We start from the raw sequence: 102723 nt of genomic DNA, 5'->3' as shown, positions 1-102723 counted from the left end.
GTCCGTGACGGACGGGGCCCGGCCCTTTGTCGTGTCGGTCGGCTCGTGCCGGCCGGCGTCTGCCGCCGGTCAGGACTGGGCGGCCCGGATGCGGCGTACGACCTTGCGTACCGTCGGGTTGCGGCGCAGTGCCTGCGCGCGGACCGGGCTGCCGCCGGGGAGGCGGAGCGTGGTCAGCCGGCGCTTCTTGAAGTAGCGGGTGTGCTCGGTGAGATGGGCGGTGAGCCAGGCGGCCGCCTCGTCGTGCAGGGTGGGGTACTTGCGGGACTGCATGCAGTAGCCCACCGTGCGCACCAGGGGTGCGAGGCGCTCGCTCAGCGCGGCCAGTTCGAGCGGGGCGCCGAGGGTCTCGCGCTCGGCGTCGGGCAGGGCCGCGTCGATGATGGTCAGCGGGACGCGGTTGCTGTTCTCGTACGGCGTGATGCGTTCGAGGAGGAGGTCCGTGCCGACCCGCGCCACGGGGATGCCGTAGAAGGCGGCGGCGGTCATCAGGGCGGTGGAGAAGCAGCCGATGACGAGGTCCGGCTTCAGGTTCGCGAAGACGGTCTCGGCGAGGACGGGGGCGTTGAGGACGGAGAGCGTCACTCCGAGCTCGCCGGCCACCGCCTCCAGCGACCTGCTGTAGACGGCGGGCGCGCTGGGGTGCGGCTTGAACAGGACGTTGTCGTGGCCGGCCCGGGCGGCGGCGCGCAGCATGCGGATGTGCAGCTGCTCTTCCTCGTCCTGGGTGATGAGGTCGATCGCGGAGAGGTACTGGCCGAGCAGCACGGCCGTGGGGCGGTCGCCCGCGGGCAGCCACTCGGCGAGGATCCCGGCGCCTTCCTCACCGATCTGGGCGAGTACGTCGACGATGGCCTCGTTGGGTATCGGCTCGGGCTCGACGCCGTACTCGGACAGCAGCATCGGGCGCAGCCCGGGTATGAGGTCGAGGTGCAGCACCCGGGCGATACGGCTGTTCATGCCGTGCGGGATGCGGTTGCGGGTGGGCCCGTAGCTCATCAGGCCGTCCGCGTACACGTGGATCGGACTGTCGGCGAAGATGTCGGCGACCGCGCGGGACGGGTTGGCCTGGATGGACTCGCAGGCGATCTCGACGTCCTCGTCGCCGAGGTCCCAGGCGAGGCGTACGGCCTTCTCCCACAGCTGGGCGTCCTGGGCGCGGGGCGACCAGCCGGCCGGGTGGTGCGGGGAGATGAACTCGTTCCACGAGCGCACCTCGTCGAACTCGGGGCGCAGCTTCTCGAACCCGGCCATCCGGTCCAGCGGGGTGCCGACCTCGGGCACGGCGGCGGTGTTGCTGACGACCAGGATGCGGCGGTGGGCGGTGCGCGGGCCGAAGAGACCGGCACGGATCGCGGCGGTGACGGTCGCGGCGGCGTACTGCGTGGCCGAGAAGAAGATCTGTGTCGTGCCGCTCATGCCGCGACTCCCTTCATACCGCCGCGTATGCGCCGCAGCGTGTGCACGCGCTCCTCGCCCATACCGACGAGTGCCTCGTTGAGTTCGTCCTCCGTCATCCGCCCGAGCGCCTCGCCGGCCAGCTGCCGCAGCTTGGCGTGCACGCTGCGTTCGAAGCGGCCTCGGTCCAGCAACTGGTGGGCGATGACGACGCAGTAGTTGCGCAGCGCCTTCTTGCGCAGCCTGGCCGCCTCGGGGTCGTCGGCGAGTTCGGCGAGGACGAGGTCGAAGGAGCGGAAGAAGTCCAGCTGGCGGACGTCGCCGATCTGGGTCAGCGAACTGGAGATGCCACGGCGGTAGAAGACCCCGCGCAGGCTGGCGACGGCGTAGGACTCGGCCCTGCGGTGCAGGTCCCAGATCCAGGGCCGGTCCTCGGCGGTGCGCAGTCCGTCGTGGAAGCGCAGCATGCCCCGGTCGAGCAGACGGCGGTGGTAGACACCCGCCCAGGCGTACGGGTAGTCGACCATGGTGGTGTCGTCGACGGGGAGGATCGAGGTGCGCGGGTCGAGCGGGATGTGCCGGCGCCCCTCGGGAGCCCGGTGGATCTGCCGTTCGATACCGAAGACCTGGACGTGGTCGGTGCGCACGAAGTCGACGTCGTGACGCTCGATCCGGTCCACGAGGGCGGTCAGATAGCCCGGGGCCAGCCAGTCGTCGCCGTCCAGGAAGGTCAGGTAACGGCCTTCGGACGCGTCGATGCCGGTGTTGCGCGCGGTGGCCAGGCCGCCGTTCTTCTCGTGCCGGATCACCCTGCTGTTCTTGAGCCGCTTCGTCAGTGCCAGCAGCGCCTCATAGGTCTGGTCCTTGGTCGACCGGTCCTCGACGAACAGAAACTCGAATTCGTCATCGGCGTTGTTGACAAGGCTGGCCACAGTTTCCGGGACGTACGCCTCGATATTGAAACAAGGCACGATCACGGACAGTTTTGGGGGGCGGTGGGGCACGCGAACACCTGGACTCTCTCTGGGGCAGACCTCTGCGACCGTAAGAGATGTTCGATGCCGGACATCAACCTCTTGGCCACCGGAAGGTGAACACGAGGTAGCGACACGACCTCCATTTCCATGGGGCGGCCCCGTCGGCACTTAGGCACGTATGCTCGACGATCAGGTGTTCGATAGATTCGGAGATCTGGGGGAATTCGTGATCAAGACGGTGTTTCGAAGCGGGGCTCTGCCGGCCGCGGAACGACTGGCCGGGTTCGACGACTTCCTGCGCGGAAGCGGCCATCCGATGCGGGTGACATGCACGGACCCAGAAGGGTTACGGGCCACGGCGCGGGCCCTGGACCTCGGGCCGGTGAACGTCGTGGAGCTGACCGCGTCGCCGTCCGTCGTACGGCGCACCACGCGGTCGATCCGCCGCTGCGACCCAGAGCTGTACTCGGTGATCTTTCCCCGCCAGGGCGTCCTCGAGGTGCGGCAGGCGGGCCGAGGCGCGGTACTGAGCGGGCGCGACTTCGCGCTCTGTGACAGTTCGCTGCCCTTCAGCGTGCGGATGGCAGGCCCGGGGACGGCGACGCTGATCTGCGCCCGGGCCCCCCGCGCGCTCCTGCCGCTCCCGGCCAGGCGGGCCGAGCGGCTGCTCGCGACGCGGCTGCCCGGGGGCGACGGGATCGGCGCGCTGCTCACCCAGTTCCTCAGCGATGTGACCACCGACACGGCCCCCCATCCGGCCGCCGACCTCGCCCGACTGAGCGCGGTGGCCCTGGACCTGCTGGCCGCCACCCTCGCGCACCACCTGGACGCCGGCCCACAGGCGGGGGACGACTCCGGCCGACGGTCCCTGCTCCTGCGCATCGACACCTACATCCGCGACCACCTGCCTGAACCGCACCTGTCGCCACGGGCCGTGGCCGCCGCCCACCACATATCCGTCAGCTATCTGCACCGCCTCTTCCGCGCCCGGGACACCACGGTCACCGCGCTCATCCGCCGTCAGCGTCTGGAACGGGCCCACCGCGACCTCACCGATCGACGGTTGTGGGACGTACCGGTCCACCGGATAGCGACCCGGTGGGGCTTCAAGGACCACTCCGCCTTCACGCGCGCCTTCCGCGCCGCCTACGGCATCCCGCCCAGCGACGTGCGGGAACTGGCTCTCGGCCGCCCGGCCGCACCGGTCGGCATGCCGTCACCGGTGGGTTCCGCGCTCAGCGGCTGAGACCTCTCGGCGCTCCAGGCCGAGAGGGGGGACCTCCCAATTCCCCGGGACGCCCACGCACCTCTCGGGCCGGCGCACGGCACCACGTCCCACGGGGTTCACACCGGGGCTTCTCCGGGGGCGGTCGCGCTCCCTCACATACGCGTCAAGTGGAGAGTTCATGGGGGGATTCACAGCCATGCCCGACCGCCGTACCGGCGGACAGCGGGGATACGCAGACGGCACAGACGCCGAAGGCGGCGAAGGCGGCGGAGGCGATCGCCGGGGAGAGCTGCGACGTATGGAGCTCGGCGGCACCTCGGTGTGGTCGGCCACCTGCCGCCGGCTCGTTCTACGCCTGACCGCGCGGCCCGAGCAAGAATCCGCCTGCCGGTGCTACCACGTGACACTTCTCCTGGAGGGGGAAGCGGTCGTCGTCCACGAGGGACGCCGAACGGCCCTCCGGGTGGGCGACTTCTACTGCGACGACGACTCACGGCCGCGTGAGATCCGGACCGGCCCGGTCAGAGCGGTCGGGATCAGCGTCCCGCGGGCACTGCTGCCCCTGCCCCGGGACGAGGCGGACCTGACGCTGGGACGCCGCGCGACGAGCCGGGACGGTGCCGGGGCTCTCCTGGCCCCGTTCCTCATCCAACTCACCCGCGACAGCGACACCTTCATGCCCTCGGACGGACCGCGCCTGGGAACGGTTCTGAACGGACTGGTCGCGGCGCTGTTCGCCCGTGCCGCGCGGTCCGACCCCGCGCCGCCGTCACGCCCCGAGCCGGGGGCCCTGGCCCCGCGCATCACCTATTTCATCCAACGGCACCTGGCGGATCCGGAGTTGAGCCCGCGCTCGATCGCCGCCGCGCACGGCATCTCCCCCAGCTACCTGCACCGGCTCTTCCAGGGCGAGCAGGAGACCGTCGCCGCGCTGATCCGCCGCCAGCGCCTCGAGCGCGCCCGCTACGACCTCGCCGACCCTGCTCAGGGCGGCACGCCCGTCCATGTCATCGCCGCCCGCTGGGGTTTTCCCCGCGCCACGGACTTCACCCGCGTCTTCCGGGCCGCGTACGGGATACCGCCCACCGACTATCGCCACCGGTCCCGCGCCCTCAGTCGACGGATTGCCACATGAGTGTGCTCTGACCGCCAAGGCCTCATCCGTCACAGCTCGACATGCTGATGGCCGGGACGACAGCGGGCCCGGTCCCCGACCCGGGGCCGCCGGCATCCCGTCATCCACCCGCAGCTCTCGCAGAAGAGGTTGTCGTGAAGAAGCTCCGCCTCGCCACCGTCGCCGTCAGCGCGCTGATCGCCGGCGCGGGTCTCCTGGCCCCCACGTCCGCGCAGGCCGCGACGACCTACTGGACGTTCCAGAACGAACGGTTCGGCACCTGTCTGACCGCCGGTGACAGCACCTCGATATACGCCACCGTCTGCCACACCACCTCGGAGTATCAGAACTGGGACTGGATCGGCAGCGGCCACGGCAGCTACCACCAGCTCAAGAACCAGGAAACCGGTCTCTGCCTGATGACCGACAACAAGTCGAGTGTCAACGCCGTCTGGCAGAGCGACTGTGCCACCGGCGCCGCCGGCCAGTGGTGGTACTACGACATCGACTCGTGGTCCCTCTTCAACGAGCTGAACGGAGCGCCGTTCCTGAGGACGAGCGACGTCAAGGACGCGGTGTATTGCACCGACCTGAATCAGGCGACGCCCGCCTACTACGACTGGAACGGCTACCACAACTGACCGGCGGGCCGGCGTACGCCCGGCGGCAGCCGGTGGGCGGTGTTCCGTACGCGGCCCCGAAAGCGCGGGTGAGGTCGGTGGCGCGGGGGCGGTCCGGCACGCGCCGCCGGCCTCCCGTTCTCCACCATCAGCTCTCGTGAAAGAGGTTGCAGTGAGAAAACTCCGTCTTGCGGCGGCCGGTGCGCTCGGCGCTCTCGCCGTCGGTGCCGGACTCGTGTTCCCGGCTTCCGCGCAGGCGGCGCCCACCTACTGGCAGTTCCAGAACGCGCGCTTCGGCACGTGTCTGACCGCGGGAGACAGCGGGACCGCGTTCGCCACGTCGTGCGTCGGCAGCACCCGCCAGCAGTGGGACTGGGTCGGCGACGGTCCCGGCGACTACCTGGAGCTCAAGAACCGGAACACCGGCCTGTGCCTGGTGACCGACAACAGGACGGGCACCAACGCCGTCTGGATGAGCACCTGCGACGGCTCCTCCGGCCAGTGGTGGTACTACAACGGCGAGAACCAGAGCATCATCAACCTGCTGGGCGACAACGCCGGTTGTCTGCTCAGGACGAGCGACGTCAAGGACGCCGTCTACGCCACCGACCCCGACCAGGCCGGCATCGGGGCCACCTATTACCGGTGGGCCGGCACTCACGACTGATACGAGCGAGTCGGTCACGGATCGCGGCCCGGCTGACGAAACCGGGCCGGCGGCCGTCGCCCTCGACGGCATGACCCTCACCGGCACCATCCACCACGCCGTATCGCGTTCGACGTGCGCGCCCGGCTGCCCACGCCCGCCCCGGGCGGCGAAGCCCGAAGGTCAGGGGCCTTGGCGCCCGCGGCTTCGACCGTCGCCGCCACCGGTCGGCTCGTCGCGCCCGCGCACCGTCGCGTCCTGCCCGCACCCGCTCGGCGCCCTGCCGGTCCCGGCACCGGCAGCGGCACCGGCCATCCGAACTCGCCCCGAAGGAACTCCTTTTCGGCGGCACCCGATTCGACAGCAACCGAAGGGTACGGAAAGCATGACCGGGAATACTCTCCCTTCCACCGTCAAGGCTTTGGCGCTCACCTCGCTCGTCGCCGGCCTCATGACCGTCACACCGAGCGTGAGCGCCCGGACACAGGCGGATCAGCCGTCTCATGACGTCCGGGTGGCGGCGGGGCCGAGCGGTGACGCGACCCAGAGAATCGCCGACCGTCTGGGCGACTCCCGCACGGCCGGCGTCTATCTGGACCGCGGGAAGCAGAGATTCGTCGTCACCGTCACCGACAGCGAGGCGGCGGCAGCGGTCGAGAAGGCCGGAGCCATACCCCGGCGGGTGACTTACGACACCGCTCGCCTGGAGTCCGTCAAGAAGCGCCTCGACGCCGGCTTCAGAACCCCGGGGACGATGTGGGGCGTCGACGTCCCGGCCAACCAGGTGGTGGTCAGCGCGGACAGCACGGTCGGCGAGCGAGACCTCGCGGCGCTGAAGAAGTTCGTCGCGCCCTACGGCAAGGCCGTCCGCGTCATACGTACGAGCGGGGAGACCCGGCGGACCGCGGGCGGCATCAACGGCGGCGACTACATCCAGAACGGCGTCGTCTCGTGTTCGTACGGTTTCACCGTACGGAAGAAGTCGGATCCGGACTACAAGGCGATCCTCACCGCGGGACACTGCACCGACACGTCGGGAACCGACTGGTCCAAGTCGGACGGTACGTACATCGGTTACACCACCGGCCACAACCTCGCCGACGGGAACGACTTCGGTCTGATCCGGGCCTACAACGCGGACGTGACGTACTACGGCAACGTCGAAGCCTCGAATGGGGACGCCCAGGACATCACCTACTCGCGCGACAGCAGGGTCCACGAGACCGCCTGCGCCTCCGGCTACAAGAGCAAGTACGCGTGCGGCACGGTGATCTTCAGGAATCAGACCATCAACTGGTCCGACGGCAGCCCGACGTCCACCGGCATGGATGTCGCACAGATCTGCCGCGACCATGGCGACAGCGGTGGACCGCTCTTCGCCGGCGACGCCGCGCTGGGCCTGCTGGTCGGGAGCGACTCCGATGCCTGCCAGAGCTTCTACCAGCCGGTCAACGAGGCCCTGTCCTGGTACGGGATGGAAGTCTTCTGAAACCCGGCCCGGCGGCCGCGCCTCAGCGGCTCCCGTAGCGGGACCCGATCCCCGCGATCACCGGCTCCGGCCTCTCCTCGACGTGCCGGTCACGGCCTTCGAGGATCCCCGCGCCCGTCGCCGGCGGAGCGAGGCCGGCCGGCGGACAGGCGCGGTCGACGACACTCGTGAAGGAGTGAGCCCATGCGTTTCCGTTCCCGCCTCACCAAGCTCGCCGCCTGCGCCGCCACTGCCGTGGGCCTCACCGTGGCCGTGTCCACTTCCCGCAGCCCCGCGCGCCGACCAGGCCGCTCGTGGTCCATGAGCCGCCTCGGAAGACGTATGCCGCGGCGACCAGCAGCGCGCACGAAAGAGGTTGACGTGAAGAAACTCCGACTCGCCGCCATCGGGGCGCTCGTCGCCGGCGCCGGACTCCTGTTCCCGGCCTCCGCCCAAGCGGCGCCCACTTACTGGACATTCACGAACGGCCGTTTCAGCACGTGCCTGACCGCGGGGGACACCGGCACCGCGTTCGCCACGTCGTGTGTCGGCAGCACCCGCCAGCAGTGGGACTGGGTCAGTGACGGCCCCGGCAGCTCCCAGGCGCTCAAGAACCGGAACACCGGTCTGTGCCTGATGACCGACAACAAGACGAACACCAACGCCGTCTGGATGAGCACCTGCAACGGTTCCGCCGGCCAGTGGTGGTACTACGACGCCGCCACCCGGTGCCTGAACAACATCCTCGGCGGGGAGGGCGACGGGTACCTGCGGACGGACGAAGTCGTCCGGGACGCGGTCTACGCCACCGATTTCGGCCAGACGGACGACTCCTACTTCCATTGGTTCGGCACCCACGACTGACCCCCGGACTCACCCGATCCCGAACCGGGCCCCGACGCCCGTCACGAGCACGGCCAGCCCTTCCTCGAAGTGCCGGTCGTAGTCCTCGAACATCAACGCGCCCGCCTGTGCCGACAAGGGAAAGTCGGCCAACAGGCGGGCGCGTTCCGTCATGTCGTAGCCCTCGCGGCGCTCGCCCGGCCGAGGCTCGACGCCTTGTTCCTCGGTGACGAACCCGATGGTGTACAGGTACATGGTGGACAGGGCGCGGGCGGCCTGGGCGAGGGTGAAGCCCGCCGCCGTGAACAGCCGCAGACTGTCCTCCATCTGCTCGGCGTGCTCGATGCCGGTGAAGCGCGAGCCGCTGTACACCTTCGCTCCGTCGCGATAGCCGAGCAGAGCGGCGCGCAGGCCTCGGGCGGACTTGAGCATCCGCTCCCGCCAGGTGTCGTCGGGGTCGAGGAACGCCCCCGCGACCATCCGGCGGTACATCTCCGTCGCCATCTCGTCCAGCAGCGCCTGCTTGTCCTTGAAGTGCCAGTACAGGGCCGGCGCCTTGACATCCAGCTCCTTGGCGATGGCCCGCAGCGTCAGCCCCTCCAGGCCCACCTCGTTCAGGAGCTTCAGGGCGGTGTCCGCCACCCGTGCGCGGTCGAGGGGGGCGCGTCGTTCCGTACTCACGCTGCACAGCTTGACACCTTAACAGCGTTAAGGCACTCTCCCGACAGTGGAACTTAACAACGTTAAGGAGAGGTCATGACGGTGGACACGGACGTTCTGATCGTCGGCGCGGGCCCCACCGGCCTCGCGCTGGGCATCGACCTCGCCCGGCGGGGCGTGGCGGCTCTCGTCGTGGAGCGGGGCGCGGGGCTCGCGCCGGGGTCGCGCGGCAAGGGACTCCAGCCGCGCACCATGGAGGTCTTCGACGACCTCGGCGTCCTCGACGCGATCCAGGCGGCAGGGGGCGACTATCCGGTCGGGATGATCTGGCAGGACGGCCGGCGGGTCGGCGAGCACCGGATGTTCGACCCGTCCGAGGCGACCGACGACTCCCCGTACGACGCGCCGTGGATGGTGCCGCAATGGCGCACCCAGGAGATCCTGTTCGCGCGGCTGACGGAGCTCGGCGGGCGGGTCGCCTTCGGCCGCGAGGTGGTCTCCCTCGCCCAGGACGAGGACGGGGCGACCGTGGAGTTCGCCTCCGGCGCGCCGGTCCGCGCGCGGTACGTCGTCGCCGCCGACGGCGGCCGCTCGGCGGTGCGACGCGCCCTCGGGATCGCCATGACCGGCGAGACCGTCGACCCGGACCCGATCCTCGTCGCGGACGTGCGGATCACCGGGCTGGACCGCGACAACTGGCATGTGTTCCCGCCGCGTGAGGACACCGGCGGCTTCCTGGCGATCTGCCCGCTGGCCGGGACGCGGGACTTCCAGGTGGTGGCGCAGTTCCCGGAGGGCACGCCCATCGATCTGTCCCTCGACGGCGTCCGCAGGACCGTCGCCGCTCGCTCGCATCTCTCGGCCGAGGCCCTGACCGAGGTGCGCTGGGCCTCGGACTTCCGGCCTCGGGCCGCGCTGGCGGACCGCTTCCGCGCCGGGCGGGTGTTCCTCGCCGGGGACGCGGCGCACGTCCACTCACCGGCCGGCGGCCAGGGCCTCAACACCACTGTCCAGGACGCCTACAACCTGGGCTGGAAGCTCGGCGCGGTGGTGCGCGGCGAGGCCCCGGAGTCCCTCCTCGACACCTACGAGGAGGAACGGCTGCCCGTCGCCGCCGAGGTGCTCGGCCTGTCCACCCGGGTCCACCGCGGCGAGGAGCGCCGTGGCGGGGCGACCCGTCAGCTCGGCCTCGGCTACCGCGACCGCTCCCTCACGGTGGAGACCCGTACGGAGCTGCCGGACGAGGCCCTGCGCGCGGGTGACCGCGCGCCCGACGCGACCGTGGCGGGCGTACGCCTCTTCGATGTGTTCCGGGGACCGCACTGGACACTGCTGACGGTCGGTACGGACGCCCAGCCACCCGTGCTTGCCGGCGTCCGTACCGCGCGGATCGCGCCGCACGGAAGGTACCGCACCGGGATCTTCCTCGTCCGCCCCGACGGCTATGTGGGATGGGCGGGCAGCAGCCCGCGGGACCTGCCGGGGTACGCGGCCCGCACGGGTCTGCCGGTCGGCTAGTGCCGTTGCCTGTTGCGGAACTAGTGCCGCAACAGGCAACAGGTTTGCTGTCCGGGGAGGTTGGTGACGCGGCCGGCTGGGGTGTGGCCGCCGACTCCGGTGTGGGCGGCCACGACGGCCCCGCGGACGAAACGCACCGGCCTGCGGTGAACCGCTCAGGCGCCGGCGAGCGTGAGCTTGACCGCGAAGCCGAGGAAGAGGACACCGGCGGCGGACGTGGCGCCCGCCGAGAGACGCCTGCGCCGGCGGAAGGCCGCCGCCAGCCGGGTGCCGCCGAATATCAGCGCGGTCAGGTAGAGGAAGCTGGCGAGCTGGGCGAAGGCGCCGAGCACCACGAACGAGAGGGCCGGGTAGGCGTACCCGGGGTCGACGAACTGCACGAAGAAGGCGACGAAGAAGAGGATCGCCTTCGGGTTGAAGAGGCTGACCACCAGGGCCCGGCGGAAGGGCCGCTCCCCGGCCACCGGCTCCGCCTGCGCGCTCTGCGCGGCCGGCTCCCGCCGGGCCCGCCACATCGCCCACGCGGCCCGCAGCATCCCGACCGCCAGCCAGGTCAGATATCCGGCGCCGGCGTACTTCACGATCCCGAACAGGACGGCGTTCGCCTGCAACAGGGACGCCACCCCGGCCGCCGACAGCGTCATCAGCACGGTGTCCCCGCACCACACCCCCGCGGCGGCCGTGTACCCGGTACGCACACCTCGGCGGGCGGCGACGGACAGCACGTACAGCGAGTTCGGTCCCGGCAGCAGGACGATCAGGACAAGGCCCGCGAGATAGGTGGGGAGATCGATGACACCAAGCATGAGAGCGAGTCTCGCACGGGGCTACGACAGCGCGTCCGCGCGTCTCACGGTTCAGTCACCGTCGCGGAGGGTGCCCGCGCGGAGGTCGCGGGCGGCGCCCACGGAGGCGGGGACGTGGACGCTCTCGCCCCGCTGGTGACGCTCGGGCGCCGGGTACTTGCCGTCGGCCGCCCCGCCCTGCCCCGGCGGCACACGGGAGGGCGGGTCGGCGGCTTCGCCCGACGTCGGCCCGCGCTGCGGTACGGCCACCCGTACGAAGGAGTCCCCCGGCTCAGAAGGCGTCCGACGGCACGTAGGTGCCCCACACCGCCCGCAGCGCACCGCACACCTCGCCCACCGTCGCCCGCGCCCGCAGCGCCTCCTTCATCGGGTACAGGACGTTGTCGTCACCCTCGGCGGCCTTCTTCAGGGCCGCCAGCGCGCAGTCCACCGCCCGATGGTCCCGCTCCGCGCGCAGCGTCGCCAGGCGGGCCGCCTGCCGGGCCTCGATCGCCGGGTCGACGCGGAGCGGCTCGTACGGCTCCTCCTCGTCCAGCCGGAAGCGGTTGACGCCGACGACCACGCGGTCCCCCGCGTCCGTCTCCTGCGCGATCCGGTAGGCGTTGCGCTCGATCTCGCCCTTCTGGAAGCCGTGCTCGATCGCCGCGACCGCTCCGCCCAGGTCCTCGACCTTGCGCATCAGCTCCAGCGCCGCCGCCTCCACGTCGTCCGTCATCCGCTCGACGGCGTAGGACCCCGCGAACGGGTCCACCGTCGCGGTCACGTCCGTCTCGTGGGCGAGCACCTGCTGCGTGCGCAGCGCCAGCCGCGCGCTCTTGTCGGTGGGCAGCGCGATCGCCTCGTCGAAGGAGTTCGTGTGCAGGGACTGCGTGCCGCCCAGCACCGCCGCCAGGCCCTGGACCGCGACCCGGACCAGATTCACCTCGGGCTGCTGGGCGGTCAGCTGCACCCCGGCCGTCTGCGTGTGGAAGCGCAGCATCAGCGACTTGGGATCGCGGGCACCGAACTCCTCCCGCATGACCCGGGCCCAGATCCGGCGGGCGGCGCGGAACTTCGCCACCTCCTCCAGGATCGTCGTACGGGCCACGAAGAAGAAGGACAGGCGGGGCGCGAGATCGTCGACGTCCATGCCCGCCGCGACGGCCGTACGGACGTACTCGATGCCGTCGGCGAGGGTGAAGGCGATCTCCTGTGCGGGCGAGGCACCCGCCTCGGCCATGTGGTAGCCGGAGATCGAGATGGTGTTCCACCGCGGGATCTCGGCCCGGCAGTACCTGAAGATGTCCGCGATCAGCCGCAGGGACGGCTTCGGCGGGAAGATGTACGTCCCGCGGGCGATGTACTCCTTCAGGACGTCGTTCTGGACGGTGCCCGTCAGCCGGTCGGCCGGCACGCCCTGTTCCTCCGCCACCAGCTGGTACAGGAGCAGCAGCAGCGCCGCGGGCGCGTTGATCGTCATCGACGTCGACACCTCGTCCAGCGGGATCCCGTCGAACAGCACCCGCATGTCGTCGATCGAGTCGACGGCCACGCCCACCTTGCCGACCTCGCCGTGCGCGATCGGCGCGTCGGAGTCGTGGCCCATCTGGGTCGGCAGGTCGAACGCCACGGACAGGCCCATCGTGCCGTTCGCGATCAGCTGCTTGTAGCGGGCGTTGGACTCGGTCGCCGTGCCGAAGCCCGCGTACTGGCGCATCGTCCACGGGCGGCCGGTGTACATCGACGGGTAGACCCCGCGGGTGAAGGGGTACGCCCCCGGATCACCGAGTTGCCGTGCTGGATCCCAGCCCTCCAACGCCGCTGGTCCGTACACGGGTTCGATGGGCAGTCCGGACTCCGACTCGCGCGCCATGGTGTGTCGCCTCCTGGTTGCGTGAAACCACGATGCCGCGCCGTTCGCGTGCCGTCATCCGCGGGGAGCATCTCAGGTGACATCGTGCACTGTCCGTGTACGTCGGCCAGAGGACCGACGGGACGGACGGCCAGGCGGACGACGGGACGGACGGCGAGGGTTGCCGGTGAGACGACGGGGGGCCGTGATGCGTAGTACGGGCATGGGAAGACCGACTCCTGCGGGCCGGGGGAGGCCCTTCGCGGCTGTGGCCGCGGTGGCGGCCCTGACCGCGCTGGCGACCGTGTGCGGCTGCACCGCGCAGCCCACGGACGGGGACGGCGGGCACCGCTCCCCCGTCCACATCAGCGTCACCGGCACGACGCCGGGCACACCGGGCGCGTCCCGCACGCCCGCCGGCTCCGACGACAAGGCGGAACCCGGCCGAGCCTCGCCCTCCGTCGCCCCCGCGGTGCTGTGGGCCCCGGGGGACACCGGGCGGGACGTGCGCGAACTCCAGGCCCGGCTGCGCCAGGTCGCCTGGCTCTTCGACGGGCCGACGGGGACGTACGACGATCTCACCGAGGAGGCGGTCAAGGGCTTCCAGGGCAAGCGCGGGCTGCCACGAACGGGTGAGACGGACGCCGTCACCTGGCAGCGGCTGCGGGCGATGACGCACGAACCCGGGCGGTGGGAGCTGTACCTGATGGGCGGGCAGCCGGCCGCCGCGCCGGACCCGCGCTGTCTGACGGGCCGGGTGCTGTGCGTCAGCAAGTCGAGCCGCACCCTGCGCTGGATGATCGACGGGCGGACCGTGTCGACGATGTCGGTCCGCTTCGGCTCCCAGTACACGCCCACCCGGGAGGGTGTGTTCAACGTCTACTGGAAGTCCCGCCACCATGTGTCGACGCTCTACGACTCCCCGATGCCGTACGCCATGTTCTTCAGCGGCGGGCAGGCCGTGCACTACTCGTACGACTTCGCGGCCCGCGGGTACGCCGGTGCCTCGCACGGCTGTGTCAACGTACGGGACGAGGCGGCCGTCGCCGCGTTGTTCGCGCAGGTGAGGAACGGCGACAAGGTCGTCGTGTCCTGGTGAGGCCGCGGAGTGCGGGAGAGGGATTCGGGGCGCGGGCGGAACCGGGGGAACGTGTCCCGCCCGCGCCGGGTGCACGTGCCGTAGGTACGGGGGGAACCCCGGCTCCGTGCGACGGCCGATGACCAGTCGGCTCACTTATCTCTGCGCCGGGACCGCCAAAAACGTCACACCTGTCATGGAAAAAGTTCAACTAATTAAGAAACCGCAGGTCAGCGACGTGCGCCGGAGGCGGAGGCACTGTGCCGATGGCCGCCGCGGCCGTGCCCGCGGCCGTCGTCGCCGCCGCGGCCGCCCCTGCCCTTGCCGGTCTCCCCGCGGGAGTCGTCCGGGGAGTCGCCCTTGGAATCGCCCTTGGAGTCGCCCCGGGAGTCGTCCTCGGACTCCCCCTTCGCCCGGGTGTCGTGGTCGGTGCCCGAGGCCGCCGTGGCGAGGACGCCCTTGCAGTACTTCCACACGCGCGTGGAGCCGCCCGCGACGCCCTCGAGGGCGCGTCTGCGCTCGGTGCCCAGCTCCCGCCCGGCGCGTACCTCCCGGCAGGCCGCGGCGGCACCGCTCCACGACGAGCCGGAGCGCGGGCCGGAACCGGCGAGGGCGTCGGGATCGCCGCCCTCGGCGGTGGCGCCGTTGTCCGTACCCCGTGTCGTGCCCCGCGCCGGATCCCGGCCGGGAGAGGTGCCGGTGCTGCCGCCGGGCGACGCCAGGCCGGTGCTGCCGCCCATCTCCTCGCCCGGTGTGGGCGGGAGCAGTGGGCGGCCGGGGCTCGCGGCGGCCGGGGCGGAGGCGGCGGGCACGGGTTCGGGGCCGCCGAACGGCGCGGGCAGGACTCCGGTTCCGACCGCCACGGCGACCCCGCCGACCATGCCGGCCGCCAGCGCGGCGGACAGCCCCAGGCGTACCGGGCGGCCCCAGCGGGGGCGGCGGGCGGGCGGGGTGGAGCGGCCGAGGCGGACGAGTCCGGCGTCCGCGGCGTACGGGGTGCGGGCCCGGGTCCGGCGAGCCGTGGCCGGCCGCTCGGCGTCACGGGCGGCGCGCGCCGCCCGGAACGCGGCCAGCGCGGCGGCCTCGCCCGGGAGTTCGGCGCTGCTCGGCGGGGGTGTCGCCGCGGACAGCGCGCCCAGCGTCTCGGTGAGCCGTTCGGCCCGGTCACGGGCCGTGGCGTCGACGGGGGTGTCCAGCGGCTCCCCGCGCAGCAAGCGCTCCGCCGTTTCGCGGTCCAGCCACCTGTCCTGCTCGTCGGCCATCACATGTCCTTCTGCGTCCGCGCGCGTGGATGCGTCACACCGGCGGACGTCACCGCGCGACCGCGCGGCTCTCGCTGGGACGGCAGGGCGTCGAGCCCGCCGGGTGATTCCGGATCGGCGCCGAGGAGTTCGGCGAGCCGCTTCAGACCGCGGTGCGCGGCCGTGCGGACGGCACCCGGCCGTTTGCCGAGCGTCTCGGCGGCGGTCTTCGCGTCCAGGCCCACGACGACCCGCAGCACCACCGCCTCCGCCTGGTCCTGCGGCAACCGGGCGATGAGGGAGAGGGTGCGACCGGTGGCCAGGGCCTCCATGGCTTCGCCCGCGGTGTCGGACTCACCGGCCTTCGCGGTCAGTTCGGTCTCGTCGCCGCCTATCGCGGGGCGGCGCCCGCGCATCCGTATGTGGTCCAGGGCGCGGTTGCGCGCGATACGGGCGGCCCAGCCGCGGAAGCGGTCCGCGTCGCCGGTGAACCGGTCCAGGTCGCGGGCGATCTGGAGCCAGGCCTCGGAGGCGACGTCCTCCGCGTCGAGGTCTCCGACCAGCGTCCGTACGTAACCGAGCAGCCGAGGGTGCACCGTGCGGTACACAGTCCGGAACGCGGTCTCGTCCCCGTCCTGTGCCGCAAGCACCGCGGCGGTCAGCTCCGCGTCGTCCCCCAGCACCGCGCCCCTTTTGCGCCTAAGCCGGCACCGCTCTCGCGGACCGGGTCCTCGCCGTCGTGGTTGCTCGATCGATGGATGCGCTCACAGCCCCCGTGGTGGTCGCGGCGGTCCACCGCTGTCCGTAGTACGGCGCGAAAGGCACGTTACGGCGTGAAACCGCTGCTCGTCCACGTCGGTAGAACATGCAACTAACTCGTGACTCTGAGGGTGTGACAGAAAACGCACTCATGGCGCTGTAGGAGATACGGGCCGCCGCGCGGCCCGTGCCGCGCGACGGCCGGGGCCTCTCCTGTGGGGGGTGGCGGCCCCGGCCGTTGCCTTGGCAGCGGATTCCCGGGGCCCACGGCCCACTGGTGGCCGGCGTGGAAAGCGGTCGCTCAACGCGGGGGCCACATCCGCCAGTCGTCCCGCCGCCGGGTACGCGCCACGGGTGCCCCCAGGTCGCGTACGGCCAGGAAGGCGGCCACCGCGCGCTTCTCCGACTCCGCGTCGGTCTCCCCCTCGCGCAGCGCCGCGGCGAGCAGCGCGGTCAGCCGGGCGGTGCGGCCGGGCGCCTTGCCGTCGCCGCGCGCCTCGCCCGGGTCCAGGTCCGTCCCCGCACCGTCCATGCCGTCTCCGCACCTCTTCATGTCGACTCCCCCAGCGTCCGGTGGCCTTCATCCGTCACTCCCGGGGCCTGCCGGCCGTGCACGCCCAACTGCCGGGCGATGCGGCGCAGGCCGCGGTGGGCGGCGGTGCGCACGGCGCCGGGACGCTTGCCGAGGATCCGGGCGGCGGTCGGGCCGTCGAGACCGACGACGACCCTCAGCAGCACGGCCTCGGCCTGCTCCGGCGGCAGGGCGCGGATCAGTTCCAGGGCGCGTGCCGTGGAGAGGGACTCCAGGGCCTGGTCGTGGGTGCTGTGCGGGCCGGGCAGGTCCAGCACGTCCGGTTCGAGCGCCGCCGCCCGGGGCCGTACCCGGCGGCGGCGCAGCTGGTCCAGCGCTCGGTGCCGGGCGATGGTCGCGGTCCAGGCGCGGAAGCCCGCCCCGTCCCCCTTGAACCGTCCGAGGTCGCGGGCTATCTCCAGCCACGCGTCGGCCGCCACGTCCTCGGCGTCGTCGCCGACCAGCCCGCGCAGATACCCGAGCAGTCCCGGCTGCACGATCCGGTACGCCACCGCGAACGCGCTCTCGTCCCCCTGCTGGGCCAGCGTGACCGCCGCGCCCAGCTCCCCGTCGTACGCCTGCGCCCGCCGGGGTTCCCCTCCCTGGCCCAAGACAGTCCTCGTTCATGCCGAGTTCGATGCCGCGTCGCGTGTGAAGCCGGCGCGTCGCGGGTCTCCACGGTCATCTGCGTCTGTCCCGGAAGAAGTGTCACAGCGGGTCAGGCGTTGGCCTCCGCGTCGAACCAGTCCTTCCCGGCCGCCCAGTGCGCGACCCAGCCCGCGAATCCCGGCGCGGCGGTGGTGTGGCCGAACTCCGCGCCGAACGGGACGGCTCCGACGTCGGTGATGTGCCGGACATGGCCGCGGTGGGGGCCGGTGACGACCAGATGCCAGTCCATGGCGCAGCCGTCGGTGCCCAGGACGACGGTGCCGTGGTCCGCGACCTGTTCGACGAGCAGCTCGATCTCGTCCTCGGGGCGGCCGTCGTCCTCCCACAACCACTCCTCCACCAGCGGGAACGGCCGGCTCAGCGCACGCTCCGCGGTGTCACCGCCCTCGCCGTCCGGCACCTCTTCGAGTCCGAGCGGTCCGAACTCCGGCGGCCCGCTGCAAGACCCGTCGGTCACCTCGGCCACGAAGCTGCGGTACGGCTCGGGCAGCACGATGCCGTGCCGGGCCTCGAAGACGTGGACCGCCTCCCAGCCCAGGGCCGAGACGCCCTCGTCGACGTCGAACGCGGCGCGCAAGGCCTCGAGTTCCACCGGATCGGCGTGATCGTTGTCCATACGGCAGGGGTACCAGCAGGCACCGACGATCGACCCCCGGCGGCCCCACCCTGGAGCGTCCGCAGGAACCACCAAGCCCGCGAGGACCGCCCGGACCACCCGGACCACCGGGCCCGCGAGGACCGCCCGGCACGCCAGGACCGCCTCGCTCACCCACCAGCGCCGCTCACCCGCCCGCGCCCCGCGCCTCCGTCGCGTCCAGGCACAGCAGCCGCAGCGAGCCGTGGCCCCCGAAGCACCGGCGGGCCTCGTCCATCGGATCCCACAGCCGCCCGTCCGGGGTGCGCACCCAGTGCTCCCCGCCCGTCGCCCACCACTCCGCGCCGGTCTGACGGACGATCACCTCGCCCGCGTACGCGCCGAAGCCGCGCAGCACGCCCTGCGCGGCGGCGTGCGGCGTGTCCTCCCGCCGCAGCTCCTCGATCAGCCGGTCCACCCGCCACAGGCTCTGCGCCGAGTAGTCGAGCCGCAGCCGCGCGCCCTCGCGCATGGCGGTCACCGCGTCCGCCGCCCACCGCACCGGCCTGGTCGCGGCGTGGGGCCTGGACCCCTGCTGTGCAGTTCCAGTCGTCACGTAGGTCGTCACATAGCTCGTCACACTGAGAAGAGCGAGGTCAGCGGCCTTTTCGTCACCCGGATCCGGGGGGTTCCCGCAACCGGTGCAGGACCGCCCCAGCCCCCTCGCACGACGGGCACAGGATTCACTCAGGAACGGGGTTTACGCCCTCGCGCCCGCCGCGACACCACCGCGCGCAGCACCCGGCGCCCCTCCGTGGACACCTCCAGCGCCGGGCGCAGTCCGCCCACGCCGTGTTCGGCGAGCAGTTCCAGGACGGTGATCTGCCGGCGCAGTTCGGCGGCGACGAGCGGCGGCATGTCCTGCGTACGGCCCTCACGGCGCGAGTCGACCGGGGAGGCGTCCTCGGCCGGGTCGAGGAGCCGGTGGATCTGGAGCGAGGCGACCGAGCAGGCGTCGGCCCACAGCCGCACCTCGGCGGCGGTCGGCTCGGCCGGGGCTGCGGCGAGCATCCGGTGGACGAGGAGGGCGGCCTCGTTCTCCTCGGACCGGGCCGGCTCCGCGAGCTTCCCGCGTGCCTGCTCCAGCGAGGCGCCCCAGTCGGCGGCCCCGGAGCCGTCCGCGAGACTCCCCCACAGCGGCCGCAGGATCTCGTCGTCACCGCCCAGCAGCGGCACACACCGATCCAAACAAGCCAGTCCGCTCGCGGCCAGTCCGCGTTCGTCGGCCTGACCCATGAGGTCAACCAGGCTCATCCACGCCTCCCTCGCCGGGGCGCCATCCCCTACGGAGCCCGCACTTTCCCTTACTGCGTGCGACTGCTCGGTAGTGTCACACGGAACGACGCCGAGTCGGCCGAGCAGACGGAAGAAGTTAATTTCGGCCAAGGGAGTGAAGGATGGCGGCGCACTGCCACCGGCTCACCCCAGGTGCGTCGCCAGCGCCGTGAACTCGGTCCACGACAGCGGGGGCGTCTCGGGGTCCCACAGCTTCTGGACCGTGGCCCGCAGCGGCATCCGCACGCCGGCCGCGACCTGGTCCTGGGTCTGGGAGTTCGCGAGGTCGCACCAGACCGCGAAGCTGCCGCCGAGGATCTGGTCGTCGTACGTCGCCGGCACGGCCGCCGTCCCGCGCAGCACGCGCGGGGTCCACAGCTCGTAGATCCGCCGTCCCGTCGGGTAGACGAACGCGTTCGGCTGCCCGAGCACGTAGTACAGGAACTCGTCGTTGTAGTTGAGCACCTCGCGCCCCGTGCTCAGGTACTCCGCCGGCTGCCGGGCGCCGATCTCCTTGCCGGTCCAGTAGGCGACCTGGAGGTCCTCTGCGGGCCGCGCGGACGCGTCCCGGAAGAAGCCGTCGTTCCAGGCCCGCATCGTGCGGTCGTGGCCGCGGACGGTCGCGGCGCGGCCGTTGAGCCAGCCGGTGGTGAGGTCGGCGACGGTCCCGGAGGAGCCGTACGCCGCCCGGGCCGCGGCGGCCAACTGCGGATAGGAGGCGGCCGGGTCCGACACCGTCAGCGCCTGGTACTCGTCGCCGCCGAGGTTCCACTGACTGCCGGGGAACAGACCGGCGTACTCGTCGAGCAGGTCGTCGACGATCTTCGCGGACTCGGGCTCGGAGATGTCGATCGCCCCGCGCGTGGCCACGCCCCGCACGTTGCGCAGCTGGAGGCCGGGGTGGGCGGCGATGACGGCGCCCAGGTGACCGGGCGAGTCGATCTCGGGCACGATCGTGATGTGCCGGCTCTCGGCCAGCTGGACGATCCTCGCGACCTGGGCCTTGGTCAGATGCTGCTCGGACACGATCTCCGGGTGACTCGTGGACTCGACCCGGAAGCCCTGGTCGTCCGAGATGTGCAGCCCGAGCTCGTTGTACTTCAGGTCGCCCAGCTCGCGCACCCGGTCCTCGATCCAGGAGGCGGTGAAGTGCTTGCGCGCGATGTCCAGCATGAAGCCGCGGCGCGGCTTGGCCGGCTCGTCGTGCACGACGCCCTCCGGGGCCGTACCGCCGCCGTGCACCTCCTGCTTGAGGGTGCGGGTGCCGTAGAAGACGCCCGCGTCGGCGGGCCCGCTGATGGTCACCCGGCCGCCGCGCACGGTCATGGCGTACGACTCCGGGTCCGCGCCCTCGTCGTCGTTCAGCGCCAGCCGTACGTCCCCGGCGCGCACGTCGCCCTTCTCGCCCGCGTAGGTCAGCCCCAGCTCACCGGCGATCAGCCGGCCCTCGTCGGACAGCTCGCCGTCGCTCACGACCACCCGGTTCCCGGGCGCCGGCTTCCACCCCGGACCGCGGGCCGGGGTGTGGGAACGCACGGCGGGGATGGTGCGCGGGGTCCGGGAGAGGGCGTAGGAACGCGTGGGCGAGGGGCTCGTGCCGGTCACGCGCCCGGCGGCGGTCCCGCCCGAGGCGGACGCGGAGGCGGAGTCCTGCCGGGCCGACGAGCCCGCGGGGCTCCCGTCGTCACCGGAGGCCCAGAGCCCGATCCCGGTGCCGAAGGCGGCGACCGCGACCCCGATCAGCAGGGCACGCCGCCCCACCTTCTTCTGTGGCGCCCGGCGCCTGTGCTGGCTCACGGCGCCAACCTACGGCCAACGGTGACCGGGTGGTGTCCACCACACGTTCCGAAACTCTCCCGTGCGGGTGAAATTCGGGCATCCGTCGGACACGACCTGACCCCGCTCGATACGGTGTCGTCACACCTCTCACAGCATCCCCTGCCGACACACACGTGACGCGAGGACCCACGCTGCCTGCGCACCGTCTCCCCCACCTCCCTGGCCGTAGGGCCATATCCGCCCTCCCGGAGCAGACCCGTACCCCACCGTCCCCGAAGGTGCTGGAGGGGTTCAACACCGCGTCCGCCGACGACGCCTGCCACCTGCTTCTGGGCTGCCTCCGCAGCCTGCGCTGGGCCAGGCGGCTGGCCGACCATCGCCCGTACCCCGACCTGGACTCACTCCTGGCGGCCTCCGACGAGGCGACGTACGACCTGACTCCGGAGGACCTGGCGGAGGCGCTGGCGGGCGAGGCACTGCCGACATTGCCGGACGGAATGTACCCGGTGGCCCATACCGCCCTGAGCGCGGCACACGCGGCATACGAGGCACGCTTCGGACACGTGTTCGTCATCTGTCGGGGCGGAGTCACCCCGGAGGAGGCCCTGGACCACATCCTGGGCGGGATCCGGTCACGATTGACGAACGATCCCGAGGAGGAACGGGTCGTGGCGGCGGAGGAACTGCGCCGCCTGGCGAGGGAACGGCTGGCCGACACGCTGGGGGGCGCGGGCAACCGTATGACCGGCCACGACGGCGCCACACCCGGCAAAACCCGGCGCACACCGCCCCCGTAGGCGTCCGGAATAGCCCGTCCGTGCCCTTTGGGCTGCCAGTTCGATCACACCGGCAGGCCCCGCGTAAGCGTCACAGGCACACGTCGCTACGATGCTGGGGGCCGGTGGACCGTACCCGGCCGGGCCCGTCCGACACCGAAGCCGGCAGGCCCCAATCCCCGCTCCCGGAGGGTTCTTCCGTGCCGGCTGGAACGCTGTACCGCGGCCGGGAAGGAATGTGGTCCTGGGTGGCTCATCGAGTCACCGGCGTCCTCATCTTCTTCTTCCTGTTCGTTCACGTGCTGGACACCGCTCTCGTGCGTGTCTCGCCTGAGGACTACGACAAGGTCGTAGCCACGTACAAGACCCCGATCGTCGGGCTGCTGGAGTATGGCCTCGTAGCCGCCATCCTCTTCCACGCGCTCAACGGACTGCGCGTCATCGCTGTCGACTTCTGGTCGAAGGGGCCGCGCTACCAGAAGCAGATGCTCTGGTCCGTCGTCGGCATCTGGGTCGTGCTGATGATCGGGGCGATCTACCCCGTCCTCGGCCACGCCGCTCGTGAACTGTTCGGGAGCTGACGCCGATGTCCACCACTGAAACCACCGCGTCCGGAATCGGTCCCGTCGAGGGCGGTTCCGTCTTCAACGTCGACAACCCGGCGCCCTTCATCGAGGCCCCGCGCGCCCGCACCAAGAAGACCCCGAAGTCCACGCGGGGCAACTTCGAGATGTACGGCTGGCTGTTCATGCGCCTGTCCGGCATCGTGCTGGTCGTCCTGGTCCTGGGCCACCTCCTCATCCAGCTCGTGCTGGACGGCGGCGTCTCCAAGATCGGCTTCGCCTTCGTGGCCGGCCGCTGGGCCTCCCCGTTCTGGCAGGTCTGGGACCTGCTGATGCTGTGGCTCGCGATGCTGCACGGCGCCAACGGCCTGCGCACGGTCATCAACGACTACGCGGAGCGCGCGAACACCCGGCTGTGGCTCAAGGGCCTGCTCTACACCGCCACGGTGTTCACCATCCTGCTGGGCACGCTGGTGATCTTCACCTTCGACCCGAACATCCGCTAGGCACGGGGCTGAGGTAATCCACTCATGAAGATCCACAAGTACGACACCGTCATCGTCGGCGCCGGCGGCGCCGGTATGCGCGCCGCCATCGAGTCGACGAAGCGCAGCCGCACCGCCGTGCTGACCAAGCTCTACCCCACCCGCTCCCACACGGGCGCCGCGCAGGGCGGCATGGCCGCCGCGCTGGCCAACGTGGAGGAGGACAACTGGGAGTGGCACACCTTCGACACGGTCAAGGGCGGTGACTACCTGGTCGACCAGGACGCCGCGGAGATCCTGGCGAAGGAGGCCATCGACTCGGTCCTCGACCTGGAGAAGATGGGCCTGCCGTTCAACCGGACGCCCGAGGGCCGGATCGACCAGCGTCGCTTCGGCGGTCACTCCCGCAACCACGGCGAGGCCCCGGTCCGCCGGTCCTGCTACGCGGCCGACCGCACCGGTCACATGATCCTCCAGACGCTGTACCAGAACTGCGTGAAGGAGGGCGTGGAGTTCTTCAACGAGTTCTACGTCCTCGACCAGCTGATCACCGAGGTCGACGGCGTCAAGCGCTCGGCCGGCGTCGTGGCGTACGAGCTGGCGACCGGCGAGATCCACGTCTTCCAGGCGAAGGCCGTGATCTACGCGTCCGGCGGCACCGGCAAGTTCTTCAAGGTGACCTCCAACGCGCACACGCTGACCGGTGACGGCCAGGCCGCGGTCTACCGTCGCGGGCTGCCGCTGGAGGACATGGAGTTCTTCCAGTTCCACCCGACCGGCATCTGGCGCATGGGCATCCTGCTGACGGAGGGCGCCCGCGGTGAGGGCGGCATCCTCCGCAACAAGGACGGCGAGCGCTTCATGGAGAAGTACGCGCCGGTCATGAAGGACCTCGCGTCCCGTGACGTCGTCTCCCGCTCCATCTACACGGAGATCCGCGAGGGCCGCGGCTGCGGTCCCGAGGGCGACCACGTCTACCTGGACCTCACGCACCTCCCGCCGGAGCAGCTGGACGCGAAGCTCCCGGACATCACGGAGTTCGCGCGCACCTACCTGGGCATCGAGCCGTACACGGACCCGATCCCGATCCAGCCCACCGCGCACTACGCCATGGGCGGCATCCCGACGAACGTCCAGGGTGAGGTCCTGTCGGACAACACCACGGTCGTCCCGGGCCTGTACGCGGCCGGCGAGGTCGCCTGCGTGTCCGTCCACGGCGCGAACCGCCTGGGCACGAACTCCCTGCTGGACATCAACGTGTTCGGCCGCCGGGCGGGCATCGCCGCCGCCGAGTACTCGCAGAAGGCCGACTACGTCGAGCTGCCGGCGAACCCGGAGTCGCTCGTCGTCGCGCAGATCGAGCGGCTGCGCACGTCCACGGGCACCGAGCGGGTGGCGGTCCTGCGCCGCGAGCTCCAGGAGACCATGGACGCGAACGTCATGGTGTTCCGCACCGAGCAGACCATCAAGACGGCGGTCGAGAAGATCGCCGAGCTGCGCGAGCGCTACCTGAACGTCTCGATCCAGGACAAGGGCAAGCGGTTCAACACGGACCTGCTGGAGGCCGTCGAGCTGGGCAACCTGCTCGACCTGGCCGAGGTCATGGCGGTCTCCGCGCTCGCCCGCAAGGAGTCCCGCGGCGGTCACTACCGCGAGGACTACCCGAACCGCGACGACATCAACTTCATGCGCCACACCATGGCGTACCGCGAGGTCGGCGACGACGGCACCGAGTCCATCCGTCTCGACTACAAGCCGGTCGTGCAGACCCGCTACCAGCCGATGGAGCGTAAGTACTGATGGCAACCCCCGTTCTGGACAAGGTCGAGGCGGAGTCCGCCGCCTCTCCCTACATCACGGTCACCTTCCGGGTCCGCCGCTTCAACCCGGAGATCTCGGCCGAGGCGACCTGGGAAGACTTCCAGCTGGAGATCGACCCGAAGGAGCGCGTCCTCGACGGCCTCCACAAGATCAAGTGGGACGTCGACGGCACCCTCACCTTCCGCCGCTCGTGCGCGCACGGCATCTGCGGCTCGGACGCCATGCGGATCAACGGCAAGAACCGCCTTGCCTGCAAGACGCTGATCAAGGACATCAACCCCGACAAGCCGATCACGGTCGAGCCCATCAAGGGCCTGACGGTCCTCAAGGACCTGGTCGTCGACATGGAGCCGTTCTTCCAGGCGTACCGCGACGTCATGCCCTTCCTCATCACGAAGGACACGAACGAGCCGACCCGCGAGCGTTTCCAGACGGCGGAGGACCGCGAGCGCTTCGACGACACCACGAAGTGCATCCTGTGCGCGGCATGCACGTCCTCGTGCCCGGTCTTCTGGAACGACGGCCAGTACTTCGGCCCGGCGGCCATCGTCAACGCCCACCGCTTCATCTTCGACAGCCGTGACGAGGCGGCCGAGCAGCGCCTGGAGATCCTCAACGACCGCGACGGCGTGTGGCGCTGCCGCACGACCTTCAACTGCACGGACGCCTGCCCGCGCGGCATCGAGGTCACGAAGGCGATCCAGGAAGTGAAGAGGGCGCTGATCACTCGGCGGATCTGATCTTTCTGTCGTACGTGGGCGAAGGCCCCGTCTCCCGGCTGCGCGCCGGGGGCGGGGCCTTCTTCCCGTTCTCCGGAGGGCCGGCGCCAGGAGGACGGCTCGGTACTCGACGTGAACATGCTGTGCGAGCAGCGGAGTTGACGGCATACTCGATCCACCGAATTGGGGGCGAGGATGGCGGGGACGCGGTTCGGCGGGGTGGCCTGGGGGCTGCGGCTGTGGACCTTGGCGCGGGTGCTCCTGGTCACGCCCTCCCCTCCTGTCGGCTCTTTCGGTGATCTGTCCTCCTCAGACCCTTCGAGGAAGAGATGGGTCTACGTCTGCCCGCAGGAAGGCTGCACGGCGAACATCCAGTCGAACGATTCCGCCCGGGCCGGCAATGTGCGCTGTTTCTGTGGCACTTATCCGGTATTGCGCAACCGGCTGGTGAACGACACATTCGTGGCGCTCCGGCACAGTCACGAGATCTGGGTGTGCATCAGATGCGACGAGCCTCCGGCACGCGGCGCGTCCCGCCCCCTGGTGAGATCGGGGCACGTCTTCAAGCGCTACGCCAAGGGTTCTGGAGGTTGAGGAATGCTCAAGGCGCTTGCCGAGGCCAGCGGCAAAGTTATCGGCGGGGCCCGTTTCAGCCTGACCAGCGTACTGCCCGGTGTGCTGCTGGCGACGATCGTCGCCGCCGTCGCCCGAGCGGGGCTCTTCGACCTCGAGGCGCGGCCTGACTTCACCGCGGTAGCGCCCGGTCGGCAGGACACCGCAGCCGTGGTTCTCTTTGTCTTCTTCGCCTTCGTCGTCGGCGTGTTGCTGCGCCCCTTCGAGGCCGCGATCGTCCAGTTGCTGGAGGGCTACTGGGAGAGGCCGTCACCGCTGGCCCCCCTGCGCGACGCGGCGATCGAGCGTCACCGACGCCGCAGGGATCGGGCGTTGCTCATGTGCCAGCACTCCGAAGCCGTGGAGGAGGCGGACCGAACCGCGTCCTCGTCACCGGGCAGCAGGGCCCCGGGCGCGTCGGTTTCCCTGCATGAACTCGCCGAGCGGGATCGGCGTAGAGCGCGCCTGCGCCGGAACGCCAAGCGCGCCCGCAGCGTCCGGGCCGGATACGCCACCGAGATCCGGCAGGACAGCGCGGCGCAGCAGCGGGATCCTCACGGGGAACTCATGCCGACATCGCTGGGGAACATGCTGCTGCGCGCCGAGCGACTCTCGGGTGACCGCTACGGTCTCGACATGATGAGGGTCTATCCGCGGATCTACCCCTTCATCGCCCCACGCCTGGAGAACGCCGTCACCCAGCAGCTCAGCCTCATCGCCGCGACGGCATCGCTCGCCGTGTCCCTCGGAGTCACCACGCTGGCGTTGCTGCCCCTGGTCCTGCGCTGGGACATATGGTCACTGCTGCCACTGGCTCCCGCGGTCCTGACCGCCCTCGCCTACCGCGGCGCGACAGCGGCCGCCGCCTTCCACGGCACCCTGTTGTCGGCAGTCTTCGACGTGCACCACTTCGACCTGGCCAAGGCGTTCCACTACGACCCACCGGAATCCGCCGAAGAGCTGACCGCGATGAACCAGCAGATCTCGGAGTTCCTCGCCCAGGACAAGCACGCTTACGTCGAGGAACTGGGGCACCTCTCGATGACGCACCAGCCCGAAAGTGAAGACCCTCTACAGCGAGCGAACGGCAACGGCGCCTCCCAGACCTAGTACGTTCAGCACTATCCGGTGGGGCCGGCGCAGGCCGCCACTGTCGAAATGCAGGTACTCGTCCACGTCGGCGTACACGACGACCTGCTCCGCAAAGCGCACGGCGCGGGTGCCCTCCACGTTCCCCTTGACCACCGCGCAGGATGGCCCGACAACGAGTTCGACGCGGCCGAAGAACACCGTGACGTCGACCCTGACAACCCGCAGTCGGTCGTCGGGCGAGGTGACTCCGGCGAACCGTGCGCTGGAGAGGTCTATGACGGCGTTCCCGAGGTACGAACTCACCGTCAATGTCTGCAACGGCACGGTCGACGTGAGAACTCGCCGGTCCACGGGCACGAGCACGCTGCGGTACCGGCGCAGCGGATGGTCCTCCGCGCGACCGGCGGGATCCGTCCGCACGCCGAGGGAGAGCGCCACCCCCAGGGCAATCACGACGGACGGCCAGATACGGTCCGCGGTCTCACCCTCGAAGGCACCTGCGTCGTAGGCCGCCCACAGGCCGCCGCCGGCGACCAGCACAACGGGGCCGGCCAGCAGCCCTTTGGGCACGGCCGCCCGAAGGATCAACAGCAGGCCCACCACGGCGAGCGCGTACGGCAGCGCCGAGAGCGCCCATCGCCCCGCCGACCGCACAGCCGACGCGTCGCCCAGCAGCCAGACCGTGCCGACGATCACCACCAACAGCCCGAAGGCTGTGCGCAAACGGCCCACCGGCTTCCCCTCCCGCAATCAGCTGAAGAGTACTGAAGCCGGTCCACCACAGCGGGCTCAGGACCGGCGACCCGGTACAGGTAGACCTTTCAACGCCACCGCAGGGTCTCACCTCCGCCGGAGGGGCTGCGTCTCGGCCCAATGAGTGACCCCGCGGTCAGTCCGCCCGCCGGGCGGCGGCCTCTTACCTAATCTGATGGCATGTCAGATGACCAGTCGTACGAGCTGCTCGGCTTCGACAACGTCCTGCTTCCCGTCGGTGACATCGGTGAGGCCGTCGGGTTCTACGAGCGCGCCGGGTTCGCCGTGGGGTTCCGGTTCGACGAGGCCGGGATCGCTCAGATGAAGGTCGGGGGCGAGACGCCCGGGATTCTGCTGCGGCAGGAGGAGGGGCTCGGGCACCGGCCGCCGCCGTGGCCCTCGCCCCGGGTCTGGGTGGAGGTGCCGGACGCCCGCGCCGCGATGCGGGAGCTGGCGGACGCCGGGATCACGGCACTCGACGAGCCGGCCTCCGTGGCGACCGGCTGGACGGTCGAGATCGCCGACCCATGGGGCAACGTCCTCGGATTCACGGACTACACCAAGCGGCCCGAACTCGGCCGGAGGCCGTAGGGCCTGCCGTTCGGATCAGCCCGATGCCGCGGGGTGTGGCACGCGAGAGGCCGTGGCCGCACGGCAGGGTTGAACGCGTTCAAAAACAGGTCTACAGTCAGCCCTGACAGCATTTTGAACGCGTTCAACAAGGGGTGGGGACATGGATCTCACAGTCGTCGCGTACGTCGTCTACCTGCTGGTCAGCATCGGTCTGACCATCTGGGTGGCCCGCACGCTCAGCCGCAACGGGCGGGTCTTCCTGGCGGACGTGCTGCACGGGAACGAGAAACTCGCGGACGCCGTCAACCACCTCCTGGTGGTCGGCTTCTACCTCGTCAACCTCGGCTTCGTCGCGCTGTACCTGAGCGGCGACGACACCATCGCCGACACCCGCGAGGTCTTCGAGGCCCTGTCGACCAAGCTGGGCGTGGTGCTGCTGGTGCTCGGCGTGATGCACCTGGGCAACGTGTACGTGCTCAGCCGGATCCGGCGCCGCGGGGTGCTGGAGCGGGAGCAGGTGCCGCCGGTCGCGCCGCAGGGCTGGGTCGCCCCCACCGCCGGGGCGTGAGCACCGTGCCGGCCGTCGGGGCTGACCGGGACGCCGCGCGCGTCCCGGTCCGCCGGCTCACCGTGCTGTACGACGCCGAGTGCTCGGTGTGCGCCTTCGTACGCGACTGGCTCGCCCGCCAGCCCCAGTTGGTGCCCCTGGAGCTCGTACCGGCCGCCTCGGACGAGGCACGGCGGCGTTTCCCCGGCCTCGACCACCGGGCCACGCTCGACGACGTCACCGTCGTGGGCGACAGCGGGCAGGTCTACCAGGGCGCGGCCGCCTGGATCGTCACCCTGTGGGCACTGCGCGAACACCGGCCACTCGCGCACCGCCTGAGCACCCCCACCGGGGCGAAGCTCGCCAAGGGCGCCGTCCTCGCCGCCGCCCGGTGGCGCGGGGCGCAGTGGGGCGGCCGGGCGTACGCGCGCGTGGACGGATGGTCGTACGACCCCGCCCGAGGGTGGACGCACGCCGCCGGCTCCGCCCCCGACTGCGCCGACGGCACCTGCGCCACTCGTTAGGCTCTCTTCCCGTGCCTGCGAACAACGAGAGCCCCGGTGAGGGCGACGCGCCCACCAAGTCCGAGCAGACCCGCGCGCTGATCCTGGAGACGGCGATGCGGCTGTTCCAGGAGCGCGGCTACGACAAGACGACCATGCGGGCCATCGCCCAGGAGGCCGGGGTCTCCGTCGGCAACGCGTACTACTACTTCTCCGGCAAGGAACACCTGATCCAAGGCTTCTACGACCGTCTCGCCGCCGAGCACCGCGAGGCGGTCCGGGAGGTCCTGGACCGGGAGACGAGCCTGGAGGCGCGGCTCGCGGGCGTCCTGCGGACCTGGCTGGACGTCGCCACGCCGTACCACGAGTTCGCGGTGCAGTTCTTCAAGAACGCCGCCGACCCCGACAGCCCGCTCAGCCCCTTCTCCCCGGAGTCGGAGCACGCGCGCGTGGAGGCCATCGGCGTCCACCGGGAGGTGCTCGCGGGGGCGAAGGGCAAGGTGCCCGAGGAACTGCGGGACGTACTGCCGGAGCTGATGTGGCTCTCCCAGATGGGACTCGTCCTGTACTGGATCTTCGACCGCACCGACGGGCGCGAACGCAGCTACCGGCTCGCCGAGCGCGGCGCCCGCCTCACCGCGCGCGGCGTCGCGCTGGCCCGCTTCCGGGTGCTGCGGCCACTGGTGCTGGAAGTGCACGAACTGTTCACGGACTTCCTGCCGGGGATGACGAAGGCACTCCCCGATCCAGCGGCGCGCAGGTCTACCTCCTGAGGTGCCCGGCGTCGTGGGGACCTGCCCGGCCGGTCAGTTCACGGTGTCCATCTCGCCCTCGGTGAGCTCCACGTCGTGGACCAGCGGCCCGTCCGCCACGACGACGTGCCGGGCACGGGAACCGTACGAGGGGGCGGCCGTCGCCAGCAGATAGGTGCCCGGGGACGGGACGGAGAGGATGTACGAGCCGTCGGCCAGGGCGGACACCCGGTCCAGTTGCCGGCCGCCACGGCTCAGCAGGGTCACCGCGGCGCCCTCCACCGGGTCGCCGTCGGGGGTGCGGACGAAGCCGTGGACCACCGTGGCGGGACCGTCCCGCCCGACGACGCCCGCTTCCGGCACCGCCGACGCCACCGCCTCCTCCTTCGGCTCCACCGCGAGATGCGGCAGACGGCGGTCGAGCCAGGCAGGCAGCCACCAGTTGGAGTCGCCCAGGAGGTGCATCATGGCCGGCACCAGCGCCGTACGCAGGATGAACGCGTCGAGCGCCACCGCCGCCGCCAGGCCGACGCCGGCGACCGCCGCGCCCGCGTCGCCGCTGAGGACGAACGCCAGGAAGACGCAGACCATGATCAGGGCCGCGCTGTTGATGACCCGGCTGGTCTCCGCGAGGCCCACCCGGACCGCGCGCGCGTTGTCGCGCGTGTGCACCCACTCCTCGTGCATCCGGCTGACCAGGAACACCTGGTAGTCCATGGAGAGGCCGAACAGCAGGGACAGCATGATCACCGGCAGGAAGGCGTTGATCGGGCCCTCCTTGCCGAGGCCCAGCAGTTCCAGGCCCCAGCCCCACTGGAAGATCGCGACCAGGACGCCGAAGGAGGCCGCCGCGGCTATCAGGTTCATCACGGCGGCCGTCAGCGGCACCACCAGGGAACGGAAGGCGATCAGGAGCAGCAGGAAGCTCAGCCCGATGATGGTGACGACGAACAGCGGCAGCCGGTCGCCGGTGACGGACGCGAAGTCCTTGGAGACCGCGGTGACACCGCCGACGTGAGCCGTCGAGCCGGCGCGCGGGATCACGTCGTCGCGGAGGGTGTCGATGAGGTCGTCGGTCGCCTTCGACTGGGGTGACGTGGTGGGGACGACCTGGATGACCGTGACGCCCCGGGCGGGCGGCAGCGCGACGACCCGGGCCACCCCGGAGGTCGCCTCGATGTCCTTGACCAGCGTGGCCGTGTCGCCGCCGGTCGCCACCACCTGGAGCGGTGCGTTGAAGCCGGGCCCGAATCCCTCGGCGAGCAGGTCGTACGCCTGCCGGGTGGTCGTCGTGGTGTCGTCGTTGCCCTGGTCGGTGGCGCCCAGCCGCAACGACAGCACGGGCAGGGCGAGTACGGCCATGACGACGACGGCGAGTGCGGCGATCCGGCGCGGACGCCGCTGTACGCCCGCCGACCAGCGGGCCGCGAGACCGCTCGCGCGCTCCCGCTCGGGGCCGTCCGCGGCCAGCCGGCGCCGCTGCCTGCGGCTGAGGACACGCGGGCCGAGGAAACCGAGCAGGGCGGGCAGCAGGGTGGTGGCGGCGAGCACGCTCAGCACGACGGTGAGCGAGGTGCCGATGACCACGCCGTCCAGGAAGCGCAGGTTCGTCACCAGCATCCCGGCCAGCGCGATACAGACCGTGCCGCCCGCGAACAGCACCGCCCGGCCGGAGGTGTCGAGGGCGGTGACCGCCGACTCCTCGGGGTCGGCGCCGCGCAGGATGCCGCGCCGGTGCCGGGTGACGATGAACAGGGCGTAGTCGATGCCGACACCGAGGCCGATCAGCGACGAGAGCAGCGGCGCCAGGTCGGGGATGTCGGTGACGTGACTGAGGAGCTGGGTGGAGAACAGGCCCGTGCCGACGCCGAAGATCGCCACGCCGATCGGCAGGAGCATCGCGAAGAGCGAGCCGAAGGCGAGGAACAGCACGACCGCCGCAGCCCCGAGGCCGACCATCTCGGCGAGCCCCGTCGGCGGTTCCTGCACGCGCTGGATGGCCTGGCCGCCCAGCTCGACCCGCAGTCCGTCGGTTTCGGCGCCCCGCGCGGTGTCGACGACGTCCTGGACGAGCTCCTTGGGGACGGAGTTGGCCCGCTCGGTGAACGTGATCTGGGCGTACGCGATGCGCCCGTCACGGCTGATCTGCGCCGCGCCCCGGTCGGTGTAGGGGCCGGCGACCTCGCCGACCCCCTTCATCCTCGCCATCTTTGCCAGCGCGGGCTGGATCCGGGACCGTACGTCCTGGTCCCGGACCGAGCCGTCGTCGACCTTCCACACCACCGTGTCGGTGTCGCCCGCGCGCGCGGGGAAGGCCTTCGCCATCAGGTCGTACGCGCTTTTGGAGTCCGTGTTCGGGAGGGAGAAGACGTTCGCGTAGTCCGTCCCCGCCGTCGAGGCCGAGAAGCCCAGGCCGAACAGGGCACCCACCCACAGCAAGAGGACCACCAGCCGGTGCCGGTAGCACCACCGCGCCAATGCCGCCACGTTCAACGCTCCTTGTTCGATTGCCGGTCGATCGGTCGGTCCCCCAGGTCCTGCGCAACAGGATCGGCGGCACCGCACGCGCGTGGACACGGCTCACGTATGACTCTCAAGGAACTCCAAAGCGGGAACCGGCCCGGCTGTCAGTGCTCGCGCCGATACTGGGGGCATGTCGACGGCCCCTGGCACCGTGCTGGTCGTGGAGGACGAGCCGAGCATCGCGGACGTCCTCGCCATCGCGCTGCGCTACCACCGCTTCGAGGTCATGGTCGCGGGCACCGTCCGCGAGGCGCTCGCCCTCGTCGCCCGCACGCGGCCCGACGTCGCGCTGCTCGACGTCATGCTCCCCGACGGCGACGGCCGTGCCCTGGGCCGTGAACTGCGCGCCGCGCGGCCGGAACTGGCGCTGGTGTTCCTGACCGCGCGGGACTCCCCCGCCGAGATCGTCGGCGCCCTGGGCTTCGGCGACGACTACATCACCAAGCCGTTCAACATCGACGAGGTCGTCGCCCGGATCACCGCGGTGCTGCGCCGCACCCGCCCGGCCGACGTCCTCCCGCAGCGGCCGCCCCTGCGCTACGGCGACCTGGAGCTGGACGAGACGACGTACTCGGTGCACCGCGCGGGCCGCACGGTCGAGCTCACCCCCACCGAGTACGCGCTGCTGCGCTTCCTGGTGCGCAACGGCGGCCGGATCGTGCCCAAGGAGCAACTCCTGCGCCATGTCTGGCAGTACGAGCACACCCCGCCGGAGTCGACGGTCGTCGAGACCTACATCAGCTATCTGCGCCGCAAGCTGGACACACCGGGAGCGCCGGTGATCACCACGCGGCGGGGTGTCGGATACGGGCTGGCATGAGGCTCCCCGGCCCCCTGAAACCGCCCAGGCCACCGAAGATGCCCAGGGCGCCGAAGATGCCCAGGTCCCTGAGGCCGCCCAGGCCCCCGAGGCTGCCCGGACGCCGTCCGCGGCTCCACGCCACCCGGGGCATCCACTCGCTGCGCGTCAAACTCACCCTGGCCAACGTGGCGCTGCTTGCCCTGGGCATCGTCGCCGCCACCGCCGTCAGCCTCATGGGCATGCGGCACTACCTGCTCGACCAGATCGACGCCGAGCTGACCCAGACCCGGGACTCGCTGGCCGGTTCGCACCTCACCATGCGGCAGATCGACTCGATCGCCGTGCTGGGCTTCGCCCGCGACTGGGCCGTCCCCGGGGAGGGCGACGACCGGCCGGCGCCCGACACCCTCTTCGTCGCCGTCGACGGCGACACCGGCGAGGCCGTCACCGTCCTCGGCGTCGCGCCGACCGAGGCGCAGCGCGGCCTGGCGAAGGCGGTCACCGACCCGGGCGTACTCGCCGACGACACGGAGCCGCACGACGTGACGGTCCGCGGCGCCCCGTACCGCGCGACCGGGACACGGCTCCCCGACGGCACGGACATCCTGCTGGCCACGTCGACGGACGCCCTGCACAAGGGCATAGCCAAGGCACTCAAGCTCGACCTCGCCGTCGGCACGCTGCTGCTGGCGCTGCTGGCCTGTCTGACGCTGTTCAGCGTGCGGCGCCGGATGCTGCCGCTGGAGGACATGGTGGAGACCTCGTCGGCGATAGCCGAGGGGGACCTGACCCGGCGGATCCCCTCCCGTCACCATCCGACGCAGGAGGTCGAGCAGCTGCGGCTGGCCCTCAACGCCATGCTCCACCAGGTGGAGTCGGCGTACCGCACGCGCGAGCGAACGGCGGCCCAGTTGCGCCGGTTCGTCGCCGACGCCTCGCACGAGCTGCGCACCCCGCTGGCCGCGATCCGCGGCTACCTCCAGCTGTACGACAAGGGGATGCTGCGCGACCCCGCCGAACGGAAACGGGCCTGGGACCGGATGACGGGGGAGGCCGACCGCATGGGGCACCTGGTGGACGAGCTGCTCACCCTCGCCCGTCTCGACCAGCAGCCCGAACTGCGGCTGCGGCACGTCGACGTCAGCTGCCTGGTGCGGGACGCGGCCGAGGACCTGCGGGCGCAGCAGCCCGGACGGCCGGTCACGGTCGGCGCCGACGGCGCGCTGCTGGTCCACGCCGACGAGTCGGGGCTGCGCCAGGTGCTCGGCAACCTGGTGGCCAACGTGCGCACGCACACGCCCGCCGATGTGCCGGTGCGGCTCGGGGTGGAGCGCGCGGACGGCGTCGTGCGGCTGTGTGTGGCGGACGAGGGTCCGGGGCTCGCGGCGGAGGACGCGTCGCGCATCTTCGACCGCTTCTTCCGGGCCGGGGGCGGCGCGGGCAGCGGACTGGGCATGGCGATCGTGCAGGGGTTGGTGCGGGCGCACGGCGGCGACGTCGCGGTGTGCACGGCACCGGGCGAGGGACTCACGGTGACGGTGACCCTGCCCGCGCGCACGCCGGTACGGCCGTAGCGGCCGGGGCGGATCGGGCGGCCGGGGCGCGGGCCGCGGCCCGTGACGGGTCGGGGCCAGGTGTCAGGGCGGGTCGGGGGCCATGACCAGTGCCCACACCGTCTTCCCGTGCCGGCCCCGGCTCCACACCCCCCAGGCCGCGGCGACATGCTCCACGAGGTGCAGGCCGCGGCCCGTCTCCGCCCACTCCCCCACCACCCGCAGCCGTGGTTCGAGCCGGCCCTCGTCGGACACCTCGATGAGGCAGGAGCCGTCGGCGAGGGCGGTCACCGCCACCTCGAACTCCCGTTCCAGCAGGGGCCCGTGACGTACGACGTTGGTGGCGAGCTCGGACACGAGCAGGACGGCGTCGTCCAGCGCCGGGTCACCGGGCGTGTGCCCCCAGTCGGCCAGATGGTCCCGCACCCGGCGCCGGGCGAGTCCGACGGACGCCGGATGCCTGGGCAGCCGGAAGGAGTTGCGTCTCGACACGTCGGCTCCTCACCCCGCCCACACCTCCGTCACACGATGCTGCGTGGGGTGACTGCCCGCCGTCGTGCCCGCCCAAGCGGGTCCACGGCCTCGGGTCCTGCGACCGGGCGTCAGATCCAGGTCAGACGCCACAGCCGGAAGCTGCCGTTGCCGTCCGACAGGTACTGGCCGCCGCCGACGTCCTCACTGCTGACGACGTACTCCTTGCGCTGCCACAGCGGGACGAGCGGCACGTCCGCGGCGACGTCCGCCTGGAGTTCGCGGAAGTCCGCGGCGACACGGCCGCGGTCGGCGTACTGCTGGGTGGACCCGATCAGCCGGTCGACGTCCTTGCTGCTGTAGCCGGTGTGCATGGTGCTGCCGGTGCCGACGAGCGGCGCGGCGAAGGTGTCCGGGTCGGGGTAGTCGGCGACCCAGCCGACCGCGTACGCGTCGAGCCTGCCGTTCGCCCACCGCTTCTGGAAGTCGGTCCACTCGTAGCCCGTGACCGTGACCTTGAACAGGCCACTGGCCTCCAACTGCCGCTTGAGTTCGGCGGCTTCCTCGGCGGCGGCGCCGCTGCCGATGCCGTAGCCGTAGGTGAAGCGGACGGGGGTGCTCACCCCGGCGTCGGCGAGCAGCTGCTTCGCCTTCGCGCGGTTCTGCTCGGGGTAGTTGTCGAAGAACGACGTGGTGTGGCCGGTGATGCCGGCCGGGATCAGTGAGTACAGCGGCTCGACGGTGCCGGCGTACACCGTCGAGGCCAGTTCCTCACGGTTGATCAGCCAGGCCAGGGCGCGCCGGACCTGCCGGTCGTGCAGCGAGGAGTTCGCGCGGGTGTTGAGGTACAGGTTGCGGGTCTCGGAGCTGTCGGCCTCGAAGACGCGTCTGCCGGGGTCGCTCGCCGAGAGACCGGCGAGGACCTTGGGCGGCAGCTGCCGGGTGGCGACCTCCATCTGCTCGGCGTTCCAGGCGCTGTCGAGCGCGCCGGCGTCCTTGTAGTAGCGCAGCTCGATGGGCCGCCCGGTGTTCAGGGCGCCGTCGTACCGCGTGTTGGGCGACAGCACCGCCGTCTTGCCCTTCGTATACGACGACAGGACGTACGGTCCGCTGCCGTCGACGTCCGAACCGGTGCGCAGGGCGTCCTTCGGGTAGCGCGTGCTGTCGACGATCGCGCCGGCGCCGGTGGCCACCTTGAACGGGAACGTGGCGTCGGAGGAGGACAGATGGAAGGTGACGGTCGAGCCGGCGGCGTCCACCGACCCGAGGGTGGAGAACAGGGACGCCGGGCCTACGTCGGCGTCGATCTTCTTGACCCGGTCGAAGGAGAACTTCACGTCCTGGGCGGTCACCGCGCGTCCGCCGGAGAAGGTCAGGCCCTTGCGCAGCTGGCACCGGTACGTACGAAGACCACCGTCCTCGAAGGCGCAGCTCTCGGCCGCGTCCGGCACGGGCTCGGTGCCGCCGGGCTCGAACGTGAGCAGCGACTGGAAGACGTTGCTGTACAAGGCCCAGGATCCGGCGTCGTAGGCCCCGGCCGGGTCGAGCGACGTGACGATGTCCGTCGTGCCGACCCTGATGGTCCTGTCCTTGTTCTGCTGCGACGGCAACAGCTGCCGGCCGCACACTCCGATGGCCGCCAGCACAAGCAGCGTGACCAGAATTCGCATGCGAACGGATCGCACGGTGCCCTCCCCAGGCGCCCCAGCGCAAAGCCACTCCCCTAAGCGGCGCGGTCACCTAACCACAGGAGTTTCCGGCGGGGAAGGGCATTCCGGTGAGATGAGAATGAACTCACCGAGGGGTGTTTCCGGTGGGTTTCACAGGCTTCCCACAGGGGGTCGTCAGGCCTGCGCCGACGCCAGTTCGATCACCGTGATGTCCGAGGGCGCGCCCACGCGCGTGGGCGGTCCCCAGGCGCCCGCGCCCCGGGAGACGTAGAGCTGGGTGTCGCCGTAGCGCTCGAGGCCCGCGACCGTCGGGTTGGCCGCGGCCGCGATGAGGTTGCCGGGCCAGAGCTGGCCGCCGTGGGTGTGGCCGGAGAGCTGGAGGTCGACGGCGTGGGCGACGGCCTCGTGGATCTGGACCGGCTGGTGGGCGAGGAGCACGCACGCGCGTGCCGTGTCGCGATCACCGAGGGCCTCGGTGAAGTCCGGGCCCTGGCCCTCGCCGGCGCCGCGGAGGTCGTTGACCCCGGCGAGGTCGAAGTGGGGCAGTTCGGTGCGGGCGTTCTCCAGGGGGTGCAGGCCCAGCCGGCGGACCTCCTCGACCCACTGCTCGGCGCCGGAGAAGTACTCGTGGTTGCCGGTGACGAAGAAGGCCCCGTGCCGCGCCCTCAGCTGCGCGAGCGGCGCGGCGGCCGGACCCAGGTCCTTGACGCTGCCGTCGACCAGGTCGCCGACGACGGCGATCAGGTCGGGCTGCGTCGTGTTGATCGTGTCGACGACCTTCTGCGCGAAACCCCGGCCCAGGACGGGGCCGAGGTGGATGTCGCTGACGACCGCGATCCGGTAGCCGTGGGCGGCGCGCGGGAGCTTGGCCAGCGGGACGGTGACCCGCTTCACCCTCGGGCCGCGCAGAACGCCGTACGTGCCGTAGCCGACCGTGCCGACGGCGGCCGCGGCCGCGGTGCCGCCGACCACCCGGGAGACGAACAGGCGGCGGGAGGGGGCGGCGAGGGGGCGGAGGGACTCCGGCTCAGGTGACTCCCGGGGCTCCGGAGACTCCGTGGGCTCCGGTGACTCCGGGGGCTCGGGTGACCGCGTGTCGTCGTGCGGTGCCGGCGCCGTCGCAGCTGCCGCCTTCGCCGTCACCGTCGCCGTCGCCGGTGCCGTCTCGCGCTGCGGTGCGGTCGCGGTCGCGCGCGTCCGGCGTTCCAGGAAGCGGCGCAGCAGGGGACGTACGACCTCGCCGGCCAGGACGGCCAGCAGCAGGTAGACCGACAGGGCCAGCCACAGGAACCCCGGCCAGGCCAGCACGCGCTGGAGCCAGAAAGGCGCGCCGGCGCGCTCGGCGACCAGCGCGCCGACCGCCAGCGCCCAGCCGGCCACGATCAGCGCGGCGCCCGCCCGGCGGACCGGGCCGGGACCGCTCGTCGTGTCGCGGAACAGGCGCCGCCACACATACCGGTTGGCCATCACGACGACGGCCACAACGGCGAGGGCGAGCAGCACGAAGACGATGACCACTGTGCCGTAATCCCCCGTTGTCGTTATGACGTGCGGCGCAGTGCGCGCAGTCCGCGCAACCCGATGCCCCCGACGACCGTCCCCAATACGAAGGAGACGACGGCGAGCGTCAGATGCACCCAGAAGTACGCGGTGGGATGCCCGTCGTCGAACGCGAGCCCGCTGCTGTCCTTGATCAGGTTTTTGACGAAAGTGACCCAGATGACCCAGCTCCACACTCCGAAGGCGAGCAGGAACCAGGAGATCCGGCGGCTGAGCTTCATACGTTCAGTATCGCCGCCCGGTGTCCGGTTCCGTTACCGGGGTGGGGTGGGTGCTGGGACATCGCGGGGTGCGGCATGTACGTTCTCGGTCGTGCCCGCACCCCTGAAGACCGGCAGGCGGCGCCTGCTGGTCGCCTCCGCGACCTTGTTGTCCCTCGCGCTGACCGCGCCCGCCGCCCTCGCGGCCCCGGGTCCGTCGACGAGTCCGTCCGCCACGCCCTCGACCAGTCCGTCGGCCACTCCCCCGGCGCACATGTCGAGCGTGGGCGGTGCGCAGCTCGGCCGGGCCGGAGCACAGGTCAATCTGGGCGCCGGGGCCCCCGTGCTGCCGAAGGACCTGACCGCGCGCTCCTGGATCGTCGCCGACGCCGAGTCCGGCGAGGTGCTCGCCGCGAACAACGCCCACTGGCGGCTGCCCCCGGCGAGCACCCTGAAGATGCTGTTCGCCGACACCCTGCTGCCGAAGTTCCCGAAGACCGAGAAGCGCAAGGTCACCTCCGCAGACCTGGCGGGCATCGGATCCGGGTCCAGCATGGTCGGGATAAAGGAGAACGAGACCTACACGGTCCACGACCTGTGGCTCGGCGTCTTCCTGCGTTCCGGGAACGACGCGGTGCACGTGCTGTCGTCGATGAACCACGGCACCGCCAACACCGTCAAGGAGATGAACGAGCACGCCGAGGAGCTCCAGGCCCTCGACACGAACGTGGTGACCCCGGACGGTTACGACGCCGGCGGCCAGGTCTCCTCCGCGTACGACCTGACGCTGTTCGCCCGCTCGGGGCTGCAGAAGGCGGACTTCCGCGAGTACTGCTCGACCGTGCGGGCCGATTTCCCGGGCGAGACGAAGAAGGACGACAAGGGCAAGACGGTCCGCGAGTCCTTCGAGATCCAGAACACCAACCGGCTGCTCAGCGGCGACAGCGACATCTCGGTCTACCAGGGCATCGCCGGCGTCAAGAACGGCAACACCACCAACGCGGGCGCCACCTTCACCGGTGTCGCCGAGCGCGACGGCCGGGTGCTGCTCGTCACGGTCATGAAGCCGGAGAAGGACGAACACAACGAGGTCTACAAGGAGACCGCGAAGCTCTTCGACTGGGGCTTCAAGGCGGCCGGCAAGGTGCGGCCGGTGGGCGAGCTGGTGCCGCCGAAGGGCACCGACCAGAGCGGCCAGCCGGAGGCCACCGCTGCGGCCGGTGAGGCCGGTGGCGCCGACGACGGCACCGGTACGACGTCCTCGACGCCGGTGGCCGCCGCCTCGGCCGACGACGGATCCGGCGGGATCGGTATCGCGCTCGCGGTCATCGGCGGGCTGCTGGTGCTGCTCGCGGGCGGCGCGTTCCTGGTCAACCGTCGGTGGCCGCTGCCGGATCTGGTGCGTCGTCGCCGCTGAGCTCGGTCTCCTTGCTCTGCGTCGCCGTCCAGGAGGCGCAGAACAACAGCAGCTTCGTGGTGAAGTTGATCCACAGCAGCAGGGCGACGGGGACGCCGAACGCCCCGTACATGCTCTTGGTGGCGACGCCCTGCATGTAGCCGCTCAGCAGCAGTTTCAGCAGTTCGAAGCCGACCGCGCCGATCAGTGCCGCCACGACCAGCCGGCGGCGCCGCGGTTCGACGCCCGGCAGCAGGGTGAGGACGTACAGGAGCACCAGGAAGTCGGCGAGCACGGCGACGGCGAACGCGATGATCTGGAGCAGGACGCTGCCCCAGCTGTGCTCGTCGAGCCCGATGTGCCGGGCGCTCCAGCCGACGGCGGACGAGGCGACGGCGGACGCGGCGAACGTGATCAGCACGGCGCCGCCGAGGCCGAGCAGGACGCCGGTGTCCTTGGCCTTGCGCAGGAGGGGGTTCTCCTCGCTGTCGGGCAGCTCCCACACCGCGCGCAGGCACTCGCGCATCTGGCCGACCCAGCCGATGCCGGTGAACAGCAGGACGGCGCCCGCGATGAGGCCGACGGTGCCGGCGTTCTGGATCAGCGCGTCGAGGTCGAGCTGTTCGGAGATGCCGGGGACCTGGTCGGCGATCTGGTTCTCGATCGTCTTCTGCCGTTCGGTGCTGAGCGTGGCCGCGGCGATCGCCGCGGCCACCGTCAGCAGCGGGAAGAGCGCGATGAAGCTGATGAACGTCATCGCGGCGGCGAGCCGCGTCCACTTCACCCGGTCCAGACGCTCGTACGAGCGCCACGCGTGCGTGGTCATCAGGCGCGTCAGCAACGGCCCGATCCCGGGAAGCTTCTTCAGCCAGTCCATGATCCGACCCTGCCCTCGTCGCCCTTGTCCTCCTCCACGCGGAAGACAAGTGTCCTGGTACCCCAGAACCGCAGGACAGTGGCCAGCGCCATGCCGACTCCCGCTCCGGAGACGATGTCCGCGCGCGGGGAGGTGAGACCGAGGCCGTAGTGGCTGACGGTCAGGCACAGCAACTGCACCAGCGCGCCGGCGAGGTTCACGGCGAGGAAGACGGCGTAGCGGCGCCAGGGCGAGCCGCAGCGGCCCCGGTACGGACCGAGGGCGTTGCCCGCGTAGGCGACCGTGCAGCCCGCGGCGAAGGACAGGGCTTTGGCGGAGAGCGGGTCGAGGGCGGCGGGGCCGCGCAGGTAGGCGAAGAGGGCCAGGTCGACGGCGTACGCGACGAGGCCGACGGTGGCGAAGCCGAGGAGTTCGCGGTGCGGGAGGCGGACGGTGGGTCCACGCGCGGGCCGCCGCCCCGCCGCACCCCACGCCGGGCGACGCACCGCCCGGCTCGCGGCCGGGCGGCTCGCTGCTCGGTTCGCGGCCGGGCGCACCTGTCCGCTCAACGGGCCACGCACCGGGCCACGCGGGGGGCGGCTCACCGGCCCGCTCGCCGGGCCATTCACCAATTGGCCACCGCCAGCCCGTACATCGCGAGCCAGACCAGGCCGATGAGGGCGAGGGCGCGGTCGCGCAGGACGACCTCCTCGGGTTCGCCCGCGGTGCCGCGGTCGGCGAAGACGGCGTAGCGCAGGACGGCCAGGATGAAGGCGACCATCGACAGCTGGCGCCAGGGCAGCAGGCCGGTGTGCGGGACCCCGCCCTCCTCCAGGGCCCACAGGCAGTAGGCGAGGACGGCGACCCCGGCGGCCAGCTGCCAGACGAAGCGGAGGTAACCGGTGGTGTACTCGGTGAGCAACGCGCGCGTGGCACCCGCTTTTCCGGCCATCTGGACGGCTTCCGAGTAGCGCTTGGCCGCCACCATGAACAGGGCCCCGAATCCGGTCGTGATCAGGAACCAGCGCGACAGCGGGATGCCGAGCGCGAGCCCGCCGATCATCGCCCGCATCAGGAAGCCGGTCGTGACGACGGCGAGATCCACCACGAGGACGTGCTTGAGGCTGACGCAGTACGCCAGTTGCATGCCGATGTACGCCGTCAGCAGGGCCGCGACGGCGGGCGAGGTCAGCCACGCGGCGGCGGCCGGCGCCAGCACGGCCAGGGCGGTTCCCACGGCGTACGCGAGCGGCACCGGCACCCGCCCGGCGGCCACCGGGCGGTGGCGCTTGGTGGGGTGGGCGCGGTCGGCCTCGGCGTCCCGGGCGTCGTTGATCAGGTAGACGGCGGCGGCGCAGGCCGTGAACAGGGCGAAGACCAGGGCGAGTCGGGTGGCCGCGTGGGCGGAGAAGAGCCGGCCCGCGGCCGCCGGGGCGGCCAGGACCAGGACGTTCTTGACCCACTGTTTAGGGCGCGCGGTCCTCAGGAGGCCGCTCAGGACGGCGCCTGCGCGCGGGTGCGGTGCGGGTCGCTCGCGCCGGGTGCGCTGCTCCAGAAGAGACGTTTCCGGAGCGCGTGGGGCGCGCGGTGAAGGCGCGGTCTCAGTCATCGGCACCCCTGCTCATCCAACGCGCTCCGAGCAGCGCCGTGAGCGCTCCGAGGGCGGCGCCCGCCGCCACGTCCGAGGGGTAGTGGACGCCGACGATCAGGCGGGAGAGGCACATCGCGGCGGCGAGCGGCGGGACGACGTACGCCCCGAGCGTTCCGTAGGCGACGGCGGCGGCCGCGGCGGAGGTCGCGTGCGAGCTCGGGAAGGAGTGCCGTCCGGCGGTGCGCACCCGGGGGCGGACGTGGGTGGGGCGCGGACGGCGCACGACCCGCTTCACCCCCATGCTGACGACGTGCGCGCCGGCGGTGAGCGCGGTCCCGCGCAGCCAGGCACCGCGTCGCGCGCCGTCCACCGCGGCTCCCGCGAGGCCCGCCGCGACCCAGAGCGCGCCGTGCTCCCCCACGCGGGACAGGGCACGGGCGGCACCCGCGACGCGGGGGTCCGTGCCGCGGGCGTGGAACGCCGAAAGGATGCGGTGGTCGAGGTCGACTCTGTGCTCCATGTGGTCCATGTCGTCCATGTGTGTTCACTGTTCACGCCGACACCGCTGGAACTCCGGCAATATTGAGCGACATCCCATTAATCACCCATTTCGGGGAGGGTAGCTATGTTTCAGAACTAATCCCTCATACAAGGGCGATACGGTCACCGTCATGCCTGCCGACACCGTTTCCGTCACGGGATGGGGCCGCACCGCTCCCTCCACAGCCCGTCTGGTCCGGCCCAGGACGTACGAGGAGGCCGTGGTCGCCGTCCGGGACTGCGGAGCCCGCGGCGGCATCCCCAGAGGGCTGGGACGGGCGTACGGGGACGCGGCGCAGAACGCCGGCGGCGCGGTGTTCGACATGACGGGCCTGGACCGCGTCCACGCGATCGACGCCGACGGCGGGACCGTGCTCTGCGCCGCGGGCGTCTCCCTGCACCGGCTGATGCAGATCCTGCTGCCCCTCGGATGGTTCGTGCCGGTGACCCCCGGCACCCGTCACGTGACGGTCGGCGGAGCGATCGGCGCGGACATCCACGGCAAGAACCACCATGTGTCGGGCTCCTTCTCCCGCCATGTGCTGTCGCTGGAACTGCTCACCGCGGACGGCTCGGTCCGGACGGTGAGCCAGGGCACGCCCCTGTTCGACGCGACCGCGGGCGGCATGGGCCTGACCGGGGTGATCCTCACCGCCACCCTGCGGCTCCAGCCCGTAGAGACCTCGCTCATGTCCGTCGACACCGAACGCGCCACGGACCTCGACGACCTGATGGCCCGTATGACGGCCACCGACCACCTCTACCGCTACTCGGTCGCGTGGATCGACCTGCTGGCGCGCGGCGCGGCGACCGGGCGCGCGGTGCTGACGCGCGGCGACCACGCGCCGCTGGACGCGCTGCCGAAAGGCGCACGCGCGCGTAGGGACCCGTTCGCCTTCCGGCCGTTGCGGCTGCCGGCCGCGCCCGCCTTCCTGCCCGAGGGACTGCTCAGCCGGCGAACCGTGGGATTGTTCAACGAGTTCTGGTACCGGAAGGCGCCCCACGCGCGTACCGGCGAACTGCAGAAGATCTCGGCCTTCTTCCACCCGCTGGACGGGGTCCCCCACTGGAACCGCGTCTACGGCCGCGGCGGCTTCGTGCAGTACCAGTTCGTCGTCGGACACGGCGAGGAGGAGGCCTTGCGCCGGATCGTGCGGCGCATCGCGCGACACCGCTGCCCGTCCTTCCTCGCCGTCCTCAAGCGCTTCGGCGACGCCGACCCGGGCTGGCTGTCCTTCCCGGTGCCCGGCTGGACCCTCGCCCTGGACATCCCGGCCGGGCTGCCCGGCCTCGGCACCCTCCTCGACGAGCTGGACCACGAGGTGGCCGCCGCGGGCGGGCGGGTCTACCTCGCCAAGGACTCCCGGCTGCGGCCCGAGCTGCTCGGCGCGATGTACCCGCGGCTCGCCGAATTCCAGGAGCTGCGCGCGGAGCTCGACCCGGGCGGTGTCTTCACGTCCGACCTGTCCCGGCGCCTCGGCCTCTGAGACCCCCCGACCCCATCGCGATCCCCTCGCCACTCGCTAGGAGCTGTCATGAAGGACGCCTTCGGCATCCCCCAGTCCCTGCTCGTCCTCGGCGGCACGTCGGAGATCGCGCTCGCCACCGCGCGCCGCCTGATCGCCCGCCGCACCCGCACGGTGTGGCTGGCCGGACGCCCGTCCCCCGGCCTCGAACAGGCCGCGGCACACCTGCGCGCGCTCGGTGCCGACGTGCACACCGTCGCCTTCGACGCGCTCGACCCCGACTCCCACGAGACCGTGCTCGGCAAGGTCTTCGCGGAGGGCGACATCGACATGGTGCTGCTCGCCTTCGGCGTCCTCGGCGACCAGGCGCACGACGAGCGCGAACCGGCGAACGCGGTGCGCGTCGCGCAGACCAACTACACGGGCGCGGTGTCCGCCGGACTCGTCAGCGCCCGCGCGCTCCAGACGCAGGGCCACGGCTCGCTCGTGGTGCTGTCCTCGGTCGCCGGCGAGCGCGCCCGCCGCTCGAACTTCATCTACGGCTCCAGCAAGGCCGGCCTGGACGTCTTCGCCCAGGGCCTGGGCGACGCGCTGCACGGCACCGGCGTGCACGTCATGGTCGTACGCCCCGGGTTCGTCCGGTCGAAGATGACCGAGGGGCTGGAGGAGGCGCCGCTCGCGACGACACCGGAGGCGGTCGCCACGGCCATCGAGCTGGGTCTGCGCCGACGCTCGGAGACGGTGTGGGTGCCCGGGGCGCTGCGGCTGGTGATGGCGGCGCTGCGGCATCTGCCGCGGGGGGTCTTCCGTCGGCTGCCGGTCTAGGTGTGCCGTCCGGGCTGGTCCGGTCGGCGCCGCACTGGTCCTACCGGGCCGGTCCTACCAGGTTGGTCCACCGGGCCGGTCCTACCAGGTTGGTCCTACCGGGTGGGGAGGGAGCCGTGCTCCACGGGGCCGGCCTGCGGCGGTACCACCGCTCCTCCGAAGGGGAACTCCCGCAGCTTGCGCCACACCCCGTCGGGTCCCTGCTCGTAGAGGGCGAAGCCGGTGCACGGCCACTCGGCCTCGTAGTCGGCGAGCTCCGCGAAGGCACGGTCCATGGCTGCGTCGTCGATACCGTGCGCCACCGTGACGTGCGGGTGGTACGGGAACGGAAGGTCCCGGGCGACCGGCCCGGAGGCGGCCCGGATCTGCTGCTGAAGCCAGGCGCAGGACTCGGTGCCGGCGACGATCCGCACGTACACCACCGGCGACAGGGGCCGGAAGGTGCCGGTGCCGCGCAGCCGCATCGGGAAGGGGCGGCCGACGCCCGCGACCTCGACGAGGTGCGCCTCGACCGCGGGGAGCACGGCCGCGGCGACCTCGGTCGGGGGCAGCAGGGTGACGTGGGTGGGGATGCCGTGAGCCGCGGCGTCGCCGAAGCCCGCGCGCAGCTGCTGGAGCTGGCTGCCGTGAGGCTCCGGGACCGCGATCGACACGCCGATCGTTACGGTCCCCACGTCGTCTCCTGTCGTCGTGTCGGATGTATCCCGGATGGGTGCCGGGTTTGTTCTCAGCCGTCCGGCTATCGACTGTAAGGCCACGGCTGGGCTGTGGGCAGGCGCAGCCGTAGTGATGTGCAGCGCTCTGCCCAGTGGTACGTGTGTGCGGTGGTGCGCCTCAGTGCTTGGCGGGCAGGAAGCCGACCCTCTCGTACGCCTGGGAGAGGGTCTCCGCGGCGACCGCGCGCGCCTTCTCCGCGCCCTTGGCCAGGATCGAGTCCAGCGTCTCCGGGTCGTCCAGGTACTGCTGCGTGCGCTCCCGGAACGGCGTCACGAACTCGACCATGACCTCGGCCAGGTCCGTCTTCAGCGCACCGTAACCCTTGCCGTCGTACTTCTCTTCCAGTTCGGCGACACCCGCCCCGGTGAGGGTCGAGTAGATGGAGAGCAGGTTGCTCACGCCCGGCTTGTCCTGCGGGTCGAAGCGGATGACGGTGTCGGTGTCGGTGACCGCGCTGCGAACCTTCTTGGCGGTGGCCTTGGGGTCGTCGAGGAGGTTGATGAGGCCCTTCGGCGTGGACGCCGACTTGCTCATCTTGATCGACGGATCCTGGAGGTCGTAGATCTTCGCCGTCTCCTTGAGGATGTACGGCTTCGGGATGGTGAAGGTCGGGCCGAAGCGGCCGTTGAAGCGCTCGGCGAGGTCACGGGTCAGCTCGATGTGCTGGCGCTGGTCCTCGCCGACCGGGACCTCGTTGGCCTGGTAGAGCAGGATGTCGGCGACCTGGAGGATCGGGTACGTGAACAGGCCGACGGACGCCCGGTCGGCGCCCTGCCTGGCGGACTTGTCCTTGAACTGGGTCATGCGCGATGCCTCGCCGAAGCCGGTGAGGCAGTTCATGATCCAGGCGAGCTGGGCGTGCTCGGGCACATGGCTCTGGACGAAGAGCGTGCAGCGCTCCGGGTCGAGACCGGCCGCGAGGAGCTGGGCGGTGGCCAGGCGCGTGTTGGCACGCAGCTCCGCCGGGTCCTGCGGGACCGTGATCGCGTGCAGGTCCACGACCATGTAGAACGCGTCGTGGGACTCCTGCAGGGCCACCCACTGGCGGACGGCGCCGAGATAGTTGCCGAGGTGGAACGAGCCTGCGGTGGGCTGGATTCCGGAGAGCACGCGGGGTCGATCAGAGGCCATGTTCACCATTCTCTCAGTTGAAGGCCCCCCCTAAAAACAGCGGGGGATTCCCGGCTCGCGCCATTCGCTCGTCCAGCGGGCGGCCGGGTCCCGCGCGATCCCGCACGAACTGGTCCGCGACGGGTGGGAACCGATCCGTCTCCTGCGGTGTAACAAGAATGTGAGGACGCGGGAGGGGGGCCGCATCGTCGATGAGGCCGCGGTGATCGCACGCGTACGCGCCGGAGAGCCGGAGGCGTACGCGCAGCTGGTGCGGGCCCATACGGGCATCGCGCTGCGGGCGGCCGCCGCGCTCGGGGCGGGGGCGGACGCGGAGGACGTGGTGCAGCAGGCCTTCGTGAAGGCCTACTGCTCGCTGGGGCGGTTCCGGGACGGCGCGGCGTTCAAGCCGTGGCTGCTCTCGATCGTCGCCAATGAGACGAGGAACACCATGCGCACGGCGGCGCGGCAGCGCACGCTCGCCGGCCGGGAGGCGGCCTTCGCGGAGGCGGAGCCGCTGATACCGGAGTCGGCGGACCCGGCGGTCGCGACGCTGGATGCGGAGCGCCGCGCGGCACTGCTGACCGCCCTGGAGAAGCTGAGCGAGGAACATCGGCTGGTCGTCACCTACCGCTATCTCCTGGAGATGGACGAGTCCGAGACCGCGCAGGCGCTGGGCTGGCCCCGCGGCACGGTGAAGTCCCGGCTGAACCGCGCGCTGCGCAGGCTGGGGCGGCTCCTGCCGGACTTCCGGCCCCGGGAAGGAGGTGGTGATCATGAGTGAGGGCAGGGGGTCGTACGAGGGTGCGCGCGGCCGGCTCCCGGACGAGCTGCGGGAGCTCGGGCGGTCGCTGGACCCTCCCGGGACGGCGGCCCGGTCGGAGTCGATGGCCGAGCGGGTGCTGGAGCGGATACTCGCCGAGCGGCTGCCGGTGCCGGTGGCCGAGCCGCCGGGGCGCGCTGAGCGGCTGCGGGCGCTGCGGCGCTGGACGGGGGCGCGGTGGCGCTCGCTGACGGCGACGCTGTGCGCGCTGCTGGCGGTGCTCGTGCTCACGCCCCCGGTGCGGGCGGCGGTCTTCGACTGGTTCGGCTTCGGCGGGGTCGAGGTGCGGTACGACCCGTCGGCGGTGCCCTCGCCGGGTGCCGAGGTCCCGGGCTGCGGACGCTCGGTGTCGCTCGCGCAGGCCGCGCGGCGGACCGGCTTCGAGCCACTGGTGCCGCGGGCGCTCGGCGTGCCGGACACGGTGACGGTGACCGGGGAGCCGCGCGGGCGGTCCCTGGTGAGCCTGTGCTGGCGGGAGCGGGGGCATGTCGTCCGGCTGGACGAGTTCCCGGCGCGGCTGGACGTGGGCTTCGCCAAGACCGTGCGTGAACAGCCGGAGTGGCTGTCGCTGGGCACCGCGCCCCCGGTCGGTGGCCTCCAGGACCCGGCGCTGTGGTTCCCGCGGCCGCACCTGCTGAGTTTCTGGCTGGTGGACGCGGACGGCACCCGCTTCACCCGCGAGCAGCGGACGGCGGGGCCGACGCTGCTGTGGACCCATGCCACGGACACCGGCACCGGCACGGGATCCGATGACGTGACGCTGCGGCTGGAGGGGGTGGCGTCGAAGGAACGGGCGGTGGAGATCGCCCTGTCGCTCACGGGTGGCGTCTCGGGAGAGGGCGCGGACGGCGTCGGGTAGGGACGCGCCCACGGGCCACGGAAATCCTCGCAGCAGTTCGGAACAGTGCGGGCGAGGTGGGAACCCCGGCGGGTCGGGCGGTGTACCAGAAGTGACAGGCGGCCCACGGACGGACCGCCAGGGACGGACGGTTGGGGGACATGATGGGCGGACGGAAACGCGCGGTTCGTGAACTCGGAGCGCTGACCGGGGCGTTGGCGATGACGCTCACACTGATGCTGTGGGGCGCGTCGTCCGCTTCGGCGGGCGGCCCGACCAGTGTGCTGGTGACCTCACCCGGAAGCGGGAAGGCCACCGCGCGGTACTACTCGGACAAGGAGTACGACAAGCTGGCACAGCTGCTCGGCCCCTCGGGCACGGGCACGCGTGACAAGCCGCCGGAGGCCGATCTGAGCCTCGCCTCGCAGATCAACGTCACGTGGCTGGCGCACGACATATCGCCCTGGCGGCTGGACCGGGTCTTCCCCGTCGAGTCCGGGCCGCGGGCGGTCTGGATCCACACCGCGGCCAACGTGCCCGAGAACCTGAACGGTTACTGGCACCGCGCCGACCACCCCGTCGAACTGCGCGCCCTGCTCGAGAAGATGGGCGTGGCGGGCAAGGCCTCGGGCGCGGGCTACTCCGGCATCCCCCCGGCACCGTGGCAGTCGCAGGACGCCACGGCCACGCCGGAAGCCGACACGGGGACGGTCACCGTGCAGGCCTCCGTGCCGGGCGCGGGCGACGACGGGTGGGCTCACTGGTGGTGGACGCTGCCCGGACTGGCCGCGGGCATCGCCCTGGGCTCCGGCGGGACGCTGCTGATACGCCGCGCGGCGGCCCGGCGCGCTGCCGGACCGCCGCGGGAGGAGCCGCACCAGGAGCTGATCGACCTCTAGGGCCTTTTCCCTGGCCCGCAGTGATCTGTACCGACCCGCAGTGACCTGTACTGACCCGTGTCGGCCCCGTCTGACCGGGACCAGCGGTGTCAGACGCCGAGGTCGATCTCCGGGTACAGCGGGAAGGTCGAGACGAGGTCCGAGGCACGGTGCGAGATCTCGTCCGCGATCTTCGGGTCGAGGATGTGCTGGGCCTTGGAGGGGGCGCCCTTGGAGGTGGTGCCGGCCTCGGCGGTGGTCAGGACGCGGTCGATGAGGCCGGCGACCTCGTCCATCTCGGCGGTGCCCAGGCCGCGGGTGGTCAGGGCGGGGGTGCCGATGCGGATGCCGGAGGTGTACCAGGCGCCGTTGGAGTCGGACGGGATGGCGTTGCGGTTGGTGACGATCCCGGATTCCAGCAGGGCGGCCTCGGCCTGGCGGCCGGTGAGGCCGTAGGAGGAGGTGACGTCGATCAGGTTGAGGTGGTTGTCCGTGCCGCCGGTCACGAGGGTGGCGCCCCGCCGCATCAGGCCGTCCGCCAGCGCGCGGGAGTTGTCGACGATGCGCTGGGCGTAGTCCTGGAAGGAGGGCTGACGTGCCTCGGCCAGGGCGACGGCCTTGGCGGCCATGACGTGCGGGAGCGGGCCGCCGAGGACCATCGGGCAGCCACGGTCGACCTGGTCCTTGAGGGAGTCGTCGCACAGGACCATGCCGCCGCGCGGGCCGCGCAGCGACTTGTGGGTGGTCGTGGTGACGATCTGGGCGTGCGGGACCGGGTCGAAGTCGCCGGTGAGGACCTTGCCGGCGACCAGGCCCGCGAAGTGGGCCATGTCGACCATGAGCGTGGCGCCGACCTCGTCGGCGATCTCGCGCATGATGCGGAAGTTCACGAGACGGGGGTAGGCGGAGTAGCCGGCGACGATGATGAGCGGCTTGAACTCGCGGGCGGAGGCGCGCAGTGCCTCGTAGTCGATGAGGCCGGTGGCGGGGTCGGTGCCGTAGGAGCGCTGGTCGAACATCTTTCCTGAGATGTTCGGGCGGAAACCGTGGGTGAGGTGGCCGCCCGCGTCCAGGGACATGCCCAGCATGCGCTGGTTGCCGAAGGCGCGGCGCAGCTCGGCCCAGTCGGCCTCGGAGAGGTCGTTGACCTGGCGCACGCCCGCCTTCTCCAGGGCGGGGGTCTCGACGCGCTGGGCGAGCACGGCCCAGAAGGCGACGAGGTTGGCGTCGATGCCGGAGTGCGGCTGGACGTAGGCGTGGCGGGCGCCGAACAGCTCGCGGGCGTGTTCGGCGGCGAGGGCCTCGACGGTGTCGACGTTGCGGCAGCCGGCGTAGAAGCGGCGGCCGACGGTGCCTTCGGCGTACTTGTCGCTGAACCAGTTGCCCATGGCCAGGAGGGTGGCCGGGGAGGCGTAGTTCTCGGAGGCGATCAGCTTGAGCATCTCGCGCTGATCGGCGACCTCCTGGCCGATGGCGTCGGCGACGCGCGGCTCGACGGCGCGGATGACGTCGAGGGCGGCGCGGAAGGCGATGGACTCGGTGGAGAGGGGCTGCTGCTCTGTCATCTCGGCCTCCGGGCGGCGTGGCTACTGACGGTCACGGTTCACGGCTCGGCCCAGGCGCACGGCACTGATCACTCACAGGCCGCTCCCCGATGGTCCGTCCCATCCCAGCGCGCCAGTCACGGCCTGCCCGAAAGCCTACCGGGCGCGTCGCCGGGGCAGGTCCCTCGTCCACCATACGAGCGACGATAGGAAGGAGGTCAGCCTCATCCTCTGGAGATCACCGTGACCGATCCCGTGACCACCACCGAGTCCATGATCCGAGCGGCCGAGGCGCACAGCGCGCACAACTACCACCCGCTGCCGGTGGTCGTCGCCACCGCCGACGGCGCGTGGATGACGGACGTCGAGGGGCGCCGCTATCTGGATCTGCTGGCCGGTTACTCGGCGCTCAACTTCGGGCACGGCAACCGGCGGCTGATCGCGGCGGCGAAGGCGCAGCTGGAGCGGGTGACGCTGACGTCCCGGGCGTTCTACCACGACCGTTTCGCGGCGTTCTGCGCGGAGCTCGCCGAGCTGTGCGGGATGGAGATGGTGCTGCCGGTGAACACGGGGGTGGAGGCGGTCGAGACGGCTGTGAAGACGGTCCGGAAGTGGGGGTACCGGGTCAAGGGTGTGCCGGCCGGGAGGGCGAAGATCGTGGTCGCGGGCAACAACTTCCACGGCCGGACGACGACGGTCATCAGCTTCTCCACCGATCCGGAGGCGCGGGCGGACTTCGGGCCGTACACGCCGGGCTTCGAGATCGTGCCGTACGGGGATCTCACGGCGATGCGGGCGGCGCTGACGGAGAGCACGGTGGCAGTGCTGCTGGAGCCGATCCAGGGCGAGGCGGGTGTGCTGGTGCCGCCGGCCGGTTATCTGCCCGCGGTGCGGGAGCTGACCCGGGAGCGGAACGTGCTGTTCGTCGCCGACGAGATCCAGTCGGGGCTGGGCAGGACGGGGCGGACCTTCGCCTGTGAGCACGAGGGCGTGGTGCCCGACGTGTATGTGCTGGGGAAGGCGCTGGGCGGCGGGATCGTGCCGGTGTCGGCGGTGGTGTCGAGCGCCGCGGTGCTGGGGGTGTTCCGGCCCGGGGAGCACGGGTCGACGTTCGGCGGGAATCCGCTGGCCTGTGCGGTGGCGCTGGAGGTGATCGCGATGCTGCGGTCGGGCGAGTACCAGGCGCGGGCCGCCGAGCTGGGCGGGCATCTGCACCGGGAGCTGGCGGCGCTGACCGGGACCGGGCGGGTGACGGCGGTGCGCGGGCGCGGGCTGTGGGCGGGCGTCGACATCGCTCCGGCGTGCGGGACGGGCCGGGAGGTCTCCGAGCGGCTGATGGACCGGGGGGTGCTGGTGAAGGACACCCACGGCGCGACCGTCCGGATCGCGCCGCCGTTGGTGATCGGGAAGGAGGAGCTGGACTGGGGGCTGGACCAGCTGCGGGCGGTACTGAGCGGCGCCTGACCGGAGCGGCGCGCGCTCGGCCGGACGGGCGGACGGGGCGCCGCTGGACCGGGCGGACCAAGGGCAGGTGCGCTCGACCTGGGCGGACTGGCGGGCAGGTGCGCTCGACCGGGCGGACTGGCGGGCGGGCGGCGGGCCGACGGGCAGGTGCGCGCTCGGGCGGGTGGCGAGTGCCGTGGCAGGCAACGTTCGCCCGTGCAGGAGCGGCGTCCGGTGCGTGCTCCCGGCGTGCCGGCCGGAAGTCCTCGTACTGGGCGTACGTGGGCTTTCGGCCGGTGCGGCGAGAGGGCGTGCCGGGCGTCGCGACGGTGACCGTTGCCCGCCACGGCACTAGATGATCACGTGGGGCAGGAAGCGGGCGTACTCGTCCGTGATCAGGCCGGAGGACTCACGGATGCCGAGGCCGGCGGACTCGTCACCGACGACCCAGGCGCCGAGGACCACGTGGTTGCCGTCGAAGGCGGGAAGGGGGGCCAGTTCCTGGTAGCAGCAGGGTTCGTCCCGCGGGACCGGGGCGGTGCCCGGCTGGTGGACCGTCACTCCGGCGCCTTCGCGGCCGAGGAGCGGCTTGGCCACGTAGCCGGTGGTGGCCGCCAGGTCGCGAGGGCCGTCGAGGTGCGCGGCGAGGAGGTTGGGGTGGCCCGGGAAGAGCTCCCAGAGGATCGCCAGCAGGGCCTTGTTGCTGAGGAGCATCTTCCAGACGGGCTCGATCCACAGGGTGGTGCCGGTGCCGCCGCCGTTGTCCAGGGTGTCGAGGACGTGATCGGCGAAGCGGTCGGTGGTGAGCCACTCCCACGGGTAGAGCTTGAAGCAACTGCGGATGAAGCGGAGCCGGTTGTCGACGAAGCGGCCGGAGAGCGGGTCCCAGCCGATCTCCTCCATCGGGATCCAGGCGGTGTCCAGGCCCGCCTGTTCGGCGGTCTCCTTCAGATAGGCGACCGTCATCAGGTCCTCGCCGAGTTCGTCGGCGGTGGAGTGCGCGAAGAACAGGGGGTTGCCCGGCGGGAGGAGGGGGGCCTGCTTCCTCCAGGCGTCGACGAGGCGCTCGTGGAGGGAGTTCCACTGGTCGGCGCCCGGGAAGCGGTCCTCCATCCAGAACCACTGGGGTGAGGCGGCCTCGACCAGGGAGGTGGGTGTGTCGGCGTTGTACTCCAGCAGCTTGGCCGGGCCGGTGCCGTCGTAGCGGAGGTCGAAGCGGCCGTAGACGGAGGGGAGTTCGGCGCGGCGGTGCCAGGCCTCGGCGACCGTGGCCGCCACGCGCGGGTCGGTGATGCCGAGGTCGGCGTAGCGGCCGGCGGTGACGATGTGGTCCGCCGCCGCCAGGCACATGCGGTGGAGTTCCTCGACGACCTCTTCCAGCTCCTCGACCTCGGCCAGGGTGAAGGCGTAGTACGCGCTCTCGTCCCAGTAGGGGCGCAGGGTGTCGTCCGGAAGGCGGGTCAGCGGGTACACGAGCCCCTGCTCCTCGACGGTCTGCTGCCAGCCGGGGCGGGGGTCGATGGTGCGGCGTTCCATGGTGTGCGTTCGTCGGCTCTCGTGCGGGCGCTCAGCCGCCGCTGCCGGAGCCCGAGCAGCCGAAGCCACCGCGGTCGACGGCCTCGCTGTGGCTGAAGGTGCCGTAGTCGGCGTACTTGCCGGTGACGTCGGCGTCGTAGTACCAGGCGGCGTCGGCCTTCTTGCTCGTCCCGGTGCCGGTCGGCTTGCGGTTCTTGGCGGTGGAAGAGGAGCCGGAGGCGCTCGACCTGCAGTTCTGGTCGGCGACGATCCGGTAGCCGTCGAGGGCGTCGTAGCTGTCGCGGTCCACGCACCGGCGGTCGGGCTCGGATCCGCAGGAGGTCAGGGCCGCCGCGATGACGCCCATCCCGCCGAGCACGACCGTGCTCGACCGCAGCCGTCTGCGTGTCTGCGCCATGTGGTGTCTCCCCGTTGTCGGGCCCGCCGGTCGGCGGGCTGTGCTGGCGGTCAGCCTAGATACCCGGTGGCAGAGCCTTTGCGGGACCCCCTGCCGCGTCCGCTCCCCTACAGTCACTTCGTGCTCTTTGGGATGCTGTGTGCGCTCGGTGCGGCGGTCTGCTTCGGTACGGCCACGGTGTTGCAGGCGATGGCCGCGCGGACGGCCGCGGCAGCCGGGGGCGGGGAGGCGGCGCTGCTGCTGCGGGCGCTGCGGCAGTGGCGGTATCTGGCCGGGCTCGCGCTGGACGGGCTCGGGTTCCTGTTGCAGGTCGCGGCACTGCGGTCGATCCCGATCTACGCCGTCGGTGCGGCGCTGGCCGCCAGTCTCGCCGTGACGGCGGTGGTGGCGGCGCGGCTGCTGCGGGTGCGGCTGAGCAGGGTCGAGTGGGGCGCGGTGGGGGTGGTGTGCGCGGGGCTGGCGATGCTGGGGCTGGCGTCCGGGCCGGAGGGTGAGCGGGCGGGGTCGACCGCGTTGAAGTGGGCGATGCTCGCGGCTGCGGGGGCCGTGCTGCTGCTGGGGCTGATGGCGGGGCGGCTGCCGGAGCGCGGGCGGGCGCTGCTGCTGGGGCTGGGCGCGGGCTTCGGGTTCGGGGTCGTCGAGGTGGCGGTCCGGCTCATCGACGACCTCTCCCCCGGCACCCTGGCGGGCAACCCGGCGACGTATGCGCTGTTGCTCGGCGGCGGGGCCGCGTTCCTGCTGCTGACATCGGCGTTGCAGCGCGGCTCGGTGACGACGGCCACCGCCGGGATGGTGATCGGGGAGACCATCGGTCCCGCGGCGGTGGGGGTGGTGTGGCTCGGGGACCGTACGCGCGAGGGGCTCGCCTGGGTGGCCGTCCTCGGCTTCGCGGTGGCGGTGGCGGGCGCGCTGGCACTGGCACGGTTCGGAGAGGTGCCCCAGGAGACGGCGGTGGACACGCGTGCGGTGCCCTCGCACCCCGGGGACCTCCCCTAGCCCCGGCGGCTTCGAACTCCGACTCCGACCTCCGACTTCGAACTCGGACTTCGAACTCGGACTTCGAACTCGGACTTCGAACTCGGACTTCGAACTCTCACTCCGAACTCGCCCGTGCAGCGGAACAGTTCCACGAGGTCTGACGGGTCGGCAGATCGCTTCGGTGCCTACGGCAGCACCCGCAGGAGCGCCTCCAGGGTGCCTGTCCACGCGTGGTCCGAGGGGGTGCCGTAGCCGACGACCAGCGCGTCCAGGGCCTCGGCGGTGGCGCGTGCGTGGCGGTACCGGGACAGGCCGTGGAGGGCCAGCCCCTGCCAGGCGGCCGCCCGGACCACCGACTGCTCGGTGCCGGGCGGGAGCCGGACGACGGCGTGCAGGCCGGCGGCGATGCCGGTGACGCGGATGTCCGGTGCGTGGTCGGCGAGGGCCGCGACGAGGGCGTCACGGCGGCGCCGGTAGCGCTGGCGGGCGGCGCGCACATGGCGGTCGTAGCCGCCGGAGGTGATGAACTCGGCCAGGGTCAGCTGGTCGAGGGCGCTGGTGGACGCGCCGCGGGCCGCCAGTGCCTCGGGGTCCAGGGACGGGGGCAGCACCACCCAGCCCAGGCGCAGGCCGGGGGCGAGGGCCTTGCTGGCGGTGCCCAGGTAGACCACGTGTTCGGGGTCGAGGTCCTGGAGGGCGCCGACGGACTGGCGGTCGTAGCGGAACTCGCCGTCGTAGTCGTCCTCCAGGATCAGGCCGTCGACGCGGCGGGCCCAGTCGACCGCGGCGGCCCGGCGTTCGGGGTGCAGGGCCACGCCCATCGGGAACTGGTGTGCCGGGGTCAGCAGCACCGCCTGTGTGTCGCACAGGTCCTCGGTGCGGGCGCCGCGGTCGTCGCCGGAGAGCGGGACCGTGCGCAGGCCGGTGCGCTCGACGAGGTCGCGGTGCGGGTCGAGGCCGTACGGCTCGACGGCCAGGGTGCGCAGCCCGCGGTCGTGGAGTTCCTCGCCGAGCAGCCGCAGCCCCTGCGCGAAGCCGGAGCAGACGAGGATGCGGTCGGGGTCGGCGCGTACACCCCGGGTCCGGGAGAGATAGGCGGCGAGCGCGGTACGCAGTTCGACGCGGCCGCGCGGGTCGCCGTAGCCGAAGGCGTCGTTCGGGGCGGCGGCGAGGGCGCGGCGGGCGGCCTTGAGCCAGTCGGCGCGGGGGAAGGACGCCAGGTCGGGGGTGCCCGGGGCGAGGCTGTAGGTGGGGAGGCCGGGTCGGCGCGGGTGGCGTGCCGGATGGTCGGGCGGCCGGGACGGGGCGCGTTCGGCGACGCGCGTGCCGGAGCCCTGGCGGGCGGTCAGCCAGCCTTCGGCGACCAGGTCGGCGTAGGCCTCGGCGACCGTGTTGCGGGCGATGCCCAGGTCGGCGGCGAGCGAGCGGGAGGACGGCAGCCGGGTGCCGGGGGCCAGGCGTCCGCCGCGGACCGCCTCGCGCAGGGCGTCGGTCAGCCCGCGGCGCAGGCCCGGTCCGGCCGGTGCCAGATGAAGGTCGACGCCGAAAGTGGCCCACGGTTTCGCCATGGAAATGGACCATACTCCTGGGCTGCCTCTTGCCTAGGCTCGATGTCATGAGTACGAACGACGACAACAGCGAGTACGCCCCCGAGCGCGCCCCCCGCATGGCCTGGGCCAAGCACGCCCCCGAGGTCTACAAGGCGATGGTCCGGCTGGACGCGGCCGCGCGGGCCGGGCTCGACCCGCGGCTGCTCGAACTGGTGAAGATCCGCGCCTCGCAGCTCAACCACTGCGCGTTCTGCCTCGACATGCACACCAAGGACGCGCTCGCGGCCGGCGAGAGCGTGGAGCGCATCATCCAGCTCGGCGCGTGGGAGGAGTCCCGGCACTTCTACACCGCGAAGGAACTCGCGGCGATCGAGCTGACCGAGGCGGTCACGGTCCTGACCGACGGGTTCGTGCCGGACGAGGTGTACGAGCGGGCCGCCGGACAGTTCGAGGAGGCCGAGCTGGCCCAGCTGATCGCCGCCATCACGGTGATCAACGCGTGGAACCGGTTCGGCGTGAGCACCCGGATGGCGCCGGGGCACTACCAGCCGGGTCAGCACGCCTGACGGACGGCCCGCCCGGCGGCAGCGGCGCCACAGGCAGACCCGGCCCGCACACGGCTGCCCGACTCCGTGGTCGGGGCAGCCCGTCTTGCCCGTGGCCACGGAGGTCAGGGCGGCCCGTCTTCCCCGTGGCCTCGAGGCCAGGGCGGCCACGTCTTCCCCGTGGCCTCGCGGGTCAGCGCAGCCACGTCTTCCAGGTGGACCCGTGGCTGTCCACCCACTTCTTCGCCGCCTCCTCGGGGCTCAGCTTCTGGTCGGCGATCATCAGCGACACGTCGTTCTGGTCCTCGGTCGTCCACCTGAACTTCTTCAGGAAGGCGGCCGCCTCGCCGCCGCTCTTCGAGAAGTCGGCGTTGAGGTACTTCCGCAACGGGGTGTGTGGATAGGCGCAGGCCACCTTCGCCGGGTCCGCGTCGCAGCCCTCCTTGTACGCCGGCAGTCTCACCTCGGTCATCGGGACCTTCTCGAACAGCCACTGCGGCGCGTACCAGTAGGTGAGGAAGGGCTTCTTCTCCTTCGCGAACTGCCGTATCTGGGTGATCTGCGCGGCCTCCGAACCGGCGAACACCACCTGGTAGTTCAGCTTCAGGTTCGCCACCAGCGCCTTGTCGTTGGTGACATAGGAGGGCGAGCCGTCCATCAGCTGGCCCTTGCCGCCGCTCTCGGCGGTACGCAGCTGCGAGGCGTACTTGTCGAGGTTCTTCCAGTCCGTGACGTCGGGGTGCTGATCGGCGAAGTACTTCGGGACGTACCAGCCGATGTGTCCGGTGACCCCGAGCTCGCCGCCGGAGGCGATCGTCCTCTTGTCGTCGACGTAACGCTTCTCCTGGTCGGGGTGGCCCCAGTCCTCCAGGATCGCGTCGACCCGGCCCTGGCTGAGAGCGTCCCAGGCGGGGACCTCGTCGACCTGGACGGTGTCGACGCGGTAGCCGAGCTTGTGTTCGAGGATGTACTGGGCCACGGCCACGTTGGCCTGCGCGCCCACCCAGGACTGCACGGACAGCGTCACCGTCTTCGCACCCTGGGCGTTGGCGAAGGGCGAGGCCTGCTTCGTCATGTCGGCGGCGCCGCAGCCGGTCAGCAGCAGGAGTGCCGCCGCGCCGGCCATCGCGGTCGCGGATGTCGTACGCGTACGAAGTCGCATGTCACGCTCCCTTCTTCGGGCGTCGTCCGGTCGGCTGGGTCACCCGGTCGAGCATCAGGCCGAGGCAGACGATCGCGGCGCCTGCCACCAGACCGGTCGCGAGGTCGCCCTGGGCGAGGCCGAAGACGGCGTCGTAGCCGAGCGCGCCACCGCCGACCAGGCCGCCGATGATGACGACGGCGAGGACCAGGACCACGCCCTGGTTGACGGCGAGCAGCAGCGACCGCCGGGCCAGCGGCAGCTGCACCTGGCGCAGTTGCTGACCGCTGGTCGCGCCGAGTGACCGGGCCGCCTCCATGGCGGCCGGGTCGACCTGGCGCAGGCCCTGGGTGGTGATGCGGACGACGGCCGGGAGCGCGTAGACGATCGCGGCGGCCACGGCCGGGGCGCGGCCGACACCGAAGAGCGCGACGACCGGGATCAGGTACACGAACTGCGGCATCGTCTGGCAGACGTCCAGGACCGGGCGCAGGGCGCGTTCGAAGCGGTCGTTGCGGGCGGCCGCGATGCCCGTGGCGAAGCCGAGGACGAGGGTGACGGCGACGGCCGCGAGGACCTGCGAGAGCGTGTCCAGGGACGGTTCCCACACGCCGAGCACGCCGATCGCGGCCATGGCGAGGACGGCGGTGAGCGCGGTGCGCCAGGTACCGATCAGCCAGGCGAGGGCCGCGACCAGCAGCAGCACGGACCACCAGGGCAGCCATTGCAGGCCGTCGCGCAACGGGTCCAGGACCCAGGTGGTGAAGTGGCCGGCCCAGTCGGCGGTGCCGCCGACGTAGGGGACGCCCGAGTACAGGTGGGCGGTCATCCAGTCGACGACACGGTTGACCGGCTCGGCGATGTGCACCGTGAGGGCGTCGGGCCAGTCGAGGCGGTCCGCCAGGCGGCCCACGAGGGCTACGGCGGCGACCGCGGCGAGGGCGTACGCGCCGTGCGCGCGGGCCTGTCCCGGGCGCGGGTCGCCCAGTCGCTCCCCCGCCGCGCCCGTCACCCGGTCCAGGACGACGGCCAGCAGCACGATCGGGATGCCGGCGGCGAGCGCCGCGCCCACGTCGACCGAGGCCAGCGCCTGGTAGACGCGGTCACCGAGGCCGCCCGCGCCGATCACCGACGCGATGACGGCCATGGACAACGCCATCATGATCGCCTGGTTCACACCGAGGAGGAGTTCCTTACGGGCGAGCGGGATCCGGGCCGTCAGCAGGCGCTGACGGCCGGTCGCGCCCAGCGACTCGACGGCTTCCAGGACCCCCTTGTCGGCGCCGCGCAGGCCGAGCGCGGTGAGCCGGGCCATGGGCGGGGCGGCGTAGACGACGGTGGCGAGCACGGCGGCCGGGACGCCGATGCCGAAGACGAGCACGACCGGCAGCAGGTACGCGAAGGCGGGCATCACCTGCATGGTGTCCAGGACCGGGCGCAGCGCCCGGTCCATGCGGTCGGACAGTCCTGCCGCCAGGCCCAGCAGGGCGCCCACGGCGACCGAGGCGAGGACCGCGACCACCATGAGGGCGAGCGTCTGCATGGTCGGCACCCACATGCCGAGCAGCCCGCAGACCAGGAATCCGGCGGCTGTGCCGAGCGCGAGGCGCACACCGGCCACCCGCCAGGCGACGAGCGCGCCGAAGACGGTCACGCCCGCCCAGCCGGCGCCGAGGAGCAGCAGGTACACGGCGCGTACGGAGAGGACGACCGCGTTGCTGACGTAGCCGAAGAAGTACAGGAACAGGGGGTGACTGTCACGGTTGTCGATGATCCAGTCGCTGGCTCTGGACAGCGGCTCGGTCAGGTCGACGGTGAGCGCGTGCGGCCAGCTGCCGTCGGGCCAGCGGGCGCCCGCGAGCGGCACCAGGACGGCCGCGGCGAGCGCGAGGAGCAGCAGCTTGGCCACGGCGCGATGGCCGAGGAGGCCCGGCAGGGCCGTACGCGGGGCAGGAGCGGTGACCGTTGCCATCACGCCGCCTCCTTGTAGGTCTCCGTTCCGGCGACCACGCCGAGCAAGCGCTCGTGGTCGACGACCCCCAGACAGCGCCCGTCGTGCACCACACAGGCCGCCCTGCCGCTGTCGGCGACGATCCTGATCGCGTCGGCGACCACCGTGTCGGGGACGAGCGCGCCGGGGTGGTCCGGACCGCCGCAGTCCCCGGCGCGCATGACCGTGCGGACCGTCATGACCTGCTCGCGCGGGACGTCCCGGACGAACTCGCGCACGTAGTCGTCGGCCGGGGAGCCCACGATCTGCTCCGGGGTGCCGAGCTGCACGATGCGGCCGTCGCGCATGAGGGCGATGCGGTCGCCGAGTTTGAGGGCCTCGTTGAGGTCGTGGGTGATGAAGACCATCGTGCGGCCCTCCTCGCGGTGCAGCCGGATCACCTCCTCCTGCATGTCGCGCCGGATCAGCGGGTCGAGCGCGCTGAACGGCTCGTCGAAGAGCAGGACTTCGGGGTCGACGGCGAGGGCGCGGGCCAGGCCGACGCGCTGCTGCTGGCCGCCGGACAGCTGGCCGGGCCGCCGCTGCTCCATGCCCTCCAGGCCGACCTTGGCGACGACCTCGGCGGCCCGCTCGCGGCGCTCGCGGCGGGACACGCCCTGGATCTCCAGGCCGTACGCCACATTGTCGAGGACCGTGCGGTGCGGGAGCAGGCCGAAGTGCTGGAAGACCATCGCGGCCCGGTGGCGGCGCAGTTCGCGCAGCCGCGCCCGGTCCATGGCACGGACGTCCTCGCCGTCGATGGCGATGGTGCCGGCGGTCGGTTCGATCAGCCGGGTGAGACAGCGCACCAGCGTGGACTTGCCTGAACCGGACAGGCCCATCACGACGAAGACCTCGCCCTTGCGGACGTCGAAGGCCACGTCCCGGACGGCGGCCGTGCAGCCGGTACGGGTACGCAGTTCGGCGGGGTCCAGGGCGGTCAGCTCGGGGTCGGCGGGGATCCGCTCCGCCTTCGGCCCGAACACCTTCCACAGGCCCTCGACGGAGAAGACGGGAGCAGCGCTCACCGGGGTCTCGCGGGCGCAGGCTTCACCGGCAGGGGTTTCACTGACCGGGGCTGCACCGGTACGGGTTTCCCTGACCCGGGCTGCACCGGCAGGGGTTTCGTTCACGCGGGTTTCGTTCACGCGGGTTTCGCTCACGCGGGTTTCGTTCACATCGGTTTCGTTCACATCTGTCTCGCTCGCACGGGCTTCGCTCATCACACACCGCCTCCGATCAGGTCCACGGCCCGCTCGCCGACCATCAGCACCCCGATCATCGGGTTCACGGCGGGCATCGTCGGGAAGACGGACGCGTCGGCGACGCGGATGCCGTCCAGGCCGCGCACGCGCAGCTCGGGGTCGACGACCGCCCCCGTGTCGTCGGCGGCGCCCATGCGGCAGGTGCCCGCCGGGTGGTACACGGTGTGCGCGACCTTGCGGGCGTACTCGCTCAGCTCGGCGTCGCCCAGTACCTCGGGGCCGGGGCACACCTCCCGCTTGAGCCAGCCGGCCAGCGGCTCGGTCTTCGCGATCTCGCGGGCGATGCGGATCCCGTCGACGAGGGTGCGGCCGTCGTAGTCGTCCTCGTCGCTGAAGTAGCGGAAGTCCAGCGCGGGCTTGACGGACGGGTCCGCGCTGGTGAGGTAGAGCCGGCCGCGGCTCTTCGGCTTGGGGATGTTCGGGGTCATGGAGACGCCGAACTCCGGCCGCTCGTAGCCCAGTCGCTCCGGGTTGTCGGTGAACGGGATCTGGTAGAAGTGGAACATCAGGTCCGGGCCCGCGTGGTCGGGGTCGCGGCGCACGAACAGACCGGCGTCGGAGTCCATCGCGGAGTTCTCCGGGATGGGTCCGTGGGTCTCCCAGACGATCACCGACTCGGGGTGGTCGAGCAGGTTCTCGCCGACGCCGGGCAGGTCGTGCGCGACGGGGATGCCGAGGGCTTCCAGCTCCTCGCGCGGCCCGATGCCGGAGTGCAGCAGCAGCCGGGGCGAGTCGACGGCACCGGCGCACAGCAGCACCTCGCGCCGGGCCCGTACGAGGATCTCCTCGCCGTCCTTGGTACGCACCCGCACGCCCTCGGCGCGCGTGCCGGTCAGCTGAAGCCGGTACGCCCACGTCTCCAGCAGGATCGTCAGGTTGGGTCGTTCGTCCATCACCGGGTGCAGGTACGCCACCGACGCGCTGGAGCGCTTGTTGTCCTCGGGGTGGTAGGCGAGGTCGAAGAAGCCGGCGCCGTCCGTGAAGGGCTTCTGGTTGAAGCCCTCGACGCGGGGGACGCCGAGCGCTTCCTGTGCCGCGTCGACGAAGTCGCGGGCGATGGCGTTCCGGTCCTTCTCGTCGACCGGGACGATGTTGTTGAGGAGACGGGCGTAGTACGCCTCCATCGGCACCGCGCCCCAGCCCTTCGCCCCGGCCGCCTCCCACTCGTCCCAGTCGGACGGCAGCGGCTTGAAGGCGATGAGGGTGTTGTGGGAGGAGCAGCCGCCCAGGACGCGGGCCCGGCTGTGCCGGATGTGCGAGTTGCCGCGGGGCTGTTCGGTGGTCGGGTAGTCGTAGTCCAGCTCGCCGCCGAGCAGGCCCATCCAGCGGCGCAGGGTGAGGACGTCGTCGCGGCCGACGTCGCTGGGGCCGCCCTCGATGACGGCGACGGTGACGTCGGGGTTCTCGGTGAGTCGGGAGGCGATGACCGATCCGGCGGTGCCGCCGCCTATGACGACGTAGTCGTACTCGTGGGGGGTGTCGGGTGTGGGCTGCTTCTCGGGCGTCGGCGGGTTCTCGGACATGGGGAGGTGCTCCAAAGGGTGGGGGGCTCGGGCGAGTCGGGAGGGGCGGACTCAGCCCGTGAACCAGCGCACCGGCCGCGGTGCGAGGTTCTGGTAGACGTGCTTGGTCTCGCGGTACTCGGCGAGTCCGGCGGGGCCGAGCTCGCGCCCCACTCCGCTCTTTCCGAAGCCGCCCCACTCCGCCTGCGGGAGGTAGGGGTGGAAGTCGTTGATCCAGACGGTGCCGTGGCGCAGCCGGCCCGCGACGCGGCGGGCGCGTCCGGCGTCGGCGGTCCAGACGGCGCCGGCCAGGCCGTACTCGGTGTCGTTGGCGAGGGCGATCGCCTCGTCCTCGGTGCGGAAGGTCTCGACGGTGAGGACCGGCCCGAAGACCTCCTCCCGGACGACCCGCATCTCGCGGTGGCACTGGTCGAGGACCGTCGGCTCGTAGAAGTAGCCGGTGGCGGGCCGGGTCGCGGTGGGCTCCGGTCGCCTGCCGCCGGCCCGCAGCACCGCGCCCTCGGCGAGCGCGGACTCGACGTACGCCTCGACCTTGGCGCGCTGCTGCTCGGAGACGAGCGGGCCGCACTCGACGCCGTCCTCGGTGCCGCGCCCGAGGCGGATCCGGCCGGCCCGGCGGGCGAGTTCGGCGACGAAGCGCTCCCGGAGCGACTCCTCGACGATGAGGCGGCCGCCGGCCGAGCAGACCTGGCCGCTGTGGATGAAGGCCGCGTTGAGGGCCTGGTCGACGGCTGTGTCGAAGGACTCGTCGGTGGCGCAGGCGTCGGCGAAGACCACGTTGGGGTTCTTGCCGCCGAGTTCGAGGGCGACCTTCTTCACGCTCGGGGCGGCGGCCTGGGCGACCTTGGTGCCGCTGACGAGGCCGCCGGTGAAGGACACGAGGTCGACGTCGGGGTGTTCGGCGAGCCGCGCGCCGACCGAGTGGCCGGGTCCGGTGACGAGGTTGGCGACCCCGGTGGGCAGTCCGGCCTCGACGAGCAGTTCGATCAGCGCGACGGTGGTCAGGGGCGTGATCTCGCTCGGCTTGACGACGAAGGTGTTGCCGGCCGCGAGCGCGGGGGCGATCTTCCAGCTGGCCTGGAGCAGGGGGTAGTTCCAGGGCGTGATCAGGGCGCACACGCCGACGGGTTCGTGGACGACGACACTGTGGATGTCGGGCGAGCCCGCGTCGACGACGCGGCCGGGGGCCTCCGCGGCGACGAGGTCGGCGAAGTAGCGGAAGGCGTCGGCGACGCAGTCGATGTCGACCCGGCCCTCTTCGAGCGTCTTGCCCGCGTCCCGGCACTCCAGCAGCCCGAGCGGTTCGCGGTCGCGCACCAGGAGGTCGGCGACGCGGCGCAGCAGCGCGGCGCGCTCGGCTACGGGGGTGCGAGGCCACTCGCCCTGGCCGCCGTCGAAGGCCTCGTGGGCCGCCGCCACGGCCAGGTCGGTGTCCTTCTCGTCGCCCTCGGCGACCACGACGAACGGCCGGGCATCCGCGGGGTCGAGGATCTCGCGCGTGGCGCCGGAGACGGCTTCACGCCATTCCCCTCCCGCGTGGATGGTCCTGCGCGCCTGGAGTTCCGTTCTGTCGGCCATGATCGGTATTGCCTTCCGTTCCTGTTCAGCGCCCCTGTGTGACAGGGATGTCACTCACCGGGACCGTGAGCGCCTGCCCTCGGCCTCCGGATGCATGCGCGATTCATGGCCGAAAGTGCGCTGCATCACTGAACAATCCGACACATCGCCCCAAAGGGCGCCCCGCTCATCGGACTCGCCCTCTTCGCCGCAGGCGCCGCCACCGGCGCGCTCGCGAACCGCCGGGACTCCCGCGTCCTGGCGCGCCCCGTGCGCGGCGTGACGGTCTCGCCGGCCACACCCCAGGCGCCCGTACGGGGTTACGCGCACGCGCCGCCCGGCGGGCAGAAGGAGGCCAGCGCCGTGGTGAGCGGCTCGCGGACCAGGTCGGCGGCGAGGTTCTCGGGGCCGCCGGCCCGGATCGCGTAGAGGGTGCCGTCGGCCGCCCGGAAGCGGTGGTCGATCACCTGCCGGGGACCCAGGTCCGCGTCGTCGTAACGGTAGGTCAGCTCGGACCAGGTCGCGTCGGACCTGCGGTCGAGGGCCGCGTAGCCGGGCTGGCGCGCGAAGCCGTAGCCGGGGTCGCGCTCGGCGAGGTCCAGGGACTCGGCCGGGGTGGACTCGGCGAGCGCGAAGATCTGGAGCTGGCGGCCGTCGTCCGGGGAGTCGTAGAAGACGATCGGGGCCTTCTCGCCCTGCTTCTGTCTGCGGGTCCAGCCCTCGGGGACGGCGACGGTGTAACCGACCGGGTCGCGGGCCGTGCGATAGCCCGGGGCGGCCGGCCCGGACGGGGAGGTGACCGGCTCCGCCGAGGCGGACGTCGACGCCGACGGCGATGCCGACGCGGGGGTCTCCGCGGGCGACGAGGTCACGCCGGTACCGGCCGGCGGGGTGGCGCCGGTCGCGGTGGAGTGGTCGCGGGCGAGGTACCAGACCCCGGCTCCGGCGCCCGCGCCGAAGACGACCGTGGCGGTGACGACGAGCAGGAGGCGAGCCCCGCGCGACCGAGCGGGGGCGGGCATGGAGGTGGGGGCTGGGGCATACCCGGGCGCGGGGGCGTAGCCGGGCGTGGGGGCGTAACCAGGCGTGGGGGCGTAGCCGGGTGTGGGGGCGTAACCAGGCGTGGGGGCGTAGCCGGGTGTGGGCGTCCACGGGGGCGGAGGGCTTCCGCCGGTCTGGGGCGGTGCGGGGGGCCACGGCGGGGGAAGCGCGCCGCCGGCCGGCGTCGGCGGTGGTGCCCACGGCGGCGGGAGTGGCGCACCGGTCCGGGTCTCGGCCGAGGCCCATGGCGGGGTCGAGCCGTCCTCGGCGGCCCAGGCCGCCCGGCCGCTCTCCTCGCTGGGCTCGTGCTCGTGCTCGTGCTCGTGCTCCGCCTCGGAGCCGGAGCCGTTCCCACCGAATCCGCCCATCGCGAACCCCCCGAATGCCCCTGCTGGGTATCGCTTCTGACGGTAGCGGCGAAAGCGGCCACAGGCCCTGTTCCGGCCGAAACCGGAACAGGGCCTGTGCGGGGTCGTGACAGAACCGCGAAGGCTAGATGAGGCCGAGGCCGCGGACCGCGTCGCGCTCCTCCTCGAGCTCCTTGACGGAGGCGTCGATGCGGGCGCGGGAGAACTCGTTGATGTCCAGGCCCTGGACGATCTCGTACTTGCCGTCCTTGGTGGTGACGGGGAAGGAGGAGATCAGGCCCTCCGGGACGCCGTAGGAGCCGTCCGACGGGATGCCCATGGAGGTCCAGTCGCCGTCCGCCGTGCCGTTGACCCACGTGTGCACGTGGTCGATGGCGGCGTTGGCGGCGGAGGCCGCGGAGGACGCGCCACGGGCCTCGATGATCGCGGCGCCGCGCTTGGCGACGGTCGGGATGAAGTCCTCGGCCAGCCACTTCTCGTCGCTCACGACCTCGGCGGCGTTCTTGCCGGCGACCGTGGCGTGGAAGATGTCGGGGTACTGGGTGGCGGAGTGGTTGCCCCAGATGGTCAGACGCTTGATGTCCGCGACCGTGCTGCCCGTCTTCTTCGCGAGCTGGGTCAGCGCGCGGTTGTGGTCCAGACGGGTCATCGCGGTGAAGCGCTCGGCCGGCACGTCCGGCGCGGCGGCCTGGGCGATGAGCGCGTTGGTGTTGGCCGGGTTGCCGACGACGAGGACCTTGATGTCGTCCGCGGCGTGGTCGTTGATGGCCTTGCCCTGCGGCTTGAAGATGCCGCCGTTGGCGGAGAGCAGGTCGCCGCGCTCCATGCCCTTGGTGCGCGGACGGGCGCCCACCAGGAGGGCCACGTTGGCGCCGTCGAAGGCGACGTTCGGGTCGTCCGAGATGTCGATGCCCTGCAGGAGCGGGAACGCGCAGTCGTCCAGCTCCATCGCCGTGCCCTCGGCGGCCTTCAGCGCCGGGGTGATCTCCAGCAGGCGCAGCCTGACCGGCACGTCCGCGCCGAGCAGCTGGCCGGAGGCGATGCGGAAGAGCAGGGCGTAACCGATCTGGCCGGCCGCGCCGGTGACGGTGACGTTCACGGGAGTGCGGGTCATGGCGTTCTCCGTATGACAGCTGGCGGTGGGGCGTCCCTGCCCCGGGGGTTCGGGATCCCCGCCGCCGGCTCGTGACCGGCGCCGGCCGCGATGATCGATCAACGGTGCGAATGATCGATCTCTTGGCGTCAAGAGAGATCCAGCGGCCAGGCTATCGCGCCTGCGGGATCCCGGTGGCGCGGGTCCGTGTGGCCCGTCCCACAGAGTGTCGCCGTCGGTGTGAAAGAGGCGGCCGCCGGTCCGGGAGAGGGGGACGCAGGCGGCCGCCGTGGGGGTGCCGGATTGCCGGACTCCCGTGGGGGTGACGTGCGCCTGCCCCGGATGCCGGCGACCATGCCTGTCTCACACCGTTTTGTTTTGGCGGCTCCGCGAGTTGCGGACGCCTACTGGGTGCACCCCTTCCGCCCGGACGCCAGCGTCGCGCACGCCGTCGCCTCGCCCGCGTCCTTCACGGCCAGCATCGGCGTGTACGCGATGGTGTCCCCTACGGTCGTGATGTTCCCGGACTGCTTGGCCGTACCGACTGTCACCTGGACCTCGTCCCCCTGCGCGGCCCGGGTGATGCGCCCCCACGCCGCCCCGCAGGCCTTGCTGTAGCGGACCTCGAGGACGGTCGCGCCGACGGCGGCGGTCTTGGCGGTGGTCACCAGGTCGCCACTACAGCCCATGCTCTCCGCGTCCTTGCCGGTGCAGCCGGCGCCGCTGCACTTCACCCCGGCGGGCAGATCGGGGCCGGTGCTGACGGACGGCGAGGGCGACGCGGTCGCCTTCTCGTTCTTCTTGGAGCCGTCTTCGCCCGCGAAGAAGAACACGGCGGCCACGACGACGAGGACCCCGACGAGACCCGCGAGGAACATCGTCGCCCGCCGCTTCCCACGGGAGGAGCCGAAGCCGCCCTCCGCCGCACCGACCCCCGGCCCGGCACCCCGCGGCGGTTCACCGTACGGACTCGGAGTCGCCTTGGAAGGAGGCTTGGTTCCGGTTCCGGTTCCGGTTCCGGTTCCGTTCCCGTGACCTGGACCAGAACCGGGTACGGGACCGGAACCAGGGCGGGAAGCGGAACCGGAGTGGGAGCTGGAACCGGAGTCGGAGCCGCTTCGTGCGGTGGTGTCCCGCCGCCGGGTGCCGGCGTCGGGTGCCGTCGGCTGCGGCGGCACCGTCGGGGCGACACCCGCGGGGCCCGCGACCCCGGGGGCCACCGTGGCGCTGCCGCCCTTGCGGGCCGTCCTGCCCGGCTTGGCGTTCGCCGGCGGCGCCCCGAACTCCCCGAGCGCGGCGCGCGCCTGGGAGATACGGATCGCCTCCATGGTCATGTCGTGGCGCATCTCCGAACGGCTCCAGGCGCGTTCGGCCAGCTCCCACATGGTGGTCAGGTGCAGCGGATTGGTGCCGGTGACCTCGGCCAGGGCGACGATCGCACCCTTCGGCGCGAGGAGCCGGCCGTTGAGGTAGCGCTCCCAGGACGTCTTGCTGTAGCCCGTGCGGTCGGCCACCGCCGCGACGCTCAGGCCGCTTCGGTCCACCAGCCGCCGCAACTGACCGGCGAACTCTCTCACCTGCGGATCGAGTTCATCCGGCAAGGCCCTCCAACGAGGCATTGAACCCCCCTCTTCCCCCTGGTACGTGCCGGTCGTTCCCCCGTGCGTGACGCCCTTCGCCCAATCCCGTTCCGGCCCAGCCAAGTCCCGCTCTGGCCTACCCACAGGGATGCGCCCAGCAAGGGTCTCAGTTCCCGGGGTGGGGGCGCACGGGAGCGTTCGGGCAGTGTGCGCGCGCCCTTGCACGCCTGGCCGGACTCAGGACGTCCCGGAGAGGATGCCCCGGAGAGGCCTCCCGGAAGGACGTCCTGGACCGTCCTGATTGGACACGTTAATCGCGTTGGACACGTTAATCGCGCTGTACGGCCATTCGGGATATTTTTCGAACTTGTCAACTCATCGACACAGGGGGAACACACCCACGACCCCTTGTGTCACAGGGACGTTCGGATCACCCAGCCATCACGGCGCCGACGACGGCGGTGAGCAGCAGAACGAGCAGGAGCAGCACGGCGTACAGCAGCAGGCGTCCGGCCGGAAGGGGCGGCGGTTCCTCCTCCGGACGGTCCCACCACGGGACGGTCGGGTCGTCCTCGTACGCCTCGCCGTCCGTCCCGCGCGCGGGCTCCGTCGCCGGCCGGGGCCAGGCCTCGACGGCCAGCTCCCAGCGCACCCCGAGGCGTTCGGCGTCCGGGCCGGCCAGGCCGGCCACCCGGCAGAGCGCGGCCACGGCCTGCCGGGGCGGGGGCTGTACGGCGTTGAGATAGCGCTGCCAGGAGGACTTGCTGTACGCGGTGCGCGCGCCGAGCGCGGCCAGGCTGAGGCCCGTGCCGTCCTTCAGGAGCCGCAGTTGTCCCACGAAGTGCCGCACCTCCGGCGGCAGCCCGTCCGGCAGCGGCTGCCAGCCGCCCATCGCCCACCTCCACGGCGTTCCTCGCCCTGCCCGATCGAGGGACGACGGGGGACGACGGATCGGTTCCCGGACGCCCCCTCGGCTGTGGCATGGCGCCGACACGGTAGCGGAACGGTCACTTCCGTGCCACAGCGCGCGGTCGGCCGTTGAACAGGCCCTTCACGGCGGGGAGGGTGGGTACCGGCGGCGGTCCGTCCTTCATCGGGGGTGAGGACGGACCGCCGTACGACAGAGCGGGCGAAAGCAGAGAACCTCGGCGGCACAGAACCGCCGTACCGCGGAGTCAGCCGCTGACTCGCCGTACCGCGGAGTCAGCCGCTGACACTGAAGTGCAGCGCGCCCTTGAGGAACGGGATCACCAGCCACGGGTTCGGCTGCGCCATCAGCGCCAGGAGCACGATGGCGAGGCCCAGCACGCCGTACGTGGCGATGTCCGTGAAGCGGGAGCGCACCGCGAGCATGCCGACGCCGGGCAGTGCCCAGCGCATCACGGCTCCGGCGAGCAGGGCGACGCCGATCAGTATCGTCCCGACCCGGAACAGGTCCAGCGCCGTCAGCAGCAGGCCGAGCGCGACGACGATGAGCACGGCGAGGATCGGCCACTGCCGGGCGGGCGCCGGGGCGTCGCCGGGCGCGGCCCGGCCACCGCCCTCGGGCCGCGCGGTGTCCTTGGTGAACAGCGGGAACCGGCGCGTGGTACGCCTGGGCGTGCCGTCGGCGTCGGGCGCGCTGATCGGGTCACGGACGGTCAGTTCCCCGTCGCCGTTCACATCGCCGGGCACATCGCCGTTCAGGTCGCCGGGCACATCGCCCTGCGCACCGCCGTTCGCGTCCCCGCGCCCACGGTCGTTCGCGTCCCCGCGCGCATCGCCGCGGCCGACGCCGTGCGCGTCCCCAGGTGCGTCGTCGTGCGCGCCGCGCGCGTCGCCCTGCACGTCACCGCGCGCGGGACCGTGCGCCTCGTCCCCCGCCGTGTCCGGCGCGGGCTCCTGCCGGGTGCCCTTCGCTTCAGCCGACACTGCGCTCCGCCGCCTCGACCACGTTGACGAGCAGCTGGGCGCGGGTCATCGGGCCGACCCCGCCGGGGTTCGGGGAGATCCAGCCGGCCACCTCGGCGACATCCGGGTGTACGTCACCGACGATCTTGCCCTCGGCGTTGCGCGAGACACCGACGTCGAGGACGGCGGCGCCCGGCTTGACGTCCTCGGGACGGATCAGATGCGCGAAACCGGCCGCGGCGACGATGATGTCGGCCTGCCTGAGGTGGGCGGAGAGATCACGGGTGCCGGTGTGGCACTGGGTCACCGTGGCGTTCTCGGTGCGCCGCGTCAGCAGCAGCGGCATCGACCGGCCGATGGTGACGCCCCGGCCGACGACCACGACCTCGGCGCCCTTGGTCTCCACGCCGTAGCGGCGCAGCAGGGTCAGTACACCGTTGGGGGTGCAGGGCAGCGGGGCGGGCTCGTTGAGGACCAGCCGGCCGAGGTTCGTCGGGTGCAGTCCGTCGGCGTCCTTGTGCGGGTCGACCAGTTCGAGGATGCGGTTCTCGTCGATGCCCTTGGGCAGCGGCAGCTGGACGATGTAACCGGTGCACGCCGGGTCCTCGTTCAGCTCCCGTACGACCGCCTCGATCTCCTCCTGCGTGGCCGTGGCGGGCAGCTCGCGCTGGATGGACGCGATGCCGACCTCGGCGCAGTCGCGGTGCTTGCCGGCGACGTACTTCCGGCTGCCGGGGTCGTCCCCGACGAGGATCGTGCCGAGGCCGGGCGTGAGGCCCTTCTCCTTCAGCACCGCCACGCGGGCGGTCAGATCGGACTTGATCTCGGCTGCGGTGGCCTTGCCATCGAGAATCTGGGCGGTCATGACCCCATCCTCCCGGATGACGGCCCCCCGGTTCCAATCCGGGTCCGTCCGGAGCCGTCCGCTCCCCGTATCGACCCATTGATCGTCGATGTTGCACTTGCACAACACATACGGAATGCGGCTGGACAAGTAAGAGGCGTCTAAAGAACCATGAGCAGCACAGTGCCGCGGGCAGTACCGGGGGGACGGACCGCATCTGTAGAACATTCCTCCGAAACCGAGCCGCGCGTCGTCCCCGCACTTGGGCAACACGGAGGAAGGACCGCCATGAGTTTCGGCGACCCGAACAACCCTTACGGGCAGCCGCCCCAGCAGCCGCCGGCCGCTCCCGGCTACGGCTACCCCCAGCAGCCGCCCGGCGTTCCGCCGCAGCAGGGCTACGGATACCCGCAGCAGGCGTACCCCGGTTACCCCGGGGTGAACTCGCTGCCGCAGTCGATGCCGGGTCTGATGATGACCGCGCGGGTCCTGCTCTACATCGTGGCGGCCGTGCAGATTCTCATCGGCATCTTCGCGATCTTCGGCGCCGCCACGATCAACGACGCCTCCAACTCGGGCGAGGACGCCTTCGGCAGCAATGGCTTCTCCGACATCGGCCACGCGTCGGCGGGCATCATCTTCGTCGTCGCGGTGCTCTTCCTGGGCCTGGCGGGACTGTCGATCACCCTGGGCGTGAAGTTCGCCCGCGGCGGCCAGGGCATCCGCATCACCACCATGATCTACGGCATCCTGGGCGCCCTCTTCGGCGTCCTGATCCTGATCGGCGCGGCCGACGCCAGTTCCTCGGCCGCTCTGGTGTGGGCGCTGCTGTGGATCGGTTTCGGCGGCATCATGGCGGCGGCGATGATCGCCCCGTCCGGCTCCGCCTGGTTCAACCGCCCGCGGTACTGAACGGGCCGACGCGGCCGGACGGTTCGCGTCAGCGCAACACCCGAGGGCCGTGCCCCACCCCCGCCGAGGGGGAGGGACACGGCCCCGGTGTTTTCCACGGACTCACCGCGCGGACTCGGCGCACGCACTCGGCGCATGGGCTCCAGGCACCCCGTGCCGGGCTCAGTGCGCGGACTCACCGCACGCACTCAGTGGAAGAAGTGCCGCGTCCCGGTGAAGTACATCGTGACGCCCGCCTTCTGCGCGGCCTCGACGACCAGCTCGTCACGGACCGAACCGCCGGGCTGGACCACGGCCTTGACGCCGGCCGCGGTGAGGATCTCCAGGCCGTCGGGGAACGGGAAGAAGGCGTCGGAGGCGGCGTACGCACCGCGCGCCCGCTCCTCGCCGGCCCGCTCGACGGCCAGCTTCGCGGAGTCGACCCGGTTGACCTGTCCCATGCCGACGCCGACCGAGGCGCCGTCCTTGGCGAGCAGGATGGCGTTGGACTTCACGGCCCGGCAGGCCTTCCAGGCGAAGGCGAGCTCGGCCAGTTCGTCCGCGCCGAGCGCCTCGCCGGTGGCGAGGGTCCAGTGGGCGGGGTCGTCGCCGTCGGCCTGGAGCCGGTCGGTCACCTGGAGCAGCGCGCCGCCGTCGATCGGCTTGACCTCGGTGGGCTGCGAGGGCGCGGCCGGGGCCTTCAGCACCCTGATGTTCTTCTTCTTGGCGAGTGCCTCCAGGGCCCCCTCCTCGTAGCCGGGCGCCACGATGACCTCGGTGAAGATCTCCGCGACCTGCTCGGCCATCTCCTTGCTGACCGGCCGGTTGACGGCGATCACTCCGCCGAAGGCCGACAGCGGGTCACAGGCGTGCGCCTTGCGGTGCGCCTCGGCGACGTCCGCGCCGACCGCGATACCGCACGGGTTGGCGTGCTTGATGATGGCGACGGCCGGCTCGGCGTGGTCGTACGCGGCACGGCGGGCGGCGTCCGTGTCCGTGTAGTTGTTGTACGACATCTCCTTGCCGTGCAGCTGCTCGGCCTCGGCGAGGCCGTGGCCCGTGCCGTCGACGTAGAGGGCGGCCGGCTGGTGCGGGTTCTCGCCGTAGCGCAGGGTGCTCTTGCGCTCCAGGGTGGTGCCGAGGAAGTCGGGGAACACCGAGTCGTCGACGGGGGCGTAGGAGCTCGCGAACCAGCCCGCGACCGCCATGTCGTACGACGCCGTGTGCTGGAAGGCCTCGGCGGCGAGCCGCTTGCGGGTGGCGAGGTCGAACCCGCCGTCCGCGACCGCGGCCAGGACGTCGGCGTAGCGTTCCGGGCTGGTGACCACGGCGACCGACGGGTGGTTCTTGGCGGCGGCGCGGACCATCGAGGGGCCGCCGATGTCGATCTGCTCGACACACTCGTCGGGCGAGGCGCCCGAGGCGACGGTCTCACGGAACGGGTAGAGGTTCACGACGACCAGGTCGAACGGCTCGACGCCCAGCTCGGCGAGCTGCTCGCGGTGGCTCTCCAGCCGCAGGTCCGCGAGGATGCCGGCGTGGACCTTGGGGTGCAGGGTCTTGACGCGGCCGTCCAGGCACTCGGGGAAGCCGGTGAGCTCCTCGACCTTGGTGACGGGGACACCGGCGGCGGCGATGCGGGAGGCGGTGGACCCGGTGGAGACCAGCTCGACGCCGGCCTCGTGCAGCCCGCGGGCCAGCTCTTCGAGTCCGGTCTTGTCGTAGACGCTGACGAGCGCGCGGCGGATGGCCCGCTTGTTGCTCTCGGCGGTGGCGGTCACTGGATAACTACCTTTCGTCCCTCAATGCGATAGCCGTTGCGGGCGAGCCGCCCCACGACATCGACGAGCAGCGTGCGCTCGACTTCCTTGATGCGCTCGTGCAGAGCGCTCTCGTCGTCCTCGTCCCGGACCTCCACCACGCCCTGGGCGATGATCGGTCCGGTGTCGACGCCGTCGTCGACGAAGTGGACGGTGCAACCGGTGACCCTGGCGCCGTACGCGAGCGCGTCCCGTACGCCGTGGGCCCCGGGAAAACTGGGCAGCAGGGCGGGGTGCGTGTTGACGAACCGGCCGCCGAACCGGGCGAGGAACTCCTTGCCCACGATCTTCATGAACCCGGCCGACACGACGAGATCGGGCTCGTGGGCGGAGACGGCGTCCGCGAGGGCCGCGTCCCACTCCTCCCGGCTGCCGTGGTCCTTCACCCTCGTGACGAAGGTCGGCAGCCCGGCGCGCTCGGCGCGCGCGAGCCCCTCGACACCGTCGCGGTCGGCGCCGACCGCGACGATCTCGGCTCCGTACGCCTCTACGCCGACGGTCGCGATGGCGTCGAGGAGCGCCTGGAGATTGGTGCCTGATCCGGAGACCAGCACGACGAGGCGCTTGGCCACGGGCTTGGCGGCCACGATGGAGCCCTTTCTCGGGGAAGCGTTTGTACAGTCGTACGAATGCTTCGCGTCCCTGGATACGGGGAAGTCTACGAAGCGGCCGACCGTCAGCAACGATACCGGCACACGAGGCGGCCCCCACGGGACGGGGGCGTGGCCGGAAGGTAGCGTCTGGGAGGAGCGGGCTCGGGAACGCGGTCGGTGTGCGGAGCGTTCACGAAGTGACAGCTCACGCAGGACCCGTCGCGATACCAGTCGTATTCACCAAGGGGAAGACGCTCACTTGATGCCGGACCGCAGCCAGCGACTCCTCACGCTCCCCCCGCTGTCGACGCGGGGAGCGGTGCGCAGCGGCGTGCTGCTGCGCGAGCGGCCCACCTCGCCGCCCGAGACCCCGTCGGGCCAGAACAACGGCGACGAGCGGGGCGGCAACGGCCCGGCTCCGGAGGACAACCCCTTCGCCCCGCCGCCGGAGGGCACGCCCGACCGGCCGTGGCAGCCGCGGCGCCCGGCGGGCGGCGCGGGTGACAACGGCGACGCTCCGTGGGGCAGCCAGTGGAGCGACCGGCAGCCCGGCCGCTCCCAGGGCGGCTTCGGCCAACGTCCCGGCGGTGGCAACGGCAACGGCAACGGCCCGGAGGGTCCGTCCGGCGGCGGCCCCGGCACCGGTATGCGCTGGGACCCGACGGACCCCGCCCAGCGCCGGGCGCGCTACGCCCTGCTGAGCGGCATGTGGGCCTTCTTCTTCGCCCTCTTCAGCTGGCCCTACGTGGCCCTGCTGCTGGGCGCCCTGTCCCTCTACTGGGGCATCAGCGCCCTGCGGATCAAGCCCCGCACCCCCGACCCGAACACCCCTGCCACCGACACCGGCGGCCGCCCCCAGACCACCGCCGCGGTGAGCGGCCTGGTCACGGCGTCCCTGGCCATCGCCCTGGTCGCCGCGGGCTTCACCGCACAGCTCGTCTACCGCGACTACTACACCTGCACGACGGACGCCCTCACCAACGAGGCGAAGCAGTCCTGCAAGCAGCTCCTCCCGGAGGAACTCCGCGGAGTGCTCGGAACGAACTGACCGACACCCGGTCCATCCGGCCCGTCCCACCGAGCCCGACCGGCGTTCGAGGGCGAGGCCGTCAAGGCCGAAGCGGGGCCGGGGACGGCAGCCTCCAGGGGACAGGCAGGGAAGGGGCGGCCGGGGCGGAACACCCCCGGCGTCAGCCCCGAGGCCCGCTCTCCTCCTCCGGCGGACCCGACGCGTCCCGCAACGCCGCCCAGCGAGCCTCACGAGCAGCCTCGTCGAACCAGGCCCCGGGCAGCGGCAGTGGCAGCGGCATCACCACGTCCTCCACAGCGGGCGGATCGGCCGGCAGAAGATCGTACGGACTCTCGGCCCCGGACTGCCGCTCAGCCCTCTGCGCGGCGCCCCCCGCCTCCGCGGACCGCTCGGCCGCTCCCCGGAGCCACCGACGCCGACGGCCGCCGACCCGCCCTGGCGACCTCGCCTCTCCCTGTTCCTTCCTCGGCCTGCCGATCGTCGAAGCCCCCGACGACCGACTCGCCTTCATCGCTCCCGACGCCCCGCTCGCGGCGGCCCGCGCCCCGCGCCCGCCTCGACACCGCCAGCCGCGCACCACCACCGCCACCGAAACCCCCACCCCCGCCGTCCACACCAGCACCGCCCCGCCCACCTGCCACCACACCGGCCCGAAGCGGGCGAGCGCGGCGACGCCGAGCGGTCCGCCCGCCAGCGCGGCGAGCACCGCGAGCGTCACCGCGCAGAGCACCGCCGCCAGCCCGGCGGAACCCGCGGTCCGTTTGGACGACCAGACCTCCGCCGCCTTCTCCTTCCGCAGCGCCGCTCCGGCCGTGAACCAGCCCACCGTCACCCCGGCCGTTACCGGCACCACGACGGACGCCCAGTTCAGCGGCGTGCCGGTGCCCGCGTCCGGTACCGCCGCCAGTAGGGGGAACGGCGGGAGCAGCGGTGCGGGAGCCGAGGACAGCGGACCCGACACATGGCCGACGCCCAGCGCGAAGCCGGGGCCGGCGGCGTAGGCGGCCGCCCACACCACCGCGTTCGGCACCAGCACCAGGCACAGCAGCAGCACCGCGAACCGCCCCGACCAGCCCTCCGTCAGCTGCCAGAAGGACGCTCGCGCCGCCCCTCCGTGCCACACCAGCGAGGCCCCCACCAGCAGCGCGCCGCCGCCGGCGAACACCGCCGCCCCGGCACCCGCGGCCCGCGCGGCGGCCTCGAGCCGCTCCCGGGCGTCCGCCCCGAGGACGAGCCGCCGCAACCGGCCCGGCAGCAGGACCAGCACGCTGTCCACGGGCTCGCGGGGCCGCCCGTACGCCGTCCACACTCCCGCCCCGGCCCCCGCCACCGTGGTGAGCGGCAGGCAGGCCGTCGTCCACGTCCACGAGGGCCGCAGATCGCCGCTCGCGGCGTAGAGGGCGGCGGCCGCCCCGACGGCCAGGTAGCCGAGGACGACGCCCGCCCACGCCGTACGCGCGGCCACCCGCGGCACGTCCTCGTCCAGGTCCTGATCCACGTCCGTACCGCCGTCCACCGCGTCCCGCGCCGCCCGGTACACCAGCCAGACGGGCAGCGCGAACAGCAGCAGCGGGGTGACACCCACGGGCGCCGGCACGCCGGACAGGGTGTCGGTGCGGACCAGTTCGGCACCGTGCGCCAGCAGCCACAGGGCGGCGGCGGCATGCAGGGCACCGCCCGGCCCGCTGTCGGGGTACGGCGAGCTGATCCACAGCACCATCACGAGCACGGCGAACGAACCGAGCCCGAGCCCCGCGGCGACGGCACCACCGAGGAGACTGGGGGCCAGTCCCGGCGAACGGTCACGGATCCGGGCGAGCAGGGGCGACAACGACGGTCGGCGAGCGGTCATCTGGATCACGACCGTCATGCTCCCAACGACACGCGCTTTCCCGTCGTAACAGGCGAACCTCCGCCGTGTCACTCAATATACGTTTATGTACTTTTTCGTACGAAGGGGCGTCCTGTGACACAGAGCCCTGCACTCCCGCTCCCCCCGCCCAAGGAACGCCGACGCCTGCGTGAGAAGGGCTCACTGACGCAGGATCAGGTCGCGGCGCGGGTGGGCGTCACCCGCAAGACGGTGCGCGCCTGGGAGGCCGGGCGCACGGCTCCGCGGGGCCGGAAACGGGAAGAGTACGCCAAGCTGCTGGCCGAGTTCGCCCAGCTGGAGGGCGGCATGACGGCCGGTCAGACGGAGCCGGACGAGACCGAGGTGACCGTGCGCCTGGCCAAGCAGACGCCACCGCCCGCCGAGCCTTCACAACCCACCTCCACCACCCCGGCCCTGACACCCGCTCAGGCCTTCGACGCGCTGTACGCCTTCTGCGCCCCCGCGCTCGTACGGCAGGCGTATCTGCTCACGGGCCGCCGCGAGCTCGCACGTGAGTCCGTCGAACGGGCCTTCCAGCTCGCCTGGCAGCGCTGGCCCGAGGTGGCCCGCGACCGCGACCCGGCGAGCTGGGTGCGGGCGACGGCCTACGAGTACGCGCTCTGCCCGTGGCACCGGTTCCGCCTGCGCTACCGGCATCCCGAGGCACCGCCCGCCGAGGCGACCGACCGCGTGCTGATGGACGTACTCCTCAGACTCCCGCCGCCGTACCGCCGCACCCTCCTGCTCTACGACGGTGTCGGTCTCGGTCTGGCGGAGACCGCGGCGGAGACGGAGGCGAGCACCCGGGCGGCGGCCAAGCGGCTGCTGCACGCGCGCGAGGCCGTGGCGGCACGTCTGCCGGAGCTCGCGGAGCCGTCCGGTCTGCACCGGCGGCTGACCGAGCTGGCCTCCACGGAACGCCTGCGGGCGGCCAAGCCGACCACCGTGCGGGTGAGCGGTGAACGCAGGGCGCGCTTCTGGACCCGGGCCGCCATCGCCTTCACGGTCGCCATCATCGGCGCGACCACCCTCACCCTGCGCACCGCGCCCACCCGCTACGAGCCCCCGGTGCCCAGCGGCGAGACGGTACGTGGAGTCCCGCCGAAGGCGGCTCCGGGCCCCCTGTCGAACGTGGAGCTGACCCTGCGGTCCAAACTGCGCTCGGAGACGCAGAACGGACCGGAGCGGCTGGTACCGGAAAGCCGCTGAGGCCGCACGACAGCGGTCTGCGTCGCCCCAGCCCGTACCACCAGGCCCGCGTCACCAGGCCCGCGTCACCAGGCCCGCGTCACCGGGCCTGCGTCACCGGGTCATGCGGATAGGGCCCGCACCCCCCGTGAGGGTGCGGGCCCTTCCGTGCCACAGAGCGCCGGCGTCGGGCGTCGGGCGTCAGCCGTCCGACGGCCGCTCGTCAGGCGGATACGGCGGGTCGGCGTGCTTCAGCCCGCGAGGATCTCGCGCGCCAGCTTGGCCGTCTCCGTCGGCGTCTTGCCGACCTTGACGCCGGCGGCCTCGAGGGCCTCCTTCTTCGCCTGGGCGGTGCCGGACGAACCAGAGACGATGGCACCGGCGTGGCCCATGGTCTTGCCCTCGGGCGCGGTGAAGCCCGCGACGTAGCCGACGACCGGCTTGGTCACGTTCTCCTTGATGAAGGCCGCGGCCCGCTCCTCGGCGTCGCCGCCGATCTCACCGATCATGACGATCAGGTCGGTGTCGGGGTCGGCCTCGAACGCGGCGAGCGCGTCGATGTGCGTGGTGCCGATGATCGGGTCGCCACCGATGCCGACGGCCGACGAGAAGCCGAGGTCACGGAGCTCGTACATCATCTGGTACGTCAGTGTGCCCGACTTCGACACCAGGCCGATGCGGCCCGGCTTGGTGATGTCGCCCGGGATGATGCCGGCGTTCGACTGGCCCGGGGTGATGAGACCGGGGCAGTTCGGGCCGATGATGCGGGTCTTGTTGCCCTGCGTCACGGCGTACGCGTAGAACGCGGCCGAGTCGTGGACGGCGATGCCCTCGGTGATGACGACCGCGAGGGGGATCTCCGCGTCGATCGCCTCGACCACGGCGGCCTTGGCGAAGGCCGGCGGCACGAAGAGGACGGACACGTTCGCGCCCGTCTTCTCGATCGCCTCGGCGACCGTGCCGAAGACCGGGATCTCGGTACCGTCGATGTCGACGGTGGTGCCCGCCTTGCGGGGGTTCACGCCGCCGACGATGTTCGTGCCGTCCGCCAGCATGAGCTTGGTGTGCTTCATGCCCGTGGCACCGGTCATGCCCTGGACGATGACCTTGCTGTCCTTGTTGAGGAAGATAGCCATGGCTGTTTTCCCTCGTCCTTACTTCGCAGCCGCGAGCTCGGCGGCCTTGTCGGCCGCGCCGTCCATGGTGTCCACGCGCTGGACCAGCGGGTGGTTGGCGTCCGACAGGATCTTGCGACCCAGCTCGGCGTTGTTGCCGTCCAGACGGACGACGAGCGGCTTGGTGACTTCCTCACCCTTGTCCGCGAGCAGCTGGAGCGCCTGGACGATGCCGTTGGCGACCTCGTCACAGGCGGTGATGCCACCGAAGACGTTGACGAAGACGGACTTGACGTCCGGGTCGCCGAGGATGATCTCGAGGCCGTTCGCCATGACGGCGGCGGAGGCGCCGCCACCGATGTCGAGGAAGTTGGCGGGCTTGACGCCACCGTGGGCCTCACCGGCGTACGCGACGACGTCCAGGGTGCTCATGACGAGACCCGCGCCGTTGCCGATGATGCCGACCTCGCCGTCGAGCTTGACGTAGTTGAGGTTCTTCGCCTTGGCGGCGGCCTCGAGCGGGTTGGCGGACTCCTTGTCCTGGAGGGCCTCGTGCTCCGGCTGACGGAACTCGGCGTTCTCGTCCAGGGAGACCTTGCCGTCCAGGGCGATGACGTCACCGGAGGCGACCTTGGCCAGCGGGTTGACCTCGACGAGGAGCGCGTCCTCGGCGATGAAGGTCTTCCACAGCGTGACCAGGACGTGGGCGACCTTGTCGGCCACCTCGGCCGGGAAGTTCGCGGCCTCGACGATCTCGCGCGCCTTCTCCGGGGTCACACCCTCGTTGGCGTCGATCGGGGTCTTGGCGACAGCCTCCGGACGGGTGGCCGCCACCTCCTCGATCTCCATGCCGCCCTCGACCGAGGCGATGGAGAGGAACGTGCGGTTGGCACGGTCGAGGAGGAAGGAGACGTAGTACTCCTCCAGGATCTCCGGAGCGGTCTCGGCGATCATCACCTTGTGGACCGTGTGGCCCTTGATGTCCATCCCGAGAATGTCCGTCGCGCGAGCGACGGCCTCGTCCGGGGTCGCAGCCAGCTTCACGCCGCCGGCCTTGCCGCGGCCACCGACCTTCACCTGCGCCTTGACGACGGACTTGCCACCAAGACGCTCAGTGGCTGCGCGGGCCGCCTCAGGCGTGTCGATGACTTCACCGGCCAGCACCGGTACATCGTGCTTGGCGAAGAGGTCCCTCGCCTGGTACTCGAACAGGTCCACGCGCTTCCGTCCCTATCAGTGATCTCGCGGTTCGTTGGATGCGTGGGCGTGCCGCGAAGGGCAACGTGACGACCGCATGTGTCACAGGGGATGCGCACACGGTGTCCGAGCGCGCGGCATGTCCGTCTCGCAGGTTATCGCCGGTTGGAGAGGGTCTCTAAATCGAGGGTCACACCTGAGCGGTGATACCTGTCACATGATGCCGTGTATACGGCACGCTTTGGCACGGCGTGCCACGAAGCGGGGCCCGGCAGCAGGACCGAAAAGCGGGGCCTCACCGAGTTGGGGTTGACCCGGCGAGGCCCCTGAAACGGCCCCAAGGGGCCCAAGGCGGCTGATCTCCACCCCAATGGGGATCAGTCCACCCAACCGCGGAGACACGGCCGGACGGGCCGACGGTTTTCGGCCATCCGGGTCCTTCGTCCCCGCGGAGTCTTTTTGCCGAGCGTGGATGAATTCTGTGCGCCCTACACGTAACCCGGAGTGAACATGGGGCGTGGCGGCGTGGGCGGGGCGGGGTGGCGGGAGCGTGTGGGGGACCGGTCCGCGGAACGCCTGGGGTGGGGGCGCTCCGGACGGGGGCAGACCCGTGCCGCCCTCGTCCTGCGGGCCGGCAGCAGGCGTGACGGCCCTACGCGGGGGATACGGGGATGTCCCGGTACCTCTCCCTGGTTCCGGCGGCTTCCGCACGCGCCGCGGTGCCGGGCACGAGCCCCGGCGGCACCTGGTGGTGGTCCGGGGCCACGGCATGCACGTCGCCGTACCGCGAGGTCCCGGTGTCGAGCGTCGACTGGTTGACCAGGACGCCGTGGGGATCGCCGGCGGGGGCCCTCCGGACAGGTCCGGTGTGGCCGGTGTGCGCGGGGCGGTGCCGGGTGCCGTCGGCCGCGACGGTGCCCTTGCCCGTGGGGCCGCCGTCGGCGACGGAGCGAGGCCCGTACGGGTTCGGGTCGGGGGACGGAGGCGGACCGGCCGGCGTCGGGTGTTCCGTCGGGCCGTCGGAGGTCGCCCCGTCCGCCGAGGCGGAGCCCGCCGACTGCGGAGCCGTGGCGACGGGCGCGAGCGGCGCCTCCACGGACGGCGAGGGCAGCCCCGGCGACGAGGGCAGGCCCGGCGGCGACGGCGTTTCGGGCATCACGGGCAGCGCGGGCAGCGCGGGCAGCGCCGGCAGCGCCGGCAGCGCGGGCAGCGCGGGCAGCGCGGGCAGCGCGGGCAGCGCCGGCAGTGTGGGCAGCGCGGGCAGCGCCGGCAGTGTGGGCAGCGCGGGGAGGGACGGAAGCTGCGGCGACTGCGCGCGGGTTTCCGCCAACCCGTCGTTGACCGTGCCGACGAGTTTCCCGACCGGCCGCGTCACGACCTCGATCACCGGATACGTGATCGTCTTCGGGACGGAGACCGCACCGTGGTGCCCCGCCGGGTGCCCGACGGGCTTGTCCGTGGAGGGCGTCCGCGATGCCGTGGAAGTCGGCGATGCCGTGTGCTCCGTCGCGTGCGCCTGCTCCCCGCAGAGGAAGCCGAGTGCGAACAATCCGCCCACCAGCAGCGTGACGTGCAGCGCACGCCGTCCGGCCGCCGTGCGCAACACGCGCAGAGCGGCACCGGGCAGAGCTCCTGGCCGGGTCAAGAGGGGACGGATCCTCCGTGAGGCGGAACGGGTGACGGCGGCGTCGATCCTCGCACGCGACTGCCGCCGTTGCGCAAGCCCCCTGTTACCGATGGGTAGTCATGTCCGTTTTGGTGCTGCCGTTTTGGTGCTGCCGCTTTGACGTAGTCGGCGGCCCGCCGACGCCGATTTGATCCCGCCCTCGGGTTGTGCCCCTCCCGGTCCGTCCTGCGCAACTTCCCATGACTCTGCCGTGTCTCGCTCCGTGCCTCCCTCCCGTGCCTCCTGTCGATCGGTGCTCACTGACTGTCCGGCACCGGTATCGGCCGCTTCTCGATCGCCGCCGCCATCACCTCCGGGAACAGGTCGGGTGTGCAGGCGAACGCCGGTGCTCCCAGCGCGGCGAGCGCGGCCGCGTGCTCCCGGTCGTACGCGGGCGCCCCCTCGTCCGACAGCGCGAGCAGCGTCACGAACTGCACCCCCGACGCCTTCATCGCGGCCACCCGCTTGAGCATCTCGTTCCGTATCCCGCCTTCGTAGAGGTCGCTGATCAGCACGACCACCGTGTCCGCCGGCCGGGTGATCCGGGACTGGCAGTAGGCGAGCGCCCTGTTGATGTCCGTACCACCGCCGAGCTGTGTCCCGAAGAGGACGTCGACGGGGTCGTCGAGCAGGTCGGTGAGGTCGACGACCGCCGTGTCGAAGACGACGAGCCGCGTGCTGATCGACCGCATGGACCCCAGCACCGCTCCGAACACGGACGCGTGGACGACCGATGCCGCCATCGAGCCGGACTGGTCGATACAGAGGACGACCTCTTTCTTCACCGACTGCGAGGCACGCCCGTACCCGATGAGCCGCTCCGGCACGATCGTCCGGTACTCCGGCAGATAGTGCTTGAGGTTGGCCGCGATCGTGCGGTTCCAGTCGATGTCGTGATGGCGCGGCCGGCTGACGCGGGCGCTGCGGTCGAGGGCTCCGGTGAGCGTGGCCCGGGTGCGCGTGGCGAGCCGCTTCTCCAGGTCCTCGACGACCTTGCGCACGACGGCCCGCGCGGTCTCCTTCGTCGTCTCGGGCATCGCCTTGTTGAGCGAGAGCAGCGTGCCGACGAGGTGCACGTCGGCCTCCACCGCCGCCAGCATCTCCGGTTCCAGCAGGAGCGCGGAGAGCCCGAGCCGGTCGATGGCGTCACGCTGCATGACCTGCACGACGGAGGAGGGGAAGTACGTCCGGATGTCCCCGAGCCAGCGGGCCACGGACGGCGCCGACGCCCCCAGTCCCGCCGCACGGTCCCGCCCCGACCGCGGTCTGTCCCCTTTCCCGTAGAGCGCGGTGAGCGCTCCGTCCATCGCGGAGTCCTGACCGGACAGCGCGCACCCGGTGCCGTCGGCGGAGTCACCGCCGAGGACGAGCCGCCAGCGCCGCAGCCGCTCCCGCGCCGGGTCCGTGCGGTCCGTCGACTCGGTCGTCATGTGCCCACCCCCATCAGGTCGTCGTCCTCGGCCCGCTCGTCAGCGGTGTCCAGGCCGAGCAGCAGCCGCACCACCGGCTCCACGGCGTCCGCGCGCGCGGTGTCCGGTTCCGGGGCGAAGCCGGGTGGGCCGGAGCCCGTGGCGCCCTCCGCGCTCCGCCGTTCTCCGGGCCCGCGCCGCACCAGTTCGCCGAGTGCTCTGCGCACCCCCGGTTCGTACGCCGAGAAGGTGCGCCGCAGCAGCGGCAGTACGTCCGTGAACGCACTCGCCGGCACCCCGGTCAGCCAGCCGTCGACCAGGCCGAGCAGCCGTTCGTCGTGCACGAGGAGCATCCCGCCCCCGCCGCCGACGAACCCCTCGATCCACGCGGCCGCGTCGGCGGGGGGCGTTCCCGGTGACAGCGCGAGCCCCATGAGCCGTGCGGCCTCGCCCTGCGCCAGTTCCCCGTCGTCCAGCAGAAGCCGCACGGCCCGCCCCCGGACCACGCCGGGAACGGTGTCCCGCGCCGACAGCACCCTGAGCACCCCCTGCCAGCGCCCGCGCAGGTCGCCGTGGTGCGGTGCGGGATCCTCGGCCAGCAGGACCACCGCCCCGTGCACCGCGTCCACATGACACCGCATCTCCTCGGCCGCGTCGGTGTCGAGTCCTACGCAGGCCGGGGGCAGGCCGACGAAGATCCGCTCGGCGAGGCCGGCGGCGACCTCGGCGAGCGCCCCGGTGTCGGTGCCGCGTACGTCGCCGTAGCGCAGTGAGCGGACCAGGGCGGGCAAGGCCTGGGCGAGGTGACCGACGTCCGTGTCGAGGGCCGCGCGGTCGGCGAGGATCCGCATGACCGTGGGCAGCGCGTCGGGCAGGTCGGCCAGCAGGCAGTGCTCGGCGAGTGCGGTGACGTCGGCGAGGCTCCGCGCGCCGACGGCGTCCGCCTCCGCCTTCCCCGTCGCCGCCGCGGGCACGGTGGTCCCCCACACCCCGGCCTCGGCGACCCGGACCGACAGTTCCGGCTCCCAGCGCAGCCGCCATGTCTCCCGGAACGTGCCCGTGCTGCCCCGCGAGGCGGCAGGCTCGCCCCAGTCGACGCGCAGCAGCCGCAGCCGGTGCAGCAGTCTGCTGCGGCCCGCGTCGGTCTCCTTGCGCAGATCGAGCTCCAGCTCCCGCTCCAGCGCCTCCGGTTTCAGCCGGAGCCGACGCTGCGACCGGTCGAGGTCGCGCTGCAACGGCACCGCCGGTGCCGTCCGCGGCACCTCCCCCAGCACGTCCCCCACGACCAGCCGGTCGTGCACCAGCGCCAGCGGCACGTCCGATCCCTCGCACATCACCGCCCGTACGGCGTCGGTGGTCTCGCTCAGCCCGGGCAGCGGGCGGCCCCGCATGGCGGCGAGCGTCCCGGCGAGCCGCACCGCCTCGATGACGTGTGCGGAGGAGACGAGCCGGTCCTCCTCGCGGAGCAGTCCGGCGACCTTGGTCATCCACCGCTCCACCGGCCGGTCCGGCGCGCCGAACAGATGCCCGTACCAGCCAGGCGAGTCGATGCCCGCGCCGTACCCGCTGACCCGCGACAGTCTGCGGTGCGTCCACGGCACCCAGGTCAGGTCCGCCTTGACCTTGGGCAGCCCCTTCAGCAGCGCCCGGTCGGCGGCCGCGGTGGTCCTGCGCCGCAGCGCGGGCACGTGCCAGGCCCCGCACACCACGGCGACACCGTCGTCCCCGAACTCCCGCTGCGCCGCGCGCACCTGGAGCCGCATGTACGCCTCCCGCACGGGATCGCGGTCGTGGCCGCCGCCGCCGTACGTCTCCCGCAGCGCTCCCATGGCCTCCTCCAACGCCACGAACGGAGCGAACACGTCCCCCTCCCCCGCACCCCGATGCTCGACGACGTCCTCCCACCAGCGCTCGGGATCGTCGTGTCCGGCGACCGAGGCGAGCACGCCGAGCGGGTCGATCCGGACGTCGGAGGCGGAGGCGCGCTGCGCGCCCTCCCCTTCTTCGCGCTCCTTGGCGTGGCCTTGTTCGCGTTCCCTGTCCCCGCCTTCCTCCCGCTCGGTGACCTCCCCCTGTTCACCGTCGTCGTCCGGCTCCCTCACCCACGCCAGGCTGTGGGTGGCGGGCAGGTCGATGAAGCGGGCCGTCACCCCGTGTTCCAGGGCCCAGCGGATCGCCACCCACTCCGGGGAGAACTCGGCCAGCGGCCAGAACGCCGAACGGCCGGGCTCGTCCACGGCGTGGGCGAGGAGGGCGACCGGCGGCCGCATGTCCTCGTCGGCGGCCAGCGGGATCAGGGCGTCGGCCTCGGGCGGCCCCTCGATCAGCACCGCTCCCGGCCGCGCCGCCTCCAGCGCCGCCCGTACGGCCCGCGCCGACCCCGGCCCGTGGTGCCGTACGCCGAGCAGCAGCGGGCCCGGCCCCGCACCGGTCGTCATCCCACTCCCCTTTCCGCTCCCCCTTGTTCTCGCCGTCCCGGGACCCTGACCCGGACCGGGAACCTCCGCCACGCGCCGTTCACCCGCTCACCTCCCGGCAGGCCCGGTAGAAGTCCTTCCAGCCGTCCCGCTCGCGTACGACCGCTTCCAGGTACTCCTGCCAGACGACCCGGTCGGCGGCCGGGTCGCGGACCACGGCGCCGAGGATGCCCGAGGCGACATCGCCCGCCCTCAGCACGCCGTCGCCGAAGTGGGCGGCCAGCGCCAGGCCGTTGGTGACGACGGAGATCGCCTCGGCGGTGGACAGCGTGCCGCTGGGCGACTTCACCTTCGTCCGGCCGTCGGCGGTGACGCCGTCGCGCAGTTCGCGGAAGACGGTCACGACACGGCGGATCTCGTCGATGCCGTCGGGCGCGGCCGGCAGGTCGAGAGAGCGGCCGATCTGGTCGACGCGACGCGCGACGATGTCGACCTCCATCTCGACGCTCTCCGGCAGTGGCAGCACCACCGTGTTGAAGCGGCGGCGCAGCGCGCTGGACAGCTCGTTGACCCCGCGGTCGCGGTCGTTGGCCGTGGCGATCAGGTTGAACCCCCGGATCGCCTGCACCTCCTGGCCCAGTTCCGGTATCGGCAGGGTCTTCTCGGACAGGATCGTGATGAGCGTGTCCTGTACGTCCGCGGGGATACGGGTCAGCTCCTCGACGCGGACGGTCATCCCCTCCGCCATGGCCCGCATGACGGGGCTGGGCACGAGGGCGTCGCGGCTCGGGCCGTGGGCGAGCAACTGCGCGTAGTTCCAGCCGTAACGGATCGCCTCCTCCGGGGTGCCGGCCGTGCCCTGCACCAGCAGGGTGGAGTCGCCGCTGACCGCCGCGGCCAGGTGCTCGGAGACCCAGGTCTTCGCGGTGCCGGGCACACCGAGCAGGAGCAGGGCGCGGTCGGTGGCGAGGGTGGTGACGGCGACCTCGACGAGGCGGCGCGGGCCCACGTACTTCGGCGTGATCACCGTGCCGTCGGGCAGGGTGCCGCCGAGCAGATAGGTGGCCACCGCCCACGGCGACAGCTTCCAGCGGGCCGGACGCGGACGGTCGTCCTGACCGGCCAGCGCCGCGAGTTCGGCGGCGAAGGCGTCCTCGGCGTGCGGCCGCAACACCCCGCCGGTCTCTTGCGCGGGCGGATCGACCACCGACGGTTCCACGGACACAGTCATGGCTGAGGCCCCCTCCAGCTCGGCCGGTTCGGATCTGGTGTCCACCGTGCACCACGGCACTGACAACGCGTTCCGACCTGCGCGAACGCCCCGCGATCCGGCTCGGGGGGCCGATTGTCAGTGGGGGGATCTACCTTCGATGACATGACTCAGCAGGGGGTGCGCTGGACGGCGGACCAGGTGCTGGCACTGGCACCTGACGCCGCTTCACGCAAGGCGGGGAGCAAGCTCGGCGCGGCCGGGCCGTGGTCCGAGGCGGGCAGCTCCGACGAGGGGGCGGTGTGGGGACTGTGCAAGGGCAGCGGCAGCAAGCCGTACCAGACGGTGGTCGACGTCGCGGACGCGTCCGGCCCGGCGTACAAGTGCGGTTGTCCGAGCCGCAAGTTCCCGTGCAAGCACGCGCTCGGGCTGCTGCTGCTCTGGGCGGGCGCGGACGGCGCGGTGCCGCCGGGACAGCCGCCGGCCTGGGCCGGGGAGTGGCTGGAGGGGAGAAGGAAGCGGGCGCAGGACAAACGGACGGCACCCGCCGGGAGTTCCGCGCCCGGGACCGGTGATCCCGAGGCGGCACGGCGCAGGGCGGAGCGCCGGGCCGAGCGGATCACGGCGGGGGCGACGGAGCTGGAGCAGCGGCTGACGGACCTGCTGCGCGGCGGCCTGGCCACGGCGGAACAGGCGGGGTACGGGCTGTGGGAGGAGACGGCGGCCCGCATGGTCGACGCGCAGGCGTCCGGGCTGGCCGCCCGGGTGCGGGAGTTGGGGGCGATCCCGGCGTCCGGACCCGGCTGGCCCGTGCGTCTGCTGGAGGAGTGCGCGCTGCTCCATCTCCTCGACCAGGGCTGGCTGCGCCGCGAGCGGCTGCCGGACGGCCTGGCGGCGACGGTCCGCTCCCGAGTCGGCCTGTCCGGCCCGGCGGACGGCCCACCGCTGCGCGACCACTGGCTGGTCCTCGCCCAGTACGACACGGCGGACCCGAAACTGACGACCCGCCGGATCTGGCTGCACGGCACCGCGTCGCGGCGCACGGCACTGCTCCTCTCTTACGGTGCCGCCGGCCGGGCACCCGAACTCGCGCTGCCGGTGGGCCTGTCCCTCGAGGCGGAGGTGTCCGCCTATCCGGGTGCCGGGCAGCCACGGGTGGCCCTGGGCGAACAGTTCACGCCCCCCGCCCCGACGGCGGTGCGGCCACCGGGAATGACGACGACGCAGGCGGCGGAGCGCTACGGCGCGGCCCTGCGGGACGACCCCTGGCTTGACTCGGTCCCGGTGACGCTGGACCGGGTGATACCGGTCCCGGACGGCGAGTCCTGGCAGCTGGCGGACGCCGACGAGGACACGGCCCTGCCGCTCACCCCCACCGCCCTGTCCCGTCCGGGCCTGTGGCGCCTGGTCGCCCTCTCGGGCGGGGGCCCCGTCAAGGTCTTCGGCGAGTGCGGCCACCGGGGCTTCACTCCGCTCACGGTCTGGCCGGACGACCGGGGCGAGGCGGTGTCGCTGTGCTGAAACACCGGTCACCTCGCGGCCCCCGACTGCGGGCTCACGGCCATCGACCGTGGACGCCGAACCCGGATCTCCGGACACACAGCACCTGTCCGCGAGCGCCCGCCCCCCGTCTCCGGACGCACAGCCACCATCCGTGGACATCCCACCCCCACCTCCGGACGCGCAACCCCCATCCACGGACGCCCGACCCCCACCTCCAGACACACAACCCCCGTCCACGGAAAGGACCCGCATGAACCGGACGCCCGCTCCCGTGGACCCGCCCGCGCCGGGCGCCTGGGAGGATCTGGTCACCACCGCGCTGCTGGGCACGGACCGGCGCACACCCCGTAGCCCGCGTACGCCTGTCGCCTCCGTGCCGGGCCGAGGCCGAGACGCGCCGACGGCGCTGTTGGACGCGGCCGCCGTGGCGACCGTACGACGGCGGGCCGGGCTGCGGCCCGCCCGCGCGGCACGGCGCCCGGAACCGGCTCCCGTCGACCCACGCCCGGCGCTGCCCGGCGCGGCGGCCCGCAGACTGACCATGCTGCTGGCCGACCGTTCCGGCGCGGGCGCTACAGGCCGCAGGGGTACGGCACCGGACCTGATGGAGCTGCTGCCCCAGTGGCTCACGGTGGCGAACTCCCAGGGATTCGCCGCGCCGCCGCAGGCGTTGCCCGCGCTGCTGGACGCGGCCCGCGGCCGTACGGACCTGCGGCCGGCGGCGCTGACGTTCGCTGGTCCGCGCGCCATGTGGCTGGCCCGGCTGAACCGGGACTGGCGGTTCGCCCTGCGCGCGGCCCCGGGCGGCGGTGCGGACCTGCCGGGCCCCGAGGAGAGCGACAGGATCCGGCAACTGTGGGAGGAGGGTCTGTTCGCCGAGCGGGTCGCCCTGCTGTCGGCGATCCGGGCCCGCGAGCCCGCGGCGGCGCGCGACCTGCTCGCGACGACCTGGGCGACGGAGCGTGCGGAGGACCGGCTGATGTTCCTGGACTCCCTGCGCACGGGCCTCGGTCCGCGGGACGAGCCCTTCCTGGAGCAGTCCCTGGCCGACCGGAGCCGGAACGTGCGGGCGACGGCGGCGGAGCTGCTGTCGGCGCTGCCGGGTTCGGCGCTGGCCGCGCGGATGGCGGTGCGGGCCGGGGCGTGTGTGGCCGTGGACCACATGCGGGCCGCGCCGATGCTGACGGTGGAGGCGCCGCACGAGTGCGGCCCGGACATGGAACGCGACGGTGTCGTGGCCAAGGCGCCGGCAGGCCGCGGGGAAAGGTCCTGGTGGCTGGGCCAGCTGGTGGAGGCGGCGCCGCTCGCCACCTGGTCCGCGCGGCTCGGCGGACGCTCCCCGCGGGAGATCGTGGCGCTGCCGGTGGCGGACGACTGGCAGGGCGAGCTGCACGCGGCGTGGTGCCGGGCGGCGGTGCGTCAACGGGACGCCGGGTGGGCGCGAGCCCTGCTGGGGGTGGCGTCGGCGCCCGAGGCGGGCGGGCCGGGGGCGGTGTCCCTCGCCGAGCGGGCGAAGCTGCTGGCCACGCTGTCAGCGGGCGAGCGGGCCGGGTGGGTCGCCGGGTTCATCGCCGCGCACGGGCTGTCCGAGGCGTTCCAGCTGCTCGGGGTGTGCGCGGTGCCGTGGGCGGAGCCGCTCGGGCGGGCGGTGGTCGACGCGCTGAACATCGCGCGGGACGCCGGAAGCTACCCGTGGAGCTTCAGCGGGGTGATGGGACTGGCCGAGCGCTGTCTCGACCCGGCCGAGGCGAGCCGGCTGGACGGCCTGCTGGCGATACCCGACGAGTCGGAGGACGCGTCGCCGGGAGCCGGGGGGTACTGGGCGGAGGCGTTCCAGCGCCTGGTCACCACCTTGCGCCTGCGCGCGGCGATGGCGCAGGAGCTGGGGGCGGCCGTCTCGTACCACCCCGACACCCACCGACCGTAGGGGAGCCGCTACGCGCCCGCGGGCTGTCGTACGTTCGCCCGGACCCAGTCCACGATCGACGCCGTCGTCGCCCCGGGCGTGAAGATCTCCGCGACGCCCTTCTCCTTCAGCGGCGGGATGTCCGCCTCGGGGATGATCCCGCCGCCGAAGACGAGGATGTCCTCCGCGTCCCGCTCCTTGAGCAGGTCGATCACGGCGCCGAAGAGCGTGTTGTGGGCGCCGGAGAGGATGGACAGCCCGATCGCGTCGGCGTCCTCCTGGATCGCGGTGTCGACGATCTGCTCCGGAGTCTGGTGGAGCCCGGTGTAGATGACCTCCATGCCCGCGTCGCGCAGGGCCCGCGCGATCACCTTGGCCCCGCGGTCGTGGCCGTCGAGCCCCGGCTTGGCCACCACGACGCGGATCGGACCGGCTGCCACACCCATCACTGCCTCCATGAAGCGAATGCATTCATCCCTGCAGACGAGTACCGCACAGGCCGCACCGCAAGGGAAGTGAACGAACGTTATCGCCAGCATCCCGTAACCGGCAGTTTCGCGGAGGCGACCGAGGGGGAAATCACACGATGGGACACGTTCGCCGCGCACCTTCCGAGTCTCCGCGGCCCACGAGCCGCATGCTCCTGCGGCCCAGGGCCCGGAGGGAAACCGCGCAAGGGAGCCGCAACGAGGTCGCCGTGCCACCGCGCCGCAAGGCCGCGCGCCGTGGCGGTGCGGCGAGTCGACACAGGAACGCCGGGCATACAGAAGCGCACCAGAGCACCCAGCACACGAGACACGGAGCACGCACAGCAGCACAGAGAGCGCAGAACGCACAGAGAGCGCAGAGCACGGCCCTCGGGGCCGCGAAGAACACGGCTCTCAGAGCCACAGAGCACGAGCCGCACGGAACGACAGCGCACCCGGCGCACCCCGTACCGACAGCCTCAGCGACTTCCACGAGAGCACACGGGGGACAGAGACGTCCTCGGTGTGCCGACAGGAGGTCGGCCATGAAGGTCACCCGGGCGCTGCCGCCCTTTCTGCCCCTCTGTCAATGGCTTCTGCCGACCAGGCTGGCGGGGCTCTCCGTCACTCTGCTGAAGGCCACCGCCCTGGAGATCGCGATCCTGGCGGGGCACCTCCTTCTCTATCCCTCCGGCATCGCCCAGGAGCGGCACGCCTCGGCGGCCCCGGACATCCCGGACGCCCTGGCCACCCCTCAGCTGCCGACCCGCTCCGACCCCCCTGTCGTCCTGCTGCACGGTTTCATCGACAACCGCTCCGTGTTCGTCCTGCTGCGCCGCAGTCTGGCCCAGCACGGCCGTCACCAGGTGATGTCCCTCAACTACTCGCCGCTCACCTGCGACATCCGCACCGCCGCGGAACTGCTCGGCCGGCACATCGAGGAGATCTGCGCGCGCACGGGCAGCGAGCAGGTCGACATCGTCGGACACAGCCTCGGCGGACTGATCGCGCGGTACTACGCGCAGCGGCTCGGCGGCGACCTGCGCGTGCGCACCCTGGTCACGCTCGGCACCCCGCACGCCGGCACCCGGGTCGCGCCGCTGGCGAACGCCCACCCCATCGTGCGCCAGATGCGCCCCGGCTCGGAGGTCATTCAGGAGCTGGCCCTGCCCGCGCCCGGCTGCCGTACGCAGTTCGTCAGCTTCTGGAGCGACCTCGACCATGTGATGGACCCGCTGGAGGCCGCCTGCATCGACCACCCTGATCTGCTGGCGCACAACGTGCGGGTGAGCGGGATCGGTCATCTCGCCCTGCCCGTGCATCCGGCGGTCGCGACCGGCATACGACAGGCTCTCGACACCGCACGGGAGCCGGTGGTGGACGTCGGCGCCGGCACCGGCGCGCACACCGGTGACGCGACCGTGGCGTGAGAGCCGACGGAGATAACAGACATAGGGCGCACTTCACCCTGACAGTGGCCCGGCGCGGTCGACTCAGCGGGGTCTGAGGGCGCCTCGAACTCGAACAATCCTCGAACACAAGGCCAAAGTCGTGCCCGCAGTCCCCCGAAACACGGCCGAATGCCCGTTTCCTGCGCGCACGAAACCTGCCGAAGATTGTCGTGCCCGCGTACCGCCGGGTACAGTCACCGCACTGCTCTGGCAGCCCCTGTTGTCGAGGCGAAAGAGAAGTTGGTGAACGACCGTCACCCGTCGGGGACCATGACCACCCCGGCTCCGGCTTCCGACGCCGCCGCGGCGCACTACGCGCCGTACGGCACCGAGGAAGCCCAGTACGGCGACTTCACCACGTACGGCGTCGGCTACGACGCGAACGGTTTCGGCACCGGCAGCTTCGACACCGGCGCCCACGCGACCGCGGCCTTCGCGAGCGACCCCCTCTTCGGTGATCTCCCCGGCAACAGCCACGACTTCGGCTCCCACGACCTCGGCTCCTACGACTCCGGCACCGCCTATGCCACCGGCGCGTACGACGGTGGGCACGGCGCGGGGCACGGCACCGGTCATGAGACCGGCGCGTACGACGCGAGCCAGTGGTCGACCGACGCGCACCAGACCCTGAACTACGACCCGTACGCGGCCCAGCACCACGCCGCCTACGACACGGGCGCGTACGAGACGACCGCCTGGTCCGCCGAACACCAGCAGCTGTCCACCGTCCCGCCGCAGGCCACGGCCTCCGACGCCTCCGGCGAGTGGGACACGAACACCTGGGTGCAGGCAGACGCGCCCGAGGCTCTGGCCGACCCGACCCAGCAATGGGAATGGGGCACGCAGGCCTTCGACACCGGCGCCTACGACGCCACGCAGTGGAACACGGACGGCGACGAGTCACCCGCCCCGGACGGCGAACCGGCCGAGGCGGCGGACGAGTCGGACTCCACCGGCGAACTCCCCGCCGTGGCGCCGCTCCTCGACGACCAGGAGGAGATCGCCCCGGTCCCGGCCCCGCGTGCGGCGTCCCGCTCCCGCCGCCGTCCGCCCCCGAAGCGTTCCGCGCTGCTGACGGTGGCGGTGCCCTCGGTGTGTGTGATGGGTGTCGCCGGAATCGCGGCCGCCTCCGTCGGCACCATGACGGACGACGGCAAGGAGACGACGGCGTCGGCGTCGGACGCGCAGGCGGTGAAGCCGTCCGCCGCCAACAACAAGCTGGACGTCCAGCTCGAAAGCCTCTCCGCCGGCGCGGACGACTTCCGCGACCGGGCCAGCCGGACGCAGGAGCGCATCGACCTCAAGGCCCAGCAGGTCGCCGAGAAGAAGAGGGCGGCGGCGGAGGCGGCCCGCAAGGAGCGGCTGCGGCCCAAGTACGCCCTCCCGGTCGAACAGCAGGGCCTCAGTGCCTACTTCGGCCAGGCCGGTGTCAACTGGATGTCGGTGCACACCGGCATCGACTTCCCGGTCTCCTACGGCACCTCGGTGATGTCCGCGACCGACGGAACCGTCCGGACGCAGTGGAACAGCGCCTACGGCAACATGATGATCGTGACGGCGATGGACGGCACGGAGACCTGGTACTGCCACCTCTCCACCTACCGCGTCGCCTCCGGTACGACGGTGAAGGCCGGCGACCCGATCGCGTACTCGGGGAACTCGGGCAACTCGACCGGTCCGCACCTGCACTTCGAGGTCCGGCCCAGCGGCGGCTCGGCGATAGACCCGCTCCCCTGGCTGCGCAGTCACGGCCTCGACCCGACGTAGACCCGGCCGCGCCGAGCGTCCCCACGCTGCACATCCCACGCGACGCGCGCGTGGGGAGTACCCACGAAGCCCCCGGCACAGCGCCGGGGGCTCACCTCGTGGCCGTCAGAGCTTCTCCACCGGCGCGTACCGCAGCAGCAGCCGCTTCGGCTTGGTGTCCCCGAAGTCGATCGTCGCCTCGGCGTTCCCGCCCGTGCCCTTCACCCCGACGACCGTGCCGAGCCCGAACTGGTCGTGCGTGACGCGGTCACCGACGGCCAGGGCCACCACCGGCTTCTCCGCGGCCCTGCGCGTGGCGAAGCCGGACGCGCCCGCCGCCGACGAACGCGAGCGCGACGACGACAGCGACGACGCGAGCCCCGCGGCCGGTCCGGAGGACAGCGGCGCCGTGGCCCCGGTCCGCTTCCACTCCAGGTGGGCCGGCGGGATCTCCTCCAGGAACCGGGAGGGCGGGTTGTACGACGGCTGCCCCCAGGCGCTGCGCATCGCCGACCGCGTGAGGTAGAGCCGCTCCCGCGCGCGGGTGATCCCGACGTACGCCAGGCGGCGCTCCTCCTCCAGTTCCTTGGCCTGGCCGAGGGCGCGCATGTGCGGGAAGACGCCGTCCTCCATGCCGGTCAGGAAGACGACCGGGAACTCCAGGCCCTTGGCGGTGTGCAGGGTCATCAGCGTGATGACGCCGTCGCCGTCCTCCTCGTCGGGGATCTGGTCGGAGTCGGCGACCAGGGCGACCCGCTCCAGGAAGTCGGAGAGCCCGCCCGCCGCCTCGCCCTCACCGGACTCCTGCTCGAATTCCAGCGCGACGGCGGCGAGTTCCTGGAGGTTCTCGATGCGGGTCTCGTCCTGCGGGTCGGTGGAGGCCTGCAACTCGGCCAGGTATCCGGTCCGTTCGAGGACGGCCTCCAGGACCGTCGCCGGGCCCGCGCCGGACTCGACGATCGTACGGAGATCCTCCATCAGCGCGTTGAAGCGCTGCACGGCGTTCGTGGAGCGCGCGGCCATGCCGTAGGCCTCGTCGACGCGTCGCAGCGCCTGCGGGAAGCTGATCTTCTCGCGCTGGGAGAGCGCGTCGATCATCGCCTCGGCGCGCTCGCCGATACCGCGCTTGGGCACGTTGAGGATGCGGCGCAGCGGGACCGAGTCCTCCGGGTTGGCCAGGACGCGCAGGTAGGCCAGGACGTCCCGGACCTCCTTGCGCTCGTAGAAGCGGACGCCGCCGACGACCTTGTAGGGCAGGCCGACGCGGATGAAGATCTCCTCGAAGACACGGGACTGGGCGTTGGTGCGGTAGAACACGGCGACGTCGCCGGACTTCGCCTGCCCGGCGTCCGTGAGACGGTCTATCTCGTCGGCGACGAACTGCGCCTCGTCGTGCTCGGTGTCGGCGACGTACCCGGTGATGCTCGCGCCCGCGCCCGCGTTGGTCCACAGGTTCTTGGGGCGGCGGGACTCGTTGCGCTCGATGACGGCGTTGGCGGCGGAGAGGATCGTCTGCGTGGAGCGGTAGTTCTGCTCCAGCAGGATCGTCGTCGCGTTCGGGTAGTCCTCCTCGAACTGGAGGATGTTGCGGATGGTCGCGCCGCGGAAGGCGTAGATCGACTGGTCGGCGTCACCCACGACGCACAGTTCGGCGGGCTGGAGGTCGAACTCGCCAGGCGGCACGTCCACGGGGTGCTCGGCGGTGCCGACGAGCTCGCGCACCAGGGCGTACTGGGCGTGGTTGGTGTCCTGGTACTCGTCGACGAGCACGTGCCGGAAGCGACGGCGGTAGTGCTCGGCGACGTCCGGGAACGCGCGCAGCAGATTGACCGTCGTCATGATCAGGTCGTCGAAGTCGAGCGCGTTGGCCTCGCGCAGCCGCGACTGGTACATGGCGTAGGCCTGGGCGAGGGTCTTCTCGAAGCCGTCGGTGGCCTGGGCGGCGAAGTCCTCCTCGTCGATCAGCTCATTCTTCAGGTTGGAGATCTTGGCGCTGAAGGACTTCGGCGGGAAGCGCTTGGGGTCGAGGTCCAGGTCCCGGCAGACCAGGGCCATCAGGCGCTTGGAGTCTGCGGCGTCGTAGATCGAGAAGGACGACGTGAAGCCGAGCTTCTTGCTCTCGCGGCGCAGGATGCGCACGCACGCGCTGTGGAAGGTCATCACCCACATCGCGTTCGCGCGCGGGCCGACGAGGTGCTCGACGCGCTCCTTCATCTCGCCCGCGGCCTTGTTGGTGAAGGTGATCGCGAGGATCTGGCCCGGATGCACGTGCCGCTCGCCGAGCAGGTGGGCGATGCGGTGGGTGAGCACGCGGGTCTTGCCGGACCCCGCGCCGGCCACGATGAGCAGCGGGGTGCCGGAGTGGACGACGGCCGCGCGCTGGTTCTCGTTCAGCCCCTCCAGCAGGGAGGCCGGGTCGATCGCCGGGCGTGGGGCGCCGTCGCGGTAGTAGGCGTCCCGGTCCGGCGGCGCGTCGAACTTCCCGCCGAACAGGTCGTCCGGAATCGGCTCCGGTACGTGCTCGTCCTCGGGCGGCGGCGGGGGTTCCTCCCCATGGGCCCGGGGGGCCTGGAGATCCGCCAGGAAGCTGTCGTCAAAGAGGCTGCTCATCGCTCTCCGAGTCTAGGGCGCCCCACCGACAACCCGCCGCCGCCCTGAGAACATCCCCCCGGAATCGGGCGCCCGGCACCTTTTCACCTTCCGGAACGGCCCCGACACCGTCCGCGATCGACTTGCCCCCCGGCAGCGCGACCGAAGCATCATCCGCCCACTTACGGACACATCACCAGAAAAGCCACTGATCAATCAAGGTGAACAACATCCTGACCTGAGGTCACGAAAATGTATCGGACATATCACCCATCAACCTTCACAGAGGCCACACGAGTTGGCTAGCGTGCCCAACAGGCCGCACGACCCCCTCCGGCGAACCTCGCCGGGCCGCGCGGCCCTCCGCCGAGTTCGGTACGCCCCCGCGGCGACCGGAGCCGGGGACCCAACCGAGACCCGGGGTGAATCGGCCCGGCTTCCCGTCGGGGAGCGGCCGTAGGGCAACCCTTCCGATCCATCCGCCCGAACCCGACAGCTAACCCGGTAGGCGGAACGTGGAAGGAGTCGCCTCCCTTGGCGTCGCACCGCAAGTCGCGTCCAGCAGCTACGCGCGTAGCAGGCATACGGACCCCCGCCCTCGCCACGGCGGCACTCACCTCCGTCGCCCTGCTCTCCCAGACCGCCGACGCCACCCCCTCGGCCGACGACGGCAAGCCGAGCCTCGAAGAGGTCGAGAAGAAGGTGGACGACCTGTACCGCCAGGCGGAGTCGGCGACCGAGAGGTACAACGCGGCCAAAGAGCAGTCAGGCAAGCAGCGCAAGCGCGTGGACACCCTCCTCGACAACGTCGCCCGGCGCACCCAGAAGCTCAACGAGGCACGCGAGGAGCTCGGCTCCTTCGCCGCGGCGCAGTACCGCACCGGCGCCACCGCGCCCGACACCGCGACCCTCCTGCTCGCGGACTCCCCGCAGGACTACTTCGACCAGGCTCAGCTGATGAGCCGCCTGACCACGCGCCAGAAGGGCGCGGTCGACGACTACGTCACCGAACAGTCCGCGACGATGAAGAAGCGCCAGGAGGCCGCCGAGAGCCTACGGACGCTCACCGACTCGCAGGACGACCTGAAGACGGCCAAGGCGACCGTCCAGCGGAAGCTCGCCGACGCGCGCGTGCTGCTGTCGAAGCTGACGGCGCAGGAGAAGGCCCGGCTGGCCGAGATCGAGAAGCGGCAGCAGGCGGAGGCCGCGCGCAAGGCGGCGGAACTCGCGAAGCGGCAGGCAGCGGTGGCGGCAGCGGCCGCGCGGGAGAGCACGGCGGCACCGGGCTCGGACCCGTCCGCCTCCTCTTCCTCGTCGTCGTCCTCGTCCTCGTCCTCGTCCGGGGCCGACTCCCCTTACGGCACCAAGGCCGAGAAGGCGCTCGCCTTCGCCCGCGCGCAGATCGGCAAGCCCTACGTCTGGGGCGCGACGGGACCCGGCTCCTACGACTGCTCCGGCCTCACCCAGGCCGCCTGGAAGGCCGCCGGCGTCACCCTCCCGCGCACCACCTACGACCAGGTGAACGCCGGCACCACCGTCTCCCTCTCCGCCGCCCAGCCCGGTGACCTGGTCTTCTTCTACGACGACGTCAGCCATGTGGGCGTCTACATCGGCAACGGGATGATGATCCACGCCCCCAAGCCCGGCGCGTACGTCCGCGAGGAGTCGATCTACTACGACGGCGAGTCGGGGATCCACAGCGTGGTGCGCCCCGCCTGACGAGCCTGCCTGCGCCCGCGCGTACTTTCGGGCGCCCGCGCGCGTGCCCCGCTCGCAACACGCGCGGTGCTCCTTAGCATCGGCCGCATGCCGCGTACCTCCCCCCTTCGCGCCTGGTGGGCGCACGGCCGGCCGGCGGCCGGGGCCGCCGTGCTGGCGACCGGCATCCTGTCGGTCGCGCTCCAGCTGACGGGGTACGAGGTCCTGTCCCGGACCGCCCTGGTGCTCGCCTGCGCCGCCTGGCTGGCACTGGCGGCGGGCTTCGCCGTACAGCTGCTGTGGGCGCGGGAGAACTGGGTGAGCTGCGCGTGCACGCCCGCCGCGCTCACCTCGGTCGCCGCGACCGCCGTGCTCGGCACCCGCTTCTCGGTGCTGGGCCGGCAGACCCTGGCCGAGGCTCTGCTGGCCCTCGCCGCTGTGCTGTGGCCGGTGCTGCTCGTCGTCGTCCTACGGCACTGGGAGCGCCGTATGCCGGGGGCGGTGTTCCTCGGCTGCGTGGCCACGCAGGGGCTCGCGGTGCTCTGCGCCACCCTCGCCGGGGCCCTGTCGACGGCCTGGCTCGCGCATGCGGCGCTGGTGCTGTTCCTGTGCGGACTGGTGCTCTACTGCCTGGGCCTGGCCCACTTCGACCTGCGTCAGGCCGTCGAGGGGGCCGGCGACCAGTGGGTGGCCGGCGGGGCGCTCTCCATCTCGGCGCTGGCGGGGGCGCGGCTGCTCGCGGCCGACGGTCCGCGCCTGTACCTGTGGAACGACGACGACCGTGGCGCCCTGCGCGTCATGACCGTCGGCCTGCTGGCGCTCGACGTGTGCTGGTACGTCGTCCTGCTGGCGGCCGAGCTGCTGCGGCCGAGGCTGGGCTACGACGTGCTCCGGTGGTCGACCGCGTTCCCGATGGGGATGACGGCGACGGCGGCGCTGTCCGTCGCCTCGGCCGTCGGCGTCCCGTGGCTGAAGGCGGTCGGGGAGGTACTGCTGTGGATCGCCGTGGCGGTCTGGCTCGCGGTGGCCGTGGCGGCGGTCCGGGCGGCCTCGGGGGCCGTCCGTGCCGGCGTCACGTCCACAGCACCGCGATGAAGACGTTCGCCGTGGTCAGCAGGCCCACCAGGCCGAACAGGCCCTTGTCCACCTTCTCGTCGTCCCGCTTCACGTAGACGAGGCCCAGGATCACGATCAGCAGGGCCAGCTTCACCCCGATCTTGATGTTGTTGACCGGCTGGTCGTCCGCCTGGTTGAGGCCGACCAGGATCACCCCGGTGACCAGCATCGTCGCCGCGCCGTGCAGCATCGCGGGGACGAAGCGGGCGGTCCCCCGGCCCATCGCCTTCAGCTGGGTGAGGAAGCCGCCCAGGAGCGAGGCGATGCCGATGATGTGCAGGCCGACGAAGAGATGGATGAGTACGTCCATGAGGCCGGAGCCTAACGAGGGCCCCCCGTGCCGCCCGACACCGGGCCACCGCCTCCGGCGGCGACTGCATATATGCGCCATAGCACCGCGCCACCCGAACGTGTCCGGGAATCCCGACATCGGTCATCACACTGCGTGAAGTCGACGGCTCCGCGCCGAGAGCCCCGCCACTTGAGGTCACCGTTCGATCCGCTCGCGCCAGTTCCGCACATGACGTTACCCAACCGACACAGACGGGTTTAGCGTCCTCCCCCAGGTGACCGGCTCCCCACCGCCGCCCGGGCCAGGGGCGGCAGTCGGACACCACCGCCGAGAAGGTCCGGCGGCGGCTCGCTCCCCCTGTGCGGGCCGTCGCCGGACGCGTGGACCGCCTTCCGGCGGACGCGCGTCCGCTCCCCTGGCGGCCGTGCGTCCGCCGGGCGGTCCCACGGATGAGGCGGTCGTACGAAAGGACGTGCAAGTCCACGTGGCAGCGCACCGCAAGCCCCGCCGGCGCTCGCTCAGCGGCAATACGGCCCGTACCGCCGCCACCCTCGCCCTCGCGGGCGCGGCGACCGCGACGGCGTTCGACGGGACCGGTCAGGCCGCACCGAATCTGACACCGGCGCAGGTCAAGGCCAAGGTGGACAAGCTGTACCAGGAAGCCGAGGCGGCCACCGAGAAGTACAACGGCGCGCAGGAGAAGGCGCAGGCGGCCGAGAAACGGCTGGCGTCGCTGCGGGACGAGGCGGCCCGCCGGGAGGACCGGCTCAACTCGGCGCGGGACGCGCTGGGATCGCTCGCCGCGGCCCAGTACCGCGACGGCGGCATCGACCCCGCACTGCGACTCGCGCTCTCCGACGACCCCGACCGGTACCTCGACGGAGCCGCCTTCGCCGAACGGGCCGGCGACCGCCAGGCGGGCGCCGTCGCCCGCGTCCGTAAACAGTTGCGGGAGATCGAGCGGTTACGCGGCGCCGCACGCGTCGAACTGACCTCGCTCAGGTCACGCCAGGCGGAGCTGCGGCGGAACAAGGAGACGATCACCGGGAAACTGGACGAGGCGCGTCAGCTGCTGTCGCGGCTGTCGGCCGCGGACCGCGCGAACCTGGCGACGGCGGCAGGCTCCGGCCG

General features: G+C 71.9%; 92 protein-coding genes and 2 riboswitches (1 of these 94 cut by a window edge). Of the genes, 39 read left to right on the top strand and 53 right to left on the bottom strand.

The annotated features are described in order from the left end of the window. Positions 1-69 precede the first annotated feature (69 nt). Together ACFV0T_RS10675 and ACFV0T_RS10670 are read right to left on the bottom strand one after the other, a co-directional pair. Positions 70-1419, bottom strand: coding sequence for a polysialyltransferase family glycosyltransferase (locus ACFV0T_RS10675; RefSeq protein WP_385776664.1), 1350 nt, complete (start codon positions 1417-1419; stop codon positions 70-72). Next, entirely contained in the window at positions 1416-2402 is a 987-nt protein-coding gene (locus tag ACFV0T_RS10670; RefSeq protein WP_385776662.1) for a glycosyltransferase family 2 protein, read from the bottom strand. The genes ACFV0T_RS10675 and ACFV0T_RS10670 overlap by 4 nt, the downstream gene beginning before the upstream one ends. A gap of 151 nt (positions 2403-2553) precedes the next feature. Between ACFV0T_RS10670 and ACFV0T_RS10665 the strand changes: the two genes are divergently transcribed. From ACFV0T_RS10665 to ACFV0T_RS10640, 6 genes are all read left to right on the top strand, one after another. Continuing rightward, positions 2554-3621, top strand: a complete 1068-nt coding sequence (locus ACFV0T_RS10665; protein WP_385776660.1) for a helix-turn-helix domain-containing protein — start codon at positions 2554-2556, stop codon at positions 3619-3621. Positions 3622-3781: 160 nt separating this feature from the next. After that, on the top strand, positions 3782-4738 hold the full coding sequence (locus ACFV0T_RS10660) for a helix-turn-helix domain-containing protein (RefSeq protein ID WP_385776658.1): 957 nt from the start codon (positions 3782-3784) through the stop codon (positions 4736-4738). A 134-nt stretch (positions 4739-4872) separates the two neighbouring features. Beyond that, the gene (locus ACFV0T_RS10655; RefSeq protein ID WP_385776656.1) at positions 4873-5358 is read left to right on the top strand and encodes an RICIN domain-containing protein; all 486 of its coding nucleotides are present in this window, start codon (positions 4873-4875) and stop codon (positions 5356-5358) included. Positions 5359-5509: 151 nt separating this feature from the next. Then, positions 5510-6004 (top strand): RICIN domain-containing protein, encoded by a 495-nt coding sequence (locus ACFV0T_RS10650; protein WP_385776654.1) that lies wholly within the window; start codon positions 5510-5512, stop codon positions 6002-6004. Between the two features lie 364 nt (positions 6005-6368). Further along, positions 6369-7472 (top strand): S1 family peptidase, encoded by a 1104-nt coding sequence (locus tag ACFV0T_RS10645; protein ID WP_385776652.1) that lies wholly within the window; start codon positions 6369-6371, stop codon positions 7470-7472. 360 nt (positions 7473-7832) lie between these two features. Beyond that, positions 7833-8315, top strand: a complete 483-nt coding sequence (locus ACFV0T_RS10640; RefSeq protein ID WP_385776650.1) for an RICIN domain-containing protein — start codon at positions 7833-7835, stop codon at positions 8313-8315. A 9-nt stretch (positions 8316-8324) separates the two neighbouring features. Here the strand turns inward: ACFV0T_RS10640 and ACFV0T_RS10635 are convergent, their stop codons facing one another. Further along, positions 8325-8975, bottom strand: a complete 651-nt coding sequence (locus ACFV0T_RS10635; RefSeq protein ID WP_385776648.1) for a TetR/AcrR family transcriptional regulator C-terminal domain-containing protein — start codon at positions 8973-8975, stop codon at positions 8325-8327. Positions 8976-9050: 75 nt separating this feature from the next. Between ACFV0T_RS10635 and ACFV0T_RS10630 the strand changes: the two genes are divergently transcribed. After that, positions 9051-10472 carry an FAD-dependent oxidoreductase gene (locus tag ACFV0T_RS10630; RefSeq protein WP_385776646.1) on the top strand — a complete coding sequence of 474 codons (1422 nt, stop codon included), beginning with the start codon at positions 9051-9053 and terminating at the stop codon, positions 10470-10472. 155 nt (positions 10473-10627) lie between these two features. Here the strand turns inward: ACFV0T_RS10630 and leuE are convergent, their stop codons facing one another. The 3 genes from leuE to ACFV0T_RS10615 are packed head-to-tail and all read right to left on the bottom strand — an operon-like array spanning position 10628 to position 13130. After that, complete coding sequence (gene leuE, locus ACFV0T_RS10625; protein WP_385776644.1) at positions 10628-11278, bottom strand: leucine efflux protein LeuE; 651 nt, start codon at positions 11276-11278, stop codon at positions 10628-10630. 51 nt (positions 11279-11329) lie between these two features. Further along, complete coding sequence (locus ACFV0T_RS10620; protein ID WP_385776641.1) at positions 11330-11527, bottom strand: hypothetical protein; 198 nt, start codon at positions 11525-11527, stop codon at positions 11330-11332. Positions 11528-11549: 22 nt separating this feature from the next. After that, on the bottom strand, positions 11550-13130 hold the full coding sequence (locus ACFV0T_RS10615) for a methylmalonyl-CoA mutase (protein ID WP_385776639.1): 1581 nt from the start codon (positions 13128-13130) through the stop codon (positions 11550-11552). 187 nt (positions 13131-13317) lie between these two features. On the opposite strand from ACFV0T_RS10615, the gene ACFV0T_RS10610 reads away from it, so the two are divergent. Further along, a complete protein-coding gene (locus tag ACFV0T_RS10610; protein WP_385776637.1) occupies positions 13318-14208 on the top strand; it encodes a L,D-transpeptidase family protein in 891 nt (296 codons plus the stop codon). Between the two features lie 209 nt (positions 14209-14417). Here the strand turns inward: ACFV0T_RS10610 and ACFV0T_RS10605 are convergent, their stop codons facing one another. From ACFV0T_RS10605 to ACFV0T_RS10570, 8 genes are all read right to left on the bottom strand, one after another. Continuing rightward, on the bottom strand, positions 14418-15449 hold the full coding sequence (locus ACFV0T_RS10605) for a hypothetical protein (protein WP_385776635.1): 1032 nt from the start codon (positions 15447-15449) through the stop codon (positions 14418-14420). Then, positions 15449-16111 (bottom strand): RNA polymerase sigma factor, encoded by a 663-nt coding sequence (locus ACFV0T_RS10600; protein ID WP_385776633.1) that lies wholly within the window; start codon positions 16109-16111, stop codon positions 15449-15451. The genes ACFV0T_RS10605 and ACFV0T_RS10600 overlap by 1 nt, the downstream gene beginning before the upstream one ends. Positions 16112-16488: 377 nt before the next feature. After that, the gene (locus tag ACFV0T_RS10595) at positions 16489-16740 is read right to left on the bottom strand and encodes a hypothetical protein (protein ID WP_385776632.1); all 252 of its coding nucleotides are present in this window, start codon (positions 16738-16740) and stop codon (positions 16489-16491) included. Then, the gene (locus tag ACFV0T_RS10590; protein WP_385776630.1) at positions 16737-17369 is read right to left on the bottom strand and encodes an RNA polymerase sigma factor; all 633 of its coding nucleotides are present in this window, start codon (positions 17367-17369) and stop codon (positions 16737-16739) included. Before ACFV0T_RS10590 ends, ACFV0T_RS10595 begins: the two co-directional genes overlap by 4 nt. A gap of 107 nt (positions 17370-17476) precedes the next feature. Continuing rightward, on the bottom strand, positions 17477-18043 hold the full coding sequence (locus ACFV0T_RS10585) for an SMI1/KNR4 family protein (protein WP_385776628.1): 567 nt from the start codon (positions 18041-18043) through the stop codon (positions 17477-17479). A 166-nt stretch (positions 18044-18209) separates the two neighbouring features. Continuing rightward, positions 18210-18617, bottom strand: coding sequence for a hypothetical protein (locus ACFV0T_RS10580; RefSeq protein ID WP_385776627.1), 408 nt, complete (start codon positions 18615-18617; stop codon positions 18210-18212). Between the two features lie 131 nt (positions 18618-18748). Beyond that, positions 18749-19315, bottom strand: coding sequence for a hypothetical protein (locus ACFV0T_RS10575; RefSeq protein WP_385776625.1), 567 nt, complete (start codon positions 19313-19315; stop codon positions 18749-18751). Positions 19316-19480: 165 nt separating this feature from the next. Then, positions 19481-21133, bottom strand: a complete 1653-nt coding sequence (locus ACFV0T_RS10570) for a glycoside hydrolase family 20 protein (protein WP_385776623.1) — start codon at positions 21131-21133, stop codon at positions 19481-19483. 155 nt (positions 21134-21288) lie between these two features. Here ACFV0T_RS10570 and ACFV0T_RS10565 point away from each other — a divergent pair, with 155 nt between their 5' ends. From ACFV0T_RS10565 to ACFV0T_RS10540, 6 genes are all read left to right on the top strand, one after another. Further along, positions 21289-21912, top strand: coding sequence for a 2-oxo-4-hydroxy-4-carboxy-5-ureidoimidazoline decarboxylase (locus ACFV0T_RS10565; protein ID WP_385776621.1), 624 nt, complete (start codon positions 21289-21291; stop codon positions 21910-21912). 179 nt (positions 21913-22091) lie between these two features. Beyond that, positions 22092-22472, top strand: coding sequence for a succinate dehydrogenase, cytochrome b556 subunit (gene sdhC, locus ACFV0T_RS10560; RefSeq protein WP_133043130.1), 381 nt, complete (start codon positions 22092-22094; stop codon positions 22470-22472). A 5-nt stretch (positions 22473-22477) separates the two neighbouring features. Continuing rightward, positions 22478-22960, top strand: coding sequence for a succinate dehydrogenase hydrophobic membrane anchor subunit (locus tag ACFV0T_RS10555; RefSeq protein ID WP_385776619.1), 483 nt, complete (start codon positions 22478-22480; stop codon positions 22958-22960). 24 nt (positions 22961-22984) lie between these two features. Continuing rightward, positions 22985-24739: a succinate dehydrogenase flavoprotein subunit gene (sdhA, locus tag ACFV0T_RS10550; RefSeq protein ID WP_385776617.1), complete on the top strand. Its 1755-nt coding sequence runs from the start codon at positions 22985-22987 to the stop codon at positions 24737-24739. Continuing rightward, positions 24739-25500 (top strand): succinate dehydrogenase iron-sulfur subunit, encoded by a 762-nt coding sequence (locus ACFV0T_RS10545; RefSeq protein WP_385776615.1) that lies wholly within the window; start codon positions 24739-24741, stop codon positions 25498-25500. Before sdhA ends, ACFV0T_RS10545 begins: the two co-directional genes overlap by 1 nt. Positions 25501-26076: 576 nt before the next feature. Then, positions 26077-27201 (top strand): hypothetical protein, encoded by a 1125-nt coding sequence (locus ACFV0T_RS10540; RefSeq protein WP_385776614.1) that lies wholly within the window; start codon positions 26077-26079, stop codon positions 27199-27201. Here ACFV0T_RS10540 and ACFV0T_RS10535 read toward each other — a convergent pair. Next, on the bottom strand, positions 27163-27885 hold the full coding sequence (locus ACFV0T_RS10535) for a hypothetical protein (RefSeq protein ID WP_385776612.1): 723 nt from the start codon (positions 27883-27885) through the stop codon (positions 27163-27165). The genes ACFV0T_RS10540 and ACFV0T_RS10535 overlap by 39 nt on opposite strands. 231 nt (positions 27886-28116) lie before the next feature. Between ACFV0T_RS10535 and ACFV0T_RS10530 the strand changes: the two genes are divergently transcribed. The 4 genes from ACFV0T_RS10530 (at position 28117) to ACFV0T_RS10515 (ending at position 30332) form a co-directional block, all read left to right on the top strand. Beyond that, positions 28117-28527 carry a VOC family protein gene (locus ACFV0T_RS10530; protein ID WP_385776610.1) on the top strand — a complete coding sequence of 137 codons (411 nt, stop codon included), beginning with the start codon at positions 28117-28119 and terminating at the stop codon, positions 28525-28527. A 142-nt stretch (positions 28528-28669) separates the two neighbouring features. After that, positions 28670-29077, top strand: coding sequence for a hypothetical protein (locus ACFV0T_RS10525; protein WP_385776609.1), 408 nt, complete (start codon positions 28670-28672; stop codon positions 29075-29077). Continuing rightward, complete coding sequence (locus ACFV0T_RS10520) at positions 29074-29580, top strand: thiol-disulfide oxidoreductase DCC family protein (protein WP_385776607.1); 507 nt, start codon at positions 29074-29076, stop codon at positions 29578-29580. The genes ACFV0T_RS10525 and ACFV0T_RS10520 overlap by 4 nt, the downstream gene beginning before the upstream one ends. An 11-nt stretch (positions 29581-29591) precedes the next feature. Beyond that, the gene (locus tag ACFV0T_RS10515; RefSeq protein ID WP_385776605.1) at positions 29592-30332 is read left to right on the top strand and encodes a TetR/AcrR family transcriptional regulator; all 741 of its coding nucleotides are present in this window, start codon (positions 29592-29594) and stop codon (positions 30330-30332) included. Positions 30333-30365: 33 nt separating this feature from the next. On the opposite strand, the gene ACFV0T_RS10510 is transcribed toward ACFV0T_RS10515, so the two are convergent. Beyond that, a complete protein-coding gene (locus tag ACFV0T_RS10510) occupies positions 30366-32789 on the bottom strand; it encodes an MMPL family transporter (protein ID WP_385776681.1) in 2424 nt (807 codons plus the stop codon). Positions 32790-32964: 175 nt separating this feature from the next. Between ACFV0T_RS10510 and ACFV0T_RS10505 the strand changes: the two genes are divergently transcribed. Together ACFV0T_RS10505 and ACFV0T_RS10500 are read left to right on the top strand one after the other, a co-directional pair. After that, on the top strand, positions 32965-33654 hold the full coding sequence (locus tag ACFV0T_RS10505) for a response regulator transcription factor (RefSeq protein WP_385776603.1): 690 nt from the start codon (positions 32965-32967) through the stop codon (positions 33652-33654). 56 nt (positions 33655-33710) lie between these two features. After that, the gene (locus tag ACFV0T_RS10500; RefSeq protein ID WP_385776601.1) at positions 33711-35210 is read left to right on the top strand and encodes an ATP-binding protein; all 1500 of its coding nucleotides are present in this window, start codon (positions 33711-33713) and stop codon (positions 35208-35210) included. A gap of 63 nt (positions 35211-35273) precedes the next feature. Here the strand turns inward: ACFV0T_RS10500 and ACFV0T_RS10495 are convergent, their stop codons facing one another. From ACFV0T_RS10495 to ACFV0T_RS10480, 4 genes are all read right to left on the bottom strand, one after another. Beyond that, positions 35274-35681 (bottom strand): ATP-binding protein, encoded by a 408-nt coding sequence (locus tag ACFV0T_RS10495; RefSeq protein WP_385776599.1) that lies wholly within the window; start codon positions 35679-35681, stop codon positions 35274-35276. Between the two features lie 110 nt (positions 35682-35791). Further along, a complete protein-coding gene (locus ACFV0T_RS10490; RefSeq protein WP_385776597.1) occupies positions 35792-37330 on the bottom strand; it encodes an ABC transporter substrate-binding protein in 1539 nt (512 codons plus the stop codon). 174 nt (positions 37331-37504) lie between these two features. Beyond that, the gene (locus ACFV0T_RS10485; RefSeq protein WP_385776595.1) at positions 37505-38848 is read right to left on the bottom strand and encodes a metallophosphoesterase; all 1344 of its coding nucleotides are present in this window, start codon (positions 38846-38848) and stop codon (positions 37505-37507) included. A 23-nt stretch (positions 38849-38871) separates the two neighbouring features. Beyond that, entirely contained in the window at positions 38872-39111 is a 240-nt protein-coding gene (locus ACFV0T_RS10480; RefSeq protein WP_385776593.1) for an SCO4848 family membrane protein, read from the bottom strand. A 91-nt stretch (positions 39112-39202) separates the two neighbouring features. Here ACFV0T_RS10480 and ACFV0T_RS10475 point away from each other — a divergent pair, with 91 nt between their 5' ends. Further along, on the top strand, positions 39203-40507 hold the full coding sequence (locus ACFV0T_RS10475; protein WP_385776591.1) for a D-alanyl-D-alanine carboxypeptidase family protein: 1305 nt from the start codon (positions 39203-39205) through the stop codon (positions 40505-40507). Here the strand turns inward: ACFV0T_RS10475 and ACFV0T_RS10470 are convergent. The 4 genes from ACFV0T_RS10470 to ACFV0T_RS10455 form a co-directional block, all read right to left on the bottom strand. Next, positions 40461-41363 carry a YihY/virulence factor BrkB family protein gene (locus tag ACFV0T_RS10470; protein ID WP_385776589.1) on the bottom strand — a complete coding sequence of 301 codons (903 nt, stop codon included), beginning with the start codon at positions 41361-41363 and terminating at the stop codon, positions 40461-40463. The genes ACFV0T_RS10475 and ACFV0T_RS10470 overlap by 47 nt on opposite strands. Continuing rightward, positions 41351-41848 carry a GtrA family protein gene (locus tag ACFV0T_RS10465; protein WP_385776587.1) on the bottom strand — a complete coding sequence of 166 codons (498 nt, stop codon included), beginning with the start codon at positions 41846-41848 and terminating at the stop codon, positions 41351-41353. The genes ACFV0T_RS10470 and ACFV0T_RS10465 overlap by 13 nt, the downstream gene beginning before the upstream one ends. Before the next feature lie 119 nt (positions 41849-41967). Then, positions 41968-42951, bottom strand: a complete 984-nt coding sequence (locus ACFV0T_RS10460; RefSeq protein WP_385776585.1) for a decaprenyl-phosphate phosphoribosyltransferase — start codon at positions 42949-42951, stop codon at positions 41968-41970. Next, complete coding sequence (locus ACFV0T_RS10455; RefSeq protein ID WP_385776583.1) at positions 42944-43471, bottom strand: phosphatase PAP2 family protein; 528 nt, start codon at positions 43469-43471, stop codon at positions 42944-42946. Before ACFV0T_RS10455 ends, ACFV0T_RS10460 begins: the two co-directional genes overlap by 8 nt. 133 nt (positions 43472-43604) lie before the next feature. Between ACFV0T_RS10455 and ACFV0T_RS10450 the strand changes: the two genes are divergently transcribed. Together ACFV0T_RS10450 and ACFV0T_RS10445 are read left to right on the top strand one after the other, a co-directional pair. Next, entirely contained in the window at positions 43605-44960 is a 1356-nt protein-coding gene (locus tag ACFV0T_RS10450; protein WP_385776581.1) for an FAD-binding protein, read from the top strand. A 48-nt stretch (positions 44961-45008) separates the two neighbouring features. Beyond that, a complete protein-coding gene (locus tag ACFV0T_RS10445) occupies positions 45009-45764 on the top strand; it encodes a decaprenylphospho-beta-D-erythro-pentofuranosid-2-ulose 2-reductase (protein WP_385776579.1) in 756 nt (251 codons plus the stop codon). A 95-nt stretch (positions 45765-45859) separates the two neighbouring features. Here ACFV0T_RS10445 and ACFV0T_RS10440 read toward each other — a convergent pair whose 3' ends face one another. Both ACFV0T_RS10440 and trpS read right to left on the bottom strand, forming a co-directional pair. Further along, positions 45860-46438, bottom strand: a complete 579-nt coding sequence (locus ACFV0T_RS10440) for a 2'-5' RNA ligase family protein (RefSeq protein ID WP_385776577.1) — start codon at positions 46436-46438, stop codon at positions 45860-45862. A 160-nt stretch (positions 46439-46598) separates the two neighbouring features. Beyond that, positions 46599-47612: a tryptophan--tRNA ligase gene (trpS, locus tag ACFV0T_RS10435; protein ID WP_385776575.1), complete on the bottom strand. Its 1014-nt coding sequence runs from the start codon at positions 47610-47612 to the stop codon at positions 46599-46601. 160 nt (positions 47613-47772) lie between these two features. Between trpS and ACFV0T_RS10430 the strand changes: the two genes are divergently transcribed. The 3 genes from ACFV0T_RS10430 (at position 47773) to ACFV0T_RS10420 (ending at position 50151) form a co-directional block, all read left to right on the top strand. Then, positions 47773-48375 (top strand): RNA polymerase sigma factor, encoded by a 603-nt coding sequence (locus ACFV0T_RS10430; protein WP_385776573.1) that lies wholly within the window; start codon positions 47773-47775, stop codon positions 48373-48375. Further along, positions 48368-49273 carry a hypothetical protein gene (locus tag ACFV0T_RS10425; protein ID WP_385776571.1) on the top strand — a complete coding sequence of 302 codons (906 nt, stop codon included), beginning with the start codon at positions 48368-48370 and terminating at the stop codon, positions 49271-49273. The genes ACFV0T_RS10430 and ACFV0T_RS10425 overlap by 8 nt, the downstream gene beginning before the upstream one ends. A 200-nt stretch (positions 49274-49473) precedes the next feature. Continuing rightward, a complete protein-coding gene (locus ACFV0T_RS10420) occupies positions 49474-50151 on the top strand; it encodes a hypothetical protein (protein ID WP_385776569.1) in 678 nt (225 codons plus the stop codon). A gap of 89 nt (positions 50152-50240) precedes the next feature. Here ACFV0T_RS10420 and ACFV0T_RS10415 read toward each other — a convergent pair whose 3' ends face one another. Beyond that, positions 50241-51695, bottom strand: a complete 1455-nt coding sequence (locus ACFV0T_RS10415; RefSeq protein ID WP_385776567.1) for a glycine hydroxymethyltransferase — start codon at positions 51693-51695, stop codon at positions 50241-50243. A gap of 41 nt (positions 51696-51736) precedes the next feature. Continuing rightward, positions 51737-51825, bottom strand: a riboswitch (ZMP/ZTP riboswitch). 122 nt (positions 51826-51947) lie between these two features. Between ACFV0T_RS10415 and rocD the strand changes: the two genes are divergently transcribed. After that, entirely contained in the window at positions 51948-53138 is a 1191-nt protein-coding gene (gene rocD, locus ACFV0T_RS10410) for an ornithine--oxo-acid transaminase (protein WP_385776679.1), read from the top strand. Between the two features lie 330 nt (positions 53139-53468). On the opposite strand, the gene ACFV0T_RS10405 is transcribed toward rocD, so the two are convergent. Beyond that, positions 53469-54653 carry a glutathionylspermidine synthase family protein gene (locus ACFV0T_RS10405; protein WP_385776565.1) on the bottom strand — a complete coding sequence of 395 codons (1185 nt, stop codon included), beginning with the start codon at positions 54651-54653 and terminating at the stop codon, positions 53469-53471. A 31-nt stretch (positions 54654-54684) separates the two neighbouring features. Continuing rightward, complete coding sequence (locus ACFV0T_RS10400) at positions 54685-55050, bottom strand: hypothetical protein (protein ID WP_385776563.1); 366 nt, start codon at positions 55048-55050, stop codon at positions 54685-54687. A 132-nt stretch (positions 55051-55182) separates the two neighbouring features. Between ACFV0T_RS10400 and ACFV0T_RS10395 the strand changes: the two genes are divergently transcribed. Then, complete coding sequence (locus tag ACFV0T_RS10395) at positions 55183-56046, top strand: DMT family transporter (protein WP_385776676.1); 864 nt, start codon at positions 55183-55185, stop codon at positions 56044-56046. A gap of 167 nt (positions 56047-56213) precedes the next feature. Here ACFV0T_RS10395 and ACFV0T_RS10390 read toward each other — a convergent pair whose 3' ends face one another. Continuing rightward, positions 56214-57596, bottom strand: a complete 1383-nt coding sequence (locus ACFV0T_RS10390; RefSeq protein ID WP_385776561.1) for a PLP-dependent aminotransferase family protein — start codon at positions 57594-57596, stop codon at positions 56214-56216. 47 nt (positions 57597-57643) lie between these two features. On the opposite strand from ACFV0T_RS10390, the gene ACFV0T_RS10385 reads away from it, so the two are divergent. Beyond that, positions 57644-58144, top strand: coding sequence for a carboxymuconolactone decarboxylase family protein (locus tag ACFV0T_RS10385; RefSeq protein ID WP_385776559.1), 501 nt, complete (start codon positions 57644-57646; stop codon positions 58142-58144). A 172-nt stretch (positions 58145-58316) separates the two neighbouring features. Here the strand turns inward: ACFV0T_RS10385 and ACFV0T_RS10380 are convergent, their stop codons facing one another. The 11 genes from ACFV0T_RS10380 to ACFV0T_RS10330 form a co-directional block, all read right to left on the bottom strand. Further along, positions 58317-59285, bottom strand: coding sequence for an ABC transporter substrate-binding protein (locus ACFV0T_RS10380; RefSeq protein WP_385776557.1), 969 nt, complete (start codon positions 59283-59285; stop codon positions 58317-58319). Position 59286: 1 nt separating this feature from the next. Beyond that, a complete protein-coding gene (locus ACFV0T_RS10375) occupies positions 59287-61236 on the bottom strand; it encodes an ABC transporter permease (RefSeq protein ID WP_385776555.1) in 1950 nt (649 codons plus the stop codon). After that, the gene (locus ACFV0T_RS10370; protein WP_385776553.1) at positions 61236-62282 is read right to left on the bottom strand and encodes a glycine betaine/L-proline ABC transporter ATP-binding protein; all 1047 of its coding nucleotides are present in this window, start codon (positions 62280-62282) and stop codon (positions 61236-61238) included. The genes ACFV0T_RS10375 and ACFV0T_RS10370 overlap by 1 nt, the downstream gene beginning before the upstream one ends. 194 nt (positions 62283-62476) lie before the next feature. Further along, complete coding sequence (locus ACFV0T_RS10365) at positions 62477-64042, bottom strand: GMC family oxidoreductase (RefSeq protein ID WP_385776551.1); 1566 nt, start codon at positions 64040-64042, stop codon at positions 62477-62479. Positions 64043-64093: 51 nt separating this feature from the next. After that, positions 64094-65620 (bottom strand): aldehyde dehydrogenase family protein, encoded by a 1527-nt coding sequence (locus ACFV0T_RS10360; RefSeq protein ID WP_385776549.1) that lies wholly within the window; start codon positions 65618-65620, stop codon positions 64094-64096. A gap of 299 nt (positions 65621-65919) precedes the next feature. Then, the gene (locus ACFV0T_RS10355; protein WP_385776547.1) at positions 65920-67008 is read right to left on the bottom strand and encodes a hypothetical protein; all 1089 of its coding nucleotides are present in this window, start codon (positions 67006-67008) and stop codon (positions 65920-65922) included. A 124-nt stretch (positions 67009-67132) separates the two neighbouring features. Then, entirely contained in the window at positions 67133-68122 is a 990-nt protein-coding gene (locus tag ACFV0T_RS10350) for a malate dehydrogenase (protein ID WP_385776545.1), read from the bottom strand. Positions 68123-68505: 383 nt separating this feature from the next. Further along, positions 68506-69702: a helix-turn-helix domain-containing protein gene (locus ACFV0T_RS10345; RefSeq protein ID WP_385776543.1), complete on the bottom strand. Its 1197-nt coding sequence runs from the start codon at positions 69700-69702 to the stop codon at positions 68506-68508. Between the two features lie 409 nt (positions 69703-70111). After that, positions 70112-70573, bottom strand: coding sequence for a helix-turn-helix domain-containing protein (locus tag ACFV0T_RS10340; protein WP_385776541.1), 462 nt, complete (start codon positions 70571-70573; stop codon positions 70112-70114). Positions 70574-70884: 311 nt separating this feature from the next. After that, positions 70885-71379 (bottom strand): DUF3017 domain-containing protein, encoded by a 495-nt coding sequence (locus tag ACFV0T_RS10335; protein ID WP_385776674.1) that lies wholly within the window; start codon positions 71377-71379, stop codon positions 70885-70887. Positions 71380-71581: 202 nt separating this feature from the next. Then, positions 71582-72436, bottom strand: coding sequence for a bifunctional methylenetetrahydrofolate dehydrogenase/methenyltetrahydrofolate cyclohydrolase (locus tag ACFV0T_RS10330; RefSeq protein WP_385776539.1), 855 nt, complete (start codon positions 72434-72436; stop codon positions 71582-71584). Between the two features lie 267 nt (positions 72437-72703). Here ACFV0T_RS10330 and ACFV0T_RS10325 point away from each other — a divergent pair, with 267 nt between their 5' ends. Then, complete coding sequence (locus ACFV0T_RS10325; RefSeq protein ID WP_385776537.1) at positions 72704-73327, top strand: hypothetical protein; 624 nt, start codon at positions 72704-72706, stop codon at positions 73325-73327. A 188-nt stretch (positions 73328-73515) separates the two neighbouring features. On the opposite strand, the gene purH is transcribed toward ACFV0T_RS10325, so the two are convergent. After that, on the bottom strand, positions 73516-75087 hold the full coding sequence (gene purH / locus ACFV0T_RS10320; RefSeq protein ID WP_385776535.1) for a bifunctional phosphoribosylaminoimidazolecarboxamide formyltransferase/IMP cyclohydrolase: 1572 nt from the start codon (positions 75085-75087) through the stop codon (positions 73516-73518). Then, positions 75084-75713: a phosphoribosylglycinamide formyltransferase gene (gene purN, locus ACFV0T_RS10315; RefSeq protein WP_385776533.1), complete on the bottom strand. Its 630-nt coding sequence runs from the start codon at positions 75711-75713 to the stop codon at positions 75084-75086. Before purN ends, purH begins: the two co-directional genes overlap by 4 nt. Positions 75714-75981: 268 nt before the next feature. Between purN and ACFV0T_RS10310 the strand changes: the two genes are divergently transcribed. Further along, a complete protein-coding gene (locus tag ACFV0T_RS10310) occupies positions 75982-76767 on the top strand; it encodes a hypothetical protein (protein ID WP_385776531.1) in 786 nt (261 codons plus the stop codon). A gap of 142 nt (positions 76768-76909) precedes the next feature. On the opposite strand, the gene ACFV0T_RS10305 is transcribed toward ACFV0T_RS10310, so the two are convergent. Further along, on the bottom strand, positions 76910-78619 hold the full coding sequence (locus ACFV0T_RS10305) for a DUF6350 family protein (RefSeq protein ID WP_385776529.1): 1710 nt from the start codon (positions 78617-78619) through the stop codon (positions 76910-76912). Between the two features lie 96 nt (positions 78620-78715). On the opposite strand from ACFV0T_RS10305, the gene ACFV0T_RS10300 reads away from it, so the two are divergent. Then, a complete protein-coding gene (locus ACFV0T_RS10300) occupies positions 78716-79831 on the top strand; it encodes a sigma factor-like helix-turn-helix DNA-binding protein (RefSeq protein ID WP_385776527.1) in 1116 nt (371 codons plus the stop codon). A gap of 230 nt (positions 79832-80061) precedes the next feature. Here ACFV0T_RS10300 and sucD read toward each other — a convergent pair whose 3' ends face one another. The 6 genes from sucD to ACFV0T_RS10270 form a co-directional block, all read right to left on the bottom strand. Beyond that, on the bottom strand, positions 80062-80946 hold the full coding sequence (sucD, locus tag ACFV0T_RS10295; RefSeq protein WP_385776525.1) for a succinate--CoA ligase subunit alpha: 885 nt from the start codon (positions 80944-80946) through the stop codon (positions 80062-80064). 18 nt (positions 80947-80964) lie between these two features. Beyond that, positions 80965-82143 (bottom strand): ADP-forming succinate--CoA ligase subunit beta, encoded by a 1179-nt coding sequence (gene sucC, locus ACFV0T_RS10290; protein WP_385776523.1) that lies wholly within the window; start codon positions 82141-82143, stop codon positions 80965-80967. Between the two features lie 631 nt (positions 82144-82774). Then, positions 82775-83767 (bottom strand): hypothetical protein, encoded by a 993-nt coding sequence (locus ACFV0T_RS10285; RefSeq protein ID WP_385776521.1) that lies wholly within the window; start codon positions 83765-83767, stop codon positions 82775-82777. A gap of 278 nt (positions 83768-84045) precedes the next feature. Further along, positions 84046-85218 (bottom strand): VWA domain-containing protein, encoded by a 1173-nt coding sequence (locus ACFV0T_RS10280; RefSeq protein WP_385776519.1) that lies wholly within the window; start codon positions 85216-85218, stop codon positions 84046-84048. After that, positions 85215-87635: a DUF5682 family protein gene (locus ACFV0T_RS10275; RefSeq protein WP_385776517.1), complete on the bottom strand. Its 2421-nt coding sequence runs from the start codon at positions 87633-87635 to the stop codon at positions 85215-85217. The genes ACFV0T_RS10280 and ACFV0T_RS10275 overlap by 4 nt, the downstream gene beginning before the upstream one ends. A gap of 79 nt (positions 87636-87714) precedes the next feature. Next, positions 87715-88845, bottom strand: coding sequence for an AAA family ATPase (locus tag ACFV0T_RS10270; RefSeq protein WP_385776515.1), 1131 nt, complete (start codon positions 88843-88845; stop codon positions 87715-87717). A gap of 144 nt (positions 88846-88989) precedes the next feature. Here ACFV0T_RS10270 and ACFV0T_RS10265 point away from each other — a divergent pair, with 144 nt between their 5' ends. Next, positions 88990-90345 carry an SWIM zinc finger family protein gene (locus ACFV0T_RS10265; protein WP_385776513.1) on the top strand — a complete coding sequence of 452 codons (1356 nt, stop codon included), beginning with the start codon at positions 88990-88992 and terminating at the stop codon, positions 90343-90345. 232 nt (positions 90346-90577) lie between these two features. After that, the gene (locus tag ACFV0T_RS10260) at positions 90578-92254 is read left to right on the top strand and encodes a DUF5691 domain-containing protein (RefSeq protein ID WP_385776511.1); all 1677 of its coding nucleotides are present in this window, start codon (positions 90578-90580) and stop codon (positions 92252-92254) included. Between the two features lie 8 nt (positions 92255-92262). Here the strand turns inward: ACFV0T_RS10260 and ACFV0T_RS10255 are convergent, their stop codons facing one another. Beyond that, positions 92263-92679 carry a cobalamin B12-binding domain-containing protein gene (locus ACFV0T_RS10255; protein WP_351143578.1) on the bottom strand — a complete coding sequence of 139 codons (417 nt, stop codon included), beginning with the start codon at positions 92677-92679 and terminating at the stop codon, positions 92263-92265. Positions 92680-93245: 566 nt separating this feature from the next. On the opposite strand from ACFV0T_RS10255, the gene ACFV0T_RS10250 reads away from it, so the two are divergent. Then, a complete protein-coding gene (locus ACFV0T_RS10250) occupies positions 93246-94130 on the top strand; it encodes an esterase/lipase family protein (protein WP_385776509.1) in 885 nt (294 codons plus the stop codon). A 150-nt stretch (positions 94131-94280) separates the two neighbouring features. Next, positions 94281-95918: a M23 family metallopeptidase gene (locus ACFV0T_RS10245; RefSeq protein WP_385776507.1), complete on the top strand. Its 1638-nt coding sequence runs from the start codon at positions 94281-94283 to the stop codon at positions 95916-95918. 105 nt (positions 95919-96023) lie between these two features. On the opposite strand, the gene pcrA is transcribed toward ACFV0T_RS10245, so the two are convergent. After that, positions 96024-98507 (bottom strand): DNA helicase PcrA, encoded by a 2484-nt coding sequence (pcrA, locus tag ACFV0T_RS10240; protein ID WP_385776505.1) that lies wholly within the window; start codon positions 98505-98507, stop codon positions 96024-96026. Positions 98508-98854: 347 nt separating this feature from the next. Continuing rightward, positions 98855-99013: riboswitch (cyclic di-AMP (ydaO/yuaA leader) on the top strand. Positions 99014-99020: 7 nt separating this feature from the next. On the opposite strand from pcrA, the gene ACFV0T_RS10235 reads away from it, so the two are divergent. Beyond that, positions 99021-100205 carry an NlpC/P60 family protein gene (locus tag ACFV0T_RS10235; protein WP_385776503.1) on the top strand — a complete coding sequence of 395 codons (1185 nt, stop codon included), beginning with the start codon at positions 99021-99023 and terminating at the stop codon, positions 100203-100205. A gap of 87 nt (positions 100206-100292) precedes the next feature. Beyond that, positions 100293-101279, top strand: a complete 987-nt coding sequence (locus ACFV0T_RS10230) for a tellurite resistance/C4-dicarboxylate transporter family protein (RefSeq protein ID WP_385776501.1) — start codon at positions 100293-100295, stop codon at positions 101277-101279. Here ACFV0T_RS10230 and ACFV0T_RS10225 read toward each other — a convergent pair. Beyond that, a complete protein-coding gene (locus ACFV0T_RS10225) occupies positions 101257-101610 on the bottom strand; it encodes a hypothetical protein (protein ID WP_385776499.1) in 354 nt (117 codons plus the stop codon). The two genes, ACFV0T_RS10230 and ACFV0T_RS10225, sit on opposite strands and share 23 nt — an antisense overlap. Positions 101611-102076: 466 nt before the next feature. Here ACFV0T_RS10225 and ACFV0T_RS10220 point away from each other — a divergent pair, with 466 nt between their 5' ends. Next, a protein-coding gene (locus ACFV0T_RS10220; RefSeq protein WP_385776497.1) for an NlpC/P60 family protein crosses the window boundary here: on the top strand, positions 102077-102723 show its 5' portion. 427 nt of this gene lie beyond the right edge of the window; the window shows 647 of its 1074 coding nt (coding positions 1-647); it begins with the start codon at positions 102077-102079; the stop codon falls past the right edge of the window.

Source organism: Streptomyces sp. NPDC059582, assembly GCF_042735715.1.
Classification (GTDB): Bacteria; Actinomycetota; Actinomycetes; order Streptomycetales; family Streptomycetaceae; genus Streptomyces.
Note: the sequence above shows the minus strand (reverse complement) of the source record. Positions and strands in the feature narration are given on the sequence as shown.

Excerpts from the sequence above, each read along its gene's own strand:
- ACFV0T_RS10605 (WP_385776635.1), bottom strand. The coding sequence starts at position 15,449 with ATGGCCGACGAGCAGGACAGGTGGCTGGACCGCGAAACGGCGGAGCGC.
- trpS (WP_385776575.1), bottom strand. The coding sequence starts at position 47,612 with ATGGCCTCTGATCGACCCCGCGTGCTCTCCGGAATCCAGCCCACCGCA.
- ACFV0T_RS10380 (WP_385776557.1), bottom strand. The coding sequence starts at position 59,285 with ATGCGACTTCGTACGCGTACGACATCCGCGACCGCGATGGCCGGCGCG.
- ACFV0T_RS10360 (WP_385776549.1), bottom strand. The coding sequence starts at position 65,620 with ATGGCCGACAGAACGGAACTCCAGGCGCGCAGGACCATCCACGCGGGA.
- ACFV0T_RS10415 (WP_385776567.1), bottom strand. The coding sequence starts at position 51,695 with ATGACAGAGCAGCAGCCCCTCTCCACCGAGTCCATCGCCTTCCGCGCC.
- leuE (WP_385776644.1), bottom strand. The coding sequence starts at position 11,278 with ATGCTTGGTGTCATCGATCTCCCCACCTATCTCGCGGGCCTTGTCCTG.
- ACFV0T_RS10630 (WP_385776646.1), top strand. The coding sequence starts at position 9,051 with ATGACGGTGGACACGGACGTTCTGATCGTCGGCGCGGGCCCCACCGGC.
- ACFV0T_RS10460 (WP_385776585.1), bottom strand. The coding sequence starts at position 42,951 with ATGACTGAGACCGCGCCTTCACCGCGCGCCCCACGCGCTCCGGAAACG.
- ACFV0T_RS10615 (WP_385776639.1), bottom strand. The coding sequence starts at position 13,130 with ATGGCGCGCGAGTCGGAGTCCGGACTGCCCATCGAACCCGTGTACGGA.
- ACFV0T_RS10555 (WP_385776619.1), top strand. The coding sequence starts at position 22,478 with ATGTCCACCACTGAAACCACCGCGTCCGGAATCGGTCCCGTCGAGGGC.
- sucD (WP_385776525.1), bottom strand. The coding sequence starts at position 80,946 with ATGGCTATCTTCCTCAACAAGGACAGCAAGGTCATCGTCCAGGGCATG.
- sdhA (WP_385776617.1), top strand. The coding sequence starts at position 22,985 with ATGAAGATCCACAAGTACGACACCGTCATCGTCGGCGCCGGCGGCGCC.
- ACFV0T_RS10675 (WP_385776664.1), bottom strand. The coding sequence starts at position 1,419 with ATGAGCGGCACGACACAGATCTTCTTCTCGGCCACGCAGTACGCCGCC.
- ACFV0T_RS10245 (WP_385776507.1), top strand. The coding sequence starts at position 94,281 with ATGCCCGTTTCCTGCGCGCACGAAACCTGCCGAAGATTGTCGTGCCCG.
- ACFV0T_RS10270 (WP_385776515.1), bottom strand. The coding sequence starts at position 88,845 with ATGACTGTGTCCGTGGAACCGTCGGTGGTCGATCCGCCCGCGCAAGAG.
- ACFV0T_RS10230 (WP_385776501.1), top strand. The coding sequence starts at position 100,293 with ATGCCGCGTACCTCCCCCCTTCGCGCCTGGTGGGCGCACGGCCGGCCG.
- ACFV0T_RS10305 (WP_385776529.1), bottom strand. The coding sequence starts at position 78,619 with ATGACGGTCGTGATCCAGATGACCGCTCGCCGACCGTCGTTGTCGCCC.
- ACFV0T_RS10280 (WP_385776519.1), bottom strand. The coding sequence starts at position 85,218 with ATGACGACCGAGTCGACGGACCGCACGGACCCGGCGCGGGAGCGGCTG.
- ACFV0T_RS10470 (WP_385776589.1), bottom strand. The coding sequence starts at position 41,363 with ATGGACTGGCTGAAGAAGCTTCCCGGGATCGGGCCGTTGCTGACGCGC.
- ACFV0T_RS10585 (WP_385776628.1), bottom strand. The coding sequence starts at position 18,043 with ATGGACAACGATCACGCCGATCCGGTGGAACTCGAGGCCTTGCGCGCC.
- ACFV0T_RS10365 (WP_385776551.1), bottom strand. The coding sequence starts at position 64,042 with ATGTCCGAGAACCCGCCGACGCCCGAGAAGCAGCCCACACCCGACACC.
- ACFV0T_RS10575 (WP_385776625.1), bottom strand. The coding sequence starts at position 19,315 with ATGAGCCTGGTTGACCTCATGGGTCAGGCCGACGAACGCGGACTGGCC.
- ACFV0T_RS10525 (WP_385776609.1), top strand. The coding sequence starts at position 28,670 with ATGGATCTCACAGTCGTCGCGTACGTCGTCTACCTGCTGGTCAGCATC.
- ACFV0T_RS10330 (WP_385776539.1), bottom strand. The coding sequence starts at position 72,436 with ATGACCGCCCAGATTCTCGATGGCAAGGCCACCGCAGCCGAGATCAAG.
- ACFV0T_RS10260 (WP_385776511.1), top strand. The coding sequence starts at position 90,578 with ATGAACCGGACGCCCGCTCCCGTGGACCCGCCCGCGCCGGGCGCCTGG.
- ACFV0T_RS10480 (WP_385776593.1), bottom strand. The coding sequence starts at position 39,111 with ATGAAGCTCAGCCGCCGGATCTCCTGGTTCCTGCTCGCCTTCGGAGTG.
- ACFV0T_RS10665 (WP_385776660.1), top strand. The coding sequence starts at position 2,554 with ATGCTCGACGATCAGGTGTTCGATAGATTCGGAGATCTGGGGGAATTC.
- ACFV0T_RS10610 (WP_385776637.1), top strand. The coding sequence starts at position 13,318 with ATGCGTAGTACGGGCATGGGAAGACCGACTCCTGCGGGCCGGGGGAGG.
- ACFV0T_RS10595 (WP_385776632.1), bottom strand. The coding sequence starts at position 16,740 with ATGAAGAGGTGCGGAGACGGCATGGACGGTGCGGGGACGGACCTGGAC.
- ACFV0T_RS10530 (WP_385776610.1), top strand. The coding sequence starts at position 28,117 with ATGTCAGATGACCAGTCGTACGAGCTGCTCGGCTTCGACAACGTCCTG.
- ACFV0T_RS10420 (WP_385776569.1), top strand. The coding sequence starts at position 49,474 with ATGACGCTCACACTGATGCTGTGGGGCGCGTCGTCCGCTTCGGCGGGC.
- ACFV0T_RS10395 (WP_385776676.1), top strand. The coding sequence starts at position 55,183 with ATGCTGTGTGCGCTCGGTGCGGCGGTCTGCTTCGGTACGGCCACGGTG.
- ACFV0T_RS10660 (WP_385776658.1), top strand. The coding sequence starts at position 3,782 with ATGGGGGGATTCACAGCCATGCCCGACCGCCGTACCGGCGGACAGCGG.
- ACFV0T_RS10425 (WP_385776571.1), top strand. The coding sequence starts at position 48,368 with ATGAGTGAGGGCAGGGGGTCGTACGAGGGTGCGCGCGGCCGGCTCCCG.
- ACFV0T_RS10325 (WP_385776537.1), top strand. The coding sequence starts at position 72,704 with ATGAGTTTCGGCGACCCGAACAACCCTTACGGGCAGCCGCCCCAGCAG.
- ACFV0T_RS10405 (WP_385776565.1), bottom strand. The coding sequence starts at position 54,653 with ATGGAACGCCGCACCATCGACCCCCGCCCCGGCTGGCAGCAGACCGTC.
- pcrA (WP_385776505.1), bottom strand. The coding sequence starts at position 98,507 with ATGAGCAGCCTCTTTGACGACAGCTTCCTGGCGGATCTCCAGGCCCCC.
- ACFV0T_RS10400 (WP_385776563.1), bottom strand. The coding sequence starts at position 55,050 with ATGGCGCAGACACGCAGACGGCTGCGGTCGAGCACGGTCGTGCTCGGC.
- ACFV0T_RS10385 (WP_385776559.1), top strand. The coding sequence starts at position 57,644 with ATGAGTACGAACGACGACAACAGCGAGTACGCCCCCGAGCGCGCCCCC.
- ACFV0T_RS10350 (WP_385776545.1), bottom strand. The coding sequence starts at position 68,122 with ATGACCCGCACTCCCGTGAACGTCACCGTCACCGGCGCGGCCGGCCAG.
- ACFV0T_RS10545 (WP_385776615.1), top strand. The coding sequence starts at position 24,739 with ATGGCAACCCCCGTTCTGGACAAGGTCGAGGCGGAGTCCGCCGCCTCT.
- ACFV0T_RS10390 (WP_385776561.1), bottom strand. The coding sequence starts at position 57,596 with ATGGCGAAACCGTGGGCCACTTTCGGCGTCGACCTTCATCTGGCACCG.
- ACFV0T_RS10250 (WP_385776509.1), top strand. The coding sequence starts at position 93,246 with ATGAAGGTCACCCGGGCGCTGCCGCCCTTTCTGCCCCTCTGTCAATGG.
- ACFV0T_RS10355 (WP_385776547.1), bottom strand. The coding sequence starts at position 67,008 with ATGGGCGGATTCGGTGGGAACGGCTCCGGCTCCGAGGCGGAGCACGAG.
- ACFV0T_RS10340 (WP_385776541.1), bottom strand. The coding sequence starts at position 70,573 with ATGGGCGGCTGGCAGCCGCTGCCGGACGGGCTGCCGCCGGAGGTGCGG.
- ACFV0T_RS10540 (WP_385776614.1), top strand. The coding sequence starts at position 26,077 with ATGCTCAAGGCGCTTGCCGAGGCCAGCGGCAAAGTTATCGGCGGGGCC.
- ACFV0T_RS10455 (WP_385776583.1), bottom strand. The coding sequence starts at position 43,471 with ATGGACGACATGGACCACATGGAGCACAGAGTCGACCTCGACCACCGC.
- ACFV0T_RS10445 (WP_385776579.1), top strand. The coding sequence starts at position 45,009 with ATGAAGGACGCCTTCGGCATCCCCCAGTCCCTGCTCGTCCTCGGCGGC.
- ACFV0T_RS10505 (WP_385776603.1), top strand. The coding sequence starts at position 32,965 with ATGTCGACGGCCCCTGGCACCGTGCTGGTCGTGGAGGACGAGCCGAGC.
- ACFV0T_RS10310 (WP_385776531.1), top strand. The coding sequence starts at position 75,982 with ATGCCGGACCGCAGCCAGCGACTCCTCACGCTCCCCCCGCTGTCGACG.
- ACFV0T_RS10450 (WP_385776581.1), top strand. The coding sequence starts at position 43,605 with ATGCCTGCCGACACCGTTTCCGTCACGGGATGGGGCCGCACCGCTCCC.
- ACFV0T_RS10500 (WP_385776601.1), top strand. The coding sequence starts at position 33,711 with ATGCCCAGGTCCCTGAGGCCGCCCAGGCCCCCGAGGCTGCCCGGACGC.
- ACFV0T_RS10225 (WP_385776499.1), bottom strand. The coding sequence starts at position 101,610 with ATGGACGTACTCATCCATCTCTTCGTCGGCCTGCACATCATCGGCATC.
- ACFV0T_RS10490 (WP_385776597.1), bottom strand. The coding sequence starts at position 37,330 with ATGCGAATTCTGGTCACGCTGCTTGTGCTGGCGGCCATCGGAGTGTGC.
- rocD (WP_385776679.1), top strand. The coding sequence starts at position 51,948 with ATGATCCGAGCGGCCGAGGCGCACAGCGCGCACAACTACCACCCGCTG.
- ACFV0T_RS10645 (WP_385776652.1), top strand. The coding sequence starts at position 6,369 with ATGACCGGGAATACTCTCCCTTCCACCGTCAAGGCTTTGGCGCTCACC.
- ACFV0T_RS10255 (WP_351143578.1), bottom strand. The coding sequence starts at position 92,679 with ATGGGTGTGGCAGCCGGTCCGATCCGCGTCGTGGTGGCCAAGCCGGGG.
- ACFV0T_RS10265 (WP_385776513.1), top strand. The coding sequence starts at position 88,990 with ATGACTCAGCAGGGGGTGCGCTGGACGGCGGACCAGGTGCTGGCACTG.
- ACFV0T_RS10275 (WP_385776517.1), bottom strand. The coding sequence starts at position 87,635 with ATGACGACCGGTGCGGGGCCGGGCCCGCTGCTGCTCGGCGTACGGCAC.
- ACFV0T_RS10375 (WP_385776555.1), bottom strand. The coding sequence starts at position 61,236 with ATGGCAACGGTCACCGCTCCTGCCCCGCGTACGGCCCTGCCGGGCCTC.